Below are 114249 nucleotides of genomic sequence, written 5' to 3'. Positions count from 1 at the left end.
GGGTGGACCTCGCGGAGTACCGGATCCTCCGGCCGCCCGGGTCCCGGGGCACGGCAGGGCGGGCCCCGGCGCTGCGGCCCGTGGAGGTGGACGCGTGAGCCGTCCCGCCCGCCGGACGGCCGAAGGCCGCCCGGAGGACCACGCTGCCCAGGAGCCTGCCTCCGAGCCCGTCCCGGATCCGTACGACCCTCCCGTCCCCGCCCGCGAACTCACCGCCGTCTCCGCCGACGGCACCCGGCTGCATGTCGAGGTGCACGGGCCGGCGGACGATCCCGCCGCCCCGGCCGTCGTCCTCGCCCACGGCTGGACCTGCTCGACCGCTTTCTGGGCCGCGCAGATCCGGGACCTCGCCGCCGACCACCGCGTCATCGCCTACGACCAGCGCGGGCACGGACGCAGCCCGGAGAGCCGGGGATACGGCACCGACGCGCTCGCCGACGACCTGGAAGCCGTGCTCGCGGCGACGCTCGCGCCCGGCGAGAAGGCGGTGGTCGCGGGCCACTCGATGGGCGGGATGACGGTGATGGCCGCGGCCGGCCGGCCCGGCTTCGAGGAACACGCGGCGGCCGTTCTGCTGTGCAGCACGGGAAGTTCGCGGCTGGTGGCCCGGTCGACCGTCGTACCGATCCCGGCCGGCCGGCCGCGCACCTGGCTCACCCGGCGCGTCCTCGGCTCCCGGGCGCCGCTCGGACCGGTCACTCCGCTCGCCCGGCGGATCCTCAAGTACGCCACGATGGGCCCCGGTTCGGCGCCGCGCATGGTCGAGGTGTGCGCGCGGATCGTGCACGCCTGCCCGCGCCGGGTGCGCCACGCCTGGTCGCAGGTGCTGGACGGGCTCGATCTCGAAGGTCACGTAAGGCGGTTGAGGGTGCCGGTGGCGGTCCTCACGGGCACGGCCGACCGGCTGACACCGCCGGAGCACGCGCGGTCGCTGGCCGCCGCGCTGCCCAACTGCGTGGGCCTGACCGAGCTTCCGGAGCTCGGCCACATGACGCCGGTGGAGGACCCGGGGACGGTCACCGGGAAGATCCGGGAACTTGTCGCCGGGTTCGTAACCGGGCAGGTCACGGGTCAGGAGCCCGGTCGAGCCACCGCGCACGGAAGCGCACACGAGCAGCACGGCGTCGCACGGATCAGGGAGGGTGCATGAGCAGGGTGAGCCTGGAGGGGCAGGTCGCGGTCGTCACGGGGGCCGCGCGGGGCGTCGGTGAGCTGCTTGCCCGCAAACTGTCCGCGCGGGGCGCGAAGATCGCGCTGGTCGGCCTGGAACCGGACCTGCTCGAACAGGTCGGCAAGCGGCTGCACGGTGAGAGCGCCCACTGGCATGCCGACGTCACCGACCACGAGGCGATGGCCCGGGTCGCGGCGGAGGTCGAGGAGCGGTTCGGCAGGGTCGACATCGTGGTCGCCAACGCGGGTGTGGCGAGCGGCGGTCCGTTCGCCGACTCCGATCCCGAGTCCTGGCGGCGGGTGATCGAGGTCAACCTCATCGGATCGGCCGTCACCGGGCGGGCGTTCCTGCCGGCGCTCACCTCGAGCCGCGGCTATCTGCTCCAGATCGCCTCGCTCGCCGCCATCACCCCGGCGCCGATGATGACGGCGTACTGCGCCTCCAAGTCCGGCGTGGAGGCGTACGCGCACAGCCTGCGCGCCGAAGTCGCCCACCGGGGCGTGCGGGTGGGCGTCGCCTACCTGTCGTGGACCGACACCGACATGGTGCGCGGGGCCGATCAGGACGACGTCATGCGGGAGTTGAGGCAGCGTCTGCCGTGGCCGGCCGGCCGGACCTATCCGCTGGGTCCCGCGGTGGACCGGGTCGTGGCCGGGATCGAACGGCGTGCCGCCCATGTGTACGGGCAGTGGTGGCTGCGCGGGACGCAGGGCGTGCGCGGGTGGCTGCCGGGTGTGGTGGGCACCGTGGGGCAGCGGGAGGTACGGCGCTTCGCCGACCGGCTGTCGGGGGTGCGGACCGGGCTGGTCGGGGCGGGTGGGGCGGCCGACGAACGGCACCGGTCCGCACCGGCTACGCAACGTCACTGATCGACATGCGCAGGGTCACCGCCCGTGTGAATCTGGTCGAGGCCGATCCCCTGGCCCACTTGGGGATCGGCCTCGACAACACGGGAGTGAACAGCATGGGTATGAAGGACAAGAACCAGGACACGGGCGAGCAGCAGCGGCAGCAGGGAGGCCGGCAGCGCCCCGGCGAGGGCCGCGAGAAGGCCGGGCAGCGCCCGTCCCAGCCGCGTGAGCGCGGGCGTCACGACGCCCAGGGCACGCCTGACGAGATGGAAGACCGTCTCAACCAGGACTACGACCGCTAGCCACGGCCGGCAGTCGGCGTCGTCGCCGAACCCGGCTTCGGCCGTGACGGCATGACGGCGTGACGGCGTGGGGTGTCCCGGATGCCGGGGCACCCCACGTTCCTGCGGGCCGGCCGTTCAAGTCCCGGCGTTCAGCGGCGCGGAGGCAGCTTCGGCCGTGAACGGTCGGGAACGTCACGGTAGTCGGGCGGGACCGCCGCCGGGTTGGCCTCCAGGAGTTCCAGGGCCAGTTCGATCGCGTCGTCCATCTCGACGTGGCGACCCTCGGCCCAGTCCAGGGGAGTGCGCAGGCTCTCCACGTCGGGGGTGACGCCGTGGTTCTCGACGGACCAGCCGTAGGCGTCGAACCAGGCCGCGTTCATCGGCACCGTGATCACCGTGCCGTCGCCGAGGCGGTGCCGGCCGGTCATGCCGACCACTCCGCCCCAGGTGCGCTGACCGACGACGGGACCCAGCTTGAGCAGTTTGAAGGCGGCCGTGATCATGTCGCCGTCGGACGAGGTCGCCTCGTCGGCGAGGGCGACGACGGGCCCGCGGGGCGCGTCGGAGGTGTACGACACGGGCTGGGCGTTGCGTGTGAGGTCCCAGCCGAGGATGGTGCGGGTCAGCTTCTCGATGACCAGCTCGCTGATGTGGCCGCCCGCGTTGCCGCGGACGTCGACGATCAGAGCGGGCCGGGACACCTCCATGCGCAGGTCCCGGTTGAACTGCGCCCAGCCGGAGCCGCCCATGTCGGGGATGTGCAGGTAGCCGCACCGGCCGCCGCTCAACTCCCGCACCACGGCACGGCGTTTGGCCACCCAGTCCTGATAGCGCAACGGGCGCTCGTCGGTCAGCGGCACGACGGCGACCCGGCGCGGCGGTCCCTGGCCCTCCGCGGGGGAGAAGGTCAGCTCCACCGTCGTGCCGCCCGTCCCCGCGAGCAGCGGGTAGGGGCCCGTGACCGGATCCACCGGGCGCCCGTCGACGTGGGTGAGGACCGCGCCCTCGCGGATGCCCGCGCCGGCCAGCGGCGAGCGGGCCTTGGAGTCGGAGGAGTCGCCGGGCAGGATCCGCCGGACCACCCAACGGCCGTCGCGGTACGTCAGGTTGGCACCGAGCAGGCCCTGGAGGCGCTGGTAGTGCGCCGGGCCCTCGTTGCGGCGGGCGGGGGAGACGTAGGCGTGGGAGGTGCCCAGTTCGCCCAGGACCTCGCGCAGCAGGTCGGCGAACTCGTCCGGGGACGCGACGCGTTCGACCAGCGGGCGGTACTGCGCGAGCACCGCGTCCCAGTCGATGCCGCACATGTCCGGCTCCCAGAAGTAGGCGCGGATCAGCCGGCCCGCCTCCTCGTACGACTGGCGCCACTCGGCCGCCGGGTCGACCACGTGCAGGATCCGGCGCAGATCGATCCAGGTCGTCGTGTCGCTGTCGCCGACCTCCGTGGACGGCACCGCGCGCAGGTCGCCCTCGTCGACGACGACCAGGCGGGTGCCGTCGCCGCTGACGGCGAAGAAGTCGAGATGGCCGACGAGTTCGTACTTCTTGGCCCTGCTGATGTTGAAGTGCTCCAGGGTCGGCCGGCCGGTCGTGTCGTCCGGGTTGACGAAGGTCTCGCCCAGGGCGCCGGAGATCGGCCAGCGCAGCCAGACGAGGCCGCCGCCGGCGACCGGGTGCAGTGCGGAGTACTTGGAGGCGATGACGGGGAACGGGGTGACCCGGTTCGCCAGGCCCTCGACCTCCACGGTCACCGCGCCGGACTCGCCGGTCTCCTCGTCCTCGACGGGGTCCAGGCCGCCGGCCGCCGGCCGTCCTTCCGGGTTCAGCGCGAAGGGGGACGGGGTAGCGGAGGACAGCGGAACGAGGTAGGGCTTGCAGCCGAGCGGGAAGGACAGGTCCCCGGTGTGCACGTCGTACACCGGATCGAAGCCGCGCCAGGACAGGAAGGCCAGATACCGGCCGTCCCGGGTGAACACCGGGTTCTCGTCCTCGAAGCGGCCGTTGGTGACGTCGACGATCAGCCGGTCCTGGATCCGCGCCATCCTGATCTGCCGCAGGGACCGCCCGACCCCGGGATGCGACCAGGTCAGCCATGCCCCGTCCGGCGAGAAGGCCAGATCCCGCACGGGACCGTTCCCGGACCGCACCAACTCGGTGAGCCGCCCACCGGAACCGTCGCCGTCCTGGGCTTCACCGGTTCCGGCGGCGTCGGACGCACCGGTCCCGAGGGGACCGTCAGTCGTATCGGCGGCAGCCGGGTCGTCCCGCGTGTCGGTCGTCGCGCCCTCGCTCGCCTCCGTGCGGTCCTCGGTCGTGTCCGTGCCGGCCGCTTCCGCCGCCTCCTCGCCACGCCCCGTGACCGCGGCCACCTCCTGCGCCGTCTCCTCCTCGTTCAGGTCGCTCACGTCGAGCAGGAGCAGGCGGCCGTCGTGGGAGGCGAGGGCCAGGCGGTCGCCGGCGGGGTCGGAGGCCATTTCCAGGACGCGGCCGAGCCGGCCGGAGGCGAGGCGCCGGGGCGGGCGGGCGCCGGTGGCGCGGGGGAGGCGGGTGATCTCGACGGCGTCCTCGCCGTCCGCGTCGGTGACGTAGGCGACCTGGCCGGTCCCGCCCAGCATCTCCGGCAGCCGGATGCGCACACCGGGCGTGTCGATCAGGGTGCGGGCGGGGCCGTCGCGGTGTGTCAGCCAGTGCAGGGAGCCGCGTACGACGACCGCGCTGGCCCGGCCCGTCTCGTCGACGGAGATGCCGTCGACGTGCTGGGCGGCCGGCACCTGGTAGCGGCGGCGGCCCGCCCGCGGCCCGCTCGTCCGCACCTCCAGCCGGTGCGGGACCGAGTCCGCGGACAGGTCGTCCACCATCCACAGGTCGCCCGCGCACTGGTACACCACCCGCGTGCCGTCGCTGGAGGCGTGCCGGGCGTAGAAGGCGTCGTGGTCGGTGTGCCGGCGCAGGCCGGAGCCGTCGGGCGCGCAGGAGTAGAGGTTGCCCACGCCCTCGTGGTCGGAGAGGAACGCGATCCGGCCGCCGACGAACATCGGGGAGGCCAGATGTCCGCCGATGCCGGCGAGCAGTCGCTGCCCGTGCAGCCACAGCCGGCCCGTCGCGCCGCCCCGGTACCGCTTCCAGGAGGCCGCTTCGTGCGGGGGCGTGCCGGTGAGCAGCAGGGTCTTGTGGCCGCCGTCCACGTCGGCGACCTGGAGGTCGGAGACCGGTCCCCAGGGCAGCTTGCGGCCGGGGGAGCCGTCGGTGCCGACCTTGTAGGCCCAGGTGAAGTAGGAGAACGGCTCGCCGTGGGAGGCGACGGCGAGGATGTCGGTGCGGCCGTGCTCGTCGGGCGGCGCCCACCCGCACACCCGGGTGTCGGTGCTGCCCCAGTAGGTGAGCTGGCGGGCCGGTCCGCCGTCCACGGCGACCAGGTGGATCTCGGGCACCAGACTGCGCCAGCTCGTGTACGCGATGTGCCGCCCGTCGGGCGAGAAGCGGGGTGGGCCGACCTTGGTGCGGTCCACCGTGAGGCGCCAGGCACGGCCCGCTCCGTCGAGCGGCGCCAGCCAGAGGTCGTCCTCGGCCACGAAGCACAGCAGATCGCCGCTGAGGTGCGGCAGGCGCAGATAACTCACCTTCCCATGCTTTGCCCGGGTATGGGCCACAGCAACTTATGCGGAACCGACAGTCGTGACCCAGGGCACGTACGAAACGGTTTCGTTTCGTTCAGCCGGTGCGCTACATTCCTCATGTACGAAACGGTGTCGTTCCCAGCGGGAAGGCGGAGGACATGGCCGAGGTCGCGACCGGGCGCCGGAGCCGTATCACGCCCGAGCGTGAGGCGGAGCTGTACGCCGCCGTGCTCGACCTGCTCCGTGAGGTCGGCTACGACTCCCTCACCATGGACGCCGTCGCCGCCCGCACGCGGTCCAGCAAGGCCACCCTCTACCGCCAGTGGGGCGGGAAGGCCGAGCTCGTCGTGCGGGCCATGCGGCACGGCAAGCCTGAGCGGCTCGACGCTATCGACACCGGAGCGCTCCGCACCGACCTGCACGCCCTCGTCCGCGAGGACGACTGCGCCATGGAGCAGAACTCCGCGCTGATCCGGGCCCTGGCCATGGCCATGCACACCAACCCGGACCTCAGACAGGCCTTCCGGGACCAGCTCATCGAACCGGAGATGGCCGCGTTCCGCAGCCTGCTGCAGCGCGCCGTCGACCGGGGCGAGATCCGGGCGGACTGCCCGGCGCTGGACTTCGTGGTGCACATGCTGGCCGGCGGGTTCGTCGTACGGGCGCTCATCGAGGGCCTGCCGCCGACCCAGGAATTCCTCCATTCGTACCTCGACGCCGTGGTCCTCCCCGCCCTCGGCGTTCCGACTTCCTGACACCTCTCCCCAGCAAGCCCACCCTCTGACGTCACCGCTCACGTCGTCGGGCTGATCACCCCTGCCCACCTTCACCCCCACGACATGACCGGGAGTACGTCAACGTGGCCACGTTCCTCTACAGACTCGGCCGCCTCGCCTTCCGGCGACGGCACTTCGTCGCCCTCGCCTGGCTGGTGCTGCTCACCCTCGCCGGTGTCGGCGCGGCCTACGCGCCGGCCGCCGGAAACACCTCCTTCTCCATTCCGGGCACCGAGGCGCAGAAGGCCTTCGACCTGCTGGAACAGCGGTTCCCCGGCGCGAGCGCCGACGGAGCCACCGCCCGCGTGGTGTTCAAGGCACCGAGCGGCGAGAAGATGACGGGCGCCGGGAACAAGGCGACCGTGAAGAAGACGGTCAAGGAGCTGTCCAGCGGCTCGGAGGTCGCCTCCGTGGCCGACCCCTACACCGCGCACGCCGTCAGCCAGGACGGCACGATCGCCTACGCGTCGGTGCGGTACAAGGTCTCCGGCATGGAACTGGAGGACTCCTCCCGCACCGCCCTGAACGAGGCCGCGCAGCACGCGCGGGACGCCGGGCTGACCGTGGAGATCGGCGGCGACGCCCTCCAGACCGCGCCGGAGACCGGCGCGAGCGAGGTCATCGGCATCGCGATCGCGGCCGTCGTCCTCGTCATCACCTTCGGCTCGCTCGTCGCGGCCGGACTGCCCCTGCTGACCGCGCTCATCGGCGTCGGCATCGGCGTCTCGACGATCACCGCCCTCGCCAACGCCCTGGACCTGGGCTCCACCACGTCCATCCTGGCCACGATGATCGGCCTCGCGGTCGGCATCGACTACGCCCTGTTCATCGTCTCCCGCTACCGCGCCGAACTCGCCGAGGGCCGCGAACGTGAGGAGGCCGCCGGACGGGCCGTAGGCACGGCGGGCTCCGCGGTGGTCTTCGCCGGTCTGACCGTCGTCATCGCCCTCGTGGGACTGTCCGTGGTCAATATCCCGATGCTGACGAAGATGGGCCTGGCGGCGGCCGGCACGGTCGTCATCGCCGTCCTCATCGCGCTGACGATGATCCCGGCGCTGCTGGGCTACGCGGGCCGCAGGGTCAAGCCGATCGGCGCGACGAGCGGACTGCTCCGCCGCCGGCGCCCCGCGCCGCAGCCGGACCGGCCCAACATGGGCACCCGCTGGGCGAGCTTCGTGGTCCGCCGCCCGGTCGCCGTGCTGCTGCTCGGCGTGCTCGGTCTGGGCGCCGCCGCGATTCCGGCCGCCTCTCTCGAACTGGGCCTGCCGGACGACGGCTCCCAGCCCGTCTCCACCACCCAGCGCCGCGCCTACGACCTGCTCTCGGAGGGCTTCGGCCCCGGCTTCAACGGCCCCCTGCTGGTCGTGGTCGACGCCGGCGGCAGCGCCGACCCCAAGGCGTCCTTCACCAAGGTCACCGACGAGATCAAGGGCCTCAAGAACGTCGTGACGGTGACGGAGGCGCAGCCCAACGAGGCCGGCGACACCGCGACGGTGACCGTCGTCCCCGACTCCAAGCCCTCCTCCACCGCCACCGAGGACCTGGTGCACGCCATCCGCGGCGCGGGTGGCGACATCGAGGCGAAGACCGACGCGAAGGTGCTCGTCACCGGCTCCACGGCGATGAACATCGACGTCTCGCAGAAGCTCAACGACGCGCTGCTCCCGTATCTGGCGCTGGTGGTCGGCCTGGCCTTCCTGCTGCTGATCGTGGTCTTCCGCTCGGTCCTGGTCCCGCTCAAGGCGGCGCTCGGCTTCCTGCTGTCGGTGCTGGCGGCGCTCGGCGCGGTGGTCGCGGTCTTCCAGTGGGGCTGGCTGTCGGGCCTGATGCACGTGGAGGAGACCGGCCCGGTCATGTCGATGATGCCGATCTTCATGGTGGGCGTCGTCTTCGGCCTCGCGATGGACTACGAGGTCTTCCTCGTCACCCGGATGCGCGAGGCGTACGTCCACGGGGAGACGCCGGGCCAGGCCGTGGTGACCGGGTTCCGGCACGGGGCGCGGGTGGTGACGGCCGCCGCGGTCATCATGATCGCCGTCTTCTCCGGCTTCATCGGCTCCAGCGAGTCGATGGTCAAGATGATCGGCTTCGGCCTGGCGATCGCGGTGTTCTTCGACGCGTTCATCGTGCGCATGGCGATCGTGCCGGCGGTACTGGCCCTGCTGGGCCGGCGGGCCTGGTGGCTGCCGGGCTGGCTGGAGCGTGCCCTGCCCGACGTCGACGTGGAGGGCACGGCCCTGCACACCGGGCAGCCGCTCCACGCCGACCCGGACGAACGGCGGGAACTGGTCGGGGCGTGACCTCGTAGCCCGCCGGGACGGAACGGCCGGTGAGGGTGCCGTGGGGACGGCGCACCCTCACCGGCTTCGTCCGTCCCCGGCGCCCCGTCCACCACGTGGGAATTCCTTCGTGATGTCCGGAACCGGCGGCTAGCCTGCCGTTCATGACGACGACATCCGGGTCGGGAGCCCACCCCCGTTTCGCCGACGCCCTGCGCGAGCTGGGGCTCGACGAACTGCTCCCCGAGGTCCGCAGGTTCCCCGAGGCGACCAGGACCGCCGCCGAGGCCGCGGCGGCCGTCGGCTGCGAGCTGAGCCAGATCTGCAAGTCGCTGATCTTCGCGGCCGACAAGGAGCCGGTGCTGGTGCTCATGGACGGCGCCTCCCGGGTGGACGTCGAGCGGGTCCGGGAGGAGCTCGGCGCCGAGAAGGTCACGCGGGCCAAGGCGGACGTCGTACGGGAGACGACCGGGTACGCCATCGGCGGCGTACCGCCCTTCGGGCACCGGACCCGCACGCGCGTGCTCGCCGACCGGTCGCTGCTCGGCCACGACGTGATCTGGGCGGCCGCCGGAACCCCGTACACCGTCTTCCCGATGGCACCCGGGGCGCTGGTCGCCCAGGCCGGCGGCATCCTGGTGGACGTGCGCGAGCGCACCTCCTGACGCCGGCGGGTCATCGCGGCCGTCCGCTCCGCTTCGCATATCGCTCGGCGGTTTCCTCACGGCACCGCGGGTGTCCGGGGCTGCTGACGCGGTGCACCGCCGTGCTCAGCCCAGCGTCAGCCAGTGAATTCCCAGGCGGTCGGCCTCCGTCGCTTCCTCCTGGGTGATCGGGGCGCGTCCCGTCGCTTTGCGCAGGAAGAGAAGCCGGCTCCAGCCCAGCTTCTCCAATGCTGCCGCGCTGCCCGGGCCAAGCAGGAGATCCCGCACAACGTCCGCGGCCTGCGGGGTCAGCCACGGCTCGCGCCCCAGGGCGTCGGCCAGGTCGAGGCCGTGCACGGCGACCTCGACCACTCGCGTCAGCAGGAACTCCGACAGGAGCATCGGATCGCCATGCCGGGTGCGGACCACACGCCCGTCCGGCTCGGCCCGGCACAGGCGGTCCACCTCCCGCCAGGTGGCCCCGAAACCCGCGGCGAGCGCGGACCCGCTGAGCTGCTGGGCCGCGTGATCCTGGGCCAGAGAGATCCGGGCCGCGTTGGTGTCCGGGGCGAAGCGGTCGTCGGGCCGGTAGTACCCCACTGCCGACACCTCCGCGCGGTTCGGCTCCGGTGCGGCGAGCATGCCGGGCAGCCAGGCGATCACCATCCGGACGTGCGCCAGCAGCTCGCTCACCGTCCACGGCACACATCGTGTCGGCAGACACCACTCGGTCCGCGAGACCCCGTTCATCGCCTGAGCCAGTTGTCCGGCCTCAAGACGAAATGCTTCAACTGCCCGCCCCTGGTCCACGTTGATCAACGTACTTGACCGGAATCGCCGCAACCTCAGACGCACTCTCGGGCAGCGTCGGCTCCTTGGGTGCGCGGGCGGCGGGCGAGGGGCACTCTGGAATCAGGTGTTCCGGAGGTGACCGTCATGATGAAAACCGTTGTGGGATGGCACATCGAGCTGGAGTTCCAGGAGGACGGCCAGCACACCCGGGCGGCGGCGCTGGTCCGCCTGCCCGACGGCAGCGAGGTCCGGGGCCACGGCAGGGCCAGCCGCCACCGCACCGACTCCGACCAGCCGCGGGTCGGCGAGGAGATCGCCGGCGCGAGGGCTCTCAACGAACTCGCCATGCAGCTCCTGACCAAGGCGCACGGCGAGATCGACGAGGCCTCGGGCCGCGTGTCGCAGCCCATCCACGTCTGAACTCCCGCGGGGAGGTCTATGCCAGGGACGCCCGCACCGCGTGGACCAGGGCCTGGGCCCTCGGGTCCGCCGTCACATTGGGGTGGAAGCCGTTGGTGACGTAGGCGAAGGCGACAGCCGAGTCCGGGTCGGCGAAGGCCAGGGCGCCGCCGCGGCCGGGGTGGCCGAAGGAGCCGGGGCCGAGCAGGGGGGACGCGGGGCTGTGCAGCATGTGGCCGAGGCCGAAGCGGGTGGGGGCCACCAGCACGCGGTCGGGTCCGGCGGAGTGCTCCGTGCGGGCCAGCTCCATGGTCCGCGGGGTGAACAGGCGGGTGCCGCCGTCCACTTCGCCGATCAGCGCCGCGTAGAAGCGGGCCAGACCGTCGGCCGTGGCGATGCCGTTGGACGCGGGCAGGACCGCCGCGCGGTAGGCGGGGTCGTTCTCGTCGGGCAGCGGGGTGATCGCCGCGAAGGCCCGCCGGGTCAGCGACTCCGGGTCGGCGTAGGCCTCGGCCACGGACCGCTTGGGGCGGGTACGAAGCCCCGTGGCGGTACGCGGGGGCTCCACCTGGCCCACGCGGCCCACACGCCCGCTCTCGCCCGCCGGCAGCCCCACCCACAGGTCGGCCCCCACCGGGCCGGCCACCTCGCGCTCGATCCACTCGCCGATCGTCCGGCCCGTGACCCGCCGCACCAGCTCGCCCGTCAGCCAGCTGTACGTCTGCGCGTGGTAGCCGTGGTCCGTGCCCGGCTCCCAGGCCGGCGCCTGCGCGGCGACCGCGTCGGCGCCCAGCACCGGATCGGCGGCCTGCTCAGGAGTGAGCGGCCGGTCGAGAACGGGGACGCCCGCACGGTGGGCCAGCAGGTCGCGGACCAGGGTCCGCTCCTTGCCGGCCGCCTTGAACTCGGGCCAGTACGTTCCCACCGGCGCGTCCAGGTCCAGGTCCCCGCGCTGGTGCAGCAGCAGGAGTACGGCCGCCGCGACGCCCTTGGTCGCCGAGCGCACGATCTGCGCGGTGCCCCGCTCCCAGGGCGCCGAGTCCGCCGTACCGTCGACGTCCCGCGTCCCCGCCCACAGGTCCACGACCTGGTGCCCGTCCCGGTACACGGCCACTGCGGCGCCCCGCTCGCCCCGCAGCGCGAAGTTCGCCGCGAACGCCTCCCCGACCGGCTCGAAGCCCTCGGCCACTGTGCCGTGCACGTCCACGTCCGCCACTCCTTCCGCTCTTCGCCTGCGACAGTGGGTGCAACAGGTGGCCCCGGCCTGCGATTCCTGCGGCGGGTCGGCTTGGCACGATCGTTATGTCGGCGTTGCCGGGCGCCCGCCCACCTCGGGCGGCGTCCCGGCGCGGTGTCCCGACGAGGCGTCCCGACCCGTCACGCGCCCATCGTCACGGAGCGCGGGTCGAAGCCGAAGGGCAGCTCCAGGCGGTGGGCGCGCATCAGCGCGTCGTCGGCGAGCAGTTCGCCGGTGGGTCCGTCGGCCGCGATCACGCCGTCGCTCAGGACGAGCGCGCGCGGGCACAACTCCAGCGCGTACGGCAGGTCGTGGGTGACCATGAGCACCGTCACGTCCAACGAACGCAGGATGTCGGCCAGTTCACGGCGCGAGGCGGGGTCCAGGTTGGACGAGGGCTCGTCCAGGACCAGGATCTCCGGCTCCATGGCGAGGACGGTCGCCACCGCGACCCGGCGGCGCTGGCCGAAGGAGAGGTGGTGCGGCGGGCGGTCGGCGAAATCCGCCATGCCGACCTGCTCCAGGGCCGTGTCGACCCGCGCCTGGAGTTCCGGCCCCTTGAGTCCGCCCGCGGCGGGCCCGAAGGCCACGTCCTCCCGCACGGTCGGCATGAACAACTGGTCGTCCGGGTCCTGGAAGACGATGCCGACCTTCTGCCGGATCTCGGCCATGTGCTTCCTGCCGACCGGCAGCCCGGCGACCGTCACCGTCCCGGTGCCCCCGCCCAGGATGCCGTTCAGATGCAGCACCAGGGTGGTCTTCCCGGCGCCGTTGGGGCCGAGCAGGGCGACCCGTTCGCCGCGCCCGATGCTGAAGTCGACACCGAACAGGGCCTGGTGGCCGTCGGGGTAGGCGAAGGCGAGGCCGGAGACCTCCAGAGAAGCTGTCACAGGACCCATCCCAGCAGACAGACGGCGAACGCGGCACAGGGGAGGGCCAGGGCGTACGACCACTGCGCCCGGGACGCGGTCACCTCGTCGATGACCGGCATCGAACCGGCGTAGCCCCGGCTCACCATGGCCAGGTGCACGCGCTCCCCGCGTTCGTAGGAGCGGATGAACAGGGCGCCCGCGGACTTGGCGAGCACGCCCCAGTGCCGGATCCCCCGCGCCTCGAAGCCGCGGGACTCGCGGGCGATCCGCATCCGACGCATCTCGTCGGTGATGACGTCGCCGTAGCGGATCATGAAGGACGCGATCTGCACCAGCAGCGGCGGCAGCTTCAGGCGTTGCAGGCCGAGCAGCAGCTCGCGCAGTTCGGTCGTGCTCGCCAGCAGGACGGACGCGGCGACGCCGAGGGTGCCCTTGGCGAGCACGTTCCAGGCGCCCCACAGCCCGTTCACGCTCAGGGACATCCCGAGCACGTCCACCCGCTCGCCCTGGGCCACGAACGGCATGAGCACCGCGAACGCGACGAACGGGACCTCGATCAGCAGCCGCTTGAGCAGGAAGCCGGCGGGCACGCGGGCCACGGAGGCGACGACGGCGAGCAGCACGGCGTACGCGGCGAACGCCCACATCGCCTCCCTCGGGGTCGACACCACGACCACGACGAAGGCGAAGACGGCGGCCAGTTTGGTATGCGGCGGCAGCGCGTGCACGGGGGAGTGCCCGTGCCGGTACAACCGGTGCGCGTGACCCGCCCCCATGTCAGGCGGCCTGGGAGGAAGGAGCGGACGGCTCGGCGGCCGTGCGCCGCCTGCGGACCACCCAGAAGACGGTGCTGCCCGCGACGACGGTCGCCCCGACGCCGATCACGCCCGCGAGCCCGCCGGACAGCCGGGCGTCGGCGATGTCCTTCACCCCGTAGTCGGCGAGCGGGGAGCCGGCGGAGGCGTGCGCCTCCTCCTTCTTGTCGATGCCCTGGTCGTGGGCGATCTTCTCCAGACCGTCGGGGTCGGCCGAGGCGTAGAAGCTGACGAATCCGGCGAGGACGAGGGAGGTGACCAGGCCGGTGATCCACACCTTGCGGTGGGACCGGGCGGCGGCGGGCACGGGCTCCGGCTCGGCCGCGGGGGCGTCGACGAGTTCGCCGTTCACCCGCAGCTTCAGGCGCTGCTCCAGGCCGCGCGCGCCGTACACCAGGTCCGGGCGTACGGCGATGACGGCGCCGACGGTCAGCGCGGTGATCGCGGCCTCGCCGATGCCGATGAGGACGTGCACGCCGATCATGGCGGTGGCGACCTTGCCGATCGCCACGTCGGTGGTGCCGCCGACCGCGTAGATCAGCGTGAAGGCGACGGCGGCGGCGGGGACGGAGACGAGCGCTGCGGTGAAGGAGGCCGCGGTGACCGAGCTGCGGCGCCGCGGGAGCACCTTGACCAGTCCGCGGAAGACGGCGTAGGCCACCACCGTCGTGACGATCGCCATGTCGGTGATGTTGACGCCGAGCGCGGTCAGGCCGCCGTCGGCGAAGAGGATGCCCTGCATGAGCAGGACGACGCTGACGCACAGGACCCCGGTGTAGGGGCCCACGAGTATCGCGGCCAGTGCCCCGCCGAGGAGGTGGCCGCTGGTGCCGGCCGCGACGGGGAAGTTCAGCATCTGCACGGCGAAGATGAACGCCGCGACGAGACCGGCCAGCGGCGCGGTCCGTTCGTCGAGTTCCCGGCGCGCACCGCGCAGGCTCACGGCGACGGCGCCGGCGGCGACGACTCCGGCGACGGCGGAGGTGGGGGCGTTGATGAATCCGTCAGGCACATGCACCGTTCGATGATAAGGGCTTGTTGCGAAGCTCTTGCAAGAGCGAGGATGTCGTCGATGTGGCCGGCCCGGGAATGTTCAGGAAGCGGAATCCTGGATATGTGCGACATTGGAGGGAAAGCGGATGTCCAGCCCTCGCACAGGTCACACAGCGTTAGGGGTCGTCCGATGTCGGTGGTCGAACAGCACGCACGAGCCCACATCTTCACCGAAGACGTGCCCGATGATGTCGGGGCCGTTCCGGTCGTTCTTCGCTACGACTCCCTTCAGGATCCGCGCGCCGTCATGGTCGACCTGCCCGGCCCGCACGAGTGGACCTTCCCGCGGTCGCTGCTGGAACAGGGGCTGCGTGCCCCGGCCGGCAGCGGTGACGTGCGGGTGTGGCCCTGCGGGCGGGTGCAGGCCGTGATCGAGTTCCACTCCACGCGCGGTGTCTCGGTGGTGCAGCTCGATACGAAGGCGGTTCTCAGGTTCCTGAAGCGGACCTACCGGGCGTCACCGGCGGCGGTCGCCCACGGGTGACGCCGCCGGTGCCTGAAGGTGTGTCCGGCCGCCGTCAGCTCCCGGCCTTCAGCAGGGACGCCACTATCGGACCGGCCGTGTCGCCGCCGTGGCCGCCCGCCTGCACGACGCCCGCGGCCGCGAGGTCGCCCCGGTATGCGGTGAACCAGCCGTTGGCCTTCTCCTGGTTGTCCACCTCGGCGGAACCCGTCTTCGCGCCGTAGTCCGGGCCGAGTCCGGCCATGGCCTCGGCGGCCGTCCCGTACGCGGCGGTGTACTGCATCACCTCGCGCAGCTGGGACAGGGTGGAGGCGGACATCGTCCGGGAGGCCGTGGCCAGCTTGCGGTGGTCGGTGTCCGGGGAGACCAGGTACGGCTGGTGGAAGACGCCCGCCTTGACCGTCGAGGCCACCGACGCCATGTTCAGCGGGTTCATGCGGACCCCGCCCTGCCCGATGAGCGAGGCACCCATCGGGGCTGCCGTCTGCACCGGGACCGCGCCGTCGAAGGACGGCACACCGATCGCCCAGTTGTCCATCGCCAGGCCGAAGACCTGCTGGGCCTGCTGGGTCAGGTCGGAGTCCTTCAGCTTCTTCGCCTGGCTGATGAAGGCCGTGTTGCAGGAGCGGGCGAAGCTGGCCTTGAAGGTGCCGCCCTTGATCTCGAAGTCCTTGTCGTTGTGGAACTTCCAGCCGCCGTAGGAGAACGTCTTCGGGCAGGGGTGCGGCTTGTTCGCCGAGGCCAGGTCCTTCTCGAAGAGCAGCGACGAGGTGATGACCTTCATCGTGGAGCCGGGGGCGAGGGAACCGAGGAAGGCGGTGTTGAAGCCGCGGTTGGAGTTCGCCACCGCGAGGATCTCGCCGGTCGACGGGCGCATCACGACCACCGAGGCCCGGTCGGTCCTCGACACCTCCTTCTCGGCCGCCGCCTGGAGGGACGGGCTCAGTGTCGTCTTCACCGTCCCCGGGGTGCCCTTGCTCAGCTCGACGAGCGTCTTGTCGGACAGGTCCGCCTTCTTCGACTCCTTGCCGCGGATCACGCGCAGCTCCACGCCCGCGCTGCCGCCGGCCGTCGCGCCGTACTTCTCGCGCAGTCCGTCCAGGACCGGGCCCAGCGACGGGTACGTGGCGGTGGCCATCTCCGCGCCGTTCCGGTCCAGGGCCTTGACCGGCGGTGTGCCGGACTCGCCGGTGACGAGGGTGTCGCCGTCCTTCAGGTCGGGGTGGACGACGGCGGCGTGCCAGGCCACGACCGGTTCGCCGTCCGTGGCGCCCCGCACGACGGTCAGCGTGCTGTCGTACGCCAGCGGCTTGGTCAGTCCCTTGTAGGACACCGTGGCCTTCACGGAGAACGGCACCTTGTCGCCCGCGGCGGTGCCCGCGGTCAGGGTGACGTCCTTCAGATACGCGTCCTTGGCGTATGCGGTGAGCAGGCCGGTGGCCGCCGTGGCGTCGCTGGTCGCGGCGGCCGCCTCGGCGGGCTTGCCCTGCTGCCAGGCCGCCAGGAATCCCTCGGCCGTGGTCTGCACCTCGGCCGCCGACAGCGGACCGGTCTTCTTCTCCGGCCCGCGCGCGGCCGTGGTCTGCGGCCGGTCGTCGGCGGCCGCACCGCCGCCGTACAGCGCGTAGGCGCCGATGCCGGCCCCGCCGACGACGACGGCGATCACCCCGCCGACCATGGCCGGAGTCGTCTTCCGTCGCTCGGCGACGCGCCTTCTGTTCCCCACTGCCTTCCGTCCTCCGCCAATCCCCCGGGGCCCCCGCTGCCCCACTGCCCCACGATCCTCAATGACGGCCCCACCCTAGGGCTTCTTCCCGCGGGTGCACCCAGGGGGCGGGGTCCGGACCGGGCGCGTGACGCGGTCCGGCCGTGCGGGCAGGGGTGTGCGGCGGTCAGCCGGCCGTGCGGAGGACGGACGCCACGATCGGGCCCGCCGCGTCGCCTCCGTGGCCGCCCTCCTGGGTGACGGCGGCCGCGGCCATGTCGTTGCGGTAACCGGTGAACCAGCTGTTGGACCTGTCCTGGCCGTCCACCTCGGCGGAGCCGGTCTTCGCGCCGATGCTGCCGCCGAGTCCGGACATCGCCTGGGCGGCGGTGCCGCTCGTGGCGGTGCGGTACATCATCTGCCGCAGCTGGGTGACCGTGCCCGCCGACAGGCCCCGGGCCTGGGCCAGTGGGCGGCCGTCGAGCGTGGAGGACACGATGACGGGCTGGCGGAAGGCGCCGGTCATCGCGGTCGCCGTCACCGACGCCATGTTCAGCGGGCTCATCTGGACCTGGCCCTGGCCGATCAGGTTGGCGGCGGTGTCCGGGCCGCCGGAGGCGGGGACGGAGCCGTCGAAGGAGGGTATGCCGACCTTCCAGTTGTCCCGGCCGAGCCCGAAGCGCTCCTCGGCCTCCCTGGTCAGGGAGTCCACCTGCACGTCGTCCGCGTACTTCACGAACGCCGTGTTGCAGGACCGGGCGAAGCTCTCCGAGAGGGTGGCGTTCTCGTTGGGCGGCATGTTCTTGAGGTTGTGGAAGGTCTGGCTCTGCCACACCGCCTCGTTCGGGCAGGGCGCGGGCCCGGCGGCCTTCGTGAGCCCGTTGTCGATGAGGGTGGCCGCGCTGATGATCTTCATGGTGGAGCCGGGCGCGAGCCGGCCGAGGAAGGCCGCGTTGAAGCCGTCGCTCCGGTGGTTGGCGACCGCGAGCACCTCGCCGGTGGACGGCTTCACGGCGACCACGGACGACTCGGCGTACCGCTGCACGGCCTGCTCGGCCGCCGCCTGCGCGCTCGCGCTGAGGGTGGTGCGCAGCTTGCCCGGCCGGCCCTTGGCGAGGGTGACCAGCGGGGTCTCGGCGGCGGCGCCGGAGTCCTCGTGCAGGATGCTCAGCTCGACCGCCGGCTCGCCGCCCGCCTTGTCGCCGTACTTGGCCCGCAGCTCGTCCAGGATCGGCCCGAGCGAGGGGTACTCGTCCTTGGTCAGCACGACGCCGTTGCGGTCGACGGCTTCGATCGGCGGTGACGCCGACTCCGCGGTGACGAGCGTGTCGCCCTTGACCAGGTCGGGGTGGACGACGGAGGGCTGCCAGTCGACCAGCGGCTGGTGGGTGGACACGCCGCGTACGACGGTCAGCCGGCCGGCGTAGGCCAGCGGCTTGGACTTCCCGTCGTACGACACGGTGGCCTTGACCGAGAAGGGCACGGTGGCCCCGGCGGCGGTGCCGGGGGTGATCCTCACGCCGGTGATGTGCGCGTCGTGTCCGTAGGCCGTGAGCAACTGCTCGGCGGCATCGGGGAAGTTGGTGTACGAGGCGGCTTCGGCGGGCTGGTTCCTCTCCCAGGCCGCGAAGAACTTCGCCGAGGTCTCCTTCACCTCGTCACGGCTCGGCGGCCCGGTCCTGGCCGGCGCCGGGCCGCTGCCGGTGACCGTGCTCCCGTTCAGCGCGGACATGAAGTTGTACGTCCCGTACCCCGCCCCGCCGACCATCGCGGCGAACACCCCGCCGATGACGGCGGCCTTGACCCCCTTGCGCATGGAAGCGCTCCCTCCCCGTTGCGGACCACCGCACTTTAGGCGGCCGCCGGGGAGCCTGCGGGTCCGTTTTCGAATGGTGTCCGAACAGTGATCAGCCGGCTGACGGTGATCAGCCGGCTGACTCCTGCTCACATCCGTGAGCAGGCGGGCGTCTACGCGTGGCACACGCCGTGGTCGACCATCCCGGTGTGGCGTGCGACCACCGGGCGGGCGCTCTTGGCCAGGGACTTGACGACGGGGTTGGCGCCCGTGGCGATCTCCTTGTCGATGAGCGCGAGGGTCTGCACGTGGGCGGGGTACTGGGCCTTGAGCCACGCGGTGTCGTACGCGGCTGTCCCGGCGAGGCGCTTGAGGGCGGCGGTCTGCCTCAGCTGCGCGTCCGTCTGCGTGGACGGCAGTACCACGCCGAGCCGGGTCGCGGTCTTCACGACAGCGGCGTCGAGGGTGCGGTGGTCGCGGATGAAGTCCACGCCGACTCGTTTGACGCAGGCGGTGGTTGCGGCGCTCTGAGCCTGCTCACTGGTCGTGATCTCCCAGAGGTTTCCCTGATGGGCCGCGGTCAGGAACTGCTTGTCCAGCCTGGAGACCGCCGACGGCGAGGGCGACGACGAAGCGAGGGCCGGGAGCGACAGGGCACCCGTGACGCACAGGGTGGTGGCGCAGACGGCGGCGAAACGGGCACGGGATCGAGTCGTGTGCATGAGTCCTCCACAGGTCGCACGTGCAAGCCTCGGGGAAACTCCGTCCTCTTTGCGCGAAGGTCCTGCAGGGCCCCGGCCAGGGCGCTCGCCTCCGGCCGGGGTCGTCTCAGGCAGCTCGGGCAGTCCGTGGGCCGTGCCTACATCGACGTGATGGCCGCTCCGCCGTACTTCCCGCCGTTACAGACGTAGGCGCTGGGAGACGGGTTCACCACATAACCGCCGTTGGAGGTGCAGTCGCCCCAGCTGATGCGGGGCGGAGCGGCCTGGGCAGTCGCGGCGTTGACGACGCCGAGCCCGGCGAGGGCGGCCGCGGCGAGGGCGGCGGTGACAGCGCGTCGAATACGCATAGGGTGGCTCCTTTCGGCGCTTGCCCAGACGTCCTTTCAGTGTCACTGCGACGGCCGGGGCGCGCATCTTGAGGCATCGGGATCCATTTCCGCGAATGAACTCGGTGCCGTTGAAGCCCTGTTGAGTGAGGCATCCGCTTGGCTGCCGTGACGCCGGGCCCCGAGCCGGAACCTTGGCGGGCGGCTGCTCGATTGGGCCGGGGACCGTGGTCATCGTGCGGGTGCCAAGTGGCTTCGTCCAGGACCTGTCCGACGGGTCGCGTCACCGACCCCGCACCCGCCAGCACTATCAGTGCGTTGACGGCGGCGGAACGCCCCGGATCGACTTGCCGGGCAGCCCCTGCAAGGGCGGTAAGTACGACGGGCAGCCGGTCGACTGAACCCCACAAGGCGTCCCGCAGCCACGCGCCGCGGGGCGCTCCCGCGCGAGCGTAGTCGGGAGAGTCGCAGGGACTGTGCCGACCCGTCGGACAGACCCTGGAACCGCCGTGAGCTGACCCCGGACGCCAGCCGGCCTGAGGGACGGGAGCTACACACGTTCATCCGGGGACAGTGATGAGAGCCCGGCTCCTTCTAGTCCTAGAAGTAGGAGTAGGAGGCCACCAGGTCGCGGTCCACCGTGATGGTGGCGCGATCCAGTGCGGGCAGCCCCAGGTGGTCACAGATCAGCTGGGTCAGCTGCTCCTCGTAGGTCTCGTTCTGGTGGTCCAGTCCGGCCGCCGTGATGAGGGGGGCCATCTTGTTGGGCCAGTACTCTCCGACGTAGTCGGGATCCTCGTAGTCGATGCAGGACGATATCTGGCCGTCCTTGTAGTGGTACGCCTTGGGTCCGTGGGCCTTGGCAACGCACGGGTTGGGAACGAACACCATCAGCTCAGCGCCCTGGGGGCACAGCTCGCGGTAATCGATCTCGTCGTAGTCGTCGCGGTTGAACATGTGGTGCACGATCACGCCCCAGTCGCTGGGTGCAGTGTCGTTGCCGTAGGCGAACGGCGGCCGCTGCTGCGCGGACAGGCCTTCCGCCATGGCGGCCAGGCTGGTCCCCTTGAAGTAGACCAGGACGGTTTCGTCGTCCCGGCACCGTTCTTCTCCCGCCCACGCCATGACGCCGCAGTCGATCCAACTTGTCATGCCCAGCAACATAACTGGCTCCACTGACATAACAGCCCCCAGAGTCGCCAATCGATGCCAAGGCCCACCGTCGCCCCCGCGCCGTAGTCAGTGCAACCGAGCCAGGTACGCGAACTGGGCAGTGCCAGGGCGAAGGAAACCCGCAGGCCGTAGTAGACATACGGAGCCCGCTGGAAGTCTGCCGGCGCCTGGGCGCTGACAGCGGACGGGCTTTTCCCTTGCACTTGCCAGTGGGGAGGATCAGGTCGGGCTGGATCTGCTCGACGGTCTAGATGCCGACTTGCGGACGGACTAGCGTTTACCAGTGAAGCCGCAATCGGGGCACGCCCCGTCCGGCGAGTCTCCTCAGTGGGGGCCCGTGGTCGCGGCGCTCGCCCGTGGAACCTGGGCGGGCGGCATGGCGGCATCGGAGCCCGGGACGTGCTTCTCATCAATCCAGCGGTGACGCCTAAGACCGCGCCGCTGCATCTCATATGGCGGGCGCGGCCATCAATCTCGCGCGGTTCCATTGCGCGAGGCGATGGAAGGAAAGGTATTACCCATGCGAGCACAGCGCATCAAGCGCCTCTTCGCGGTGTCCGCGGCCGGTGTCGTCATGGCCGGCGGCGCGGCGATCGGCGCGGCGGGGACCGCTTCGGCCCATGACGCGAGCTACGACCAGGGTCACCATTCCGGTTACAGCAGCGACTACGGCGACCCCGGCGGCGACCACGGCGACCACGGCGGCCACGGCCACGGCTACGGCTACAGCCACGGCTACAGCTACGGCCACGGCTACAGCTACGGCCACGGCTACGGCCACGGCTACGGCCACGGCTACGGCCACGGCTACGGCCACGGCTACGGCCACGGCGGCTACGGCCGCGGCCACGGCGGCCAACGCGGCGGTCAACGCGGCGGCCAAGGCAGCGGCCAGACCCACATCCACCTGCACATAAATGACCGCAACAAGAGCGGCGTTGGCCATTAGACCCTGCCTGCTCGACGCTTACACACGGGCGCCGCCCCACGGAAACGAAGGGCCCGTGACCTGCTGTTCCAGCAGGTCACGGGCCCTTCGTCAGGTACCCCTGTGATCGAGGGACCGTGTGGACGGGGTTCTGGGCTGCTCAGCCGTGCTGTCCCGGGCGGGCTGAGATCTTGGCGTTCGCGGCCCCGTCTCCGTCCTTGAGGAACTTGGCGTACACCCCGAAAGACGGCGCGGCCATCGGCCGCGCCCTCGTGGTGTGTCTGCCCAGCTAGACCCAGGTGTCCAGCCACATGCGTGAACGCCAGGAGTCGATGGGGATCGACGTGCCCGTGTACAGCGGCCAGAAATAGACGAAGTTCCAGGCGATCAGCAGGAACAGCACGCCCGCGCCGGTCGCGCCCGCGACGCGGCGGGTCTCCGAGGAGCCGGGCGGGCCCACGATCGCGCCGATCAGCATCGCCACCGCCAGGCAGAGGAAGGGCAGGAAGACGATGGCGTAGAAGAAGAAGATCGTGCGCTCCTGGTACATGAACCAGGGGAGGTAGCCGGCGGCGGCGCCGCAGGCGATGGCGCCCGCACGCCAGTCGCGGCGGAAGAACCAGCGCCACAGCACGTACACCAGCGCGGCGCAGGCCGCCCACCACAGCATCGGCGTGCCGATGGCGAGGACCTCGCGGGCGCACTTGCCGGCGGCGTCCGTGGGACAGCCCGCCGTGCCCGGGGAGGGCGACTCGTAGAAGTACGAGACCGGGCGGCCGTCGACGATCCAGCTCCACGGGTTGGACTGGTAGTTGTGCGGCGAGGACAGGCCGACGTGGAACTTGTAGACCTCGTGCTCATAGTGCCACAGGCTCCGCAGCCAGTCCGGCAGGAAGGCGAAGCCGCTGCCCTTGCCGTCGTTCGCGGCCCAGTCGCGGAAGTAGCCGCCGCTGCCGTCGGCGGGGGAGCGGATCCAGCCGATCCAGGAGACCAGGTACACGGCGATCGCGACCGGGACCGTGGCCAGGAACGTGATGCCGGTGTCCCGCTTCAGCACGGCCGAGTACGGGCGCCAGGCGCCGGCCACCTTGCGGGCGCCCACGTCCCACAGCACGGCCATCACGCAGAACGCGGCCAGGATGTACAGACCGTTCCACTTGGTGCCGAACGCCAGGCCCAGCATGAGGCCCGCCGCCCAGCGCCACGGGCGCAGCCCGAGGCGGGCCGTCTCGGCCGTGTACGCGTCGGGCCGCACCCGCCCGTCGTCGTCGGCCGGAAGCGCGGCGGCGAGTTTCGCCCGGGTCCGGTCGCGGTCGATCAGCAGGCAGCCGAAGGCGGCCAGCACGAAGAACATCAGCACGCCGTCGAGCAGCGCGGTCCGGCTCATCACGAAGTGCAGGCCGTCCACCGCCATCAGCGCGCCCGCCAGGCAGCCGAGGAAGGTGGAGCGCAGCAGGCGCCGGCCGATCCGGCACAGCATCAGCACCGACAGCGTGCCGAGCAGGGCCGTCATGAAGCGCCAGCCGAACGGGTTGAACCCGAAGATCAGCTCGCCGAGGCCGATCACGTACTTGCCGACCGGCGGGTGCACGACATAGGCCGCGTCCGTGGGAATGGGGACGTGCCCGCCGGTCTTGAGGATCAGGTCGTTGGCGTTCTTGTCCCAGTTGACCTCGAAGCCGCGGTGGACGAGCGCCCACGCGTCCTTGGCGTAGTACGTCTCGTCGAATATCACCGCCTTCGGGCTGCCCAGGTTCCAGAACCGCAGCACGCCCGCCACCAGCGTGACCAGCAGCGGGCCGCCCCAGCCGGACCAGCGTACGAGCCGGTCGGCGAGGGTCCGCGGGACGCCCAGGGCCGCCCACAGGCGCCCGCCGGGCTGCGCATACGGCGGCACCAGCCGGTCGACGACGCCCCTCTCGCCGCTTGCGGGCCCCGCGGAGTGGCCGAAGCGGCGCAGGCGCTGCTGCCATGTCGGCCGCTGGTCGTGCGGGGCCGGGCCCTGCCGGGTGTCCGTGTGGGACGCGGTACTGGTCACCGCGCCATCGTAGGGAACCGTTCCGTGTGAGTCCCGCGCATGGCCCGTACCGGCCGGGACGCGTTCGCCCACGACGGCACTCGGCGTTCGCCCGCGACGGCGCTTGAGAGGATGGGAGGCGTGACTGGAACCCTTGTTTTGGCGGGCACCCCCATCGGCGACGTCCAGGACGCGCCGCCCCGGCTCGCCGAGGAGCTGGCCGGCGCGGACGTGGTCGCCGCGGAGGACACCCGGCGGCTGCGCCGGCTCACCCAGGCGCTCGGCGTCACCCCCAAGGGGCGCGTCGTGTCGTACTTCGAGGGCAACGAGTCCGCCCGCACGCCGGAGCTGGTCGAGGAGCTGCTCGGCGGGGCGCGTGTGCTGCTGGTGACGGACGCGGGCATGCCGTCCGTGTCCGACCCGGGCTACCGGCTGGTCGCTGCCGCCGTGGAGCAGGACATCCGGGTGACGGCCGTACCGGGCCCCTCCGCCGTGCTCACCGCGCTCGCGCTGTCCGGGCTGCCGGTCGACCGGTTCTGCTTCGAGGGGTTCCTGCCGCGCAAGGCGGGCGAGCGGCTGAGCCGGCTGCGGGAGGTCGCGGACGAGCGGCGCACGCTGGTCTACTTCGAGGCCCCGCACCGGCTCGACGACACGCTCGCGGCGATGGCCGAGGTCTTCGGCGCCGAGCGGCGGGCCGCCGTCTGCCGGGAGCTGACCAAGACCTACGAGGAGGTGCGGCGCGGCGGACTCGGGGAGCTGGCCGCGTGGGCCGCCGAGGGCGTGCGCGGCGAGATCACCGTCGTGGTCGAGGGGGCGCCCGAGAAGGGGCCCGAGGAGATCGGCCCCGAGGAACTGGTGCGGCGGGTGCGGGTGCGCGAGGAGGCCGGGGAACGCCGCAAGGAGGCCATCGCGGCCGTCGCGGTGGAGGCCGGAGTGCCCAAGCGGGAGGTGTTCGACGCGGTGGTCGCCGCCAAGCGCGCCGGGGCGTGAGACCTCGCTCACACCCGCTCTGAGCAGGGCGCCTCTCTCATGAGCGGCCGCCCCATGCAGCGGCAAAGAGCCGTCCGGGAAGGCAAAGGGACTTCGGCCGTCGGAGGGACCCTTTGGCAAGCGGGGCCCAAAACGCCTCCAACACTCCCCAGGCCTTGTGCGCCGCCGTCGGCGGAGGAGTTCACTGGACGACGGGACGGCAACCGTCCCTTTTGTCCAGCGGACACGCGGACACGAGGAGCTGGCATGAGCGACATCGAAGGGCGGGGCTTCGGCCACCGCGGTACGGCCACCGCCGTCGTCAACGAGTCCTACTCCTTCGCCTGCATGAGGTGCGGGCACGGGTGGGAGCAGTCGTACGAGATCGAGCACTACACGGACGGCGACGGCCACGAGTGCGTGCGGTACGTGGCGGACGGCCGCCTCGTCCCGTCCCCGCTCAGCCGGCCGAACTGCCAGAACTGCGACGGGCACGTCGTCCGGATCATGCGGGCCGGGCGGGTGTCGTCCGCGCAGAGCCATCTGCACCGGCACGAGGACCACCGGCACGAGCCCCCGCCCGGGGAGGAGGCGGCGGACCGCGCGCAGGAGGTCCACGGCGACCACCACTGGCACCTGTCGGACCTGCTGCACCCCTTCCACCGCAAGGCCGGCTGAGACAAGGCGGGCTGAGGAGGCGGGCTGGGGAAGGCGCGTCCTTGCTGCCGGCGGACGGCGAAGGGTGACGACCGGCCCCTTCCGTAGGATCGGGTCATGCCTTCGAACGCCGACAAGAACGCGGCGCCCCCGCTTCCGGAGCCGCTCCGGATACCGGTCGCCGACTCCCACACCCACCTCGACATGCAGTCCGGCACGGTCGAGGAGGGCCTGGCCAAGGCCGCGTCGGTGGGCGTGACGACGGTCGTCCAGGTCGGCTGCGACCTGGACGGCTCGCGATGGGCCGCCGAGACGGCCGCCGCGTACGACAGCGTCCACGCGACGGTCGCCCTGCACCCGAACGAGGCCCCGCGCATCGTCCACGGCGATCCGGACGGCTGGTCGCGGCAGGGCGCGCGTGAGCCGGGCGGGGACGTCGCGCTCGACGAGGCCCTGGCCGAGATCGACCGGCTGGCCGCGCTGCCCCAGGTCAAGGGCGTCGGCGAGACCGGGCTCGACTACTTCCGCACCGGACCCGAGGGCAAGGCGGCACAGGAGCGGTCCTTCCGCGCCCACATCGAGATCGCCAAGCGGCACGGCAAGGCCCTCGTCATCCACGACCGGGACGCCCACGCCGACGTCCTGCGCGTCCTCAAGGAGGAGGGCGCCCCCGAGCGGACGGTGTTCCACTGCTACTCGGGCGACGCGGAGATGGCCGAGGTGTGCGCCCGCGCCGGCTACTACATGTCCTTCGCCGGAAACGTCACCTTCAAGAACGCCCAGCACCTGCGGGACGCCCTCGCCGTCGCCCCGCTGGAACTGGTCCTGGTGGAGACCGACGCGCCCTTCCTGACGCCGGCGCCGTACCGCGGACGGCCCAACGCCCCGTACCTCGTTCCGGTCACGGTGCGTGCGATGGCCGCCGTGCGCGGCATCGACGAGGACACCCTGGCGACGGCGCTCGCGGTCAACACGGCCCGCGCTTTCGGCTACTGAGCGCACGCGGAGCGCTTTGGAGAGTGACGGGCGCTCCGCTAGGTTCTCGCCGCGTGAGCGATCTGCGGTACGAGACCCGCGAGGCGTACGGCGCATACGAGAACCACGAGGCGTATGAGCCCTACGGGCCGTACAACCCGTACGAGCAGTACAGCCTGTACGAGGGGTACGGGGGTCACGAGGGGTACGGGGGCCGCCATAACCCGTACGGCCCGTACAACCCGTATCAGCAGGTCGGCGGCCTGTACGAGCAGTACGACCCGTACTGGCAGCACGAGCAGGCCGGTGTCCATGACGACGTGCACACCGCGCAGACGCTGCCGTACGGGCCCCAGGGGCCGCCGTACGCGGACACGTACCGGCCCGCCTACGAGGCCGTCGGCCGGTCCGGCGCGCACGAGCCGACCCAGTTGGTGATGCCCCGGCAGACCCGCCCGGCCGGAAGCGGTACGGGGAGCGGCACGGGCGGCGGCGGCACGCACCGGGCCGCGCGGCGGCGCAGGGCGCGGTACACGGAGCGGCCGGATTGTGTGCGCCGGCTGCTGCCCCGCGCGTTGGTCGTCGCGTTCCTGGCGGGCGGGACCACCGCGTTCGTCGCCACGGACAAGGCGATCGAGCTCAGTGTCGACGGCAGCGGGCGCACCCTGCACACCTTCGCCGACGACGTCTCGGGACTGCTGGCCGACGAGGGTGTGCGGCTCGGGCCGCACGACGTGGTGCTGCCCGGCCCCGGGGCCGCGCTCACCAGCGGCGACGAGATCACCGTGCGCCGCGGGCGGCCGGTCCGGCTCACGCTCGACGGACAGCGCCGCGAGGTGTGGACGACGGCGCGCACGGTCGAGGAGGCGCTCGGGCAGTTGGGCGTGCGCGCGGAGGGCGCGCATCTGTCGGTCGCCCGCTCGCAGCCCATCGGACGCGCCGGACTCGCCCTGGACGTGCGCACCGAACGCTCGGTGACCGTCATGGCGGACGGCCGCGCCCGCACGGTCCGCACCAACGCGGCGACCGTGCGGGACGTGGTGCAGGAGGCCGGGATCACCCTGCGGGGCCAGGACACCACCTCCGTGGCGCCGTCCAGCTTCCCGCGCGACGGGCAGACGGTCACCGTGCTGCGGATCACCGGGAGCCGGGAGGTGCGCGAGGAGCCCGTCCCGTTCGCCGTACGGCGCACCGCCGACCCGACCCTGTTCACGGGGACGGAGGTCGTCGAGCGTGCCGGACAGCCGGGGGTACGCCGGATCGTGTACTCCGTGCGTACCGTCAACGGCGTGCGGCAGCGGCCGTGGCGCGTGGAGTCGGAGGTGGTGCGGGCGCCGCGGGCGCAGATCGTGAAGGTCGGCACCAGGGCCCATCCCCGGTCGGTACGGGGCGCCGACCACCTCGACTGGCAGGGGCTGGCGCAGTGCGAGTCCGGCGGCAGGGCGGACGCCGTGGACCCCTCGGGCACGTACGGCGGCCTGTACCAGTTCGACGAGGGCACCTGGCACCGCCTCGGCGGCCGGGGCCGCCCCCAGGACGCCCCGGCGGAGGAACAGACCTACCGCGCGAAGAAGCTGTACGTGAGCCGCAGGTCGAGCCCCTGGCCCCACTGCGGCGACCGACTGCAGGGGTAGGCGCGCGGAGCCGCGGGCGAGCCCCCGACGGCGTCGGCCGCCCCGCGCCCGCCGCCCGCCGTGCACGGGCGGCGTGGGCAGGCGACCGGTTCCACGCCTCCCGTGCCTGCCTTCGCTCCGGAGCGGCCGCGGGTCGGCCCCGCCCCGGGGCGGGGCCGGGTGGGCCTCGTCCCCGGGGCGGCCGCAGGTCGGCCCTCGCGCGCGGGTCGCCGGGGTCGGCGGCGGTCGCGGGCGAGCCTCCGCGCTGCCCCCGTCGTCCCCCGGCGCCGTCCGCCGTGCGCAGGCGAGCCTCCCGCCCGTGCCTGCCTCCGCTCCGGACGGCCGCTGGCCGGCCGCGCTCCAGGGCGGCTGCGGGTGGGCCTCGTCCCCGGGGCGGCCGCAGGTCGGCCCTCGCGCGCGGGTCGCCGGGGTCGGCGGCGGTCGCGGGCGAGCCTCCGCGCTGCCCCCGCCGTCCCCCGGCGCCGTCCGCCGTGCGCAGGCGAGCCGCCGCCATGCCGTGCCCGTCTCCGCTCCGGACGGCCGCGGGTTGGCCCCGCTCCAGGGGTGGTTGCGGGTGGGCCTCGTCCCCGGGGCGGCCGTAGGTCGGCCCTCGCGCGCGGATCGCCGGGGTCGGCGGCGGTCGAGGGCGAGCGTCCGCGCTGCCCCGCCGTCCCTCGGTGCCGTCCGCCGCGCGCAGGCGAGCCTCCCGCCCGCGCCCGCCTTCACTCCGGACTGCCGCGGGTCGGCCCCGCTCCAGGGGCTGCGGGTGGGCCTCGTCCCCGGGGCGGCCGTAGGTCGGCCCTCGCGCGCGGGTCGCCGGGGTCGGCGGCGGTCGCGGGCGAGCCTCCGCGCTGCCCCCGTCGTCCCCCGGCGCCGTCCGCCGTGCGTGGGCGAGCCGCCGCCCCCGTGCCCGCCTCCGCTCCGGACAGCCGCAGGTAGGCCGCGCTTCCGGGGCGGCCGCGGGTGGGCTTCGGCTTCGGGTGGCCGCGGGGTGGGCCCGGTGGCGGTGGCCGTGGGGCGGACCGGTGGCGGTGGTCGTGGCGGTTGCGTTGTTCGCGTCCCCGTACCCTTGTGCCGTGAGCAGCCCCGCCCCCGACGCCCTCCTGGGCCCCGCCGACGTCCGCGAACTCGCGGCCGCGCTCGGCGTGCGCCCCACCAAGCAACGCGGCCAGAACTTCGTGATCGACGCGAACACCGTCCGCCGTATCGTCCGCACCGCCGACGTCCAGCCCGAGGACGTGGTCGTCGAGGTCGGCCCGGGGCTCGGCTCCCTCACCCTCGCCCTGCTGGAGGCCGCCGAGCGGGTCACCGCCGTCGAGATCGACGACGTGCTCGCCGGCGCGCTGCCCGCGACCGTCGCCGCCCGCATGCCGGAGCGCGTCGGCCGTTTCGCGCTGGTCCACTCCGACGCGATGCACGTCACCGAGCTGCCGGGCCCCGCGCCCACCGCCCTGGTCGCGAACCTCCCGTACAACGTGGCCGTGCCCGTCCTGCTGCACATGCTCGACACCTTCCCGAGCATCGAGCGCACCCTCGTGATGGTGCAGGCCGAGGTCGCCGACCGGCTCGCCGCGGCGCCCGGCTCGAAGGTGTACGGCGTGCCGTCCGTGAAGGCCAACTGGTACGCCGAGGTCAAGCGGGCCGGGGCCATCGGGCGCAATGTCTTCTGGCCCGCGCCGAACGTCGACAGCGGACTGGTGTCCCTGGTCAGGCGCACGGAACCGATCGCGACCACCGCCACCAAGCGGGAGGTCTTCGCCGTCGTCGACGCGGCCTTCGCCCAGCGCCGCAAGACCCTGCGGGCCGCGCTCGCCGGGTGGGCCGGGTCGGCCCCGGCGGCGGAGGCGGCCCTGGTCGCCGCGGGGGTCTCCCCGCAGGCGCGGGGCGAGTCGCTGACCGTGGAGGAGTTCGCACGGATCGCCGAGCACAAGGAGACCGGTAAGTGAGCGTCACCGTACGCGTCCCGGCCAAGGTCAACGCCCAGCTCGCGGTCGGCGCCGCCCGCCCCGACGGCTTCCATGACCTGGCGAACGTCTTCCTCGCGGTCGGCCTGTACGACGAGGTCACGGTCACCGAGGCCGACGAACTGCGCGTGACCTGCGCGGGCCCGGACGCCGGCGAGGTCCCCCTGGACCGTACGAACCTCGCCGCCCGCGCGGCACTCGTCCTCGCCGGGCGTTACGGCCGCAGCCCCGACGTGCACATCCACATCGCCAAGGACATCCCGGTCGCCGGGGGCATGGCGGGCGGCAGCGCGGACGGTGCGGGCGCGCTGGTGGCCTGTGACGCCCTGTGGGGCACGAACGCCTCCCGCGACGAACTCCTCGACATCTGCGCCGAGCTGGGCAGCGATGTGCCGTTCAGCCTGGTCGGCGGGGCGGCGCTGGGCACCGGGCGCGGGGAGAAGCTGAGCCCGCTGGAGGTCGGCGGCACCTTCCACTGGGTGTTCGCGATGGCCGACGGGGGGCTGTCCACCCCGGCGGTGTTCCGCGAGTTCGACCGGCTCGCCGAGGGCACGGACGTTCCCGAACCGGTCGCCTCCGAGGACCTGCTGGCCGCCCTGGAGAAGGGGGACACGGCAGCCCTCGCTGCCGCCCTGTCCAACGACCTCCAGCCCGCCGCGCTCTCCCTGCGCCCGTCTCTGGCGGACACCCTCGCCGCCGGCCGCGAGGCGGGGGCCCTGGCAGGCCTGGTGTCTGGGTCGGGGCCGACGACGGCGTTCCTGGTGGCGGACGCCGAATCGGCGTACTCCGTGGCGGAGAGGCTGCGGACGTCAGGGACATGCCGTTCGGTGCGTACGGCGTCGGCGCCCGCGCCGGGCGTGACGCTGCTCTGACGGGGTGCGGCTCAGAGCCCGTCGACGGCCGCCAGGTCGATGTCGATGGCGTAGGGCTTGTCGACCTTGATCCGCTCGCGGTGAATGCCCATGTGCACGTACGCCTTCGTCATGGGGTCGAGTTCGTAGACGTGGATGACGGGTCCGCCGGTGGTCCCGTTCTGCTCGACGCGCCAGAAGTTCGGGATTCCGGCTGCGGCGTATTTCTGCGGTTTGGTCGTGCGGTCGCGGGATTCCGAGTCGGGGGAGACGACCTCCACGGCGAGGAGGACGTCCTCGGCCCGAAATCTGGTCTGGTCCAGCCCGGTGACCGCGTCGGCCCGGACCGCGCTGATATCGGGTTCGGGGCCGTTGCGGTCGTCGAGGACGACGGTCATCTCCCGCTCGACACTGAACTCCGGGCCAAGAGAGCTGCGTAGGCCGTTGACCAACAGGTCGATCACGAGGAAGTGGAAGCGGCGCTGCGGACTCACGAAAACCAGGCTCCCGTCGAGCAACTCGGTGTGCGGCGGGAGATCAGGCAGCGTGAACAGGTCGTCCACGGTGTAGCCGTCCAGCGGCGGCACCGGCCAGTGGCTGTGCTGCTTCACGGACTCGGCAGTCATAGTTCCTCCCATGGACGGGATCCTGCTGTCTGCTTCTCCACCGTAGCGGCCGTATTCCGATCACGTCATCACAGTGAGTGATGGCAGAGCGACGTTCCAGCCCTTTCCTCCGAGGCCCTAACCTAGAAAGCTGACCGACCCCCGCGCACAGGAGTGAAATGGCCGTCAACCTGGTCAATGTCGAGAACGTCAGCAAGGTGTACGGCACGCGCGCCCTGCTCGACGGTGTCTCGCTCGGTGTGTCCGAAGGGGACCGGATCGGGGTCGTCGGGCGCAACGGTGACGGCAAGACCACGCTGATCCGGATGCTGGCCAGGCTGGAGGACGCCGACACCGGACGGGTCACGCACTCCGGCGGACTGCGGCTCGGGGTGCTCACGCAGCACGACTCCCTCGACCCGGAGGCCACCGTCCGCCACGAGGTCATCGGGGACATGGCCGACCACGAGTGGGCGGGCAACGCCAAGGTCAGGGACGTACTGACCGGACTGTTCGGCGGGCTCGACCTGCCGGGCTTCCCCAAGGGCCTCGACACCGTCATCGGGCCGCTTTCCGGCGGTGAGCGGCGGCGGATCGCGCTGGCCAAGCTGCTCATCGAGGAGCAGGACCTGCTCGTCCTGGACGAGCCCACCAACCACCTCGACGTCGAGGGCATCTCCTGGCTGGCACGGCACCTGCGCGAGCGCCGCTCCGCGCTGGTGTGCGTCACCCACGACCGCTGGTTCCTCGACCAGGTCTGCACCCGCATGTGGGACGTGCAGCGCGGGGCCGTGTACGAGTACGAGGGCGGCTACTCCGACTACGTCTTCGCCCGCGCCGAGCGCGAGCGGATCGCCGCCACCGAGGAGGTCAAGCGGCAGAACCTGATCCGCAAGGAGCTGGCCTGGCTGCGGCGCGGCGCCCCCGCCCGTACCTCCAAGCCCCGCTTCCGGGTGGAGGCCGCCAACGAGCTGATCGCCGACGTGCCGCCGCCCCGCGACAGCAGTGAGCTGATGAAGTTCGCCTCCTCCCGCCTCGGCAGGACGGTCTTCGACCTGGAGGACATCACCGTCCAGGCCGGTCCCAAGGTGCTGCTCAAGCACGTCACCTGGCACCTCGGACCGGGCGACCGGATCGGTCTCGTCGGTGTCAACGGCTCCGGTAAGACCTCCCTGCTGCGGGCCATGGCGGACGCCGCCCGCACCGAGGGCGAGGCACAGCCCGTCGGCGGGCGGATCGCCGTCGGCAGGACCGTCAAGCTCGCCTACCTCTCCCAGGAGGTCGCCGAACTCGACCCCGACTGGCGGGTCCTGGAGGCCGTGCAGCAGGTGCGCGAGCGCGTCGACCTCGGCAAGGGGCGGGAGATGACCGCCGGGCAGCTGTGCGAGACGTTCGGCTTCGGCAAGGAGAAGCAGTGGACGCCGGTGGGCGACCTGTCCGGCGGTGAGCGGCGGCGGCTGCAACTGCTGCGCCTGCTCATGGACGAGCCCAACGTGCTCTTCCTCGACGAGCCCACCAACGACCTCGACATCGAGACCCTCACACAGCTCGAGGACGTTCTCGACGGCTGGCCCGGCTCGATGGTCGTCATCTCCCACGACCGCTTCTTCGTCGAGCGCACCACCGACACGGTGTTCGCGCTCCTCGGCGACGGCGCGTTGCGGATGCTGCCGCGCGGCATCGACGAGTACCTGGAGCGGCGGCAGCGGATGGAGCAGCAGGCCGCGGCCGCCGCCCCGGTCCCGGCGCCCGCCGCCGAGCAGGCCGCGCCCGAGCGCAGCGCCGCCGAACTGCGCGCCGCGAAGAAGGAACTGCAGAAGATCGAGCGGCAGTTGGACCGCGTCTCCGAGAAGGAGTCCACGCTGCACGCACGGATCGCCGAGCACGCCACCGACTTCGCGAAGGTCGCCGAACTCGACGCCGAGCTGCGCGCGTTGGCGGGGGAGCGGGAGGAACTGGAGATGCGCTGGCTCGAACTCGCCGAGGACGCGTAGCGGTACGGGCCGCTGCGCCGGGGCGGGCGCTCGCGCCGTGTGAACGGGACGTGTCGGTTTTCTGGAGGGAAGTCCGCCGGGACCGCCACGCATAACGGGCGCGTCACGGGCCGGTTCTCCCTTGGGAACAGGGGCTGACGCGTACCGGTGACGGCCGGGTCGTGAGTGATAGGAATGAGCCGTCCGGGAACTTTCCCGGACGGCTCTGGGCGTGTCGAGACCTCAGGGCATGGCTAAAAAGCAGTGATTGAGGGGGAAGCGCGCTGATGTCCCAGCCGCCCAACCGGCCGCCCCAGGGCGGCTTCGGAGCACCGCAGGATCAGCCGCCACAACCGCAGGACCAGCCGCCGCAGTCGGGCGGCTTCGGCCCCCCGCAGCCGCCGCCCGCGCAGACCCCGCCGGTCCAGGGCGGCTTCGGCGCGCCTCAGGACCCGCGCCAGGCCCCGCCCCCGCCCCCGGCCCAGCCGCCGCAGGCACCGCCCCCGCCCGCAGGACCGCCCCAGCCCCAGCCCGGCTACGGCTACCCGCAGCAGCCCGGGCCCTACGCCCAGCCCGGCCCCTATGGAGCGCCCGCCGCGCCCGGCCCGTACGGGCCGCCGCAGCAGCCGGGACCGTACGGGCAGCCCCAGCAGGCGGGACCGTACGGGCAGCCCGGATACGGCTATCCGCAGCAGCCGCACTTCGCGGGCGCGCCCGGCACCCCGCCCCCCGGCGGCCCCGGCAGCCCGTTCAAGGGCAGGACCGCGGTCGTCATCGGCGCCGCGGTGGCCGCCCTGCTCGTCGTCGGCGCCGGCGTGTGGGCCTTCAGCGGCAGCGACGACGGCAAGAAGCCGGTCGCCGAGGCGAGCGATGACGCGAAGCCCTCGAAGCCCGCCGCCTCCGACGCCCCGGCCGACCCCGGGGACGGCGGCGACGGCAAGGGGGAGACGGAGGACCTCAATGCGGACCGCAAGTCCGGCGAGGCGAAGGTGCTCTGGTACAAGGAGGCACCCTCCGCGCCCGGTGGTGGCGCCGAGGCCCCCGGCATGTGGATCACCGGCAGGACGGCGGTGAAGGCGGCGTACAAGCAGGTCTTCGCCTACAACGTCGCTGACGGTGGTCCCACCTGGGAACCGATCACGTTCCCGGAGAAGATCTGCGCGGTGACACCGCGGAAGACGGCCGGCGACAAGGTGGTCGTGGCCTACATGAGCGGCAGCAGTGACCGCGCCAAGTGCAACCAGCTCCAGCAGATCGACCTGAACACCGGGGCGAAGGGCTGGACCGCCAAGGTCGCGGACGGCGAGCTGTTCGACAGCACGCTCACCATCGAGATGACCGTGGCCGGCAAGACCCTGATGGTGGGCCGCTCGCAGTCGGGCACGGCGTACGACGTCGACAGCGGCAAGAAGCTGTTCGACAAGAAGCGTTACGGCGACGCCTGCTTCCCCGGCGCCTTCGCGGGCGGTGCCCGGCTGATCTCGGTGGCGTCCTGCGGGGCAGGCGGTTCCAACGAGCACGACGAGGTGCAGGAACTCGACCCCGCCACCGGCGCGGTCAAGTGGACCAAGAAGATCCCCAAGAACTGGTCGGTCGAGCGGGTCTACTCCGTCGACCCGGTGATCCTGTACTCGGTGGACGAGGACAAGAAGCACTGGAACATCTCGACGCTGGGCAGCGGCGGCGCCATCCGTTCCCAGGTGGACACCAAGGCGAAGTTCAACGCCCAGTGCGGCTGGGCCATCCTCGCCCGCAAGCTCCAGGGCTGCCAGGCCGTCGCCTCCGACGCCGACACCCTCTACCTGCCCACCGACGTCACCACCGGCGCCAACGAGATCGTCGCCGTCGATCTCGCCACCGGCAAGGAGAAGTGGCGCGTGAAGTCCCCGACGGACACCTCGATGATGCCGCTCAAGGCGGAGAACGGTCAGCTCGTCGTGTACGTCGAGCCGTCGTACCGCGAGGGCGGCCAGGTCGTGTCCGTGGCGACGGCGGGCTCGGCCCACACCCCGGTGAAGCTGCTGCAGAACCCGGAGGGCACCGCGTCGATCGAGAACGGCTTCTACTCGCGGGCCGTCGACTGGGTCGACGGACGCTTCTACCTCTCCACCACCCGGCTGAGCGGAAAGGCCGACACGAAGGAGAAGCTGATGCTCGCCTACGGCAAGTGAGCCCGGCCGGCCGCGTCCCACGCGGCCGGCGCCGCACGCCGTCATGGCCACCCGGCTTCCCCGTCGTCCCGTCCCGCTCAGCTTCCCCGAGGTGCACTTGTCATGACCCAGCCGCCCAACCAGCCGCCGGAGCAGGGCGGTTACGGCCAGTCCCAGGGCCGGCCGCAGCAGCCCGCACCGCACGCACCGCCCGTGCCGCCCGCGCAGGCGCCGCCCGCGGGCGGTCCGGACCTCGCCAAGTCCCCCCAGCCCGCGCCCGGTTACGGCTACCCGCAGGCGCCGCCGCCGCACGGCGCCCCGCAGGCACCGTCCCCGGCCGGACCGCCGCAGCCCCCGTCCGGCTACGGCTACCCGGGCGGGCAGCCGAACCCCTACGCCCAGCCCCCCGCCGGGCAGCCGAACCCGTACGGCGCCCAGCAGCCCGGCTACGGCTACCCCGCCCAGCCGCCGACCGTGCCGCTGCAGCCGCAGACCGGACAGCCCGGCGGCCGGAAGGTCAACGCCCAGGTGGCGATGATCGTCTCGACCGTCGTCGTGATCGCCCTCATCATCGGCACCGGCATCTGGTACTCGCACCGGTCCGACGGCGGCAAGCAGGACACCGCGAACTCCGGCGGCGGCACCGGCGGCAAGGGGGACGACGGCAAGCCTGCCTCCGGCGGCACGGAGAAGGCGCCGTCCGACCCGGCCTCCAAGGTCCTCTACCAGGTGCCGATGCCCGAGGTGAGCGACCTGGTCACCACCAGCGGTTCCTGGCTCACCGGCAAGGCGTACGTCAAGACCGGCGTCGCCGAGGTCGTCGGCTACGACCGGGACAAGGGCACCAAGCTGTGGACGATCGCGCTGCCCGGCCCGGTGTGCACGGCCAGCATCCACTCCACCTCGGACGACCGCACGGCGATCGTCTACGAGCCCGCCATGCCGACCAAGGACCAGCCCACGCACGGCTGCAGCCAGGTCGCCGCGATCGACCTCGACGCCGGCAAGAAGCTGTGGACGCAGACCGTCAAGTCCGGTGACCAGCCCATCAGGCTCGACAACGTCACCGTCAGCGGCGCCACGGTCGCCGTGGGCGGCACCAGCGGCGGCGCCGCCTTCGACATCGCCGACGGCAAGGTCCTGTGGGCCCCGAAGGCGGCCGACACCTGCTACGACGCCGGGTACGGCGGCGGCGCGAAGCTGGTCGCGGTGCGCAAGTGCGGCCAGTACGGGCAGCGTCAGCTGCACATCCAGACCATCGACCCGAAGTCCGGCAAGGTGATCTCGGAGTACAGGATGTCGCAGGGCATCGAGTACGCCGCGATCGTCTCGACCGATCCGCTCGTCGTGGCCGCCGACGTCGGCCAGAGCGCGGGCGACGGCAGCGGCATCTCGGACTTCTTCTCCATCGACAACGGGACCGGCAAGCTGCGCGCCCACATCTCGGCGCCCGGCGACACCTACGCGGCCCGCTGCGACGGCATCAGCCGGGTCGAGGACTGCCGGGGCCTCGCGGTCGGCAACGACCGCCTCTACGTGTCCACCGAGGACCACGACGGCGGCGAGAAGTACCGCAAGATCAACGAGGTTGTCGCGTTCGACCTCGGCACCGGCAAGCAGACCGGCCAGCGCGCCGACTCGGGCGACGGGTACCACATCCACCCGCTGCGCATGGACGGCGCCGACGTCATCGCGTACAAGAGCCCGCCCTACGACAAGGGCGGCCAGATCGTCAGCATCGACGGCAGCAGCTTCAAGCAGACCAAGCTGATGGAGAACCCGTCCTCGCGGGACGTGCGCGACGCGGAGACCTCCATGCTGCCGGAGCGCGCGGAGTTCTTGTACTCCCAGGGCCACCTCTACATGTCGTCGGTCTTCGCCCGCAAGTCGTCGTCCTCGTTCGGCAAGGACTACCTGGCACTCGCCTTCGGAACGGGCGGCTGACCCGCCGCACGGCCGGAACGAGACGGCCCCGTCCCCGACCGGGGACGGGGCCGTGCGCGTACCACTCGGCGCTCCCACATGACCCTCGAAATCAGTTTTGAATGCGAGGAATGCGAAAAGGTCGCCGATCCGGGGCACTTCTCGCCGGTAGGGGCAGCGCGACGTCGAACAAGCGTGTAGCTTCCGGGGGCATGACGGGCGGCGTGCCGGGGGGCCGCCGCCCGGGCGGGATGCGGACATCCGTGGGGGGACTGGGGGGGCTTGATGGGAGTGCGGCTCATGGTGGTCGACGACCACCGGCTACTGGCCGAGGCGCTGGCCTCGGCGCTCAAGCTGCGCGGACACCGTGTGCTGGCCGCCACCGCGCCGGCCGCGGGCGCGGCGGATCTGGTGATCAGCCGCGCACCGGAGGTGTGCCTGCTGGGCACGGCGACACCGGCCGAGCCCGGCACCTTCGAGCCGGTGGTGAAGATCAAGCGGGAGCGTCCGCAGGTCGCGGTGATCGTGCTCGGCCCGGTTCCGTCCCCGCGCGGCATCGCGGCCGCCTTCGCCGCGGGGGCCTCGGGGTACGTACGCCACGACGAGCGCATCGAGGGCGTCGAGCGGGCGATCATCAAGGCGCGGGCGGGCGAGGCCGCCGTCGCCCCGCAACTGCTCCAGGGAGCCTTCGGCGAGTTGCTGAACCCCGCCGCCCCACCGGACGACGAGGGCCAGCGCCTTCTGCGGATGCTCACCCCGCGCGAGGTGGAGGTCCTGGTCCGGGTCGCCGAAGGCGAGGACACCCGGCTGATCGCGGCCGGTATGGGCATCGCCCCCAGCACGGCCAGGACCCATGTCCAGCGCGTCCTGATGAAGCTCGGGGTGGGCTCGCGACTGGAGGCGGCGGCCCTGGCGGCCCGCACCGGTCTGCTCGACCGGGCGGGCCCGCTGCGGTAGCCCCGTCGTCCGGCCCGGCTCTCCCGCGCCGGACGGGGGCGCCCGGGTCACCTGCTCTCTTGCGAGGAGGCCCGCCGTTCAAACGGCGCGTAGAGGTTCACACCGGCGATGAGGAGGGCCGCGAAGGCGAACAGGATCGAACTGAGCAGATGTGCGGACCTGTCGAAGCGCAGCAGCAGGAATGCGCCGATCCAGTACCCGTGCACGGTGTACGCGCCGTACTGGGCGCTGTTGGCGGCCATGCCGAGGATCTCGGTGGCGGCCAGGTTGGCGGAGATGAAGGCGGCGAACACCCAAATCGCTTCGTCGCGCGAACTGGTCCAGCGGGAACCTACGCCTCCGCGTTCACTGTTTGAACACTCTTGTTGGTGGGCTTTGTTGGATTGTGATGTAAAGCTGGCAGGTGAGGGTGTGGTGAGTTGTGACATGTTATGTTTGATTGTGTTGGGTGATTGGGTGCCGACGGGGGTGGGCTCGCGGACCGGTGGCCCGGGGACCAGTAGGGAGTCCGACAGTGAAGAAGACCTCGACCCGGCTGGCCGACGGTCGTGAGCTCATCTACTACGACCTGCGGGACGACACCGTGCGCGAGGCGGTGGACCGGCGTCCGCTGGAACGGACGGTCACCACCTCGGAGATCCGCCGGGACGCGCTGCTCGGTGACGCGGTCGCCGTCGCCTCCCACCGCCAGGGCCGCACCTACCATCCGCCGGCCGGCGAGTGCCCGCTGTGCCCCTCCGCCGGCGACCGCGTGAGCGAGATCCCCGACTCCTCCTACGACGTGGTGGTCTTCGAGAACCGCTTCCCCTCGCTGGCCGGCGACCTCGGCCGCTGCGAGGTCGTCTGCTTCACCTCCGACCACGACGCCTCGTTCGCCGACCTGAGCGAGCGGCAGGCGAGGCTGGTCCTGGACGCGTGGACGGACCGCACCGCGGAACTGTCCGCGCTTCCCGCCGTGAAGCAGGTGTTCTGCTTCGAGAACCGCGGCCCCGAGATCGGCGTCACGCTGGGCCACCCGCACGGCCAGATCTACGCCTATCCCTTCACCACCCCGCGCACCGCGCTGATGCTGCGCTCACTGGCGGCCCACCGGGAGGCCGCCGGCGGCGAGAACCTCTTCGACGCGGTCCTGGCACGGGAGTCGGCCGGCGAGCGGGTCGTCGTCGAGGGCGAGCACTGGGTGGCCTTCGTGCCGTACGCGGCGCACTGGCCCTACGAGGTCCACCTCTACCCCCGGCGCCGGGTCCCCGACCTGCTCGGACTCGACGAGGCCGCGCGCGCGGAGTTCCCCCGGATCCACCTCGATCTTTTGCGGCGCTTCGACCGGCTGTTCGGCGAGGGCGACCCGCCGACGCCGTACATCGCGGCCTGGCACCAGGCGCCGTTCGGCGCGCTGGACGAGTTCGACGGCGTCACGCGTGACGACTTCGCGCTCCACCTCGAGCTTTTCACCATCCGCCGCACTTCCGGCAAGCTGAAGTTCCTCGCGGGCTCCGAGTCCGGCATGAACGTGTTCATCAACGACGTGCCGCCGGAGCGCGCGGCGCGGCGACTGCGGGAGGTAGCGGGTTCATGAGCGGGAAGTACCTGGTGACGGGTGGCGCGGGCTACGTCGGCAGTGTGGTCGCCCAGCACCTCCTTGAGGCCGGTCACGAGGTCGTCGTGCTCGACAACCTCTCCACCGGCTTCCGCGAGGGCGTGCCCGCGGGCGCCTCCTTCGTCGAGGGCGACATCCGGGACGCCGCCAAGTGGCTGGACCCCTCCTTCGCCGGGGTGCTGCACTTCGCCGCCTTCTCACAGGTCGGCGAGTCGGTGGTGAGGCCGGAGAAGTACTGGGCCAACAACGTCGGCGGCACGATGGCCCTGCTCGCCGCGATGCGCGGGGCGGGCGTACGCACGCTGGTCTTCTCCTCCACGGCGGCGACCTACGGCGAGCCGGAGCAGGTGCCGGTCATCGAGACGGCCCCGACCCGGCCCACCAACCCCTACGGCGCCTCGAAACTCGCGGTCGACCACATGATCGCCGGCGAGGCGGCGGCCCACGGCCTGGGCGCGGTCTCGCTGCGCTACTTCAACGTGGCCGGCGCGTACGGCGCGTACGGCGAACGCCACGACCCCGAGTCGCACCTGATCCCGCTGGTCCTCCAGGTCGCCGAGGGCAGGCGGGAGGCGATCTCCGTCCACGGCGACGACTATCCGACCCCGGACGGCACCTGCGTGCGCGACTACATCCACGTGGCCGACCTCGCCGAGGCCCACCTGCTGGCGCTGGACGCCGCCCGGCCCGGCGAGCACCTGGTGTGCAACCTCGGCAACGGCAACGGCTTCTCCGTGCGCGAGGTCGTCGAGACAGTCCGCCGGGTCACCGGCCACTCCGTCCCCGAGGTCGTGGCCCCGCGCCGGGCAGGCGACCCGGCGGTCCTGGTCGCCTCGGCGGCCGCCGCCCGCGAAAAGCTCGGCTGGAACCCGTCCCGCACCGACCTCGCGGGTATCGTCGCGGATGCCTGGGAGTTCGCGCAGCACATCGCAAGGGAGCGGTAAGTGGGGGCACTTGAGGTCCGAGAAGGCTTCATCGAGTTGTACGGCGCCGAGCCGGAGGGGGTCTGGGCGGCGCCGGGCCGCGTCAACCTGATCGGCGAGCACACCGACTACAACGACGGCTTCGTGATGCCCTTCGCGCTGCCCCACGTGACGACGGCCGCGGTCGCGCGCCGCGACGACGGCGTACTGCGGCTGCACTCGGCGGACATGCCGGGAGGGCCGGTGGAACTACGGCTCGACGAGCTGGCCCCGGAGTCCGACCGCGGCTGGACCGCCTACCCCGCGGGCGTGGTCTGGGCCCTGCGCGAGGCGGGCCACGAGGTCACCGGCGCGGACGTCCACCTGACGTCGACGGTCCCCACGGGCGCCGGACTGTCCTCCTCCGCGGCCCTGGAGGTCGTGGTCGCCCTGGCCCTGAACGACCTCTACGCCCTGGGCCTGAAGGGCTGGCGGCTGGCCCGCCTGTGCCAGCGCGCCGAGAACGTCTACGTCGGCGCCCCGACCGGCATCATGGACCAGACCGCCTCGGCCTGCTGCGAGGCCGGCCACGCACTGTTCCTGGACACCCGGGACCTGTCCCAGCGTCAGATCCCCTTCGACCTGGCCGCCGAGGGCCTGCGCCTGCTGGTCGTCGACACCCGGGTCGAGCACGCTCACAGCGGCGGCGAGTACGGCCGCCGCCGCGCGGGCTGCGAGAAGGGCGCGGCCCTGCTGGGCGTGGACGCCCTGCGGGACATCCCCCACGACGGGCTGGACGCGGCGCTGGCCGACCTGGCCGGCGACGAGGAGGTGGCCCGGCTGGTCCGCCACGTCGTCACCGAGAACGCGCGGGCGGAACGGGTGGTGTCCCTCCTGGAGTCGGGCGACATCAGGGCGATCGGCCCGATCCTGACCGAGGGCCACGCCTCCCTGCGCGACGACTTCCGCGTCTCCTGCCCGGAACTGGACCTGGTCGTCGACACGGCCCTCGCCTCCGGCGCCCTGGGCGCCCGCATGACCGGCGGCGGCTTCGGCGGCTCGGCGATCGTCCTGACGGACACCGCGGACGTCCCCACTCTCACCAAGGCAATGGAAGAGGCCTTCACCAAGGCGGCCCACACACCCCCACGCGTCTTCGAGGCGGTCCCCGCGGCGGGCGCCCGCCGGCTGGCCTGACGCCCGCGACCGGATCTGTGCGGGCGGGCGGGCCCACAGATCCGGCACGCTGAGCAACAGTGGCCGCAACCAGTTGCCTCGGGCAGCCCGGGCGGGCTGTCGACGCCTGGGGTCTCTTCCGGCGGCCGGAGGATGATGTCGATGGAGGTTGACTGCAGTGCCGCCGTTAACATTCCGAGGGTGTGACGCCGTCTCTCAGACCTTCGATGAACATGGCGAACGCGCCTGTGCTCACGGTGAGTTCACGGCGAGCGGATATTTTGGAGTCACGTATGCCCACCCGCGTTACAGCGTGGGCCACCTCCACGCATTCATTGTTGGCAGCGCTGTAGCTGCTTTTCAACCAGTTTGCTGCCACGAGCCGTTCTGTGGTTGGCGTGGCGTTCATCGGGTGAGCTCCTCTCGTGCGGCGGCCAGCAGGTCCAGGCTGGCCGACGTGTCGACGACGTACTGCGCATCGCCCGGTCCCGGGAAGCCCGGCTCGGGGGCGTGCCGCTCCCCGCGTCCATGCCCTCGGCGGAGAGTGATCCCTTCAGTCCGCAGCAGTATTTCCACAGCATCGTGATCGACCTTCTGGTGACCGGCCTGCGCCGCACGGCTCCCGCGAAGATGAAGATCCGCCGGGAGATGACGGTCGTGCTGGACCGTCGCAACGGACCGGAGCCCGACATCTGTGTACGAACTCGACCCGCTGACCAAGACGTACGCCCTGACCGGCACCCACCGCGACCGGCTCAAGCTCGACGTGCCCTACGACATCGACATCGACATCAGCACGGAGGCGCTCGACGCGCTCTGAAGGCCGCCGTCCGCTCAGGGCAGCGGTTTGATCATGGTGTATTCGGTGATCCCCGGCGGGTAGTCGGGGATCGCGCAGACCACCTTGTAGTGGTGCCTGCGGTAGAAGCCCGGGGCCTGGAAGTCCCAGGTTTCCAGGCGGGCGGCGGTGCAGGCGCGGTCTCGGTGGGCGATGCGTTCGGCGCGGGCCAGGAGGCGGGAGCCGAGGCCCGTGCCACGGTGGGGGGCGTCGACCCAGAGGTGGGTCACGTGCAGCCAGGTCGCCCAGGTGTGGCCCACCAGGCCGCCCGCCAGTTCGCCGGAGTCGTTCAACGCCCAGAGGTGGAGGGGGACTTCCCGGGCGGCCGGGGTTCTGCGCAGGTCGGCGATGAACGGCGAGGCCGCGGTGTTCGTGTCGCGGAGGCGGGAGCGGAGCAGATCGCGGCGCTCTTTGTCGACTTCTGCCTCAATACGAAACATGCGGCACACCCTAAACGCGTCGGCTGGTCAGTTCTGCGAATTGCCTTCCCCTCCTGGCCGCCGCCCGTACTCTGATGAGCGGCACCGGTGGGGGCCGGTGCTGGTCAGGGGGCGAGAAGGCTCGGGCAGGACAGCGTCGGGCGCGGAGGCGGTCCGGTACGGCGAGTGCCGTCCGGCCCACTCGGCCCCGGACGTCGGGCCCGCGCCCTCGGCGTTCTCCGGCGCCGGGAGAGTCCCCTGCTCTGACCAGGAGCGTGGGGAAGGGGGTTTTCAGTGGTTCGTGTCCGAGTCCTGGTCGTCGACGACCACCGCATCTTCGCCGAGTCGCTCGCCGCAGCCCTGGCCGCCGAGCCCGACGTGGAGGTGTCCGCGGCCGGCTCCGGCCCGGCGGCGCTGCGCTGTCTGGAGCGGGCGGCCGCCGAGGGCCGCCGCTTCGACGTCGTGCTCGTCGACTCCGACCTCGGCGGCAACGTCCCCGCGGCCCGGCCCGCCGTTCCCGTGCGGGAGGGCGACGAGGACGGACTGGTGGACGGGATCTCCCTGGTCGCCGGAGTGCGGGCGGCCCAGCCCGGGGTGCGGACCGTGGTACTCGCCGAGAAGGACGACCCGCGCCGCGCGGCGCTCGCCCTACAGGCCGGTGCCTGCGGCTGGGTCGCCAAGGACTGCTCGCTGTCCCGGCTGCTCACGGTCATCCGCGGGGTCCTGCGCGACGAGACCCATCTGCCGCCCGCCCTGCTCACCGGCGTGCTGCGGGAGCTGACCGCCGCCCGCAAGCACCGCACCGAGAGCGAGCGCCTGGTGGAGTCGCTGACCCCGCGCGAGCGTGAGGTGCTGCGCTGCATGGTCGCGGGGCTGGGGCGCAAGGCCGTCGCCGAGCGGCTCTACCTGTCCCCGCACACCGTGCGCACCCATATGCAGAACGTCCTGGGCAAGCTCGGCGTGCACTCCACCCTGGCCGCCGTGGCCCTGGCCCGCCGGGCCGGGGTGGGACCGGCCGATCTGGGGCCCGCCGGGCGCATCGGGGTGGAGGAGAGCAGCAGCGCCTGACCAGGCGCCCCCCTCAGCCGGGGATGTTGTCGAACGGGGCGGTCAACTGGCGCAGCAGGCCGGCCAGTTCGCCGCGCTGCGCGGTCGACAGCTCGGCCAGCAGCGCGCGCTCCTGGTCCAGGAGCCCGGCCAGGGACCGGTCGGCGCGGTCCCGGCCCTCGTCCGTCAGCCGGACCAGCACCCCGCGCCGGTCGCTGGGGTCGGGAAGCCGCTCCACCAGGCCCTTCTTGGCCAGCCGGTCGATACGGTTCGTCATCGTGCCCGAGGTGACCAGCGTCTGGGTCAGCAACTGCCCGGGGGAGAGCTGGTACGGCGAGCCCGCGCGCCTGAGCGCCGTCAGGACGTCGAACTCCCAGGGCTCCAGGCTGTGCTCGGAGAAGGCCAGCCGGCGTGCGCGGTCCAGGTGCCGGGCCAGCCTGCTCACCCGGCTGAGCACCTCGAGCGGTTCCACGTCGAGGTCCGGGCGCTCCCGGCGCCATGCTGCGACCAGCCGATCGACCTCGTCCTCCATGGCGATCAGTGTAGTGGTTGTGTCGATGTGAAGTCTCTTGGCGTCAAGTGTCTTGACGTCGAGATAAATGTCGGAGGAGAGTGGTGGCGCAGCCGCCGACGACCACCCGCACCACGTCCCGCACCTCCTGGAGGCCGCCATGTCCGCCCAGAGTCCCGCCTGGGACCCCGCCCAGTACCTGCGCCACGCCGGACACCGGGCCCGCCCCTTCACCGACCTCGTCGCCCGTGTCCCCGCACTGCCCGGCGACCGGCCCCGCATCGCCGATCTCGGCTGCGGCCCCGGCAACGTCACCGCCCTGCTCGCGGACCGCTGGCCCACCGCGCACATCACCGGCTACGACAACTCACCGGAGATGCTCGACAAGGCCGTGGTCGACCACGAGGGCCCCACCGCCGGCGGCGGCCGCCTCGACTTCGAACCCGCCGACGCCCGCACCTGGACCCCCGGCGAGCCGTACGACCTGATCGTCAGCAACGCCACGCTCCAATGGGTGCCCGGCCACCCGGACCGCTTCGCCGACTGGGTGGCGGGGCTGCGCCCCGGCGGCACCTTCGCCTTCCAGGTCCCCGGCAACTTCTCCGCCCCCAGCCACCGGCTCATGCGCGAACTCGCCGGCTCCGCCCGCTGGCGCGACCGGCTCGGAGACACCCTGCGCCACGCGGACGCGGTGCTCGGCCCCGAGGCCTACCTGGAGCGGCTGACCGGCCTCGGCTGCGCGGCCGACGTCTGGGAGACCACGTACATCCACCTGCTGACCGGTGAGGACCCGGTCCTCGACTGGGTGAAGGGCACAGGGTTGCGGCCCGTGCTCACCGCACTCGGCGACGACCCGGCGGCCCGCGAGGAGTTCCTGGCCGAGTACCGCACCGCCCTGCGCGAGGCCTATCCGGCCGGACCGCACGGCACCCCGTTCCCCTTCCGCCGCGTCTTCGCGGTCGCCACCAAGGAGGCCTGAGGCATGCTCGCCGCCATCGACCACGTCCAGCTCGCCGCCCCGCCCGGTTCGGAGGACGAGCTGCGGGCGTACTACGCCGGGGTCCTCGGCATGACCGAGGTCCCGAAGCCGCCGGTACTGGCCGCGCGCGGCGGCTGCTGGTTCCAGGCCGGCGCCGTCCGGCTGCACCTGGGTGTCGAGCGGGACTTCCGCCCCGCCCGGAAGGCCCACCCGGGGCTCGGGGTGACGGGCATCGAGGCCTTCGCCGCCCGGCTCACGGCGCACGGCGCGAAGGTGGTGTGGGACGACGGCCTGCCGGGCCACAGGCGGTTCTACTCCGAGGACCCCGTCGGAAACCGCCTGGAGTTCCTGGAACCGCTCGCCCAGGACGTCTCCGTCCAGGGTCTTTCGTTTGGATCATGCCGGACACCGGCCTGATCCACCTGATCCAAACGAAAGACCCTAGGACTTGCGGTGCCCGATCAGCCGGGGCCGCGGCTCCAGCCCGTCAAGGCCGTGCCAGGCCAGGTTGACCAGGTGGGCGGCGACCTCCGCCTTCTTCGGGCGGCGCACGTCCAGCCACCACTGGCCGGTCAGGGCGACCATGCCGACCAGCGCCTGCGCGTACAGCGGGGCGAGCTTCGAATCGAAGCCGCGGGACTTGAACTCGCGGCCCAGGATGTCCTCCACCTGGGTGGCGATGTCGGAGATCAGGGACGCGAAGGACCCCGTCGACTGGGGGATGGGGGAGTCGCGGACCAGGATGCGGAAGCCGTCCGTGTTTTCCTCGATGTAGTCCAGCAGGGCGAACGCCGCCTGCTCGCACAGCTCGCGGGGGTGGCCCGCGGTCAGCGAGCCGGTCACCATGTCGAGGAGGCGCCGCATCTCGCGGTCGACCACGACCGCGTACAGGCCCTCCTTGCCGCCGAAGTGCTCGTACACCACCGGCTTGGACACCCCGGCCTTGGCCGCGATCTCCTCCACCGAGGTGCCCTCGAAACCCTTCGCCGCGAACAGCGTGCGACCGATCTCCAGCAGTTGCTGGCGGCGCTCGGCGCCGGTCATACGGGTACGGCGCGTGCGCCGCGGCTTTTCATTGCTGGAAGTGCTGGAGTCGGTCGCCACGCCGTCAATCATGCCGCCTCGGCGGTATTCCTCCGGCGCCGGGAGCCGCCCTGCTCGTCGTTGCGGCGGGAATCGATACGCGAGCGTGACGGCCAGCGCACGTCGTGGGCCCAGCCGAGCCGCTCGAACCAGCGGATGATCCGGGCCGAGGAGTCGATCTGCCCGCGCTCCACGCCGTGCCGGGCGGAGGTCGGGTCGGCGTGGTGCAGGTTGTGCCAGGACTCGCCGCAGGACAGGATCGCCAGCCACCACACGTTGCCGGAGCGGTCCCGCGACTTGAACGGGCGCTTGCCGACCGCGTGGCAGATGGAGTTGATCGACCAGGTCACGTGGTGCAGCAGCGCCACCCGGACGAGCGAGCCCCAGAAGAACGCGGTGAACGCGCCCCACCACGACATCGTGACCAGGCCGCCGATCAGCGCCGGCAGCAGCAGCGACACCACCGTCCACAGGATGAACTGACGGGAGATCGCCCGCAGGGTCCGGTCCTTGATCAGGTCCGGGGCGTACTTGTCCTGCGGCGTCTGCTCCTCGTCGAACATCCAGCCGATATGGGCCCACCACAGGCCCTTCAGCAGCGCCGGGACCGTCTCGCCGTACCGCCACGGGGAGTGCGGATCACCCTCGTGGTCGGAGAACTTGTGGTGCCTGCGATGGTCGGCGACCCAGCGGACCAGGGGTCCCTCGACCGCCATCGACCCGGCGATCGCCAGCGCGATCTTCAGGGGCCGCTTCGCCTTGAACGAGCCATGCGTGAAATGCCGGTGGAAGCCGATCGTGATGCCGTGACAGCCGAGGTAGTAGAAGAAGACCAGCAGGCCGAGGTCCAGCCAGCTCACCCCCCAGCCCCATGCCAGCGGCACCGCGGCGAGCAGTGCGAGGAACGGAACGGTGATGAAGAGCAGCAGCGTGATCTGCTCGATCGAACGCTTCTGCTCACCTCCAAGGGTGGCGGAGGCAAGAGAGGTGTCGGTCGCCTTCGGGGCGTCGTCGATCACATCGGAGCTTGTGGTCATGGGCGTCCCCTGTGGGGTCGGGAGTCGAGACGGGTCGTCGGGGTCAGGGAACCGGTCAGCTCCCTACGGTTCCGTAACCTACGGCGTCGTAAGTATGGCAGCGCGTCGCGCCGCGGCAAGAGCCCCTGGTCTGCGCGTCCCCCGCGACACCTAGACTTGGAGGCGGTCGGACAGCGCGGTCCGCTCTGAAGAATTCCTTCCCGGACACTCGGCCCGTAAGCGGCAGCCGCCGCGCGGCACCCGTCCGGGTCCCCTCCCAGACGTGCTTCAACCCGCAAGGAGCCGCACCTGTGAGCAGTGCCGACGACCAGACGACGACCAGCGCCGAGCTGCGTGCCGACATCCGCCGATTGGGTGACCTCCTCGGGGAGGCCCTCGTACGGCAGGAAGGCCCCGAACTCCTGGACCTCGTCGAGAAGGTCCGCCGCCTCACCCGGGAGGACGGTGAGGCCGCCGCCGAACTGCTGCGCGGTACCGAACTCGACACCGCGGCCAAGCTGGTCCGCGCCTTCTCCACCTACTTCCATCTGGCGAACGTGACCGAACAGGTGCACCGCGGACGCGAACTGCGCGCCCGGCGCGCCGCGGAGGGCGGACTGCTGGCCCGCACCGCCGACCGCCTCAAGGACGCCGACCCCGAGCACCTGCGGGAGACCGTCCGGCACCTCAACGTCCGCCCGGTGTTCACCGCCCACCCCACCGAGGCCGCCCGCCGCTCGGTGCTCAACAAGCTCCGGCGCATCGCCGCGCTCCTGGAGACCCCGGTCGCCGAGGCCGACCGCCGCCGCCTGGACACCCGGCTCGCCGAGAACATCGACCTCGTCTGGCAGACCGACGAACTCCGCGTGGTCCGCCCCGAGCCCGCCGACGAGTCCCGCAACGCCATCTACTACCTCGACGAACTCCACGCCGGCGCCGTCGGTGACGTCCTGGAGGACCTCACCGCGGAACTGGAGCGCGCCGGCGTCAAGCTGCCCGACGACACCCGCCCCCTCACCTTCGGCACCTGGATCGGCGGCGACCGCGACGGCAACCCCAACGTGACCCCCGAGGTCACCTGGGACGTGCTGATCCTCCAGCACGAGCACGGCATCAACGACGCCCTCGACATGATCGACGAGCTGCGCGGCTTCCTGTCCAACTCGATCCGCTACACCGGCGCCACCGACGCGCTGCTCCAGTCCCTCGGGACCGACCTGGAGAACCTGCCGGAGATCAGCCCCCGCTACAAGCGGCTCAACGCCGAGGAGCCCTACCGGCTCAAGGCCACCTGCATCCGCCAGAAGCTCGTCAACACCAAGCAGCGCCTGGCCACCGGCACCCCGCACGAGCCGGGACGCGACTACCTCGGCACCGCCGAACTCCTGGACGACCTGCGGATCATCCAGGAGTCCCTGCGCGAGAACCGCGGCGGCCTGTTCGCCGACGGCCGCCTGGGCCGCACCATCCGCACCCTGGCCGCCTTCGGCCTCCAGCTGGCCACCATGGACGTCCGCGAGCACGCCGACGCCCACCACCACGCCCTCGGTCAGCTGTTCGACCGGCTCGGCGAGGAGTCCTGGCGCTACGCCGACATGCCCCGCGAGTACCGCGCCAAGCTGCTCGCCAAGGAGCTGAGGTCCAGGCGGCCGCTCGGCCCGAGCCCGGCCCCCGTCGACGCGGCCGGCGCCAAGACCCTCGGCGTCTTCGAGACGGTCAAGCGGGCCCTGCGCGTCTTCGGGCCCGAGGTGATCGAGTCGTACATCATCTCCATGTGCCAGGGCGCCGACGACGTCTTCGCCGCCGCCGTCCTGGCCCGCGAGGCCGGACTCGTCGACCTGCACGCCGGCTGGGCGAAGATCGGCATCGTGCCGCTGCTGGAGACCACCGACGAGCTCAAGGCAGCCGACACCATCCTGGAGGACATGCTCTCCGACCCGTCCTACCGGCGCCTGGTCGCGCTGCGGGGCGATGTGCAGGAGGTCATGCTCGGCTACTCCGACTCCTCCAAGTTCGGCGGCATCACCACCAGCCAGTGGGAGATCCACCGCGCCCAGCGGCGCCTGCGCGACGTCGCCCACCGCTACGGCGTACGGCTGCGGCTCTTCCACGGCCGCGGCGGCACCGTCGGCCGCGGCGGCGGCCCCACCCACGACGCGATCCTCGCCCAGCCCTGGGGCACCCTGGAGGGCGAGATCAAGGTGACCGAGCAGGGCGAGGTCATCTCCGACAAGTACCTGATCCCGTCCCTGGCCCGGGAGAACCTGGAACTGACGCTCGCGGCGACCCTCCAGGCCTCCGCCCTGCACACCGCCCCGCGCCAGTCGGTGGAGGCGCTGGCCCGCTGGGACGCCGCGATGGACGTGGTGTCCGACGCCGCCCACGCCGCCTACCGCAGGCTCGTCGAGGACCCCGACCTGCCGGCGTACTTCTTCGCCTCCACCCCCGTGGACCAGCTCGCCGACCTGCACCTGGGCTCGCGGCCCTCGCGCCGCCCCGACTCCGGCGCCGGACTCGACGGACTGCGGGCCATCCCCTGGGTGTTCGGCTGGACCCAGTCCCGGCAGATCGTGCCCGGCTGGTTCGGCGTGGGCTCCGGCCTGAAGGCGCTGCGCGAGGCAGGCCTGCGGCTGGAAGGGGACACCGTGCTCGACGAGATGCACGGGCAGTGGCACTTCTTCCGCAACTTCATCTCCAACGTCGAGATGACCCTCGCCAAGACCGACCTGCGCATCGCGCAGCACTACGTCGACACCCTCGTCCCCGACGAGCTCAAGCACGTCTTCGACACCATCCGGGCCGAGCACGAGCTCACCGTGCGCGAGGTGCTGCGCGTCACCGGCGAGAGCGAACTCCTCGACGCCCAGCCCGTGCTCCGGCAGACCTTCGCCATCCGCGACGCCTACCTCGACCCGATCTCCTACCTCCAGGTCACCCTGCTCAAGCGGCAGCGCGACGCGGCGGCGGCCGGCCGGGAGCCGGACCCGCTGCTCTCCCGGGCCCTGTTGCTCACCGTCAACGGCGTGGCGGCCGGCCTGCGCAACACCGGCTGACCGGCACACGAATGCCCCCGGTCCCGTACGGAGATCCGTGCGGGACCGGGGGCACTTTCATGTCCTACGGCTCACAGCGCCACGAAGACCGCCGTCAGCAGCGCGATCCCGGAGCCCGCCAGCACCCACGCCGCCCGGGTCTGCCGCAGCCCGCCCGCCACGACCACCGAGGCCAGCAGCAGCGCACCGCCGAGCGGGGCCCACGCGTACAGGATCCCGGCGGGGCCCGAACGGACCACCTCGTCGGTCCCCGGTTTCACGACGACGCTGTAGGTCTGCCCCTTGCGCACCGCCACGGTGTGGTCGATCACCACCCGGTCGCGTGCCGTCGACCCCGTGGAGACCGGGGTGTAGGGCCCGGTGCACGTGTCGCCCTCGCACCGCGTCACCTCGATCGTGCCGTGCTCGCGTCCCTTGGTGAGCATCACGTACGGCGCGGTGTGCCAGGACGCCCACACGCCCGCGATGAGGATCAGCACCGTGACCGCGCCCATGGCCGCCACCCGGCCGAACCGGAGCGCGGTGTGGGAGGCCTGGCGGGAACGTCTTGCGGTGGCGGCAGGCATGGCCGGGATCATTGGCCATGTCGCTACGAGCGGTCAACTCCGGGGGTCGTCAGCCGGGGGACAAGTCAGGAGTTGTACGCGCTTTGCGCCCGTTCCAGACCCTCCGCCAGCAGACATTCCACCGAGTCCGCCGCCCGGTCCACGAAGTAGTCCAGTTCCTTGCGCTCGGCGGAGGAGAAGTCCTTGAGCACGAAGTCCGCCACCTGCATCCGGCCCGGCGGGCGCCCGATCCCGAACCGCACCCGGTGGTAGTCGGGACCCATCGCCTTCGTCATCGACTTCAGCCCGTTGTGGCCGTTGTCGCCGCCGCCCAGCTTCAGCCGCAGCACGCCGTAGTCGATGTCCAGTTCGTCGTGGACCGCCACGATGTTGCCGAGCGGCACCTTGTAGAAGTCGCGCAGCGCGTTCACCGGTCCGCCGGACAGGTTCATGAACGACATCGGCTTCACCAGGACCACCCGGCGGCTCTCCGGCCCGGGGGGACCGATCCGCCCCTCCACCACCTGGGCCTGCGCCTTGCCCGCCCGCTTGAACCGGCCCCCGATCCGGTCGGCCAGCAGATCCACCGTCATGAACCCGACGTTGTGCCGGTTCATGGCGTACTCCGGTCCGGGATTGCCGAGGCCGACGATCAGCCAGGGATCGTTCGCGGAGGTCGTCACGTCCATGTCTCCTCAATAGGCGTCATACGCGCCGGCCGCCGCCCCCCGAGGGAAGCGGCGGCCGGCGGGACGATGACGGTCGGGCTCAGGCCTGCGCGGCCTGTTCGCCTTCCTCGCCCGCCGGGGCCTCCTCGGCCTGCGCGGCCAGGACCTGCAGCACCACCGTGTCCTCGTCCACGGCCAGCTTCACACCGCTCGGCAGGGCGATGTCCTTGGCGTGGATCGCGGCACCGGCCGCCAGACCCTGTACGGAGACCGTGAGCTGGTCCGCGATGGTCGTGGCCTCGGCCTCGACCGGCAGCGCCGACAGGACGTGCTCCAGCAGGTTGCCGCCCGGGGCCAGCTCGCCCTCGGCGACGACGGGGATCTCGACGACGACGCGCTCGCCGCGCTTGACCATCAGCAGGTCCACGTGCACCAGGTGGCCCCTCAGCGGGTCGCGCTGCACGGCCTTCGGAATCGCCAGCTCGTTGGTCTTGCCGTCGATGTCCAGCGAGATCAGGACGTTGGGCGTACGCAGCGCCATCAGCAGCTCGTGACCCGGCAGCGTCAGGTGGATCGGCACCATGCCGTGCTCGTACAGCACACCGGGAACCTTGTTCTCACGGCGGACACGGCGGGCGGCACCCTTGCCGAACTCGGTGCGCGTCTCGGCGGCGAGCTTTACCTCGGACATGCTCTTCACTCCTCGTAGAGGTACACGGAAAACGGGCGGGGTCACCCGGCCACGAACGGCCTGCTACGAAGAGCGCGTCGATAACGGATCGCCGTACACGAGAACGAGTACGGCCTCCCTCGCCGAGCAACTGCAGCAGTCTACTCGGAGCGGGAGGCCGGACCCAAAACGATCTACGGGCCTGGTCGTTCCACAGGCCTGGTCGTCACTGCTCGTCGAACAGGCTCGTCACCGAGCCGTCCTCGAACACCTCGCGCACCGCGCGCGCGATCGTCGGCGCGATGGACAGCACCGTGATCTTGTCGAGTTCGAACTCGTTCGGCGTCGGCAGCGTGTCGGTGAACACGAACTCGCTCACCTTGGAGTTCTTCAGCCGGTCCGCCGCGGGACCCGACAGCACACCGTGCGTCGCCGTCACTATCACGTCGTCCGCGCCGTGCGCGAAAAGGGCGTCCGCCGCTGCGCAGATGGTGCCACCCGTGTCGATCATGTCGTCCACCAGGACGCAGATACGGCCCTTCACGTCACCGACGACCTCGTGCACGGTGACCTGGTTCGCCACGTCCTTGTCACGCCGCTTGTGCACGATCGCCAGCGGGGCGCCCAGCCGGTCGCACCAGCGGTCCGCCACCCGCACCCGGCCGGCGTCCGGGGAGACCACCGTCAGCTTCGAACGGTCCACCTTGTTGCCCACGTAGTCCGCCAGCAGCGGCAGCGCGAACAGGTGGTCCACCGGTCCGTCGAAGAAGCCCTGGATCTGGTCCGTGTGCAGATCCACGGTCAGGATGCGGTCGGCGCCCGCGGTCTTCATCAGATCCGCGATCAGACGCGCCGAGATCGGTTCACGTCCCCGGTGCTTCTTGTCCTGCCGCGCGTAACCGTAGAACGGGACGATGACCGTGATGGAACGGGCCGACGCACGCTTCAGCGCGTCGATCATGATCAACTGCTCCATGATCCACTTGTTGATCGGAGCAGTGTGGCTCTGGATCAGGAAGCAGTCCGCGCCGCGGGCCGACTCCTGATAACGCACGTAGATCTCGCCGTTCGCGAAGTCGAACGCTTTGGTCGGGACGACCCCGACACCCAGCTCGTGGGCGATTTCCTCGGCAAGCTCGGGGTGGGCGCGGCCGGAGAAGAACATCATCTTCTTCTCGCCGGTCGTCTTGATCCCGGTCACAGCAGTGTCTCCTCAGCGGGTGTTCGCAGCAGGGTGGGACGTGGGGACGTGTGCACTTATCACGGTACGCCGTCTTTGGCGTGCCGGTTTCCGGTCAGGCTCCGCTCTCCGGCTGTCCGGATGCGGCCTCGGCCGCCTTCGCCGCCGCGCTTCCGGGACGCTTGCGAGCCACCCAGCCCTCGATATTCCGCTGCTGGCCACGGGCCACGGCCAGCGAACCCGGCGGCACGCTCTTGGTGATCACGGACCCGGCGGCGGTGTAGGCGCCGTCCCCGATCGTGACGGGAGCCACAAACATGTTGTCCGAACCGGTCTTGCAGTGCGAGCCGACCGTCGTGTGGTGCTTGCTCTCCCCGTCGTAGTTCACGAACACGCTCGCCGCGCCGATGTTCGTGTACTCGCCGATGGTGGCGTCACCGACGTACGACAGGTGGGGAACCTTGGTGCCCTCGCCGATCGAGGCGTTCTTCGTCTCGACGTACGTGCCCACCTTCGACTTCGCCCCGAGCCGCGTACCCGGCCGCAGGTACGCGTACGGCCCCACGGAGGCCTGCGCGCCCACCACGGCGCCGTCGGACACCGTGTTGTCCACCCGCGCCCCCGGGCCGACCCGGGTGTCCGTCAGCCGGCTGTTGGGGCCCACCTCGCAGCCCTCGCCGAGCCGGGTCGTCCCGTGCAGTTGCGTGCCCGGGTGCACGACGACGTCCTGCTCGAAGGTCACCGTCACGTCGATCCAGGTGGTCGCCGGGTCGACGACCGTGACACCGGCGAGCATCGCGTCCGTCAGGAGGCGGTCGTTGAGGGTCCGTCGCGCCTCGGCGAGCTGCACGCGGTTGTTGATCCCGGCGATCTCCCGGTGGTCGCCGGCCACGCAGGCGCCGACCCGGTGCCCGGCCTCGCGCAGGATCCCGAGGACGTCGGTGAGGTACTCCTCGTGCTGGCTGTTGTTCGTCCGGACCTGGCCCAGCGCCTCGGCCAGCAGCCGCCCGTCGAACGCGAACACCCCGGAGTTGATCTCCCGGATCGCCCGCTGGTCCTCGGTGGCGTCCTTGTGCTCGACGATCGCGGTCACCGCGCCCGTACCGGAGTCGCGCACGATCCGGCCGTAACCGGTCGCGTCCGGGACCTGGGCGCTGAGCACGGTGACGGCGTTGCCGTCCTCCTGGTGCGCGGTGGCCAGCCGCTGGAGGGTCTCACCGGTGAGGAGGGGAGTGTCGCCGCAGACGACGATCACGGTCCCCTCGACGGGCCCGCCGAGCTCCTCGAGGCCCATCCGGACCGCGTGCCCGGTGCCCTTCTGCTTCTCCTGCACGGCGGTGCGGACCCCGGAGTCGGCCTCGGCCAGGTGCGCGGTCACCCGCTCCCGCGCGTGCCCGACCACGACGACCAGGTTCTCCGGCTTCAACTCGCGTGCGGCGGCGAGCACATGACCCACCAGTGACCGGCCGCAGATCTCATGCAGGACCTTCGGTGTGGCCGACTTCATACGGGTGCCCTCACCCGCTGCGAGAACGACGACGGCTGCCGGGCGAATGGCGCTCACGGGATGCCCTTCGGCTGTGGATGGGTGGGGGTGGACATCCGCAGGATACCGGGGCGGTTGTGGGGGGATATGAGAACGGGTCCGGCCCGTGAGGGCGGGACCCGGAATGAGACTTTCTGCGCCGGAGCTCCCCCGCAAGGATTCGAACCTTGTCCTGCTGGTACCAAAAACCAGTGTGCTGCCAGTTACACCACGGGGGACAGCGCTTCAGACCATACCGGAGACGTGCCCGGCTCAGGGCCACGATTCCGTTCCGCCCGCCCTAGGCGCCCCGGCCGCCGCCCGTAGGCTGGAGCCATGACCACGACGGGGGAAGACCACGAGGCGGTCCTGACCGGGCCGTGGTGGTGGGCGCGACGGCGCAGCGTGGCACTCGACGGGGGACTCGCGCTGGTGTCCGCCCTGGAGTGCGGGGCCGAGGGGGTGCCGTTCGCCCGGGACGCGGGGATTCCGGTGTCCCTGGGGATCGTGTTCGGGGTGGTGGCGGGGGCCGTGCTGCTCATCCGGCGGCGGTGGCCGATCGCCGTGGTGCTGGTGGCCATCGCCATCACGCCGGCCCAGATGGGCTTCCTGATGGGCATCGTGGGGCTGTACACCCTGGCCTCGTGCGAGCTGCCCCGCAGAGTGATCGCCGCGCTGGCCGGGATGTCCCTGGTCGGGACGATGATCGTGACGTTCGTGCGGGTGCACCAGGACATGGCGCGCGGGGACCTGACCCTCGGCAACTGGTTCGTGCCCTTCGCCGCGGTGACCACCTCGCTCGGCCTGACGGCGCCTCCTCTGCTTCTCGGCCTGTACGTCGGGGCCCGGCGGCGGCTGATGGAGAGCCTTCGGGAGCGGGCGGACAGCCTTGAGCGGGAGCTGCAGCTGCTCGCGGAGCGTGCGGAGGAGCGGGCCGAGTGGGCCCGCAACGAGGAGCGGACCCGGATCGCGCGGGAGATGCACGACGTGGTCGCGCACCGGGTGAGTCTGATGGTGGTCCATGCCGCCGCGTTGCAGGCCGTGGCCCGCAAGGACCCGGAGAAGGCGGTGAAGAACGCGGCCCTGGTGGGGGACATGGGGCGGCAGGCGCTGACCGAGCTGCGGGAGATGCTCGGGGTGCTGCGCAGCGCGGAGCCCGCCAAGACCCAGCCCCGGGCGTACGTGCCGGAGCAGGGTGTGTCCCGTGCGGCGGACGACGTGCCGCTCGCCGCGGTGGGGGCCGCCGCGGCGGCCGCGGCCTCCCGCGCCGCCGACGGTGTGCCCGAGGGGCCGTGCCTGTCGGAGCTGGACGAACTGGTCGGGCAGTCGGCGGCCGCCGGGATGCCCGTGGACCTCTCGGTGCACGGCACGGCCCGCTCGTACGCGGCGGAGGTCGAGCAGACGGCGTACCGCGTGGTGCAGGAGGCGCTGACCAACGTCCACAAGCACGCGGCGGGGGCGCAGACGTACGTGCGGCTGGCGCACCGGACGGCGGAGATCGCGATGCAGGTGGAGAACGAGCCGCCGCCCGAACCCGCCTCGGCGTCGGCTGCGGGGCTGCCGTCGGGCGGGAACGGGCTGCTCGGGATGCGGGAGCGGGTCGTCGCGCTGGGCGGAGTGTTCGTGTCGGGGCCGACGGACGCGGGGGGCTTCCGGGTCTCGGCGGTGATCCCGGCGTCGTAGCGGGCCCTTCCGGCCGGCGCGCGGTGAGCGGGTACGCACGCGTGCGTGTGCGTACGCGCGTGGGTGTGTACGAGTGCTCAGCCCGTGGTGAGCCGTACGGGTTCCGTGCCGGAGACGAGGGCCGACAGGGCCAGGTCGATGTCGGGGCCGAGGTACCAGTCGCCGGTGTGGTCGAGGGCGTAGACACGGCCTTCGGCGTCGATGGCGAGCAGGGACCGGCTGTCGGTCTCGGTGCCCAGCGGGCAGACCTCGGTGTCCAGGGCGCGGCCGAGGTCGCCGAGGGTGCGGGCCATGTGGAGGCCGTGCAGCGGGTCCAGATCGAGGACGGCGGGGGCGATCCGACGGCCGGGGCCGGTGGGCGAGACGCGCAGGCCGCCGAACTCCGCCCAGGCTTCGACGGCGGCGGGGAACACGGCGTGGTGGTGGCCGGCGGGCGAGAGGTGCTCGCGCAGGGCGTCGGCCCACATCTCGGCCTGTTTTATGTCCCAGCGCCCCGGCCGCCAGCCGGCGGCGCGCAGCGTGGTCTCGACGGGCCCGGGGAAGCGTGCGGCTCCTCCCCCGCTCTCGGCCTGCTGGGGGAAGGAGGCTCGGTCGGCGTGCATCTGCCCTTCGTTCGTGGGTCGTGCCGTGGCGGGTGGCGCCGTGGCGGGGTGCGGGTGGGGGGTTTCGCGGGGGCCGCGGCCGGGGTTTCCAGGCCGGTGGGTCAGCCCTTGCCGGTGGTGGGGTCGACGATGCGGACGCCGAAGTGGGCGCTGAGCGCGGTGCAGGACCGGCAGGGGCCGGCGAAGCTGCCGTGCAGGGGGTCGCCGTCCTCACGGATGCGGCGGGTGGTGAGCTTGGCGTGTTTCAGGCTCTTGCGGGCCTCGCCGTTGCTCATGGGTTTGCGGGCGGCACGTTTGCTGCGGGCCGCGTCGGCGGCGGTGATGTGCCGGGAGATCAGGATGGTCTCGGCGCAGCGGCCGGTGAAGCGGTCGCGCTGGGCGCTGGTGAGGGCGTCGAGGAAGTCCTGGACGAGGTGGTGCAGGGCCGGCGGCTCCTCGCCCCGGGCGGCGGTGCCGGTGAGGGTGGCGCCGCGCACCGAGAGCGCGGCGGCGACGGTCGGCAGGATGCCGTCGCGGCGGTGGCGGAGTGCCGGCGCGTGCGGTGCGTCGGCGCTGCTCCAGCCGACTCTTGGGTCTCCGGAAGCGCTCGTGTGCGGTCCCGTCTGCGTCGCGTTCATGATCGTCTTTCCCTCCCGTGCATCCCCCCGGAAACTCACAGAGTGCCAAATGGCGTGCCTGCTGCGGAAGCTGGGGCGGTGTGACACACCCCGTCCGGGGCAGTGCGTCACTGGAAGGTGACGGCTGGTCACGGCAGGGCCGGTTCGGCGGGTGGCGGCCCGGTGACCGGTGACGTCGTACCGCATAGGCTGTCGGCACGCCGCGGTGCGCGCGGTGGACGCGTTGGAGAGAAGTAGGGATACGGGCCTCGGCGGGCGGAGCAGCGAGCCGGTCGGCGTGGGCCGTACAGAGTGCCTCAGGGGGCAGCAGCCATGACGACAGGTCGGCTCGGGCTGGGGGTACCACCCGGCCGCCAGGCTGGGGGACAGGCCGTGACGCCGAACGCGGCCTATGCCGGGCAAATCGTGCACTTTCCGGATCCGGTCCGGACCGCGCGTCACCCGCGAGGGGTGCGGGTGGACGACCGCGGTTTCCCCGACTTCTCGCCCTACGCGCGGGCCGCGGTGGAGATCGCGGAGCCGCCGCAGGGGTTCGGGGTCGACGAACTGCGGCTGACGGACTACGTGTCGGCGAACGCGGCGATGGCGGCGTCGGGGCACGAACTGTGGGACACGGTGCCGAACGTGGCGACCCCGCACGGCTGGACGTGGCACCACGTGGCCGGCTCCCGGCGCCTGGAACTGGTCCCGGTGGAGGTGAAGGCGCTGCTGCGCCACCACGGCGGGATCGCGACCGCGAACGTCGACCAGAACAAGCGGGGCACCCGCCCGTTGCAGGAGACGAGGCCGGCGCACTTCCGGCTGCCGAAGTCGGGTGCGGCGGTGTCGGAGCAGCAGGTGCAGGGGGTCGAGGAGGACCTCGGGTACCGGTTGCCGGGCGCCTACCGCTCGTTCCTGAAGGCGGCGGGCGGCTGCGCGCCGGTCGGGACGGCCCTGGACGCGGAGTTGGGGCTGCTGGTCGACCAGCCGTTCTTCACGGTCCGTGAGGAGGCGGCGGTCAACGACCTGGTGTACGTCAACAAGTGCCTGCGCGACCACCTGACCAAGGACTACCTGGCCGTCGGCTTCGTCCAGGGCGGACTGCTCGCGGTGAAGGTGAGGGGCGAGCAGTCGGGTTCGGTGTGGTTCTGCGCGTACGACGACGCGCGGGACGTGGATCCGTCCTGGCCGCAGGCCGAGCGGGTGCAGCGGCTGCTGCTGCCGTGCGGTGATGACTTCGACGCGTTCCTTTCCCGGCTGGCGGGTTCGCCGCCGGAGTTGGAGACGGTGGCGAACCTGATGGTGGACGGCGGGTTCGCCCGTGCCGCGGCCGTCTCGTCGGTGGGGGAGTGAGTCGAGCGATGGTGACGTTCGCGCAGGCGCAGGAGCGCGCGGAAGAGTGGATCAACGGTGACGTGCCCGCGTACCAGCATCGCGAGGTGCGGGTACGGGAGTTCGAGCTGGGCTTCGTGGTGTGGGCCGAGGACCGCGAGGGCGGCCCGCGCCTGGACGGGGGCGCGCATCGGCTGGTGATCGCCCGGGACAGCGGGGAGGCCACGCTGTGGCCCGCGCTGCCGGTGGGCGAGGTGGTGCGCCGGTACGAGGAGGAGTACGGCCGGGTCGAGCCGGCCGCCGCCGCGGCCCCGCCGCCTCCGGCGCGGGTGGACCTGAACCAGACGTCCTTCCTGCTGACCCCGCCGGAGTGGCTTCAGGAGGCGGCGGACCGGATGGGCATTCCGGACCGCCGCGGTGAGTCCGGCACCGGGGGCGGCGCGATCGCCGCTGCCGCGTCGGCGGAGGCGGGCGGGAGTGGTCCGCTTCCTCGGACGCAGGCGGGCATGCCGGTGGGCGCCGGTGCGCCGGGTACGCCGGCGGGGGCGACCCCGTGGGCGGGCACGGACACCAACGCCGACACCGGGGACGACCGTTCCGTGCCGCTGCCGGCGACCGTGTTCGCGCCGCCGCTGAGCGGCTCCGACGACGACACCCCGCCGCCCGCCGCCCCGCCGGACGCCAAGACGGCGCTGATGGCGGGCGGCAGCGCACTCCCGCGCACGACCGTCGGACCGGCGGTCGCCGGTCCCAACGGGCCTGTTGTGCCGGGAAGTTCACCGGCCCAGGGCGGTCCGCTGGGCAGTACACCGCCGCCGTCCGGGGCGGCGGGCGGTGCCGGGTATCCGCAGGGGCCGGGCGTCCCGGTGGGTCCGGGTACGCCGCCTCCGCCGGGTGTGCCGGGTGGTGCGGAGTACGGGTATCCGCAGGGGCCGGGCGTCCCGGTGGTTCCGGGTGCGAGTACGCCGCCTCCGCCGCCGGGTGTGCCGGGTGGTGCGGAGTACGGGTATCCGCAGGGGCCGGGTGGGCCGGGCGTCCCGGTGGGTCCGGGTACGCCGCCTCCGCCGGTTCCGGGTGCGAGTACGCCGCCGCCTCCGCCGCCTCCGCCGGGTGTGCCGGGTGGTGCGGAGTACGGGTATCCGCACGGGCCGGGTGCCCCGGTGGCTCCGGGTACGCCTCCGCCTCCGCCGTCCGGGGCCGTGGGTGGCGCGGGTCACGGGTATCCGCAGGGGCCCGGTGGACCGGGCACTCCGCCGCGTCCGCCGGTTCCGGGCGCGCAGGCGCCCGGTGGTGGTGGCCCGCACGGGCGGCCGCCGCTCGCGCCCGACGCCGGTGACATCGCCGACGCCGCGACCAGCAAGGCGGCGCCTCCGCCCCGCCGTGGGGGCGGCGCGTCCACGCCTCCGCCGCCGGGTGCTCCGGGCGCGCCGGGTGCCCCGTCCACGCCGCCCCCGCCGGGCGCCACGAGCGGATACGTACCGACCCAGCTCGTGTCGTCGCTCGGCCCCGACGGGCCCGAGGGCCTCACCGGCCCGGGCGTGCCCGGCGGTACGCCTCCGGGCGGCGTCCACCACGCCGCCACGATGTTCGCCGACCCCGGCCAGAGCGGCGGGGGCGCCCCGCATCCGCCGGCCCCGCCCGGCGTTCCGGGCCCGCCCAAGCCGCCGGGTGCCTCCGGCGCGCAGCCGCCGCCCGGTGCTCCCGCGGCCCCGGGCGCCCCCGGCATGCCCGCCGCCCCCGGCGTGCCGGGAGTCGTGCACCACGCGGAGACGATGCTGGCCGCGCCGCCCCCGGGCGGCCCCCACATGCCTCCGCCGCCCCCGGGCGCTCCTGGTGTGCCGGGTGTGCCTCCGGGCACCCCGCCGCCGATGCCGCCGGGCGCGGTACCGCCGCCGGGCGTGCCGCCCGTGCCGGGTCAGGCCGTACCCGGTCAGCCGCTCATGCCCGGTCAGGTCATGCCCGGACAGCCACCCGTACCCGGGCAGCGCCCGCCTGCCTACGGTTACCCCCAGCAGGGGCAGCCGACCGTCGGGCCCGGCTATCAGGCCGTGTTGCGCTACCGCGCGCACGACGGCTCCGAGCAGCGGATGATCCGGCGCTCCGCGCCCGGTACGCCGCACCCGGAGTGGCAGATCTTCCACGAGCTGCGGGCCAAGAACGTGCCGCCGGACCGGGTCCTGGAGCTGCACACGGAGCTGGAGTCCTGCCAGTTGCCGGGCGCGTACTGCGCGCGGATGATCCGTGAGCAGTGGCCGCAGGCCCGCATCGCGTCCATCGCCCCGTACGGCACCGACCATGCGAGCCGTCAGCAGGGAATGCAGCAGCTGCTCGCCCACCAGGGCGAGTTGCACCAGGTGGCGGACGGCCCGGCCCGTCCGGGACCGGTGCGCGCGCCGCTGCCGCCGGTGCAGCCGGTGCCGCCGATCCCGCCGGAGGCGATCGCCTCGGAGCTCGCGGCGGCGTTCGGGCCGGGGATCTTCCGGTTCGAGCAGGCGGCGGTCTCCCGCCAGGGCGTGCCGCCGGTCGTGGCGCACACCCTGGTGGTGGCCGGTCTGCCCATGGACATGGGCCCGTTCTTCTGGGCGCAGGCCCAGCCGGGGCGCCCGGTGCCGACGCTGGCGGAACTGGCGGCCGAGCGCGGGGTGCAGCCCGCCTCGGACGCGGGTTCCTACCTCGTCATGGGCAGCGACTTCGGCAAGGCGATCTGCGTGCAGTACGGCACGGCGAACATCGTGGCGGTGCCCGTGGAGTCGGGTCCTGGCGGTGCGCCCGCGGCGCCGCAGTTCGTGAACACCGGCCTGCCGGAGTTCGCGCGCTGCCTGGCGCTGCTCGGCCGGATGTGGCGGCTGCGGTTCGGCCTGAACCAGGAGCAGGCGGGCCGCTGGACCGTCGACTTCCAGGCGCAGTTGGCCGCGCTCGACCCGGCGGCGCTCGGTTCGCCCGAGAGCTGGTGGTCGGTGCTGCTGGAGCAGATGTGGGACGGACTGCTCTGAGCGTGTGAGCGTTCGGCCCAGGGGCCGGACCCGGTCGTGCGACCGGGTCCGGCCCTTTTTGCGTTCACGGCCGACCGTCCGTTGCGCCCGGAGTGTCGCGTTATGAACATTTCCGGCCAATCCTCGAAGATGTCCGCGAAATCACCGCCGACGAAGAGGGGTCCAGGATGGGCAGCGCACCGATGTCGCTCCACGGCTTCGTGGCCGTACGGGGACGCGGCTACCGCCCCGATCAGGTGAACGCCTTCGCGGACGCCCTCTCCGACGGCCGGGACGCCGCCTGGGAACGGGCCGCGCGGCTGACCGTCCTGGCCAGGACCATGGAGGAGGAACTCGCGCCCCTGCGGGAGAAGCTCACCGGGCTCGGCGAGCAGTCCTACGAGTCGCTGGGCGAGGGCGCCCGGCGACTGTACGAACTGGGGCTGGAGGAGGCGCGGACGGTCCGGGAGCGGGCGCGGCAGGAGGGGGACGAACTCCTCGAGGCGGCGCGGACGTATGCCGACGGCGCGCTCCAGGACGCGCGGGCGTACGCCGACGCCGTACACGCCGAGGCCGACGAGTGGGCCCGGCTGCGGCTCCTCGCGGCCCAGGCGGAGGCCGAGGACATCCGGATCTCGGTGCGGCGCGAGGTGAAGGAGTCGCGCGGCGAGGCGCTGGCGGCGCTGCGGGAGACGCGGCAGCGCGCGTCCGGGATGCTCACCGAGCAGTCCCGCGAGCAGGCGGACGCGCTGGTGGACGCGGAGCACGAGGTGGCGGAGCGTCAGGCCGGACTGGAGGTGCGGCACACCGAACGGGTGGCGGCCGCCGAGACGGCGCTGTCCGAGGCGGAACAGGCCCTCGTCGACGCGCGGGAGGCGGCGCGGCGGGACCCGGAGGAGGCGCGCGTGCGGGCGGCGGAGACGCTGGCCGAGGCCCGGTTGCGGGCCGACCGGATCGCCCTTGAGACCGAGCAGGTGCTGCGCGAGCACGGCGAGGTCTGGGACGCCGTACGGACCCAGATGGAAACCGTGCAGGACAGCATCACGGCCCTGGAGGAAGGAGCCTGGGCCGAGTAGAGCCCCGCGGCCGACAGCCCTACTCCTTCAGTACGGGGAAGCGGCGCGGCGCCAGCACCAGCAGCACCATGAACGCCAGCGCCGCCGCGCACCCCGCGCCCAAGTACACCGCGTGGACCGCGTCCGCGATGGCCCGCCGGGTGGCCTCGGGGGCCGTTCCCGAACTCAGCGCCCTCGTCACCGAGTCCAGGTCGCCCGCGCCGCCGAGGCGCGTGGCCGGCACCCCGTTGGCGACCGCGCCGAAGACGGAGGCGCGGCAACCTGCCGTGTCGCGGGTTCGGTGCCGCCCACTCCGGGTCCTTTCCCTCTGCATCCATCTGCCGCCGGACAGCTTCCCACTCCGCCCTCCCGTGGCGGGAGGGCGGAGGCCGAGGGGCCGTGCGGCGGAGGCGACCCTGAGAACGGCTCCTCCCGAGGACGGAGGCCCCCTAGGGGAAGCTCCGTACCCGGGGTCGGGGAGCGGTCGTACCGACGGAGGACGAGCGGGGACCGGGCCGGTCCTTAACCTGGTCTTACGTCGCGGGGGGCGGTACGCCACAGCGGCGGGGGTGGGGTTTTCCCCCGGAGAAGACTGCGCTGAGCACCAGCGCGCCGGACACCCCCCGTCGAGCAGACTCATCGGCGTACCGAGACGCACGACGTACACACCCACTTCGCACGTGACGCAGCACCGGACGCTTCACCACCGGACCGACATAGGAGACTTGACGTGACAACGGCTGTGACCATTCCCAGGCACGGGGGTACTGGAGGGACTACGGCCGTCGCCGCGCGGGCGCGGCAGGTCGTGAAGGCGTACGGGGCCGGGGAGACCCGGGTCGTCGCCCTCGACCACGTCGACGTCGACATCGCCCGCGGCCGGTTCACCGCGATCATGGGGCCCTCGGGCTCCGGCAAGTCCACGCTGATGCACTGCCTCGCCGGACTCGACACCGTGACGAGCGGACAGATCTACCTGGACGAGACCGAGATCACCGGGCTGAAGGACAAGAAGCTCACGCAGCTGCGCCGGGACCGGATCGGTTTCATCTTCCAGGCGTTCAACCTGCTGCCCACGCTGAACGCGCTGGAGAACATCACCCTGCCCATGGACATCGCCGGCCGCAAGCCGGACGGGAAGTGGCTGGAGCAGGTGGTGGAGACCGTCGGTCTCGCGGGGCGGCTCAAGCACCGGCCCAACCAGCTCTCCGGCGGCCAGCAGCAGCGCGTCGCCGTGGCCCGGGCCCTGGCCGCCCGGCCCGAGATCATCTTCGGTGACGAGCCGACCGGCAACCTGGACTCCCGCGCGGGCGCCGAGGTGCTGGGCTTCCTGCGCCGGTCCGTGGACGACCTGGGCCAGACGATCGTGATGGTCACGCACGACCCGGTGGCCGCCTCCCACGCCGACCGCGTGCTGTACCTCGCCGACGGCCGGATCGTCGACGAGATGCAGCAGCCGACGGCCGATCAGGTCCTGGACCGCATGAAGGACTTCGACGCCCGGGGGCGTACGTCATGACCGTCCTGAAGACCTCCCTGCGCAACTTCTTCGCGCACAAGGGCCGCATGGCGCTGTCGGCCGTGGCGGTGCTGCTGTCGGTGGCCTTCGTGTGCGGCACGCTGGTTTTCACCGACACCATGAACACGACGTTCGACAAGCTGTTCCAGGCGACGTCCTCGGACGTCACGGTCAGCACCAAGGCCTCGTCCGACACCGGTGAGACCACCTCCCGCACCGGCAAGCCGCCGGTCCTGCCGGCCTCCGTGCTCGGCGAGGTGCGCCGGGCCCAGGGCGTGCGGGCGGCCGAGGGAACGGTGTTCTCCACCTCCGTGACCGTCGTCGACGCCGACAAGGACAAGCTGTCGCCCAGCAGCGGCGCGCCCACCATCGTCGGCAACTGGAACAACAACGACTCCCGCACCATGAAGATCACCTCCGGTGCGGCGCCCAAGGGCCCGGACCAGGTGATAGTCGACGCCGACACCGCCGGCAAGCACCACCTGAAGCTCGGTGACGAGATCGGTCTGATCACCGCGGTCGGCACCCATCGCGCGCACGTGTCCGGCATCGCCGCCTTCACCGTCACCAACCCCGGCGCGGCGATCTTCTACCTGGACACCCCGACCGCCCAGCGGACCCTGGTCGGCCGGACCGGTGTGTACACGAACGTCAACGTCACCGCCGCCAAGGGCGTCACCGACGAGCAGCTGAAGAAGAACGTGTCCGCCGCGCTCGGCGCCGGCTACAAGGTGCAGACGGCCAAGGAGGTCGCCGACGCCAACCAGAAGGACATCGAGAGCTTCCTGAACGTGATGAAGTACGGGATGCTCGGCTTCGCCGGAATCGCCTTCCTCGTCGGCATCTTCCTGATCATCAACACCTTCTCGATGCTGGTCGCCCAGCGCACCCGGGAGATCGGCCTGATGCGCGCCATCGGCTCCTCCCGCCGCCAGGTCAACCGGTCCGTGCTGGTCGAGGCGCTGCTGCTGGGCGTAATCGGCTCCGTGCTCGGCGTCGGGGCGGGCGTCGGCATCGCGGTCGCCCTGATGAAGATCATGGGTCAGGCGGGCATGAACCTGTCCACCGACGACCTCACGGTCGCCTGGACCACCCCCGTCATCGGCCTGGTCCTCGGCGTCGTCGTCACCGTCCTCGCCGCCTACCTGCCCGCCCGGCGGGCCGGCAAGATCTCCCCGATGGCCGCCCTGCGCGACGCGGGCACCCCGGCCGACGGCAGGGCCGGGACGATCCGTGCCGTCGTCGGCCTGGTCCTCACCGGCGCCGGCGCCGCGAGCCTGTACGCCGCCGCCGAGGCCACGAAGGCCACTCAGGGCTCGGCATGGCTGGGTCTGGGCGTGGTGCTCACCCTGATCGGGCTCGTCGTCGTCGGCCCGCTGCTCGTGGGCGGCCTGGTCCGCGTCCTCAGCGTGGTCCTGCTGCGGATCTTCGGCCCGGTCGGGCGGATGGCCGAGCGCAACGCGCTGCGCAACCCGCGCCGCACCGGCGCCACCGGCGCCGCGCTGATGATCGGCCTCGCCCTGGTGGCCTGCCTGTCGGTGGTCGGCTCCTCGATGGTGGCCTCCGCCACCGACCAGCTCGACAAGACCGTCGGCACGGACTTCATCATCCAGAGCGACAACGGCGAGGTCATCACCCCGCAGGCGGTGAAGGCCGTGAAGGACGCCCCGGGGCTGGAGCGGGTCACCGAGTACAAGCTCGTGGACGTCTCCCTGACCACGCCGGACGGCGGTACGTCCAAGAACGAGATGATCAACGCGGCCGACCCGACCTACGCCCAGGACCTGCGCACCAAGACGGTCTCCGGCACGCTCGCCGACGCCTACGGGCCCGACTCGATGTCCGTCCCCGAGGGCTTCGCCAAGAAGCACGGCATCAAGCAGGGGTCCACGGTCGAGGTCGGGTTCAAGGGCGGCAGGACGGCCGCGCTCACGGTCCGCGCGATCACCAGCGACGACGGCTTGATCGACAACGGCGCGATGTACGTCTCGATCGCCACGGTCGGAAAGTACCTGCCCGCCGACCGGATGCCGCTCGACCTGCTGCTCTTCGCCACAGCCAAGGACGGGCAGGAGACCGCCGCGTACCAGGCGCTCAAGTCCGCGCTGCACGACTACCCGCAGTACACCGTCCGCGACCAGACCGACTACAAGAAGGAGCTGGAGAACCAGATCGGCCAGCTGCTCGACATGGTCTACGCACTGCTCGCCCTGGCGATCATCGTCGCCGTCCTGGGCGTGGTGAACACTCTGGCGCTGTCGGTGGTCGAGCGGACGAGGGAGATCGGCCTGATGCGGGCGATCGGCCTCTCCCGCCGCCAGCTGCGCCGCATGATCCGCCTGGAGTCCGTGGTGATCGCCCTGTTCGGCGCGCTGCTCGGCCTGGGGCTCGGCATGGGCTGGGGCGCGACCGCCCAGAAGCTCCTCGCCCTGGAGGGCCTGAAGGTCCTGGAGATCCCCTGGGTCACGATCATCGTGGTCTTCGTCGGCTCGGCCTTCGTGGGCCTGTTCGCCGCCCTGGTCCCGGCCTTCCGGGCCGGCCGGATGAACGTCCTGAACGCGATCGCGACCGACTAGCGAGCGCGGCGTGACCCCTCCGCGGACGGGGGCCACGGAGACGCCCGGTGCCGGGAAGTCAGGGGGACTTCCCGGCACCGGGCTTGTGCCGCAAGGGGCGGCGGGGGCGCGAGCGGGGTTGTCCACAGCCTCCGCGGGCCGACTGCCCGGCGGCGTACGCTGAAGGAATCCCCGGCCCGCCGCACGAGTCGGGTCCTTCGCGTTGCCCACCCTCGGACGGATTCGGACGGAAAGCCCCCCATGAGCCTGCACGGTCTGCTCGACGCCGTCGTCAAGGACCCCGCCCTCGCGGAAGCGATCACCGCGGCGGCGGACGGCAACCGCATGCACCTGGACCTCGTCGGTCCCCCCGCCGCCCGGCCCTTCGCCGTCGCCGCGCTGGCCCGTGAGTCCGCCCGTCCCGTGCTCGCGGTGACGGCGACCGGCCGCGAGGCCGAGGACCTGGTCGCGGCCCTGCGCTCGCTGCTGCCGGCCGAGGGCGCCGTGGAGTACCCGTCCTGGGAGACCCTGCCGCACGAGCGGCTCAGCCCGCGCAGCGACACCGTCGGCCGCCGCCTGGCCGTGCTGCGCCGCCTGGCCCACCCGAGCCCCGACGATCCGGAGACCGGACCGGTCTCCGTCGTCGTCGCCCCCGTGCGCTCGGTGCTCCAGCCGCAGGTCAAGGGGCTGGGCGACCTGGTGCCGGTAGCCCTGCGGGCGGGGCGGACCGCCGACCTGAACAGCGTGGTGGACGCCCTCGCCGCCGCCGCGTACTCCCGCGTGGAGCTGGTGGAGAAGCGTGGCGAGTTCGCCGTGCGCGGCGGCATCCTCGACGTTTTCCCGCCCACCGAGGAACACCCCCTGCGCGTCGAGTTCTGGGGCGACGACGTCGAGGAGATCCGGTACTTCAAGGTCGCCGACCAGCGCTCCCTGGAGGTCGCCGAGCACGGACTGTGGGCCCCGCCCTGCCGTGAACTGCTGCTCACCGAGGACGTACGCGCGCGTGCGCGGGCCCTCGCCGAGCGGCATCCGGAGCTCGGCGAGCTGCTGGGCAGGATCGCCGAGGGCATCGCGGTGGAGGGCATGGAGTCCCTGGCGCCGGTCCTGGTCGACGACATGGAGCTGCTGCTCGACGTGCTGCCCAAGGGCGCCATGACCGTGGTGTGCGACCCCGAGCGGGTGCGCACGCGCGCGGCGGACCTGGTGGCGACCTCCCAGGAGTTCCTCCAGGCGTCCTGGGCGGCCTCGGCCGGCGGGGGCGAGGCGCCCATCGACCTCGGCGCGGCCTCCCTCTGGTCGATCGCGGACGTCCGGGACCGGGCGCGCGAGCTGGACATGATGTGGTGGTCGGTGTCGCCGTTCGCCGCGGACGAGACGGCGTACGAGGGGGACGGGGACGCGCTCAAGCTGGGCATGCACGCGCCCGAGACCTACCGAGGCGACATCGCCAAGGCGCTCGCCGACACCAAGGGCTGGCTCGCGGACGGCTGGCGCGCGGTGTACGTCACCGAGGGCCACGGTCCGGCCTCGCGCACCGCCGAGGTGCTGGGCGGGGAGGGCATCGCGGCCCGCCTCGACGTGGACCTCGGCGGGCTGTCCCCGTCGGTCGTGCACGTGGCCTGCGGCGGCATCGACCACGGCTTCGTCGACGCCGCCCTGAAGCTGGCCGTGCTCACCGAGACCGACCTGACCGGCCAGAAGACGGCCGCCCGTGACGGTGCGCGGATGCCGGTGAGGCGGCGCAAGACCATCGACCCGCTGACTCTGGAGACGGGCGACTACATCGTCCACGAGCAGCACGGCGTGGGCCGCTACATCGAGATGGTGCAGCGCACGGTGCAGGGCGCGACCCGCGAGTACCTGGTGGTGGAGTACGCCCCGGCCAAGCGCGGCCAGCCCGGCGACCGCCTGTACATCCCCACCGACCAGCTCGAACAGATCACCAAGTACGTCGGCGGCGAGGCGCCCACCCTGCACCGGCTCGGCGGCGCCGACTGGACGAAGACCAAGGCCCGGGCGAAGAAGGCGGTCAAGGAGATCGCCGCCGACCTGATCAGGCTCTACAGTGCGCGGATGGCGGCGCCCGGGCACGCCTTCGGCTCGGACACGCCGTGGCAGCGCGAGCTGGAGGACGCCTTCCCGTACGCGGAGACCCCGGACCAGCTCACCACGATCGCCGAGGTCAAGGAGGACATGGAGAAGTCGGTCCCGATGGACCGTCTGATCTGCGGCGACGTCGGCTACGGCAAGACGGAGATCGCGGTCCGCGCCGCCTTCAAGGCCGTCCAGGACGGCAAGCAGGTCGCGGTCCTGGTCCCGACGACGCTGCTGGTGCAGCAGCACTTCGGCACGTTCTCCGAGCGGTACGCGCAGTTCCCGGTGAACGTCAGAGCGCTCTCCCGCTTCCAGACCGACACCGAGGCCAAGACGGTCCTGGAGGGTCTCGGGGACGGCGCGGTGGACATCGTCATCGGCACCCACCGCCTGTTCTCCTCGCAGACGAAGTTCAAGGACCTCGGCCTGGTCATCGTCGACGAGGAGCAGCGCTTCGGCGTCGAGCACAAGGAGCAGCTGAAGAAGCTCCGCGCGAACGTCGACGTCCTGACGATGTCGGCGACCCCGATCCCGCGCACGCTGGAGATGGCGGTGACCGGCATCCGGGAGATGTCGACGATCACCACGCCGCCCGAGGAGCGGCACCCGGTGCTGACGTTCGTCGGGCCGTACGAGGAGAAGCAGATCGGCGCGGCGATCCGCCGCGAACTGCTGCGCGAGGGCCAGGTCTTCTACATCCACAACCGGGTGGAGTCCATCGACCGCGCCACGGCCCGGCTGCGGGAGATCGTCCCCGAGGCGCGCATCGCCACCGCCCACGGCCAGATGTCGGAGGCGGCCCTCGAACAGGTCGTCGTCGACTTCTGGGAGAAGAAGTTCGACGTGCTGGTCTCGACGACCATCGTCGAGTCCGGCATCGACATCTCCAACGCCAACACCCTGATCGTGGAGCGCGGCGACAACTTCGGCCTGTCCCAGCTCCACCAGCTGCGCGGCCGGGTGGGCCGTGGCCGCGAGCGCGGCTACGCCTACTTCCTGTACCCGCCGGAGAAGCCGCTGACGGAGACGGCCCACGAGCGCCTGGCGACCATCGCGCAGCACACCGAGATGGGCGCGGGCATGTACGTGGCGATGAAGGACCTGGAGATCCGCGGCGCCGGAAACCTGCTGGGCGGCGAGCAGTCCGGGCACATCGCGGGCGTCGGCTTCGACCTCTACGTCCGCATGGTCGGCGAGGCGGTCGCGGACTACCGGCGGCAGCTGGAGACGGGGGAGATCCAGGAGGAGCCGCCGCTCGAGGTCAAGATCGAGCTGCCGGTCGACGCGCACGTCCCGCACGACTACGCGCCCGGCGAGCGGCTGCGCCTCCAGGCCTACCGGTCCATCGCCTCCGCCGACTCCGAGGAGGACATCAAGGCCGTCCGCGAGGAACTCACCGACCGCTACGGCAAGTTGCCCGAACCGGTGGAGAACCTGCTGCTGGTGGCCGGGCTGCGCATGCTCGCCCGCGCCTGCGGCGTCGGCGAGATCGTGCTCCAGGGCAACAACATCCGCTTCGCCCCGGTGGAACTGCGCGAGTCGCAGGAGCTGCGCGTCAAGCGCCTCTACCCGGGCTCGGTGATCAAGCCGGCCGTCCACCAGGTCCTCGTGCCCCGGCCCAAGACCGCGAAGATCGGCGGCAAGCCACTGGTCGGCCGTGAACTGCTGGGCTGGGTGGGGGAGTTCCTGGCGTCCATCCTGGGGTCGTAGCCCGCGCGCTCTTGGGGCCGCGGTGGGTACGCGGCCCGCGCGTTCGCGCCCCGTGACCCCCGTACCCCCGTGTGGCCTGCGCATACTGCCCCGCTACGGTGGGCAGCAGGTGAAGGACGCCCGAACCATGGGCGGAACCAGGCAGGTTAGGGGAGGGGCGCAGCGTGACGCGTCTGAGGGGCGGGGCGGTTGCGGCTGCCGTCGTGGCACTGTTGGCGACCGGATGCACGGAGCAGCTGGACGGGGGTGCGAGCGGACCCGAGCCGGCGAAGACCGGCGGTGAGGCGCTCGCCGCCGCCGAGTCACTGACCGTCAAGGGGCGTTCGCCGAAGACCGGTTACGTCCGGGAGAAGTTCGGCACCGCCTGGGCGGACACCGACTCCAACGGCTGCCCCACCCGCGACGACATCCTCAAACGGGACCTGAAGCAGGTGCGGTTCACCGACGGCAAGTGCAAGGTGTCGTACGGCGTGCTGGAGCGGGACCCGTACTCCGACAAGGAGATCGTCTACCGGCGTGGGCGCAGCCTGGTCGACATAGACCATGTCGTCGCCCTCTCGGACGCCTGGCAGAAGGGCGCCGCGTACTGGGACGCGAGCAAGCGCATAGCGCTGGCCAACGACCCGCTCAACCTGATAGCCGTGGACGCGAGCGCCAACCGCTCCAAGGGCGACGGCGACGCGGCGACGTGGCTGCCGCCCGCCAAGGGCTACCGGTGCACGTACGTCGCCGCGCAGGTCGCCGTGAAGAAGAAGTACCAACTGTGGGTCACCGGGGCCGAGAAGGCCGCGATGAAGAAGGTCCTGGCCACCTGTCCCGGCCAGAAGCTCCCCTCGGGCGGCAACCCGACGAAGGCACCCGAGCGCTTCCACGCCCGCTGACCGCGGCGGGCGCCGCCGCCGGGGCCGCCGCGGCCTGTTCGGGCGGCGCGGAGGCGGGCGGGGACGGGCGACGACAACGGTTCGGTACATCCCAGGCCGGTTGTCCGGGTTGACCGATACTCTCGGAACACGCTCGGATCACCCTCGGTTCCGCACCGTACGCACCGTACCCGCAGGCGCCCCACCGGGGCCTCGCCACTAGGAGCAGTCATGCACGGCCCCGGCTACGCGCCGCCGCAGCCTCCGCGCCCCTCGACCGCGCTGGTGGTCGGCCTCAGGGTGCTGTTCGTGGCCCTGTCGCTGCTGAGCGTCGGCTTCCTGGCCTGGGGCACGATGCTGCGCGTCGCCTGCATGACCCGAGCCCGGCGCGACTGGGTCCTGTTCGTCCTGTCGCTCGTCGTCCTGTTCACGGCCTGTGTGTTCATCGGCGTCGGCGGCACCGGCAAGGAGGGCGACCCGCAGACCTGGCACAGCGACGTCGGCGCAGCGCTGTTCCTGCTGTCCGCGTTCGGCAGCGTCGGCTACTTCCTGTACCGGGACCTCCGTCACCACGAGGCCCCCCTGACCGGTCGGGTCGCCCACGGTCCCGCGGCCGCCACCGTGGCGTACGGCTACCCGCCGTCCCCCGCCCCGCAGAGTTACGGCCCGCCGCCCGCCCCGTACGGCCTGCAGCCCGCGCCCTACTCCCCGCCGCGGCCGGGCCCGTACGCGCCGCCGCAGCCCGCCTCCTACCCGTCCGCGCCGAACCCGGCGCCCGTGCCCGCTCGCGACGCGGTGCCCGGGCAGCCGCAGCGTCCCGCACCCGCCCGGATCGATCAGGTCCGCGCCGAACTGGACGAGCTGAGCGACTTCCTGCGCGGCCAGGACACCGGGCCCGGTCAGGGCGGGCAGTCCGGTCACGGGGGCCAGTTCGGCCATGGTGGCCGGCCCGGCCAGGGCGGTGCCGCCGGCGGCGGTGACATCGGGTTCACCACGAGCTGGGGCCCGGAGGACGGCCGGTGACCGCACGCGTCATCGCCGGACGCTACGAACTGTCCACGCTCATCGGACAAGGCGGCATGGGCCAGGTGTGGACGGCCTACGACCAGCGGCTCGACCGTCGCGTCGCCGTCAAACTGGTGCGCCCCGACAAGGTCGCGGGGTCCCACAGCCAGGACGCCGCCGACCTGCGCCGCCGCTTCGTCCGCGAATGCCGCGTCACCGCGCGGGTCGACCACCCCGGCCTGGTCACCGTGCACGACGCGGGCAGCGAGGCCGAGAACCTGTACCTCGTCATGCAGTACGTCGACGGCGCGGACCTCGCCGACCACCTCGCCGAGAACGAGCCGTACCCCTGGCAGTGGGCGGTCGCCGTCGCCGCCCAGCTGTGCGCCGTGCTCTCCGCCGTGCACGCCGTACCGATCGTCCACCGCGACCTCAAACCGAGGAACGTGATGGTGAAGCCGGACGGCACCGTCACCGTCCTCGACCTCGGCGTCGCCTCCGTCCTCAACACCGAGACCACCCGCCTCACCCGCACCGGCTCACCCGTCGGCAGCCCCGCCTACATGGCCCCCGAACAGGCGATGGGCGGCGCCGTCGGCCCCTACACCGACCTGTACGCGCTCGGCGTCGTGCTGCACGAACTCCTCAGCGGGCACGTCCCGTTCGCCGCCTCCACCGCGGTCGGCGTGCTGCACCGCCATCTCCACGAGCCGCCGGTGCCCGTGCGCCGGCTGCGCCCCGAGGTCCCCGAAGCCCTCGAATCCCTCGTGCTGCGGCTGCTCGCCAAGGACCCCCAGCACAGACCGGCCAGTGCCCAGGCGGTGTACGAGGACCTGCTGCCGCTGCTGCCTCCGCGCGGCCCGCACAACGGCGGCCCCCTCGACCCCACCCGTCCCTTCCTGCGCCCGCACGCCCCCTGGCCCGACCGCGCCTTCACCCCGGCGCCGCGCCCCGTGCCCCGCGCCGAACCGTCCACCGCCGGGTCGGGCGGCCTCCGCGACGTCGCCACCGCCGTCGACGAGGTCAAGCGGCTGCTCGGCGAGGGCCGCGTCACCCAGGCCGTCGACATCCTCGGCGCGATCCTCCCGGCCGCCGCCGCCCAGCACGGCGAGCACTCCCCGGTGGTGCGCACCCTGCGCAAGCAGTACGCGGCCACGCTGATGGACGACGGCCAGTACCGGCGCGCCCTGCCCGAACTGCGGCGCCTGGCCGGCGAACGGGCCACCGAGGCGGGCCCCGCCGACCCGCAGTCCCTCCGGTTCCGCCACGACGCGGCGCAGTGCCTCGAACAGCTCGGGGAACCGGCCGCGGCGCTCGCCGAGTACCGGGCCCTGCTGCCCTACTTCGAGAACCGGCTCGCGGAGAACCCGTACACGGCCGCGGACCCCGACCTGCCCTTCGAGATCCGCCGCCGGATCGGGCACCTGCTGCTCGCCCAGGGCGACCGGACCGCCGCCCACGACACCCTGCTGCGCCTGCTGCACGACGCGGAGCGCCGCCACGGCCCGGGACACCCGCTCCCGGGCGAGGTCCGGCGGACCCTGCAGTGGCTGGGGCAGATGCACGGCTGACCCGTGCGGGCCCGAAAGCCATCCATAAAGGGGGCGACTCCTCACGAAAGAGGTCGGCCCCTCGCGGAGGTGCGAGGGGCCGCCCTGTTGTGGAACGCGGGGGTGTTATGCGCCGCCCGCACTCGTGTGGGCCTGCCACCGGGCGGTGATCTCCGCTACCTGGGCGGCGAAGAGGGCGTCGACGACGCGCCGCGTGAGTATCCGCGCCCACGCCTGGCTGGGCCAGGTGCACGGCGGACCGCAGGGAGGGCGTTTCCGTTGTCCTCTGCTTCTCAGCCGTGGGATCCGTTGAGGTCGGCTCCCGTCGAGCAGCCCTCGCCCTTGAGGGCTTGGACAAAGGTGCTGAAGGCTCCGGCTGGGAAGGTGAGGGTGGCTCCGGCCGGGGCTTTTGAGTCGCGGACGGCTGTGTGGGTGGGGGAGTTCGCGATCTCGACGCACTCGTTGCCGTCGCCCGGGCCCGAGTAGGACGACTTCCGCCAGGTGTCCATGGGGTTCCTCACAACTCCTTCGCCAGCCTGTGGACGAATTCACGCGACTGTGCGGGTTCGAGTGACGCGGCCTCCACCTTACGGAAACTCGTTCGGTAGGTGTTGAGCTGAGCCTCGGAATCAATGAAGGCCGAGCCGTGCAGTGCGTCGCGGACCACGGTGTCGAGCTTGGGCAGGGGGCCGCCCACGTACGTCATCGTGCTTGAGGCGCGGGCGAAGCCGTCCAGGTCGAAGGGGATGACCCGCACGGTGATGTGGTCGGCTTCGGAGAGCTCGAGGAGGCGGACGAGCTGAGCCTTCGAGGTGGCACGGTCGCCGACTCTGATCCGGAGTGCCGCCTCATGGATCACCGCTTCGTACCGGATGGTGAACTCCTGGCGTGCCTTTCGGTGCCGGATACGCAACTCCAGTTCATCATCGGTCAGTTCCGGCAGCCTGGACGAGAAGACGGCACGCGCGTAGTCCTCCGTCTGCAGCAGACCCGGCACGTACAGGATCGCCACGTGGCGCAGGAACCGGGCGTGGTGCTCCAACTCGGACAAGTCCAGGAATGACGTGGGCAGGAGGCCCCGGTACTCCTCCCACCAGCCCCGTGTTCGATCGGCGGCCATCGCCACCAGGGCGTCGATGAACTCGTGGTCGGTGCAGGCGTAGTGGGAGGCGAGACGACGGAGTCGCTGTTCGCTCACGCCGGCGAGTGCGGACTCGATATGGGTGATCTGGGCGGGGCTCACGCCGAGCAGCGCGGCTGCCTGACGGGAGTTGAGGCCTGCGGCCTCGCGGAGTCTGCGCAGTTCGGTTGCCAGCCGCATCTGGCGTGCTGTCGGTTCGCGCCTCTTCACCATCGACTGGTCTCCCTAACGCGCGTGTGGACGCGACTCGTTCGGCGTCAGATTACGCGAGCGGCTTGCCGCGTCCCTATATTTAGATCTACCGTCGGTGACGCGACGCACACGCTGCGGTACCGCGGGGTGCCGCCGTATGCCCAACCGCTCACTCACCGACCGGAGTTGACTCATGTCCGAAACCGGTACCGGCGCAGTCGCCGAACCCTGGGAGTACTGCCTCTACATCCCCAACGACCTTCGCGCCGTCACGGTCAGCCGCCGCACCCTTCGCCTGATCCTCACCATGCACGGCCTGATCCGCCTGGTCGACGTGGCCGAACTGCTCGCGACGGAGCTGGTCTCCAACGCCGTACGGCACACCAAGGGGCCCGCCGCCCTGCGGGTGCGCTGGGCGGCGGGCGTGCTGCGGATCGGGGCGTGGGACGCCGACCCCGCGCCGCCGGAGCCGCCGGTACCGCTGGAGCAGGCCGTGGACCTGGAGGAGGGACGCGGGCTGGCGCTGGTCAAGGCCTGCGCGGACCTGTGGGGGTGGCAGCCGCTGGCCAGGGAGGGCAACCGGGGCAAGGTCGTCTGGTGCGAGCTGGCCGCCGCCTGACCGACAGGTCAGCGCGTCACCGGAAACGCCGCCGCGAACCGCACCGCCGAGCACTCTGCGTCCCACCCACACCTCCGGCCCACCTACGGGTGGGTCACCGTCCAGGGTGCTTCGCCGCCCTCTTCCCGCTGATCGGGGACCGCGCACGGGCCGTCTCCATCGCGGGCTTCATGTGGGGACTCACCGGCCTGCTGACCTGGCAGGCCGTCCGGATCCTGCGGCGCACCCGGCGGCTGTGACGGTGCCGGGGCCTGCCGCTACCGCCCGTACGGGTAGCCGTACGGGCCCTGCTGCACCGTCTGCGCGGACGGGGCCGCCCCGTACCCGGCGGCCGCCATGGCCTGCGGCGTCCGCCGGTCGAACATGGCGAACAGCAGCATCCCCGTCGCCGCCAGCAGGCACATGATGATCACGACGCCGAGCACCGCGGAGGCGTCGCTGTCGTCGGGCACGAGGAACAGTCCCGGTGTCACGGTGCACTCGTACAGCACGAAGGCGGCGAACGCGCCCCAGTCCGAGCCGAGTCCGCGGCGGATCGCCACGTACAGGAACGGCACCCACGCCAGCAGGCCCAGCGAACCCCAGACCAGGACGGACCAGACGATCCGCTGGAACCAGCCGGCCTCCAGCCGCTTGTCCATCTCCACCCCCAAGAGCTCCGCCGCACGAGGACGGAGTCGTCGCAGGCAAGGTTAGGCCACCTGGCGACGTGGACCGATACCGTCAGGAAGTCTGCTTCAAGGCCGTGACGATCCGCTCCGTCAGCTTCTTCGCCGTCGCCGCCCCGTTGTCGTGGCCGTCCGTCGACATGACGCTGACGACGTTCGTGCCGACCCGGGCCGCGACGAGGGTCGTGCCGTTCTCCCAGGCGGAGTCCGTCAGGGTGATCGTGTAGGCCGCGTCGCCCAGTCCGGACGTGGCCCGTCCGGTGACCTTGACCTTCGAGTGGGTCTGCGAGTCGGTGAAGCCGGTGCAGGCCGTGACCGCCTTCTCCAGGGCCTCCATGACGCGCGCCGCCGTCGTACCGCGGTAGGCGTCGATCTCCTGGGCGATGTCCTCGGAGGTGTTCTTGCTGACGTAGTCGTTCTGCGCGAAGGACACGCCGGTGATCCCGGCGATGTCTATCCAGGCGGTGCCGCCGAGCCTTGTGCAGTCCGGCTTGGCCGCCGGGGCGGTCGACGGGGGCGTGTAGGTGTCGCCGGAGTCCCTGGCCCCGCTCGGGTCGACGGCGAAACCGGAGGCGAAGAACGACGCCGGGGCGAGGGCCTTCTTCAGCTGGGTGCCCGTGAGCAGACCGGCGTTGGGGTCGCCGGCGGACGCCGAGGACGCGTGGCCGGCGGAGCCGGACGAACCGGAGCCGGAAGAGCCGCAGGCCGTCAGGGTCAGGACCAGGGGGAGCGTGGCCACGGCGAGGGCACGGGCGGCGCGGAACGCGAAGTGCATGCGAGGTGCTTTCTGGGGTTGGGGCCGCCACAGAGGCGTGGCGAGCGGACCCTATGACGCCCGAGGAGACCGGACCGGTTGCGGTCGGGGACAACACGCGTGTTTTTACGGCGTCTTGTGTGATTCTTGTGCCCTGTGAGGCGATCGCTTTTCGGGTCGTGGAGGTTCCGTCGGCTAGCGTGCCTCCGCACACGTGCAACACGCGCGTACACGACAACAGGGGTGGGGATGGCCGAGCACCGGCAATCGAAGAAGCGCAGGTACATCACATGGGCGGCGGCCGGGGCCGTCGTCGTCGCCGGCGCCGGGATCGCGGCCCAGACGTCCATGGCGGCCACCGCCTGGCCCGCCCAGAAGACCTTCACCGGCCGGGCCTTCGACACCTGCACGGCGCCCTCGCTGAGCGCCATGAACGCCTGGCGCACCGACAAGTACTACGGCGCCGCCGCCGTCTACATCGGCGGCAAGAACCGCGGCTGCGCCCAGCCCAACCTCACCGCCTCCTGGGTGAAGTCCGTCAGCTCCCAGGGCTGGAAGCTCATCCCGCTGTACGTCGGGGCCCAGCCGCCCTGCCAGAAGAGCGCCAACCCCGAGCGGCTCACCGCCGCGACCGCCGCCTCCCTCGGCACCGCCGACGCCAAGGACGCGGTGGCCAAGGCCTCCGCGCTCGGCATGAAGGCGGGCAGCCCGGTCTACCTCGACATGGAGCCGTACGACATCACCGACAAGGCGTGCAACGACGCCGTGCTCACCTACGTCCGCGCCTTCGACAAGGTGCTGCGCGACAAGACCTACCGCGCCGGCTACTACGGCTTCACCAGCTCCAGCGCCAAGGCCATCGCCACCGCGACCAACAAGACCGACCTGCCGGGCAACCTCTGGTACGCCCTCTGGGACGGCAAGGAGACCACCACCACCGACTGGCCCTGGGGCGCCACCCAGTTCACCGACCACAGCCGCGCCCACCAGTACATGGTCAACAGCAAGGAGACGCGCGGCGGCGTCACGATCACCGTCGACCGCGACTGGTGGGACGCCCCGGTCGCCATCACCGGCTGATCCTGCCGGGTTCCGTCACGCGTTTCCCCCTCGCCGGACGCCGTGTCGGTCCTCCCCCTGAGCGACGGTGCCCGAAGTCGTGGTGAATCGTTGGTCGAATGGGTTGGCCGGAGCCCGGCCGCTGCCTACTATCGATCACCGCAAGACTTTGTGCGCCCGCCCGTCGCCCGACCACCACCCCTGGTGGAGGCGCTGCGCGCCGCACCTGTCGAAGCAATCTCCACCACGGGAGGTTTCCTTGCACCGCCGCCGTCGCACCGCGCTCGTCCTGTCCGCCGCGCTCCTCGCGGCGGCACCCCTGCTCACCGCCTGTGGAAGCGACGCGCATCCGGGCGCGGCGGCCGTGGTCGGCGGCCAGCGGATCACCTTCGGGCAGTTGCAGAGCCGGGTGAGCGAGGTGCGCGAGGCGCAGCGGGCCGCGGTGCCGGACGAGGCGCAGTACCAGCAGGCCGTCGCCTCGACCGGCACGCTCACCCGGGACACGCTGCACCAGATGGTGCTCGACCGGGTCCTCGACCGCGCCGCCCGGAACGCCGGCCTCACCGTCAGCCGCAGCGAGGTCCAGCAGCTGCGCACCGGTCTCGAACAGCAGGCGGGCGGCGCCAAGGCGCTCGAGGACACCTGGCTCCAGCGGTACGGGGTGCCGCCGCAGCGCCTCGACGACAACCTCCGCCTCCAGGTGAAGGCCCAGAAGCTCGCGACCCATCTGCACACCGACGCCGGCCAGCCGGCCTTCTGGAAGGCGCTGTCCGAGGCCTCCGCCGACCTCCACGTCGACCTCAACCCGCGCTACGGCACCTGGGACGTCGAGAAGAGCACCCTGGTGAACGCCAAGACGCCGTGGCTGCGGGACGTCTCGGCGTCCCAGAACCAGCAGTCCACCTGACCGGACGCCGGACGGTCGCCGGGCGGCCGGCTGCCGGACGGCCGGGACTGTGGACAACGGGGCCTGTGGACAACCGGGCCGGGGGCAGCCCCCGGCCTGTGGACAACTCAAGGTGACCTCAGTCGCGTGCGTTACGTTCGGAGCGTGAACACCACCAGCGCGACCACCTCCGCAGCGGCCCCGGGCCGGATCGTCCTGCTCACCACCAGCCACCGGGTCGCCCCCGGACTGCTGTCCTGGCCCGCCTGGCAGGCACTGCGGTCGGCGGACCGGGTGCTGTGCGCGGACGGCGCGCATCCGCAGCTCCCGTATCTGCGGGAGGCCGGCACCGCCGTGGACGAGGCGGCGCCGAGCGCGGAGGAGCTGGTGGCCGCGTGCGCCGGCGGCCGTACGGTCGTCGTCGTGGCCACCGGCGAGGGCGAGCCCGCCCTGACCGACGGACTGGCCCGCCTGGCCGGATCCGGCCGTGTGCAGATGCCCGAGCTGGAACTGCTGCCCGCCTCCTACGACCTGCCCGGCGCCCGCCTGCTCGACCTCGTCCAGGTCATGGACCGCATCCGCGCCGAGTGCCCCTGGTCGTCCCGGCAGACCCACAAGGGCCTGGCCAAGTACGGCATCGAGGAGGCGTACGAGCTGGTCGAGGCGATCGAGGACGGCGACCGCGAGGAACTGCGCGAGGAACTGGGCGACGTCCTGCTCCAGGTGGTCTTCCACGCCCGTATCGCCGAGGAGGACCCCGAGGAGCCGTTCTCCATCGACGACGTGGCCGGCACCATCGTCGCCAAGCTGATCCACCGCCACCCGCACGTCTTCGGCGACGAGACCGCCACCACCCCGGAAGAGGTCAAGGCGCACTGGCTGCGCACCAAGGCCGAGGAGAAGCGGCGCACCTCCGTGACCGAGGGCGTCCCCCTCGGCCAGCCCGGCCTCGCCCTCGCCGCCAAGCTGGCCTCCCGGGTCCGCACGGCGGGCCTGGACGTCCCCCTCCCGGCGGGCGAGGGCTTCGGGTACGAACTGCTGGCCCTGGCCGCCCGTGCCGAGGCCGAGGGCGTCGACCCGGAGGCGGCCCTGCGCGCGGCGGCGCGCGCTTACCGGGACGTGATCATAAAGACGGAGGGCAACTGAGGCCCTGAGCGGCCGCGCGGTACGCGACTGCACCGCGCGGACGCCCCGGCGCTAGGGTCGGCCCCATGCACGACCAGCCACCCACCCTGTTCACCTGGGAGTTCGCGAGCGACCCCTACCCGGCCTACGCCTGGCTGCGCGAGCACGCCCCCGTGCACAGGACCCGCCTCCCCAGCGGGGTCGAGGCCTGGCTGGTCACCCGGTACGCCGACGCCCGGCAGGCCCTGGCCGACCAGCGGCTGAGCAAGAACCCGGCGCATCACGCCGAGCCCGCGCACGCCAAGGGCAGGACGGGCATCCCCGGCGAGCGCAAGGCCGAGCTGATGACCCACCTGCTGAACATCGACCCGCCGGACCACACCCGGCTGCGCCGGCTGGTCAGCAAGGCGTTCACCCCGCGCCGCGTCGCCGAGTTCGCCCCGCGGGTGCAGGAGCTGACCGAGGGACTCATCGACGGGTTCGCCGGACGCGGCACCGCCGACCTCATCCGCGAGTTCGCCTTCCCGCTGCCCATCTACGCCATCTGCGACCTGCTCGGCGTCCCCCGCGAGGACCAGGACGACTTCCGGGACTGGGCAGGCATGATGCTGCATCTTCCCGGGGGGGAGTCCACGGACCCCCGGCGCCACGGCAAGAGCCCCCGCGGCGGAGTCGCCCGCTCGGTGAAGAAGATGCGCAGCTATCTCGCGGAGCTCATCCACCGCAAGCGCGAGGCGCTGCCGGCGGAGCCCGTCCCCGGCGAGGACCTCATCTCCGCCCTCATCCGCGCCTCCGACCACGGCGAGCACCTCACCGAGAACGAGGCCGCCGCCATGGCCTTCATTCTCCTGTTCGCCGGTTTCGAGACCACCGTCAACCTCATCGGCAACGGCACCTTCGCCCTGCTCACCCACCCCGAGCAGCGGGACCGGCTCCAGCGGTCCCTCGCCGAGGGGGACAGCGGCCTGCTGGAGACGGGCGTGGAGGAACTCCTGCGCTACGACGGACCGGTGGAACTGGCCACCTGGCGCTACGCCACCGAGCCGCTCACCATCGGCGGGCAGGACATCGCCCCCGGCGACCCGGTCCTCGTCGTCCTCGCCGCCGCCGACCGGGATCCGGAGAGGTTCGACGCCCCCGACGTCCTCGATCTCGGGCGACGTGACAATCAACACCTCGGCTACGGACACGGCATCCACTACTGCCTCGGCGCACCGCTCGCCCGTCTGGAGGGCCAGACCGCGCTGGCCACCCTCCTCACCCGGCTTCCGGATCTTCAACTGGACGCGGATCCAGCCGACTTGCGCTGGCGCGGCGGGCTCATCATGCGCGGACTGCGGACGCTGCCGGTGCGGTTCACCCCTGGTCGGTAAGTCGGAGGGAAGCCGGACAAGGCCGGAAAAGGCGCCTGCCGCCGCATCACCCCTACCCACTGGCGGCCCGGACATGACACAGCGTCAGCTGTGTGATCTTCACGTGATCTGTGCGGCATGAACTTGTGACAAGCGAGCGTCAGCGGCTACTTTCACCCATCAGCGTGGCGCCGAGTCGCGGCCGCCACGCCGGTCAGCGTTGTCGCACGAAAGGTCTCCGTATGCTCTCCGGGAACGGCCGTCACCGTCGGCCCCGTCAGGCTCCGGCCCTCCTCGTCGCCGCTGGAGTGACCGGATCCGCCATCGCCATCCCGCTGATGGCCGCCGGCGCCGCCAGTGCGGCCGACGGCAACACCTGGGACAAGGTGGCCAAGTGCGAGAGCGGCGGCGCCTGGAGCTCCAACGCCGGCAACGGCTACTACGGCGGCCTGCAGATGACGCAGGACGACTGGGAGAAGTACGGCGGCCTCGACTACGCGCTGAGCGCCGATCAGGCGAGCCGGTCCCAGCAGATAGCCGTGGCCGAGAAGGTGCTCGCCGACAAGGGTCCCGGCGCCTGGCCGACGTGCGGGCTGCTCTCCGGTCTCGGCGAGAAGTCCGAGGCGGCGAAGGTCGACACCGGAGTGGGCGATACCGGATCCGCCAACTCCTCCGGAAAGTCGCTCACCGGCGACCTCGGTCTGTCGAACTCGTCACAGACGCCGGCCGACTCGTCCGGCTCGTCGGACACCGACCCCGGTTCGGCCGACTCCTCCGACTACCCGGGCGAGTCCCCCACCACGTCCTCACCCTCGCCGTCCTCGCCGGCCTCGCCGGCCAAGAAGGGCAAGCCGGGTAAGTCCGACACGTCACACGATGTCGCCGCGAGCGGGTCCCAGTCGCCCGACACCTCGCCCCCGGCCGCGCCGGAGCGGGGCGACACGGACAAGTCCTGGCAGGTCGGCGGCAGTTCGGCCCTGGTCGACACCGGGGCGCTGGGTGGCGGACGGCACCGCGGCGGCAGTGCCGTCGAGAACCTGGTCGACAACCACACGGCCGCCTCCGCCGGCCGCCACGCCGCACGCGCCGGCGACTCCTACACCGTTCGCGCCGGCGACTCCCTCGAGTCCATCGCCGACTCCCTTGGCGTGCCCGGCGGATGGGATGCGCTGTACGCCGCGAACAAGGGCGCGATCGGGTCCGACCCGAACCACGTCTCCGCCGGTCAGACCCTGAATGTCCCTACCGAAACGCCCCAAAAGTAGCGGGAGTTCACGTCACGCTTCGCCCCGAATGCCCGATTCGGGGAAAGTGTGGGATGAGTCTCAGAAGCCCTGATCGTCTTTGGAGTTCGGCGGAGCGCGTGCCTACGGTCGTGACCGCTCGTCACCGCGAGCCCCGGCTGCCGCAACGCCGAATCCTGCCAGCGGCCGCACGGGAACAGTCGTCGCGTCAAGCGCCGTGGGCAGGAGCGGGGGACCCAAGGTAGGCGCCGCGCCGGGCAGTTGACCGGAGCGGCTAGGGGTGGAGCCGTGCCTCGTGTACGAGGCACGGCCGGGCAACTCAACCGGCCCGAACCCGACAGCTCACCTCGCAGGCGTCGGTGAGGGGATCCATCCATGCTGTTCTCCAGCAAGGGCAAGCACCGCCGTCCGTCCAGGACCACCCGTGTCGTCGCGCTCGCCGGTGTCGCCGGCGCCGCGGTCGCCGCCCCGCTGATGGCGGTCGGCGACGCCTCCGCCGCCACGGCCTCCCAGTGGGACGCGGTCGCGCGGTGCGAGTCCGGTGGCAACTGGTCCATCAACACCGGCAACGGCTTCTACGGCGGCCTGCAGTTCACCAACTCCACCTGGGCCGGGTATGGCGGCACCTCCTATGCGTCGCGCGCCGACCTGGCCTCCAAGTCGCAGCAGATAGCCGTCGCCGAGAAGGTCCTCGCGGGTCAGGGCAAGGGCGCCTGGCCGGTCTGCGGCAAGGGCCTGTCCGGCGCCGCCTACACGGGCAGCGCCCCCGCGTCTTCGTCGTCGTCTTCGTCGTCGAACGGCAGCTCCGCCAAGAGCACCACCACCCGCTCGACCGAGCGGCAGGCCGCCAACCGCTCCGCGACGCGTCCGGCCCCGAGCGGGACCGTCACCACGCCGACCGGCAAGAAGGTCGAGAAGGGCGACGGCGAGTACAAGGTGGTCTCCGGCGACACCCTCAGCTCCATCGCCGCCCGCCACGGCGTCCAGGGCGGCTGGCAGAAGCTGTTCGAGCTGAACAAGGACATCGTCGACAACGCCGACCTCATCTACCCGGGCCAGCAGCTCCACCTGAAGTAAGGGCCCGTCCCCGCCCTCCACGGGCTCCCCGCCCCGGCGCGTTCCCCCCTGCGCGCCGGGGCGGGGCTTTTTTCGTCTCCCGCACACCGGCCCGTTCCCGAAGATTCCCCTCCCCTTTGTTCCGAACAGGAACAAAGGGTACTGTCACTCTGTCCATGAGGCGGTCGGTCGGCCGGTCGCCGCCCCGGGACGGTTAGGCTCTAGTCGCAGGGCTCACGCCCCGCACTTTCAGCGTCACATCCCAGAAGGAGATGCTCGTGCCGTCCATCGACGTCGTCGTAGCCCGGGAAATCCTGGACTCCCGAGGCAACCCCACGGTCGAGGTCGAGGTCGGCCTCGACGACGGCAGCACCGGTCGTGCCGCCGTCCCCTCCGGCGCCTCCACCGGCGCCTTCGAGGCCGTCGAGCTCCGTGACGGCGACCCCAACCGCTACCAGGGCAAGGGCGTCGAGAAGGCCGTCCTCGCCGTGATCGAGCAGATCGGCCCGGAGCTCGTCGGCTACGACGCCACCGAGCAGCGCCTGATCGACCAGGCCATGTTCGACCTGGACGCCACCGACAACAAGGGCTCGCTGGGCGCCAACGCCATCCTCGGCGTCTCCCTCGCCGTCGCCCACGCCGCCTCCGAGGCCTCGGACCTCCCCCTCTTCCGCTACCTGGGCGGTCCGAACGCGCACCTGCTGCCGGTGCCGATGATGAACATCCTGAACGGCGGCTCGCACGCCGACTCCAACGTGGACATCCAGGAGTTCATGATCGCCCCGATCGGCGCGGAGTCCTTCTCCGAGGCCCTGCGCTGGGGCACCGAGGTCTATCACACCCTGAAGAAGGTCCTGAAGAGCAAGGGCCTGTCCACCGGCCTGGGCGACGAGGGCGGCTTCGCCCCGAACCTCGGCTCCAACCGCGAGGCCCTCGACCTCATCCTCGAAGCGATCAAGGAGGCCGGCTACGCGCCCGGCGAGCAGATCGCCCTCGCGCTCGACGTCGCCGCCTCCGAGTTCTACAAGGACGGCAAGTACCTCTTCGAGGGCAAGGACCGCTCCGCGGCGGAGATGACCGAGTACTACGAGGAGCTGGTGGCCGCCTACCCGCTCGTCTCCATCGAGGACCCGCTGTTCGAGGACGACTGGGCCGGCTGGAAGGTCATCACCGACAAGCTCGGCGACAAGGTCCAGCTCGTCGGCGACGACCTGTTCGTCACCAACCCCGAGCGTCTCGCCCGCGGCATCGAGGAGGGCGCCGCCAACGCGCTGCTCGTGAAGGTGAACCAGATCGGTTCGCTCACCGAGACCCTGGACGCCGTCGAGCTGGCCCAGCGCAACGGCTTCAAGTGCATGATGTCCCACCGCTCCGGCGAGACCGAGGACGTCACGATCGCCGACCTGGCCGTCGCCACCAACTGCGGCCAGATCAAGACCGGCGCCCCGGCCCGCTCCGAGCGCGTCGCCAAGTACAACCAGCTGCTGCGCATCGAGGAGATCCTCGACGACGCCGCGGTGTACGCGGGCCGCTCGGCCTTCCCGCGGTTCCGCTCCGCCCAGTAGGCACGACAAGGGCCCGGCCGCCACGGCGGCTGAGCCGCACAGCGTACGGCTTCGCCCGTCGCACGTACGTCCCCGTACCCGGTCCCGTACCGTGTCCGGGGACGTACGCACGTGTGTGCGCGGGCACGAACGGGAGGCGGGACGATGGCCGTCAAGGACCGGGACCGGTTCTCCACCACGACCAGGATCAGGTTGCTCGGTGAGCAGACCGCGGCCCGCGTCTACCGTTCGCAGACCCGGCGCCAGGCCCGCCGCTCCCGCCTCACCGGCCGCGCGGCGCTGCTCGCGCTGGTGCTGTGCTCGATGGTGGTCGCCCTCGCGTACCCGATGCGGCAGTACGTCTCCCAGCGCGCCGACATCGCCGACCTGCAACGCCAGAAGCGGCAGGCCCAGCAGCGGGTGGAACAACTGCGCGACCTCAAGGCACGCTGGCAGGACGACGCCTACGCCGAACAGCAGATCCGGCGGCGGCTGCACTACGTGAAGCCCGGGGAGACCGGCTACTCCGTGGTCGAACCGGGCCCGGCCGAGCGGTCCCGCGCCGAGCGGGGGACGGCCCGCCGCCCCTGGTACGCCAACGTCTGGGACGGAGTCGACAAGTCCGACGCCTCCGACCAGTGAACTGACAGAGAGATGTACGCAAGGCATGGAAACCCCACCGCCGTCCACTGAGCGCACCGAGCCCACCGAGGCGGACATCGAGGCCTTCGAGCAGCAGCTCGGGCGGCCGCCGCGCGGGCTGCGCGCGATCGCGCACCGCTGCCCCTGCGGGCAGCCCGACGTCGTGGAGACGGCACCGCGGCTGCCCGACGGCACGCCCTTCCCCACGCTGTACTACCTGACGTGCCCGCGCGCCGCCTCGGCCATCGGCACGCTGGAGGCCGACGGCGTGATGAAGGAGATGACGGAGCGGCTGGCCACCGACCCGGAACTGGCGGCCGCGTACCGGGCCGCGCACGAGGACTACATCCGGCGCCGGGACGAGATCGAGAAGCTGACGGGCTTCCCCAGCGCGGGCGGCATGCCGGACCGGGTGAAGTGCCTGCACGTCCTGGTCGCCCACTCGCTCGCCGCGGGGCCCGGTGTGAACCCGCTCGGCGACGAGGCGATCGCGATGCTGCCCGAGTGGTGGCGCAAGGGCCCGTGTGTGACGCCCGCGCAGCCGCCGTCCGGCGAGGGGCGTCAGACCGGGACCTCCGAAGGCGGCCGGTCCGCCGCCGGTCCCCTGGAGACCGGGGAGGACGGCGCATGACCCGGGTCGCCGCCGTCGACTGCGGTACGAACTCCATCCGTCTGCTGGTCGCGGACGCCGACCCGGCGACGGGCGAACTGCGCGAGCTGGACCGGCGCATGACCATCGTGCGGCTCGGCCAGGGCGTCGACCGCACCGGCCGGCTCGCCCCCGAGGCGCTGGAGCGGACCTTCGCGGCCTGCCGGGAGTACGCCCGGGCCGTCAAGGAGCACGGCGCCGAACGGCTGCGCTTCGTGGCCACCTCCGCCTCCCGGGACGCCGAGAACCGGGACGAGTTCGTGCGCGGGGTGATGGACATCCTCGGCGTCGAGCCCGAGGTGATCTCCGGTGACCAGGAGGCGGAGTTCTCCTTCACCGGCGCGACGAAGGAGCTGACGGGCCGTACGGACCTCGCCCGGCCCTTCCTGGTGGTCGACATCGGCGGCGGCTCGACGGAGTTCGTCGTGGGCGACGACCACGTCCGCGCGGCGCGCTCGGTGGACGTGGGCTGCGTCCGCATGACGGAGCGTCACCTGGTGCGGGACGGGGTGGTCACCGACCCGCCGACGGAGAAGCAGATCGCCGCCGTACGCGCCGACATCGAGGCCGCGCTCGACCTCGCGGAGAAGACGGTCCCGCTGCGCGAGGCGCGCACCCTGGTGGGCCTGGCCGGCTCGGTGACGACGGTGTCGGCGATCTCCCAGGAGCTGCCCGGATACGACTCGGCGGCCATCCACCACTCGCGTGTCTCCCGCGAGCGCGTCCGCGAGATCAGCGACCGCCTGCTGCGCTCCACGCACGCCGAGCGCGCGGCGACCCCCTCCATGCACCCGGGCCGTGTCGACGTCATCGGCGCGGGCGCGCTGGTCCTGCTGGCCGTCATGGAGCGGATCGGCGCGAAGGAGGTCGTCGTGAGCGAGCACGACATCCTCGACGGCATCGCGTGGTCCGTGGCGTAGGCTCGTCCTCCCCCTGGTTCTACTGGCCAGTAGCCTGCGGTTGAGCAGTTCGGATACCGTGTGAGCGCACCCGGGGGCCCGTTCGGCGCCCCCCGGTGACGTTCCGCCAGTAAAACTTCGTGAAGTTCTTCACAAGGAATTCGCCCGTGTCAAGGGCCGAAAGGGCCTCCGGGGGCCTTTTCGGGGTCTCAGCAGGCGGAAAGCGGTGCTCGGGTGAGCGCCGGGAAGTGGTTCCGGAAGGGCCGCGCGGCCCCTCGGCGGGGGACCGACTTCGGTCAGATGAGCAGCTCACGCGGTCTTGACAACGGTCCGAACCGGACGGCGGCCGCCTGTGGCCATCAGAGCTCGCCGAACGGGGGCGCGGAGTTTACCACAGGGGCTGTCGAACCTTGTGAAGGGGCGCACGAGCGACCCCCCTGGAGCAGGTGGATACTCGATGCCATGAGCACCACGGAGCGTCCCAGGATCCTCGTAGTAGGCGGTGGGTACGTAGGCCTGTACGCAGCTCGGCGCATCCTCAAGAAGATGCGCTACGGAGAGGCGACCGTCACGGTCGTCGACCCCCGTTCGTACATGACCTACCAGCCCTTCCTCCCCGAAGCCGCAGCCGGCAGCATCTCGCCCCGGCACGTCGTCGTCCCGCTGCGACGCGTGCTGCCCAAGGCGGAGGTCCTCACCGGCCGGGTCACCACCATCGACCAGGACCGCAAGGTCGCCACGGTCGCCCCGCTGGTCGGCGAGGCGTACGAGCTGCCCTTCGACTACCTGGTCATCGCGATGGGCGCGGTGTCCCGCACCTTCCCGATCCCCGGCCTCGCCGAGCAGGGCATCGGCATGAAGGGCATCGAGGAGTCCATCGGACTGCGCAACCACGTCCTGGAGCAGCTCGACAAGGCCGACTCCACCACCGACGAGGAGATCCGCCGCAAGGCGCTCACCTTCGTCTTCATCGGCGGTGGCTTCGCCGGCGCCGAGACCATCGGTGAGGTCGAGGACATGGCCCGGGACGCGGCCAAGTACTACAACAACGTGTCCCGCGAGGACATGCGCTTCATCCTCGTCGACGCCGCCGACAAGATCCTCCCCGAGGTCGGCCCCAAGCTCGGCCAGTACGGCAGGGAGCACCTCGAGGGCCGCGGTGTGGAGGTCTACCTCTCCACCTCCATGGAGTCCTGCGTCGACGGCCACGTGGTGCTCAAGAACGGCCTCGAGGTCGACTCCAGCACCATCGTGTGGACCGCGGGCGTCAAGCCCAACCCGGTGCTGTCCCGCTTCGGTCTGCCGCTCGGCCCGCGCGGCCACGTCGACTGCGCGCCCACCCTCCAGGTGCAGGGCACGGACTACATCTGGGCCGCCGGTGACAACGCGCAGGTGCCCGACCTCGTCGGCCGCCGGGCGGGCAACGAGAACGCCTGGTGCCCGCCGAACGCCCAGCACGCGCTGCGCCAGGCCAAGGTCCTCGGCGACAACGTGATCTCCCAGATGCGGGGCTTCCCGCAGGGGGACTACGAGCACGCCAACAAGGGCGCGGTCGCGGGTCTCGGCCTGCACAAGGGCGTCGCGATGATCGTCATGGGCAAGATGAAGATCAAGCTCAAGGGACGCCTCGCCTGGTACATGCACCGCGGCTACCACGGCATGGCCATGCCGACCTGGAACCGGAAGATCCGCATCTTCGCCGACTGGACCCTCGGCATGTTCCTCAAGCGCGAGGTCGTCTCCCTCGGCGCCATGGAGAACCCCCGCGAGGAGTTCTACGAGGCCGCCAAGCCCGCGCCGGTGCCCGCCGCCGCGGGGAAGACCGAGGAGAAGGCCAAGGCCTCCTGACCCAGGCCTCCCGGCTTCCGGGTCTCTGACCTCCGGGCCGTACGGCCTCCCGGTCCGACGCACGAACCGAAGGACCTCCCGCCATCCGTGGTGCGGGAGGTCCTTCGGCGTTCCGCCCGTCGTGACACGGAGCCGTTGCGGTGGAACGGTGGTGTTTGCCCAGTCGTAACTCCGTTGCGGGACTGCGCCCGGTGCGTCCCGGTGTTTACGTGGTGGATGACATTCCGGCGTTCGTCGTCATGGAGGTGTGCACCATGCCCGATGCCGCGCTGCGGCTCACACGACTCCTCGAACAACTGGTGGGGACCCCGCTTCCCGTGCGCGTCCGCGCCTGGGACGGTTCCGAGGCGGGGCCGCCGGACGCACCGATGCTCGTCGTACGCAACCGCCGGGCCCTGCGGCGGCTGCTGTTCAAGCCGGGCGAACTGGGCCTGGCCCGCGCCTGGGTGGCCGGCGACCTGACCGTCGAGGGCGACCTCTACACCGCGCTGGAACTGCTCTCGGGCCTGATCTGGGAGCGTGGCGAGGACGCCCCCGGTCTCGCCGGGACGCTGCGCGACCCGCAGGCCCGCGCCGCCGTCCGCGGCCTGGTGAAGCTGGGCGGCCCGCCGCTGCCGCCCGCCCCGCCGCGCGAGGAGGTCCGCAGGCGCCGCGGCCGGCTGCACACCAGGCACAGCGACAAGCGCGCCATCAGCCACCACTACGACGTCGGCAACGACTTCTACGGGCTCGTCCTCGGCCCCTCCATGGTGTACTCCTGCGCCTACTGGCCGGCCCGCGAACCCCTCGCCACCCTCGAACAGGCCCAGCACGACAAGCTCGAACTGATCTCGCGCAAGCTGGACCTGAGGCCCGGTCGGCGCCTCCTCGACGTCGGCTGCGGCTGGGGATCCATGGCCGTCCACGCGGCCCGCGAGCACGGCGTGGGCGTCGTCGGCGTCACCCTGTCCCAGGAGCAGGCGGCGTACGCCCGCAAGCGCGTCGCCGACGAGGGGCTCACGGACCGGGTGGAGATCCGCGTCCAGGACTACCGGGACGTGGACGACGGCCCCTACGACGCGATCTCCTCCATCGGCATGGCCGAACACGTCGGCGCCGCTCCCTACCTGCGGTACGCGCGTGATCTGCACGCCCTGCTGAAGCCCGGCGGGCGGCTGCTCAACCACCAGATCGGCCGCCGGCCGCAGCGGGACGAATCCGAGTACCACGTGGACGAGTTCATCGACGCCTACGTCTTCCCGGACGGCGAACTCGCCCCCGTCGGCTCCACCGTGACCCAGTTGGAGCGGGCCGGCTTCGAGGTCCGCGACGTGGAGTCGATCCGCGAGCACTACGCGCTCACCCTGCGCCGCTGGGTGGCCAACCTGGAGGCGGACTGGGACCGGGCGGTGCGGCTCACCAGCCCCGGACGCGCCCGTGTCTGGCTCCTGTACATGGCGGCCTCCGCGCTCGCCTTCGAACGCAACCGCATCGGGGTCAACCAGGTGCTGGCCGTGCGGACCCCCGCGTCCGGCGACTCGGGGATGCCGCTGCGGGCCCGCACCTGGGGCGCCCCGCCCGCCTAGCGCACGCCGCCCGGCTCCATACGCCACGGGGGCCCGTTCCGTCATGGAACGGCCCCCCTTTGGCGCCGAGGTCGCACAGGCGACCGCTACTCCGACTTGATGGCCTGGAGCATGTTCAGGCGGGCCGCGCGCCGGGCCGGCCACAGGGCCGCCAGCACGCCGACCGCCGCCGCGAGCAGCAGGAAGACGACCAGCCGCGACCAGGGCAGGATCAGCTCGTACGTCGACAGGCTGGAGCCCAGCAGCTCACCGGCCGCCCAGCCGAAGAAGACGCCGAGCCCGATGCCGAGGACACCGCCGAACAGGGAGATCACCAGGGACTCCAGACGGACCATCCGCTTGATGCCCTTGCGGTCCAGGCCGATGGCGCGGAGCATGCCGATCTCCTGGGAGCGCTCGAACACCGACATCGCCAGGGTGTTGATGACTCCGAGGACCGCGACGATCACCGCCATGGCGAGCAGGCCGTAGAGCAGGTTCAGCATCAGGGTGAAGATCTGCGCGATGCCGTTGGAGATGTCCTTCTTGTCCTGGATCTTGATCGCCGGGTTGGAGCCGAGGGCCTCCACCAGCCGGTCCTTGGTCGCGTCGGACGCCCCGTCGGAGGTCTTGACCATGACCTGCATGTCGTTCGGGCGGGACTCGTGCGGCGTGAGGGTGGCGTTGTCCAGCATGATCCCGCGGATCATCTCGTTGCCCTCGTAGACCCCGGCGACGGTCAGGCGCTGCTTCTTGCCGTCCTCGAAGGAGGCGGTGAAGACCGAACCGGCCTTCCAGTCGTGCGACTTGGCGGTCTTGTCGTCGACGACGACCTTCGTGCCGCCGACCGTGAAGGAGCCGTCGTCGACCCGGAGATCGGTCAGCTCGCGGATCGCCTTGCCGTTCACCCCGGTGAGGAACTCGGTCTGCCCGTCGATGCGGGAGGGCGCGTTGCGCAGCGGGCTGGTGGCCGTCACGCCCTCGGTGGCGCGCAGCTTGCTGTCGACGTCCGGGGAGAGGAAGTTGCCGTTCGCCATCGACACCACGTAGTCGGCGCGGATCGCGGACGAGGCCATCTTGTCGATCGCGTGCTGGAGGCTGCCCGCCATCACGGTCATACCGGTGATGAGGGTCAGGCCGATCATCAGCGCGGACGCGGTGGCGGCCGTACGGCGCGGGTTGCGTACCGAGTTCTGCCGGGCCAGCTTGCCGGAGACGCCGAAGGCGCGCAGGACGGGGGCCGTGGCGGCGATCAGCGGACGGGACAGCAGCGGGGTCAGGATGAACACGCCGATGATCAGCAGCACCGCGCCGATGCCCATGGGCGCCTGGGCGGACTGGATGTCGTCCATCGTCGTGGCCGCCAGGACCGTGGCGACACCGGCGGCCGAGAACAGGGCGCCGATGGTGTTGCGCAGCACCAGCGACTTGGCGGTCGCCTGGGCGTGCAGGCTGCTCATCGCCGCCACCGGCGGGATCTTGGCAGCCCGGCGGCCGGGCAGCCACGCGGCCAGCATGGTCACGAGGACACCGACCGCGAGGGCGGCGACGACCGTGCCGGGCGTGACGACCAGCGGCCCGTCGGGCACGGTGGCGCCCATCGAGCCCAGCAGGGACTTCAGTCCGGCGCCGATGCCGATGCCCGCGACCAGACCGGTCACGGCGGCCACCGTGCCCACCAGGAACGCCTCGATCAGCACGGACCGGGTGACCTGGCGGCGGGAGGCGCCGACCGCGCGCAGCAGCGCCAGTTCCTTGGTGCGCTGGGCGACCAGCATGGTGAAGGTGTTGGCGATGATGAACGTGCCGACGAACAGCGCGATGCCGGCGAAGACCAGCAGGCCCTGACGCAGTCCGCTCATCGAGTCCGAGATCATCCGCGCCTGGTCGTCGGCGAGCTTGGCGGCGGTGGTCGTCTCGGTCTTCCCCTTCGGCAGCACCCGGTCGAGCTGCGTCTTCAGCGCCGCCTGGCTGGTGCCCGCCTTCGCCTGCACGTCGATCTCGTCGTACGTGCCCGGCTTGCCGAACAGCTTCTGGGCGGTCGCCGTGTCGAACAGGGCGAGGCTGCCGCCGGCCGCGACGTTGCCGTCGTCGGTGGTGAAGATGCCGCTGACGGTGGGCTTCAGGACGGGGCCGTCGACGGAGACGCGGACGGTGTCGCCGACCTTGTACCCGGCACGCCGGGCGGTCTCGGAGTCGATGAGGACCTGGTTCTCGCCGTGCGGGGCGGCGCCCGACTTGAGCGGGTAACGGGGGTCCTTCGTGCCCCAGTAGTTGCCGCCCTGGGACTGGAAGCCGCCGCCGATCAGCTTGCCGTCCTTGTCGGCGATCGCGGTGAAGCCGTGCACGACGCCGATGACGGAGCCGGCGCCGGGGACGCGGGCGCTCTCGTCCAGCAGCGCCTGGGTCAGCTCGGGCCGCTTGCCGACCTGGTCGCCCTTGCTCTGCTGGAACTTGGACCGCACGGCCACGTCGACATGGTCGAAGCCCTTGGCGGAACTCTTCTGGAACGCGTCCGAGATGGTGTTGGTGAAGACCAGGGTCCCCGACACGAAGGCGACGCCGAGCATCACGGCGAGCACAGTCATGAGGAGCCGGGCCTTGTGCGCGAGTACGTTGCGCAAGGCTGTGCGGAACATGGGTTCGTCTCAGTCCAGGGTGTACGAGGGGGTGGTGGGAGGAAGGCGGGAGGTCAGCTGGTGCGGCCCTTGCCGTCGAACTGCTTCATACGGTCGAGGACCGAATCCGCCGTGGGGTCGTACACCTCGTCCACGATCCGCCCGTCCGCGAGGAACACCACCCGGTCCGCGTACGCCGCGGCCACCGGGTCGTGGGTCACCATCACCACCGTCTGGCCCAGGTCGCGCACGGAGTTGCGCAGGAAGCCGAGCACCTCGGCGCCGGAGCGCGAGTCGAGGTTTCCGGTGGGCTCGTCACCGAAGATGATCTCCGGCTTGGCCGCCAGCGCCCGGGCGACGGCGACGCGCTGCTGCTGACCGCCGGACAGCTGGGAGGGCCGGTGGCCGAGCCGGTCGGCGAGCCCGATCATCCGGATCACGGAGTCGAGCCACTCCTGGTCCGGCTTGCGGCCGGCGATGTCCATCGGAAGCGTGATGTTCTCCAGGGCCGTGAGCGTCGGCAGCAGGTTGAACGCCTGGAAGATGAAGCCGATCTTGTCCCGGCGCAACCGGGTGAGCTGCTTGTCCTTCAGTGAGCCGAGCTCGGTGTCGCCGATGCGCACCGAGCCGGAGGAGAACGTGTCCAGGCCCGCGACGCAGTGCATCAGCGTGGACTTGCCGGACCCGGAGGGGCCCATGATCGCGGTGAACTCGGCCTGGCGGAAGTCGACGGAGACCCGGTCGAGGGCGACCACCTGGGTCTCGCCCTGTCCGTAGATCTTCGACAGATCCGTGGCACGCGCGGCCACGGCGGTGGTCCGGCCGGCGATGGAAGAGGTGGTCACGGGTGGATGCTCCTGACGGGACGACGACGTTCGCGGGACGTAGACCATCGTCGCGGCCGATCGGGCCCGTGCAGTCAGCCGCTGCTCCCGTTCCGGGGGCCGCCTGGGGTCGGAGGGAGGACGGGCGCGTCATACCTGGGGATGAGGGCCGTCCCTGATACCCGGGGATGAGCTGCGTTTTTCCGCTCGGCTGCGAAGAACGGGGGGAGCGCCCCGGTTCGGACGGTGAAATTCCGTCATTCCCTGTGCGCGCCCGGCGCTCGCCCGCAAGGCTGTTGGCAAGTGCCGATGGCCACCCCCGAGTGCTGATGCTCCCTCAGTTGCCAATAAAATCAGACAACATGAGTCCACCCGGCCGCCGTTCGGGGACGGGGCCCCGATAGGGTCGGAGCCGCAGCGCGGAGCCCATGGCCTGCCCGGATGGTGGAAAGCAGACACGGCGAGCTTAAACCTCGCTGCCCCTTCGCGGGCGTGCCGGTTCAAGTCCGGCTCCGGGCACCACCCACGTCGCACACGGTCTCACCCGCGTGCCGGGGTCTGTGGCAGGAGAGCGGGTCGAGCAGGTCTCCCCGCATCCGCGGCCCACGCCCCCTCACTCGCCCGCGCCGCCGCGCTTCGGCGCCGGCGCGCATCGACGCGAATCCCCATCGACGCGGACAACCATTGACATCGGACGGGTCCCGACGGAAACTCAGGGCGCATCACAGTGAAAGAAATTTCACCAGACGAACGCACTCGTGCGGCGACGCCCACCCGAAGGGAACGACCGATGCGCACCACCGTCGGCATCATCGGAGCCGGACCGGCCGGCCTGCTCCTCGCCCGGCTGCTCCACAACGCCGGGATCGACTCGGTCGTCCTGGAGAGCCGCGACCGCGCCTACGTCGAGCACCGGCAGCGGGCCGGAATCCTGGAGCAGGGCACCGTCGACGTGCTGCGCGCGGCCGGGGCGGGGGAGCGGATGGACCGCGAGGGGCTGCGGCACGACGGGATCGAGCTGCGCTTCGACCGGCGCCGGCACCGCGTCGACTTCCCCGCGCTCACCGGTGGACGGTCGGTGATGGTCTACGCCCAGACCGAGGTCTGCAAGGACCTCATCGCCCTCCAGCTCGACGAGGGCGGCCCGCTGCTGTTCGAGGCGGAGGCGCTGGCCGTGGAGGGGGCGGAGAGCGACCGCCCCGCCGTCCGGTTCCGCCACCAGGGGCGCGAGGACGTCCTCCAGTGCGACTACGTCGTCGGCTGCGACGGCTTCTGGGGCGTGGCCCGCAAGGCCGTCCCGGCCTCGCTCTCCCAGGTGTTCGAGCGGACGTACCCCTTCGGCTGGCTCGGCATCCTCGCCGACGTCGCCCCTTCGCACGACGAGCTGGTCTACGCCCGCCAGGACCGCGGTTTCGCCCTGCTCTCCATGCGCTCGCCGTCCGTCTCCCGCCTCTACCTCCAGGTGCCCGCGGACACCGACGCCGAGGCGTGGAGCGACGAGGAGATCTGGGACGAGCTCGAACGGCGGCTGGAGACCGACGACGACTGGACCCTGCGCCGCGGCCCGATCACCCAGAAGTCGGTGACCCCGATGCGCTCCTACGTCCACGAGCCCATGCGGCACGGCCGCCTGTTCCTGGCGGGCGACTCCGCCCACATCGTGCCGCCGACCGGGGCCAAGGGGCTGAACCTCGCCGTCGGCGACGTCGTCACCTTCGCGCGGGCGCTCGTCCACGAGAGGGAGACGGGGTCCGCCGCACTCCTCGACGCCTACTCGGCGACCTGCCTGCGGCGCGTCTGGCAGGCGGAGCGCTTCAGCTACGACATGACGACGATGCTGCACCGCGACCCGGACGCCACCGCCTTCGAGCAACGCCTGCAACGGGCCCGTCTGGACCGGATCAGCTCCTGCCGGGCCGCCGAGACCGACCTCGCCGAGGGCTACACCGGGTTCCCGATCGGCTGACGGACAGTCGGGTGGTCTCCGCCCGGTTCCGGACGTGTTCCGGGTCGGTCAGGATCGGGGCCCCTCCTGGCCGGGAATCAGTCGGCAACGTAGCGTGTTCGGCAGCATGGCGAGGGAAAGATCCTTCCGAGGTACTGGGGTCAGTCCTTTGCCTTTCCATTACCCTTGAGGCCAAGGCCGCGCCGCGCGGCCATGGAGGAGTGAGATGAGGAGCAGAAACCCGGTCTTCTCGCGACGGGGGTTCAGCCGCGACAACGGCTACGCGGGCTTCAACGCCGCGCCGCAGGCCGGGGGTCCCGCTGTCGGCACGCAGGGCAATCCGTACGCGCAGGGCAACCCGTACGCCCAGCCGAGCGGCAACCCCTACGCGCAGAACCCTTACGCTCAACAGGACCTTCAGGGCGCGCCGCCGCAGGCCCCGGCCACCACCGGCCGGATGACGATGGACGACGTCGTCCTGCGCACCGCGTCCACGCTCGGCACGCTGGTCCTGACGGCCGCGCTCGCCTGGGCGCTGCTGCCGGTCGACAGCGCCAACATCAACCGTTCCTACGGGATCGGCATCGGCGCCATGGTGATCGGCATGGTCCTGGCCCTGGTGCAGTCCTTCAAGCGCAAGGCCTCGCCCGCGCTGATCCTGTCCTACGCCGCGGTCGAGGGTGTGTTCCTCGGCGTCGTCTCCAACGTCGTCGACACCCATGTCGCCAGCGGCGCGGCCATGCAGGCCGTGATCGGCACGATGGCCGTCTTCGTCGGCGTCCTGCTGGCGTACAAGGCGGGCTGGATCCGCGTCACGCGCCGGTTCTACGGCTTCGTGATGGCGGCGGCGCTCGGCTTCGTGCTGCTGATGATGGTCAACATGCTGTTCGCGGTGTTCGGCGGCGGCGACGGCCTCGGCTTCCGCAGCGGCCCGCTCGGCATCCTCTTCGGCGTCATCGGCATCATCCTCGGCGCCTGCTTCCTGGCCCTGGACTTCAAGCAGGTCGAGGACGGCATCGCCTACGGCGCGCCGCGCGAGGAAGCGTGGCTCGCGGCCTTCGGCCTCACGCTGACCCTGGTGTGGATCTACATGGAGTTCCTGCGCCTCATCGCGATCCTCAACCAGAGCGACTAGTCCGCGCCGGACAAAGGCAAGGACGGCGGGCGTCGACGAGAGTCGACCAGAGCCGGCAAGAGCAAGGACAAGGGCCCCGGGTCTTCCCGGGGCCCTTCGTCGTTCGGCGCCGTGTCCCCCGTTCGGCGCCGGTCGCCGCGCCGCATGCCTAGAGCAGCTTGCGCGCGGCCCTTCTCAGGTCGTACTCGTGGATGAGCGCCTTGGCGTGGCCGTACGCGAGGTCGTGCTCGTGGCGGAGCCAGCTGACCTTCTCCTCGAAGCGGAGCGCGGGGCCTTCTTCGACGGTGCGCAGCCAGTCGGAGATGGCACGACCGGTGCAGTGGGGGATGCGGGCGAGCAGATTGCGATGGGTCTCTTCGGAGAAGACTTGGGACATCGGCGCCTCCGGACGCATTCGAAGCCGGTCCTTCACGTCACCGTGCCTGAGGGTTCGCGTATTGGCAACAGTCGTGCCGCGGCGCGTACTCTCGCGGCGTGGTTGACACGACATCTCTGACCAAGGCAGTGGATCACTTCGCCGACCGCCTCAGGGCGGCGCCGCAGAGCCGGCTCCAACGGGCCGGCGCGGCGGAGGCGCTGGCGCTGGCCAGGGAGTTCGCCCGGCGGGCCCAGCTCGCCGAATGCCCCGGGTGCGAGCCGCGAGAGATGCCGGACGCGGGGATGTTCGCCGCCGCGGACCAGGTCACGGTCGCCGGACACGACCTGGCGCTCGTACTGAAGAGCGACGCCGAGGTCGAGGAGGCCGTCAGCCTGGTCCAGGAGGCACTGAAACGCGCCGGGGTCTGAGAGAAGGACAGGCTCGGGGCCGACGTGCTCGTTACAGCGACGCGATGACCCGGTCGGCCAGGATGTAGACCTGCTCCGTGCCGCAGGTGAAGGTGAGCGTGTAGGCGCCCGAGACGCCGGAGCCGCCGAGCAGCACCGGGGTCTCGCCCGCGCGCAGGGCGTCCGCCAGGCGTTCCGCGGTCTCGCGGTGCCCGGGGGTCATGCACAGGGTCGTACCGTCGGCGAAGACGTAGACGTCGAGGGTGCCCAGCGGGCCCGGGCGGACGTCGGCGAGTTCCACGCCGGACTCGGCCAGGTCCTCCAGCGTGGCGAGCGTCTGCTCGTGGTCGCCCCCGATGGGCGAGGGGTGCGGGGTGAAGTCCGGGTGCGAGGGGTGCCGGCGGCGGGCCGCGGCCAGTTCGGAGGACTCCCCGGAGGCGCCGCCCTGGGCGCAGTCCTTGCCGGAGAGCTCGTCGGCCTCCGGGCCGGGCTCGGTCACCGGCTCCAGGTGTTCGAGGGCGGTCAGATCGGCCTGCCGGGGCAGGAACAGCTCGCTGTCGGGCAGTCCCAGCAGGGAGGGCGCGTCGGCGGCGTCCCTGGCCTCCTGCGCGGCCCAGAACGCTCGCGCCTCGGCCAGCTCCCGCTCCCGCTCCTCGGCGAGCGCCTCCACCACGGCGGCACGTATCTGCTCCGTGTCCGCGTGACCGCGGGCGGCGGGCAGCAGTGCGCGCGCGGTGGCCGCGTGGTTCTGTGCGAGCTGCGTGTGCAGAGCCGCGACCTGGCGGCGCAGCACCCACAACGTGCGCAGTACAGCGACGCCCACGGCGCCGGTGGCGGCCGTGGTGAGCAGCAAGGCGATGGGCATGGCGCTCACTGACGTACTCCCGGGTTCAAGGTCGACCCCCGACTTCCTACATCAGCTTGAAGGGTGGACTATCCAAGTGTCAGTGCGTAATGTCACGAAACGGACAGAATTATGGCCTGATACGGCCCCAGAGCCCTCCGGGGTGAAGCGCTGACCTGCGTAAACCTCCCTGCCAAGGGAGATAGGTCACATCCTGAATGAGATTGGATCACAAAACGGCCCGGAACCAAGGCGTTTCTTGGATTCCGGGCCGTTCGGTCACTGCCGGTGGTAAAGCGGCCACTGACGGTCTCTCATGTGGCCCTGGTGGCGCGGTGGATCAGCTGAGGCGTTCGACCACCATCGCCATGCCCTGACCGCCGCCGACGCACATCGTCTCCAGCCCGAACTGCTTGTCGTGGAACTGGAGGGAGTTGACGAGTGTTCCGGTGATGCGCGCGCCGGTCATGCCGAAGGGGTGGCCCACGGCGATCGCGCCGCCGTTGACGTTCAGCCGGTCCAGGTCGACGCCGAGGTCGCGGTAGGACGGGATCACCTGGGCGGCGAAGGCCTCGTTGATCTCGACCAGGTCGATGTCGCCCACGGTCAGCCCGGCGCGCTTCAGGGCCTGCCGGGAGGCCTCGACCGGACCGAGTCCCATGATCTCCGGGGACAGGGCTGAGACACCGGTGGAGACGATCCGCGCGAGCGGGGTGAGGCCCAGCTCGCGGGCCTTGGTGTCGGACATGATGACGACCGCGGCGGCACCGTCGTTGAGCGGGCAGCAGTTGCCGGCGGTGACCAGGCCGTCCGGGCGGAAGACGGGCTTGAGGCCGGCCACGCCCTCCATGGTCACGCCGGGGCGCGGGCCGTCGTCCTTGCTGATCACCGTGCCGTCGGGCAGCGTCACCGGGGTGATCTCCCGCTCCCAGAAGCCGTTCTTGAGGGCCTCCTCGGCGAGGTTCTGCGAGCGCACGCCGAACTCGTCCATCTCCTGGCGGGTGACGCCCTTGAGGCGGGCCAGGTTCTCCGCGGTCTGGCCCATCGCGATGTAGGCGTCCGGGGCCAGGCCGTCCTCACGCGGGTCGTGCCAGGACGAGCCGCCCTGCTCGGCCCTGGCCGCGGTGCGGGCCTCCGCCTCGGCGAAGACCGGGTTGTGCGTGTCCGGCAGGCTGTCGGAGTTGCCCTTGGTGAACCGGGAGACCATCTCGACGCCGGCCGAGACGAACACGTCGCCCTCGCCGGCCCTGATCGCGTGCAGGGCCATCCGGGAGGTCTGGAGCGAGGAGGAGCAGTAGCGGGTGATGGTGCAGCCGGGCAGGTGGTCCATGCCCATCTGCACGGCGACGATCCGGCCGAGGTTGTTGCCCTGCTCACCGCCGGGCAGGCCGCAGCCGAGCATCAGGTCGTCGATGTCCCGGGGATCCAGCTCGGGGATCTTCGCGAGCGCCGCCTGGATGATCGTGGCGGTGAGGTCGTCGGGGCGCAGGTCCTTGAGGGAGCCCTTGAAAGCGCGGCCGATGGGGGAGCGGGCAGTCGAGACGATGACGGCTTCGGGCATCACGACTCCATGTCGGTAGGGCGGCGCGCCGCGCTCGTGGAGGGCGATGGTCGGGGCGACCGGGCGGCCGTGTGGTCGATTGCGGGCGGCTGCTTGGAAGTTACCCGTACGTACGGTCAGGGTCACTCCTGCCGGGGTGTGACCCTGACCGCAATTTTCTAAGCGCTTGCTTTCCCTGTTCGGCCGGGGCCGGTCTCAGACCGCCCGGAGGCCGCCCCCGGACTCGTCCCAGCCCGTCGGAGCGAGGGGCTCCTCGGACGGCCCGGAAGAGGCCGGGTCGGGCTCGGGGACCCGGCGCCGCCGGCGCCGCTTGAGCAGGGCCCAGGGCCCGCGCGGGCCGGTCGGCAGGGCCGCCGTGACCTCCGTGCCCGCCTGCGACGCGGCCTCGGCCGCCGCGCGGGCCACCGGCAGGAAGCCCTCGCTGCGGAAGACGTCCGGACGCTCCTCCTCGGCCGGCCACAGGCCCAGCGCCGCGCACACCGTCGGCAGCACCGCCATCGCCGCCGTCGCGTACCCCTCCGCCGAGGGGTGGTAGTTGTCCGGACCGAACAGCTCCCGCGGGTTCGCCGCGAACTCCGGACCCAGCAGGTCGCCCAGCGACACGGTCCGGCCCCCCTGCTCCACCGCCCCGATCGTCTGCGCCGCCGCCAACTGGCGCGAGGCCCGCCGGGCCAGCCACCGCAGCGGCTGCTGCACCGGCTCGATCGTGCCGAAGTCCGGGCAGGTGCCCACGACGACCTCCGCGCCCGCCGTGCGCAGCCGCCGCACCGCCGCCGACAGATGGCGCACCGAGCGCGTCGGCGGCATCCGGTGGGTCACGTCGTTCGCGCCGACCATGATCACGCAGATGTCCGGCATCCGCTCCGGATCGCCGAGCACCAGCGCCACCTGGCGGTCCAGGTCGTCCGACCGGGCACCGGGCAGCGCCACGTTGCGCATCCGCACCGGGTGTTCCGCCACCGCCGCCAGACCGGACGCCAGCAGCGCGCCCGGCGTCTGCCCGGCCCGGTGCACCCCCTGCCCCGCGGCCGTGGAGTCGCCGAGCATGACCAGGCTCAGCGGCGGCTCGCCGGGAGTGTCGTAGGCGCGGCCGTACAGGCCGTCCGCGACCGGCACGTGGTTGTCCGTGCCGTTGCCCACGTGACGCTTGGCCATCTGCACCTCGGCCAGCAGCAGGCCGACGGCCGCGGCACCGACCAGGCCGAGTCCGCCGCCGCCGTACGCGGCGCCGGCCGCGATCCGCCGGGCCACTCTCGCCCTCGACATGTTCGTCATGCCAGCCGACACCTCCTCGTAGCCGTACATCCACTCCTTGCCCCGTACGGACCGTTGTCCAATCTCGACGGGGAGTGAACGCCCACCCCCGGGCTGTCCCCCTGGCCTTAGGCTGGCGGCACACCACGACCACATCTTTTGCAGCAACCGGAGACAACGGTGCAATTCCACGACTCGATGATCAGCCTCGTCGGCAACACCCCGCTGGTTCGGCTCAACAACGTCACCAAGGGGATCAAGGCGACCGTCCTGGCGAAGGTCGAGTACTTCAACCCCGGCGGCTCCGTGAAGGACCGCATCGCCCTGCGCATGATCGAGGCGGCCGAGCAGAGCGGGGAGCTCAAGCCCGGCGGCACGATCGTCGAGCCGACCAGTGGGAACACCGGCGTGGGACTGGCCATCGTGGCCCAGCAGAAGGGCTACAAGTGCATCTTCGTGTGCCCTGACAAGGTCTCCACGGACAAGATCAACGTGCTGCGCGCGTACGGCGCCGAAGTGGTCGTGTGCCCGACGGCCGTCGCGCCGGAGCACCCGGACTCCTACTACAACGTCTCCGACCGGCTGGTCCGTGAGACTCCCGGAGCCTGGAAGCCCGACCAGTACTCGAACCCGAACAACCCCCTGTCGCACTACCACTCCACCGGTCCCGAGTTGTGGGAGCAGACCGAGGGCAGGATCACGCACTTCGTGGCCGGCGTCGGCACCGGCGGCACCATCTCCGGCACCGGGCGCTATCTGAAGGACGCCAGCGGCGGCAAGGTCAAGGTCATCGGCGCCGACCCGGAGGGCTCGGTGTACTCCGGCGGCTCCGGGCGGCCCTACCTCGTCGAGGGCGTCGGTGAGGACTTCTGGCCGACCGCCTACGACCAGGGCGTGGCCGACGAGATCGTCGCCGTCTCCGACAAGGACTCCTTCCAGATGACCCGCCGCCTCGCCAAGGAGGAGGGCCTGCTGGTCGGCGGCTCCTGCGGCATGGCCGTCGTCGGGGCGCTGCGGGTGGCCGAGCGGCTCGGCCCGGACGACGTCGTGGTGGTCCTGCTGCCGGACAGCGGGCGCGGGTACCTGTCGAAGATCTTCAACGACGAGTGGATGGCCGACTACGGCTTCCTGGAGGACGAGGGCCCGAGCGCCCGCGTCGCCGACGTGCTCAGCGACAAGGAGGGCGGCTCCATCCCGTCCCTGGTCCACATGCACCCGGACGAGACCGTCGGCGAGGCCATCGAGGTGCTGCGCGAGTACGGCGTCTCGCAGATGCCGATCGTGAAGCCGGGCGCCGGTCACCCGGACGTCATGGCGGCCGAGGTGGTCGGCTCGGTGGTCGAGCGGGAGCTGCTGGACGCGCTGTTCACCAAGCGGGCCGCGCTGGAGGACCCGCTGGAGAAGCACATGTCGGCCCCGCTGCCGCAGGTCGGTTCCGGCGAGCCGGTCGCCGACCTGATGTCCGTGCTGGGCTCGGCGGACGCGGCGATCGTGCTGGTGGAGGGCAAGCCGACCGGCGTCGTCAGCCGTCAGGACCTGCTCTCCTTCCTGGCCAAGGGCGGAAAGCACTGACGCACCGGCGCCGCGGCCGATGTGCCGGCACGCCGGCGGGGAACACGCGGTGACCCGCGGCTGAGACGCAGTCGCGGAAACGGTACGTGCGTGTCACGTGCACGCAGCACCCGCTTAACACGCGTCCGGCACATTGGTGGGCGTCGGAAGGGGCGGGGACCGCCTCCCGGGCGCGGGGCGCCCGGGGGAGGCCGTCTGCCCCGGCCGGCGCCGTGCGGCGTCGCGGACCTCCGGAGCGGCTCCCGGACCTCCATGGACGCCACGGACGCGAAGTCCCGGTCCTGACCCGGCTCGCGTCCCCCGCGGGGACCGCCGTCGTCCCGCCCCCCGTTCCGCGGGGGTGCGGCGGTCCCCGCGCATACGCTTCGGCCTCGCGCGCTCATCCATGGACGGCAGGGTCGCGGGAGCCGAACGGCCGCGGGTCTCGTCCCCCGCGCGGCCGATCAGTCCTTCCAGGTGTCGTCCTCCGCGCGGTCGCGGCGGCGGGCGGTGAACAGGCCCGGGGTGGTGCGGGCGGCCTGGACGGCGTTGACGCCCACGATCCCGACCCAGGCGACGATGAGGCCGGGCAGGTCCGCGACCGCCCCGCCGATCGCGGACAGCGGCACCGCCAGCACCAGCGAGACGATGCCGAAGCCGAAGCGCTCGCCCCAGGAGTCGGTGGCCTTCGGCGCGCGGGAGCCCCGCGCCGCCGTCATCTGCTGCTCGGCGAACTGCCGGCGCATCCGGCGCTCGACGGCCCCGTCGATGCGCTGGTCGACCTTCTCCAGAAACGAGTCGACCAGCGCCGACTCGTACTCCTCGCCCAGCTCCCTGCGGGCCTGCAGGGAGGCGTCGAGGTCCTTCTTCAGGTCCGTGTCCCGCCCGTCCATTCCGCTCATGCGGACCAGGCTAGGGAGCCGGGCCGCCCACCGCACTGGGGATAGCCCCCCGGTCGGGACGGGGGCGGGCCGCCGTCGGCGTCGCCGGGGCTGCGGCCGGCGACACCGACGGGGCCCGCTCACACTAAGCGCACGGAATGTCACGTTCTGAGCATTTATGGCCGGGTTTAATCATACTTGGCCATTCTCTTGCCCTGGCTGTATGGCCTCATGCAGAGTTCTTGGTGTCTGAATAGAAACTGGTCGGGGAGATACCCTCCCGGGGCGTCGACGACATCTGGAGGGGGAGCACGTCATGAGCGTGACCGACAGCCCTGCCGCACGGCTGCAGGCGCTCTTCGAGGGGCACCGGCTCACACCGACCCAGCGGCGCATCGCGCACAGCATGGTGCGCAGGGCCGCCGACGTGCCCTTCCTGTCCAGCGTCGAGCTGGCCGAACTCGCCGGGGTCAGCCAGCCGTCGGTGACCCGCTTCGCGGTCGCCCTGGGCTTCGACGGCTACCCGGCGCTGCGCCGGCACCTGCGCGAGGTCGCGCCCGCCGAACCGGTGGCGCAGCCGGCCTCGTACAACGAGTACCAGCAGGCGGTCGAGGCCGAGATCGAGAACCTCAGGCACCTGGCGGAGGCGCTGGCCGATCCCCGGCCGGTGCGCAGGGCGGGACAGGTGCTCGCCGCCTCACGCCCGCTGCCGGTCCTCGGCCTACGGGCCGCCGCCGCCCAGGCCTACGGCTTCGCGTACTTCGCCGCCAAGGTCCACCCGGACGTACGGCTGCTCGACGAGGGCGGCACGATGATTGAGGACCGCATCGACGGCGCCGTACGGGCGGGCGCCTCGGCGCTGCTGTGCTTCGCGCTGCCACGCCACCCGCGGGAGGTGGTGGACACCCTCGCCCACGCCAAGGAGGCGGGGCTGACCGTCGTCACGGTCGCGGACTCGGCCTTCGCGCCGGTCGCCAAGCACACCGACCTGCTGCTGCCCGCCGCCGTGGGCACCGGCCTCGCCTTCGACACCGCCTGTGCGCCGATGCTGCTCGGCCGGGTGCTCCTGGAGGCGATGTGCGACGACCTGCCCGACGCGCAGGCCCGCCTGGAGGAGTTCGACGGGAAGGCCGCGGCGCGGGGGCTCTTCGTGGAGTGACACCTCGTGACGCCCGGGGCCCCGGGTGCTTTCGGAGGTGCTCTCAGACTCGTCTCACCAACGGTCGCTAGCCTGCCCGCCCGAACGAGGGTGCCGGGACGACGAGGAGGCAGGGCATGGCGCGGGCTGGTCGCACAGGTCGGGGAGGTCAGGGCCTGGCCCGGGTGGCCGTCGTGGTGCGGGCCGGAGCCGCGCCGCTGTGGTGGCTCGGGGTGTTCGCGGCGGGGATCGGCGTACTGGTGCCGGGGCTGACCGGGCGCCGGATCGGTGTCCTGGCGGGGGCCGCGCTGTTCCTGGTGACGGCGGCCGTCGTGGCCTGCGCCCGGCGCCGGCGCTACAGGGCCCTGGCCAGGGGCGCCTCCCGGGCCGGACGCCACGACGTGCTCCAGGACCGGGCGGTGAGCGTGCGCGTCTGGCGCCGGGGGCACCGCTGGTGGCTCGCTCCGGCCTTCCTGGCGGCGCTGGCCGGCTCCTTCGTCCTGCCCGCGGCCGGCGGCCTGCTGCTGGCCGGCGCCGGGGTGGGCCTGTGGCTCAAGGCCGGCTGGCTCGGGCGGCTGGAGCGGGCCGAGGACACGCTGCTGTGGGTGCGCGTCGACTGGCTGGGCAAGCGGGGCGGGCGCCCCGCGGGCCGGACGGTGCGGGGCTACCGCGGTACCGGCCTCGCGGCGGGCGACGCGGCCCCGGGCGGAGCACGCCGCCGCACCGCGGCGCTCGGCTAGGGCAGATCCTGCGGGTCCGACCCCGGCGGGCAGGGGTCAGACCTCCAGCTCCTCCTCGATTCTCCTCAGCTGGTGGCGGGCCATCGCCAGGTTGGCCCGCTTGGCGTCGAGGACGAGGTAGAGGAACAGTCCGTTCCCGCCGCGCCCACTGATCAGACGGATCAGGTGGTACTGGTCGCTCAGCGTGATCAGGATGTCCTCGATCTGCGCCTTGAGGCCGAGGTGTTCCATCGTGCGCATCTTGGCCCGTACGACGTCGGTGTTGCCCGCGGCGGCGACGTTCAGGTCGAAGCTCTTGCTGCCGCCCATCGTGCCCAGCGCCATGCCGCTGGTGTAGTCGACGAGCGCGACGGCTGTCGCTCCCTCGATGGAGGCGAGCGCTTCCTTCAGACAGGTCTCGGTATTGGCCATGGCCGGGGTCTCCTTGTTCTGTCAGCTTTCGGTGGTGGTGTGCGCGTTGGTGGCGGTGGTGCGCAGCGCGCGGGTGGTCCTGGTTCGTGCGGTGCCGGTCCTGGTGGCCGGTTTCACCGTCTTCTCGGGTGTCCTGTCGGGAGCCTTGGCCGCCTCGGCGTCGACCAGTTCCCCGATGCGTGCGCCCGCCCGGCGGCCCTCCAGGTGCAGACGGCCGACGTTGACGCGGTCCTCCGCGAGCAGGGTCAGCACCGCGGTGCGGCCTGCCGCGTAGGTCGCGACATAGCCGTGGACGCCCCGCACGAGCAGTTCGCGCAGATCGCCCTGGCCGGTCACGTCCGCCATGCGCACGGCGACGCCGAGCGAGGTAGCGGTGAGCGCGGCCAAGCTCTCCGGCTCCACGCCGGGGGTGTCGTGGGCCAGTACAAGGCCGTCGACACTGGCGGCGAGGGCGCCGGTGAGCTGGGGTACCCGGGCTCTGAGCCGACGCAGCTCGTCCAGGATCTCGGGCTCGGCTGCTGCCATCCGGTGTCTCCTCTCAAAGGGCCTCCAGCGCATCCCTGAGCCTCTTCAGCAGCGTGATGTGGGGGTCGGTGGTGTACGCCAGCCGGTCGGCGAGCGTGGGGGTCTGTCCGGCGCCGTCCGGTACGGGCGCCTCCTTCGGTGCGACGGCCGGCGCGACGAGCCCGGCGGCCGCCAGACGCCGTACGTCCACCAGGGTGTGGAAGGCCTGCCGGCCCAGTTCCCTGGCCAGATCCGTGGCCGTGCGGGTGCCGTCGATCCGCTCCAGGAGCGTCTGCTGGCGGGGCGTCAGTCCCGGTGCCGCGGTGGTGGGCGTCCGCACCAGCGGGGCGCTGTCCGGCCCGGCGTCGGGCCAGACGCGGTGCAGCAGCTCGCGGCGGCGCAGGATCTCGCGCTCCAGGGCGGCCAACGGGACCGGCAGGACGGGGCCGAGCGGGTGGGCGATGCCGTAGCGGAACCGGCCCGGGGTGCTGCTCGGGGCGAGCGCGAAGTAGGCGGCGTCGTGGAGCGCGCCCAGATGGCACAGCTCCAGCGCACCCTCGGTCAGATGGCCGCCGGCCAGCAGCAGGTGCGCGGCGCCGTGCCGGTCGTCGGCCCGGGTCAGCGCGTCCCGCCACGCCTCGGCCGTCAGCGTGCCGTGGGCGGTGAGCAGCAGGTCGAGGCCGGGGCTGAGAGGGCTCTCGGCGTGCGTCACCCGGCCCTCGTCGAGGTAGAGCGTGCCGTGCTCGCGGACCAGGACGCCGGTCGCCTGCTCGGCGGCGAGCCGGGTCAGCATCGGCGAGAGGCCGCCCCAGGCCCGGTCCTCGTCGGCCGGCTTGTTGCGCACCGGCAGCTGGGGCGGGGACGGGATGTCGACCACGGTCATCCCAGCACCAGCCGCTCGGCCATCTCGCCCAGGCGTATGCGGGCCAGGGCGAGGTTGCCTTCGGCGCGGGTCAGCCACAGGTGCAGGAACACGCTGCTGTCGAAGGACGTGTCCACGAACCGCAGCAGGTGGTAGCTGTCGCGGTTGCTGACGATCAGGTCCTCCACCGGGGGACGCTCGCCGTCGGGGTCCTCGGCGGCGGCGAAGGCGCCGTGCTCGGCGGCCAGCCGGGCCAGTTCGGCGGCCTCCGCCGCGGTGGTCTCGTGGTCGCCGCCCGGGGGCTCCCCGACGGTGCCCAGGGCAAGCCCGCTCGTCCAGTCGACCAGCGCGGCGCCTCTGGCACCGGGCAGCCGCATGGCTTCCAGTAGGCACTCGTCGATTCCGGGCACCGTTGTTCCTCTCCCACCGGGGGTTCGGCTGAGTGATGCCGAGGCTACGCACGGTGCACGCCGGTGGTGAGGGTTACGGGCATTTTCCGGTGGAACATGCGACCGAGCGGCTAATGTGGGTCGACTGAACCGGATTTCGGGCGGGTCGCGCCGTATCCGCGGTGCGTCTCAAGGCCTTTGACGTGCCACGGCGCCGTGGACGCACACGCGCTCGGGGTCCTGGACGCGCCTCGCCTCACAGTCCAGGACGTGCCGCGAGGCCTCCGGCGTTCCTCAGGCGCGCCCGGGTGTGCCCAAGGTGGTGAGGGCCGACGCGTGCGCCCCTCCGGACTCGGCCACGATCTCCTCGACCGGCTGCGGCTCGCGCACGAGGGCGAACGCGACGCCTCCGGAACCGTCCGGGACGTAGCCGTGGACCCCGGGCCGGGGCAGGGAGTTGTAGGCGTAGTGGTGGGCGAAGTAGTAGGCCCCGGTGTCCAGCGCCGCCACATGGTCGCCCGGTTCGAGCAGGGCGAGCGCGCGGGCCTCGGCGAGCAGGTCGCCCGCGAAGCAGGCGGGCCCGGCCACGTCCTGCACCACCTCGGGTCCCGGCTTGGGCCGCCCCTTCGCGTCGTACGCGGCCAGGCGCAGCGGCCAGGCCTCCGGCACGTAGACCGTGCGCGTCGCGACCTGCACGCCCGCGTGGGTCACGGCGACCGGCCGCCCCCCGGCGCTCTTGGTGTACTCCACCCGCGCCACCGTCGTGCCCTGCTTGGCCAGCAGCGACCGCCCGAACTCGGTCACCAGCCCGTACCGCCCCTCGCACAGCCCCGGCACCACCTCGCGCAGCAGCCGCGCGTAGTCCGCGTACGTCGGTGCGGTCGCCTCGGAGCCGAAGTTCACCGGCAGCCCGCCGCCGATGTCGAGGGTGTCGATCTGCAGCCGTCCCGCGCGCGCGTTGATCTCCTCGGCGAGCTCGTACGTCCGCGCCACGCCCTGCGCCATCAGGGACAGCGGGATGCCCTGGGACCCGGTGTGGGCGTGCAGCCGGGTCAGCCACGGACGGTCGAGATACGCCCGCACGACCCACTCGCGGGCGCCCTCGTCGCGCAGCGCCACCCCGAACTTCGAGGTCGCCGTGGCCGTCGACAGCGCCTCGATGGCACCCCCGCCGACCTGCGGGTTCACCCGTATCCCCAGCGGTGAGCGAGGGGTGCCGGAGCCCACGAGGGCGTCGATGCGGGCCAGCTCCTGGGGGTTGTCCGCGTTGACGGCGATGCCCAGTTCCAGCGCCTCGCGCAGCTCGGCCGGCGTCTTCGCGGGGGAGTCCAGGACGGTACGGGCCGGCGGCACCCCGGCCGCCCGCGCCAGCGCCAGTTCCCCCGGGCTCGCCACCTCGGCGCCGACGCCCTCCTCGTGCAGCAGCCGCAGGACGGGCACGAGCGGGGTCGCCTTGACCGCGAAGGCGTGCAGCACCGGGGTTCCCGGCGCCAGCACCGCCTCGAACGCCGCCCGGAGCGCCGCCGCGGACTCCCGGATGCCGACCACGTCGAGCAGACCCACGACGGCGGAGCCGGGGGCGAGCAGCCCCTGCGCAACCGCGGCCCGCACCGCCTGGTCCCGCCGCGCGGCCCGCTCGCGGTCCGCCTCGGCGAGGCTCCGGTCCATGCCCTCGTTGACGCCCTCGTCGATGTCGTCGTCGGTGTCGCCGTTGATGTTCTCGGCCATGCCGTGCCCCCGGTCCCGTCGGTGTGCCTCCAGGTCCTGCCTTCCTGACCTGGAGCCGGGCAAACATCCGCCCAGGCCGCGCGCGCCGGACGGCGCGCACGTATTGACTAGTTCTATTCATCAAGCCAGGATGTGAATAGACGCAGTAATAATCCCGGGAGCACCCACCAGGAGGCAGACCATGTCAGGACCCCGCCCCGTACGAGCGCCGCGCGGTACGGAACTGAGCGCCCTGGGATGGCAGCAGGAAGCCGCCCTGCGGATGCTCCAGAACAACCTCGACCCCGAGGTCGCCGAGCACCCCGACAAGCTCGTCGTCTACGGCGGCACCGGCAAGGCCGCCCGCGACTGGCGCTCCTTCGACGCCATGGTCCGCACACTGCGGACCCTCAAGGCCGACGAGACCATGCTCGTCCAGTCCGGCCGCCCGGTCGGCGTCATGCAGACCCACGAGTGGGCCCCGCGGGTGCTGCTGGCCAACTCCAACCTCGTCGGCGACTGGGCCAACTGGGAGGAGTTCCGCCGCCTGGAGACCCTCGGCCTGACCATGTACGGCCAGATGACCGCCGGGTCCTGGATCTACATCGGCACCCAGGGCATCCTCCAGGGCACCTACGAGACCTTCGCCGCCGTCGCCGCGAAGAAGTTCGGCGGCACGCTCGCCGGGACCATCACCCTGACCGCCGGCCTCGGCGGCATGGGCGGCGCCCAGCCCCTCGCCGTCACCATGAACGACGGCGTGGCCATCTGCGTCGACTGCGACCCGCGCGCCATCGAGCGGCGCATCGAGCACCGCTACCTCGACGTGAAGGCCGACTCCCTGGAGCACGCCCTCCACCTGGCCGTGGAGGCGCGCGACCAGCGCAAGCCCCTGTCCATCGGCGTGCTCGGCAACGCCGCCGAACTCGTACCGCAGCTCCTCGCGATGGGCGCGCCCATCGACATCGTCACCGACCAGACCTCCGCCCACGACCCGCTGGCCTACCTGCCGCTGGGCACCGACTTCGACGACATGGCCGACGCGGCCGCCAAGGACCCGGCCGGCTTCACCACCCGGGCCCGCGAGTCCATGGCCCGGCACGTCGAGGCCATGGTCGGCTTCATGGACGCCGGCGCCGAGGTCTTCGACTACGGCAACTCGATCCGCGGCGAGGCCCAACTCGCCGGGTACGAGCGGGCGTTCGCCTTCCCCGGCTTCGTCCCCGCCTACATCCGGCCGCTGTTCTGCGAGGGCAAGGGCCCGTTCCGCTGGGCCGCGCTGTCCGGTGAGGCGTCCGACATCGCCAAGACCGACAAGGCGATCCTGGAGCTGTTCCCCGAGAACGAGTCCCTGGCGCGCTGGATCAAGCTGGCCGGCGAGCGCGTCCACTTCCAGGGCCTGCCCGCCCGCATCTGCTGGCTCGGCTACGGCGAGCGCGACAAGGCGGGCGAGCGGTTCAACGACATGGTCGCGAGCGGTGAGCTCCAGGCGCCGATCGTGATCGGCCGGGACCACCTCGACTGCGGCTCCGTCGCCTCCCCGTACCGGGAGACCGAGGCCATGCTCGACGGCTCCGACGCGATCGCCGACTGGCCCCTGCTGAACGCGATGGTGAACGTGGCCTCGGGCGCGTCCTGGGTGTCGATCCACCACGGCGGCGGCGTCGGCATGGGACGGTCCATCCACGCCGGACAGGTGACGGTCGCCGACGGCACCGCGCTCGCCGGGGAGAAGATCCGCCGGGTGCTCACCAACGACCCCGGCATGGGCGTGATCCGGCACGTGGACGCCGGGTACGACATCGCGGAGTCGGTGGCCGGTGAACGCGGGGTGCGCGTGCCCATGCGCGAGGGCGAGGAGGCGTGACGCGGCATCCCGCCGACCCGGACGAGGTCCGTCCGGCCGCGGCGCGGACCCCGGCGCCCGCCGTGGGCGACTCCTTCCACACGATGTGGCGGGAACTGCTCCCCATCGGGCGCCACCCCGGGTCCGGCGGTTACCGGCGCTTCGCCTGGACCGCGGCCGACGCCGAGTGCCGGGCCTGGTTCCGGCAGCAGGCCGAGGACCGCGGGCTGGCCTACGAGGTCGACCGCAACGGCAACCAGTGGGCCTGGCTCGGCGACCCCGAGGCCGGGGACGCCGTGGTCACCGGGTCGCACCTCGACTCCGTGCCCGACGGCGGGGCCTTCGACGGGCCGCTGGGCGTCGTGTCCTCCTTCGCCGCCCTCGACGAACTGCGCGGCAGGAACGCGCGGTTCACCAAGCCGCTCGCCCTCGTCAACTTCGGTGACGAGGAGGGCGCCCGGTTCGGCCTTGCCTGCACCGGCTCGCGGCTGACCGCCGGGCACCTCACCGTCGAGCAGGCGCACCGGCTCACCGACGCCGACGGGGTCACCCTGCCCAGGGCCATGGAGGCCGCCGGGTACGACCCCGACGCCCTCGGACCCGACCCGGAGCGGCTCGCGCGCATCGGCGCCTTCGTCGAACTGCACGTCGAGCAGGGCCGCGCCCTCGACCTGACCGGCGACGCCGTCGGTGTGGCCAGTGCCATCTGGCCGCACGGGCGGTGGCGGTTCGACTTCCGGGGCGAGGCCAACCACGC

100 protein-coding genes, 2 tRNA genes, 3 pseudogenes and 1 riboswitch (2 of these 106 running past the window's edge) are annotated in these 114249 nt (G+C 72.0%); of the genes and pseudogenes, 61 read left to right on the top strand and 44 right to left on the bottom strand.

Going from position 1 to position 114249, the window contains the following annotated elements:
• The 4 genes in view from CG719_RS25945 to CG719_RS25930 are tightly spaced (at most 5 nt apart) and all read left to right on the top strand, a layout consistent with a single transcriptional unit that may run on beyond the window.
• Nucleotides 1-98: the final stretch of a flavin-containing monooxygenase gene (locus tag CG719_RS25945; RefSeq protein ID WP_100571094.1), read on the top strand. Its footprint begins 1468 nt before the window's first position; the window shows 98 of its 1566 coding nt (coding positions 1469-1566); the start codon falls outside the window, past its left edge; its stop codon occupies nt 96-98.
• Complete coding sequence (locus CG719_RS25940; protein ID WP_100571093.1) at nt 95-1150, top strand: alpha/beta fold hydrolase; 1056 nt, start codon at nt 95-97, stop codon at nt 1148-1150. The genes CG719_RS25945 and CG719_RS25940 overlap by 4 nt, the downstream gene beginning before the upstream one ends.
• Complete coding sequence (locus CG719_RS25935; protein WP_100571092.1) at nt 1147-2040, top strand: SDR family oxidoreductase; 894 nt, start codon at nt 1147-1149, stop codon at nt 2038-2040. Before CG719_RS25940 ends, CG719_RS25935 begins: the two co-directional genes overlap by 4 nt.
• A gap of 5 nt (nt 2041-2045) precedes the next feature.
• Nucleotides 2046-2324 carry a hypothetical protein gene (locus CG719_RS25930; protein WP_234375760.1) on the top strand — a complete coding sequence of 93 codons (279 nt, stop codon included), beginning with the start codon at nt 2046-2048 and terminating at the stop codon, nt 2322-2324.
• Nucleotides 2325-2455: 131 nt separating this feature from the next.
• Here CG719_RS25930 and CG719_RS25925 read toward each other — a convergent pair whose 3' ends face one another.
• Entirely contained in the window at nt 2456-5923 is a 3468-nt protein-coding gene (locus CG719_RS25925; RefSeq protein WP_107488237.1) for a S41 family peptidase, read from the bottom strand.
• Between the two features lie 155 nt (nt 5924-6078).
• On the opposite strand from CG719_RS25925, the gene CG719_RS25920 reads away from it, so the two are divergent.
• The 3 genes from CG719_RS25920 to CG719_RS25910 all read left to right on the top strand — a co-directional run bounded on the left by CG719_RS25920 (nt 6079) and on the right by CG719_RS25910 (nt 9640).
• Complete coding sequence (locus CG719_RS25920) at nt 6079-6675, top strand: TetR/AcrR family transcriptional regulator (RefSeq protein ID WP_100571090.1); 597 nt, start codon at nt 6079-6081, stop codon at nt 6673-6675.
• Between the two features lie 104 nt (nt 6676-6779).
• Nucleotides 6780-8996, top strand: a complete 2217-nt coding sequence (locus CG719_RS25915; protein WP_100571089.1) for an MMPL family transporter — start codon at nt 6780-6782, stop codon at nt 8994-8996.
• 143 nt (nt 8997-9139) lie between these two features.
• The gene (locus CG719_RS25910) at nt 9140-9640 is read left to right on the top strand and encodes a YbaK/EbsC family protein (protein ID WP_100571088.1); all 501 of its coding nucleotides are present in this window, start codon (nt 9140-9142) and stop codon (nt 9638-9640) included.
• A 105-nt stretch (nt 9641-9745) separates the two neighbouring features.
• Here CG719_RS25910 and CG719_RS25905 read toward each other — a convergent pair whose 3' ends face one another.
• Nucleotides 9746-10429 (bottom strand): maleylpyruvate isomerase family mycothiol-dependent enzyme, encoded by a 684-nt coding sequence (locus CG719_RS25905; RefSeq protein WP_100571143.1) that lies wholly within the window; start codon nt 10427-10429, stop codon nt 9746-9748.
• A 126-nt stretch (nt 10430-10555) separates the two neighbouring features.
• Here CG719_RS25905 and CG719_RS25900 point away from each other — a divergent pair, with 126 nt between their 5' ends.
• Entirely contained in the window at nt 10556-10831 is a 276-nt protein-coding gene (locus CG719_RS25900) for a DUF1876 domain-containing protein (RefSeq protein ID WP_100571142.1), read from the top strand.
• A gap of 16 nt (nt 10832-10847) precedes the next feature.
• Here the strand turns inward: CG719_RS25900 and CG719_RS25895 are convergent, their stop codons facing one another.
• The 4 genes from CG719_RS25895 to CG719_RS25880 all read right to left on the bottom strand — a co-directional run bounded on the left by CG719_RS25895 (nt 10848) and on the right by CG719_RS25880 (nt 14752).
• Entirely contained in the window at nt 10848-12017 is a 1170-nt protein-coding gene (locus CG719_RS25895) for a serine hydrolase domain-containing protein (protein WP_100571087.1), read from the bottom strand.
• Between the two features lie 170 nt (nt 12018-12187).
• On the bottom strand, nt 12188-12946 hold the full coding sequence (locus CG719_RS25890; protein WP_100571086.1) for an energy-coupling factor ABC transporter ATP-binding protein: 759 nt from the start codon (nt 12944-12946) through the stop codon (nt 12188-12190).
• Nucleotides 12934-13695 (bottom strand): cobalt ECF transporter T component CbiQ, encoded by a 762-nt coding sequence (cbiQ, locus tag CG719_RS25885; protein WP_100571085.1) that lies wholly within the window; start codon nt 13693-13695, stop codon nt 12934-12936. Before cbiQ ends, CG719_RS25890 begins: the two co-directional genes overlap by 13 nt.
• A 1-nt stretch (nt 13696) precedes the next feature.
• Nucleotides 13697-14752, bottom strand: coding sequence for an energy-coupling factor ABC transporter permease (locus tag CG719_RS25880; protein ID WP_100571084.1), 1056 nt, complete (start codon nt 14750-14752; stop codon nt 13697-13699).
• Nucleotides 14753-14917: 165 nt separating this feature from the next.
• Here CG719_RS25880 and CG719_RS25875 point away from each other — a divergent pair, with 165 nt between their 5' ends.
• On the top strand, nt 14918-15271 hold the full coding sequence (locus CG719_RS25875; protein ID WP_100571083.1) for an SsgA family sporulation/cell division regulator: 354 nt from the start codon (nt 14918-14920) through the stop codon (nt 15269-15271).
• Nucleotides 15272-15305: 34 nt separating this feature from the next.
• Here CG719_RS25875 and CG719_RS25870 read toward each other — a convergent pair whose 3' ends face one another.
• From CG719_RS25870 to CG719_RS25845, 5 genes are all read right to left on the bottom strand, one after another.
• On the bottom strand, nt 15306-16976 hold the full coding sequence (locus tag CG719_RS25870; RefSeq protein ID WP_100571082.1) for a penicillin-binding transpeptidase domain-containing protein: 1671 nt from the start codon (nt 16974-16976) through the stop codon (nt 15306-15308).
• A 166-nt stretch (nt 16977-17142) separates the two neighbouring features.
• Entirely contained in the window at nt 17143-18771 is a 1629-nt protein-coding gene (locus CG719_RS25865) for a penicillin-binding transpeptidase domain-containing protein (protein WP_100571081.1), read from the bottom strand.
• A 152-nt stretch (nt 18772-18923) separates the two neighbouring features.
• On the bottom strand, nt 18924-19472 hold the full coding sequence (locus CG719_RS25860) for a DUF4142 domain-containing protein (RefSeq protein ID WP_100571080.1): 549 nt from the start codon (nt 19470-19472) through the stop codon (nt 18924-18926).
• A 137-nt stretch (nt 19473-19609) separates the two neighbouring features.
• On the bottom strand, nt 19610-19819 hold the full coding sequence (locus tag CG719_RS25855) for a hypothetical protein (RefSeq protein ID WP_100571079.1): 210 nt from the start codon (nt 19817-19819) through the stop codon (nt 19610-19612).
• Between the two features lie 579 nt (nt 19820-20398).
• Complete coding sequence (locus CG719_RS25845; RefSeq protein WP_234375759.1) at nt 20399-20950, bottom strand: hypothetical protein; 552 nt, start codon at nt 20948-20950, stop codon at nt 20399-20401.
• 541 nt (nt 20951-21491) lie between these two features.
• Between CG719_RS25845 and CG719_RS25840 the strand changes: the two genes are divergently transcribed.
• Nucleotides 21492-21920, top strand: coding sequence for a hypothetical protein (locus CG719_RS25840; RefSeq protein ID WP_100571078.1), 429 nt, complete (start codon nt 21492-21494; stop codon nt 21918-21920).
• 268 nt (nt 21921-22188) lie between these two features.
• Here the strand turns inward: CG719_RS25840 and CG719_RS25835 are convergent, their stop codons facing one another.
• Nucleotides 22189-23937, bottom strand: coding sequence for a dolichyl-phosphate-mannose--protein mannosyltransferase (locus tag CG719_RS25835; protein WP_100571077.1), 1749 nt, complete (start codon nt 23935-23937; stop codon nt 22189-22191).
• Nucleotides 23938-24057: 120 nt separating this feature from the next.
• Here CG719_RS25835 and rsmI point away from each other — a divergent pair, with 120 nt between their 5' ends.
• From rsmI to CG719_RS25805, 6 genes are all read left to right on the top strand, one after another.
• Complete coding sequence (gene rsmI, locus CG719_RS25830; RefSeq protein WP_100571140.1) at nt 24058-24906, top strand: 16S rRNA (cytidine(1402)-2'-O)-methyltransferase; 849 nt, start codon at nt 24058-24060, stop codon at nt 24904-24906.
• Between the two features lie 246 nt (nt 24907-25152).
• Complete coding sequence (locus tag CG719_RS25825) at nt 25153-25563, top strand: hypothetical protein (protein WP_100571076.1); 411 nt, start codon at nt 25153-25155, stop codon at nt 25561-25563.
• 96 nt (nt 25564-25659) lie between these two features.
• Nucleotides 25660-26538, top strand: a complete 879-nt coding sequence (locus CG719_RS25820; RefSeq protein ID WP_100571075.1) for a TatD family hydrolase — start codon at nt 25660-25662, stop codon at nt 26536-26538.
• Between the two features lie 53 nt (nt 26539-26591).
• Complete coding sequence (locus CG719_RS25815; protein WP_234375758.1) at nt 26592-28151, top strand: resuscitation-promoting factor; 1560 nt, start codon at nt 26592-26594, stop codon at nt 28149-28151.
• A gap of 1055 nt (nt 28152-29206) precedes the next feature.
• Entirely contained in the window at nt 29207-30076 is an 870-nt protein-coding gene (rsmA, locus tag CG719_RS25810; RefSeq protein WP_100571074.1) for a 16S rRNA (adenine(1518)-N(6)/adenine(1519)-N(6))-dimethyltransferase RsmA, read from the top strand.
• Nucleotides 30073-30966 carry a 4-(cytidine 5'-diphospho)-2-C-methyl-D-erythritol kinase gene (locus CG719_RS25805; protein WP_100571073.1) on the top strand — a complete coding sequence of 298 codons (894 nt, stop codon included), beginning with the start codon at nt 30073-30075 and terminating at the stop codon, nt 30964-30966. Before rsmA ends, CG719_RS25805 begins: the two co-directional genes overlap by 4 nt.
• 11 nt (nt 30967-30977) lie before the next feature.
• Here CG719_RS25805 and CG719_RS25800 read toward each other — a convergent pair whose 3' ends face one another.
• Nucleotides 30978-31571: a Uma2 family endonuclease gene (locus CG719_RS25800; RefSeq protein WP_100571072.1), complete on the bottom strand. Its 594-nt coding sequence runs from the start codon at nt 31569-31571 to the stop codon at nt 30978-30980.
• Between the two features lie 158 nt (nt 31572-31729).
• Between CG719_RS25800 and CG719_RS25795 the strand changes: the two genes are divergently transcribed.
• The 4 genes from CG719_RS25795 to CG719_RS25780 all read left to right on the top strand — a co-directional run bounded on the left by CG719_RS25795 (nt 31730) and on the right by CG719_RS25780 (nt 38553).
• A complete protein-coding gene (locus tag CG719_RS25795) occupies nt 31730-33544 on the top strand; it encodes an ABC-F family ATP-binding cassette domain-containing protein (RefSeq protein ID WP_100571071.1) in 1815 nt (604 codons plus the stop codon).
• Nucleotides 33545-33810: 266 nt separating this feature from the next.
• Nucleotides 33811-35694: an outer membrane protein assembly factor BamB family protein gene (locus tag CG719_RS25790; RefSeq protein ID WP_100571070.1), complete on the top strand. Its 1884-nt coding sequence runs from the start codon at nt 33811-33813 to the stop codon at nt 35692-35694.
• Nucleotides 35695-35796: 102 nt separating this feature from the next.
• A complete protein-coding gene (locus CG719_RS25785) occupies nt 35797-37617 on the top strand; it encodes an outer membrane protein assembly factor BamB family protein (RefSeq protein ID WP_100571069.1) in 1821 nt (606 codons plus the stop codon).
• 264 nt (nt 37618-37881) lie between these two features.
• Entirely contained in the window at nt 37882-38553 is a 672-nt protein-coding gene (locus CG719_RS25780; RefSeq protein WP_100571068.1) for a helix-turn-helix transcriptional regulator, read from the top strand.
• An 86-nt stretch (nt 38554-38639) separates the two neighbouring features.
• Here CG719_RS25780 and CG719_RS25775 read toward each other — a convergent pair.
• Nucleotides 38640-38870: pseudogene (locus tag CG719_RS25775) on the bottom strand (Na+/galactose cotransporter); the annotation flags it as partial.
• A gap of 197 nt (nt 38871-39067) precedes the next feature.
• On the opposite strand from CG719_RS25775, the gene galT reads away from it, so the two are divergent.
• The 3 genes from galT to galK are packed head-to-tail and all read left to right on the top strand — an operon-like array spanning nt 39068 to nt 42249.
• Entirely contained in the window at nt 39068-40129 is a 1062-nt protein-coding gene (galT, locus tag CG719_RS25770; protein ID WP_100571067.1) for a galactose-1-phosphate uridylyltransferase, read from the top strand.
• The gene (gene galE / locus CG719_RS25765) at nt 40126-41094 is read left to right on the top strand and encodes a UDP-glucose 4-epimerase GalE (protein ID WP_100571066.1); all 969 of its coding nucleotides are present in this window, start codon (nt 40126-40128) and stop codon (nt 41092-41094) included. The genes galT and galE overlap by 4 nt, the downstream gene beginning before the upstream one ends.
• Entirely contained in the window at nt 41095-42249 is a 1155-nt protein-coding gene (gene galK / locus CG719_RS25760; RefSeq protein WP_100571065.1) for a galactokinase, read from the top strand.
• A gap of 166 nt (nt 42250-42415) precedes the next feature.
• Here the strand turns inward: galK and CG719_RS25755 are convergent, their stop codons facing one another.
• Nucleotides 42416-42637 carry a DUF397 domain-containing protein gene (locus tag CG719_RS25755; protein WP_100571064.1) on the bottom strand — a complete coding sequence of 74 codons (222 nt, stop codon included), beginning with the start codon at nt 42635-42637 and terminating at the stop codon, nt 42416-42418.
• A gap of 146 nt (nt 42638-42783) precedes the next feature.
• Here CG719_RS25755 and CG719_RS25750 point away from each other — a divergent pair.
• Nucleotides 42784-43048 (top strand): annotated as a pseudogene (locus CG719_RS25750) (hypothetical protein); the annotation flags it as partial.
• A 14-nt stretch (nt 43049-43062) separates the two neighbouring features.
• Here the strand turns inward: CG719_RS25750 and CG719_RS25745 are convergent.
• On the bottom strand, nt 43063-43506 hold the full coding sequence (locus CG719_RS25745) for a GNAT family N-acetyltransferase (protein WP_100571063.1): 444 nt from the start codon (nt 43504-43506) through the stop codon (nt 43063-43065).
• A gap of 273 nt (nt 43507-43779) precedes the next feature.
• Between CG719_RS25745 and CG719_RS25740 the strand changes: the two genes are divergently transcribed.
• A complete protein-coding gene (locus tag CG719_RS25740; protein ID WP_100571062.1) occupies nt 43780-44553 on the top strand; it encodes a response regulator transcription factor in 774 nt (257 codons plus the stop codon).
• A gap of 13 nt (nt 44554-44566) precedes the next feature.
• Here CG719_RS25740 and tamR read toward each other — a convergent pair whose 3' ends face one another.
• Complete coding sequence (gene tamR / locus CG719_RS25735) at nt 44567-45064, bottom strand: MarR family transcriptional regulator TamR (RefSeq protein ID WP_100571061.1); 498 nt, start codon at nt 45062-45064, stop codon at nt 44567-44569.
• A gap of 139 nt (nt 45065-45203) precedes the next feature.
• Between tamR and CG719_RS25730 the strand changes: the two genes are divergently transcribed.
• Both CG719_RS25730 and CG719_RS25725 read left to right on the top strand, forming a co-directional pair.
• A complete protein-coding gene (locus CG719_RS25730) occupies nt 45204-46022 on the top strand; it encodes a trans-aconitate 2-methyltransferase (RefSeq protein WP_100571138.1) in 819 nt (272 codons plus the stop codon).
• A gap of 3 nt (nt 46023-46025) precedes the next feature.
• Complete coding sequence (locus CG719_RS25725; RefSeq protein WP_100571060.1) at nt 46026-46439, top strand: VOC family protein; 414 nt, start codon at nt 46026-46028, stop codon at nt 46437-46439.
• Nucleotides 46440-46463: 24 nt separating this feature from the next.
• On the opposite strand, the gene CG719_RS25720 is transcribed toward CG719_RS25725, so the two are convergent.
• Complete coding sequence (locus CG719_RS25720) at nt 46464-47138, bottom strand: TetR/AcrR family transcriptional regulator (RefSeq protein WP_100571059.1); 675 nt, start codon at nt 47136-47138, stop codon at nt 46464-46466.
• A complete protein-coding gene (locus CG719_RS25715) occupies nt 47135-48142 on the bottom strand; it encodes an acyl-CoA desaturase (RefSeq protein ID WP_100571058.1) in 1008 nt (335 codons plus the stop codon). The genes CG719_RS25720 and CG719_RS25715 overlap by 4 nt, the downstream gene beginning before the upstream one ends.
• A gap of 290 nt (nt 48143-48432) precedes the next feature.
• Here CG719_RS25715 and ppc point away from each other — a divergent pair, with 290 nt between their 5' ends.
• The gene (gene ppc / locus CG719_RS25710) at nt 48433-51174 is read left to right on the top strand and encodes a phosphoenolpyruvate carboxylase (RefSeq protein WP_100571057.1); all 2742 of its coding nucleotides are present in this window, start codon (nt 48433-48435) and stop codon (nt 51172-51174) included.
• Nucleotides 51175-51245: 71 nt separating this feature from the next.
• Here ppc and CG719_RS25705 read toward each other — a convergent pair whose 3' ends face one another.
• The 6 genes from CG719_RS25705 to CG719_RS25680 all read right to left on the bottom strand — a co-directional run bounded on the left by CG719_RS25705 (nt 51246) and on the right by CG719_RS25680 (nt 56001).
• Nucleotides 51246-51752, bottom strand: coding sequence for a hypothetical protein (locus tag CG719_RS25705; RefSeq protein ID WP_100571056.1), 507 nt, complete (start codon nt 51750-51752; stop codon nt 51246-51248).
• A 53-nt stretch (nt 51753-51805) separates the two neighbouring features.
• Nucleotides 51806-52408 (bottom strand): aminoacyl-tRNA hydrolase, encoded by a 603-nt coding sequence (pth, locus tag CG719_RS25700; protein WP_100571055.1) that lies wholly within the window; start codon nt 52406-52408, stop codon nt 51806-51808.
• A gap of 79 nt (nt 52409-52487) precedes the next feature.
• Nucleotides 52488-53078 (bottom strand): 50S ribosomal protein L25/general stress protein Ctc, encoded by a 591-nt coding sequence (locus tag CG719_RS25695; RefSeq protein WP_100571054.1) that lies wholly within the window; start codon nt 53076-53078, stop codon nt 52488-52490.
• A 205-nt stretch (nt 53079-53283) separates the two neighbouring features.
• Nucleotides 53284-54258, bottom strand: coding sequence for a ribose-phosphate diphosphokinase (locus CG719_RS25690; RefSeq protein ID WP_100571053.1), 975 nt, complete (start codon nt 54256-54258; stop codon nt 53284-53286).
• Between the two features lie 94 nt (nt 54259-54352).
• Nucleotides 54353-55801, bottom strand: coding sequence for a bifunctional UDP-N-acetylglucosamine diphosphorylase/glucosamine-1-phosphate N-acetyltransferase GlmU (gene glmU, locus CG719_RS25685; protein WP_100571052.1), 1449 nt, complete (start codon nt 55799-55801; stop codon nt 54353-54355).
• A 127-nt stretch (nt 55802-55928) separates the two neighbouring features.
• Nucleotides 55929-56001: transfer RNA gene (locus CG719_RS25680), tRNA-Gln, on the bottom strand.
• Between the two features lie 97 nt (nt 56002-56098).
• On the opposite strand from CG719_RS25680, the gene CG719_RS25675 reads away from it, so the two are divergent.
• Nucleotides 56099-57445 (top strand): sensor histidine kinase, encoded by a 1347-nt coding sequence (locus tag CG719_RS25675; protein ID WP_100571051.1) that lies wholly within the window; start codon nt 56099-56101, stop codon nt 57443-57445.
• A 77-nt stretch (nt 57446-57522) separates the two neighbouring features.
• Here CG719_RS25675 and CG719_RS25670 read toward each other — a convergent pair whose 3' ends face one another.
• Nucleotides 57523-58047, bottom strand: a complete 525-nt coding sequence (locus CG719_RS25670) for an SUKH-3 domain-containing protein (RefSeq protein WP_100571050.1) — start codon at nt 58045-58047, stop codon at nt 57523-57525.
• A 101-nt stretch (nt 58048-58148) separates the two neighbouring features.
• Complete coding sequence (locus CG719_RS25665) at nt 58149-58664, bottom strand: YwqJ-related putative deaminase (protein ID WP_100571049.1); 516 nt, start codon at nt 58662-58664, stop codon at nt 58149-58151.
• A gap of 312 nt (nt 58665-58976) precedes the next feature.
• On the opposite strand from CG719_RS25665, the gene CG719_RS25660 reads away from it, so the two are divergent.
• The 3 genes from CG719_RS25660 to CG719_RS25650 all read left to right on the top strand — a co-directional run bounded on the left by CG719_RS25660 (nt 58977) and on the right by CG719_RS25650 (nt 64023).
• Nucleotides 58977-59996 carry an SMI1/KNR4 family protein gene (locus CG719_RS25660; protein WP_100571048.1) on the top strand — a complete coding sequence of 340 codons (1020 nt, stop codon included), beginning with the start codon at nt 58977-58979 and terminating at the stop codon, nt 59994-59996.
• Nucleotides 59997-60004: 8 nt separating this feature from the next.
• Complete coding sequence (locus CG719_RS25655; protein WP_100571047.1) at nt 60005-62968, top strand: SUKH-4 family immunity protein; 2964 nt, start codon at nt 60005-60007, stop codon at nt 62966-62968.
• 167 nt (nt 62969-63135) lie between these two features.
• The gene (locus tag CG719_RS25650) at nt 63136-64023 is read left to right on the top strand and encodes a cellulose-binding protein (RefSeq protein ID WP_100571046.1); all 888 of its coding nucleotides are present in this window, start codon (nt 63136-63138) and stop codon (nt 64021-64023) included.
• Between the two features lie 19 nt (nt 64024-64042).
• Here the strand turns inward: CG719_RS25650 and CG719_RS25645 are convergent.
• Nucleotides 64043-64276: pseudogene (locus CG719_RS25645) on the bottom strand (MFS transporter); the annotation flags it as partial.
• Nucleotides 64277-64732: 456 nt separating this feature from the next.
• Here CG719_RS25645 and CG719_RS25640 point away from each other — a divergent pair.
• The 6 genes from CG719_RS25640 (at nt 64733) to CG719_RS25615 (ending at nt 75316) form a co-directional block, all read left to right on the top strand.
• A complete protein-coding gene (locus tag CG719_RS25640) occupies nt 64733-65521 on the top strand; it encodes an ABC transporter ATP-binding protein (RefSeq protein WP_100571045.1) in 789 nt (262 codons plus the stop codon).
• On the top strand, nt 65518-68097 hold the full coding sequence (locus tag CG719_RS25635; protein ID WP_100571044.1) for an ABC transporter permease: 2580 nt from the start codon (nt 65518-65520) through the stop codon (nt 68095-68097). The genes CG719_RS25640 and CG719_RS25635 overlap by 4 nt, the downstream gene beginning before the upstream one ends.
• A gap of 240 nt (nt 68098-68337) precedes the next feature.
• The gene (mfd, locus tag CG719_RS25630; RefSeq protein ID WP_100571043.1) at nt 68338-71880 is read left to right on the top strand and encodes a transcription-repair coupling factor; all 3543 of its coding nucleotides are present in this window, start codon (nt 68338-68340) and stop codon (nt 71878-71880) included.
• 164 nt (nt 71881-72044) lie between these two features.
• Nucleotides 72045-72761, top strand: a complete 717-nt coding sequence (locus CG719_RS25625) for an HNH endonuclease family protein (protein WP_100571042.1) — start codon at nt 72045-72047, stop codon at nt 72759-72761.
• Between the two features lie 210 nt (nt 72762-72971).
• A complete protein-coding gene (locus CG719_RS25620; protein ID WP_234375757.1) occupies nt 72972-73763 on the top strand; it encodes a hypothetical protein in 792 nt (263 codons plus the stop codon).
• The gene (locus CG719_RS25615) at nt 73760-75316 is read left to right on the top strand and encodes a serine/threonine-protein kinase (protein WP_100571041.1); all 1557 of its coding nucleotides are present in this window, start codon (nt 73760-73762) and stop codon (nt 75314-75316) included. The genes CG719_RS25620 and CG719_RS25615 overlap by 4 nt, the downstream gene beginning before the upstream one ends.
• A 272-nt stretch (nt 75317-75588) precedes the next feature.
• Here the strand turns inward: CG719_RS25615 and CG719_RS25610 are convergent, their stop codons facing one another.
• Together CG719_RS25610 and CG719_RS25605 are read right to left on the bottom strand one after the other, a co-directional pair.
• Nucleotides 75589-75804 carry a DUF397 domain-containing protein gene (locus CG719_RS25610; RefSeq protein ID WP_100571040.1) on the bottom strand — a complete coding sequence of 72 codons (216 nt, stop codon included), beginning with the start codon at nt 75802-75804 and terminating at the stop codon, nt 75589-75591.
• An 8-nt stretch (nt 75805-75812) separates the two neighbouring features.
• On the bottom strand, nt 75813-76649 hold the full coding sequence (locus tag CG719_RS25605) for a helix-turn-helix domain-containing protein (protein WP_100571039.1): 837 nt from the start codon (nt 76647-76649) through the stop codon (nt 75813-75815).
• Nucleotides 76650-76821: 172 nt separating this feature from the next.
• Here CG719_RS25605 and CG719_RS25600 point away from each other — a divergent pair, with 172 nt between their 5' ends.
• Both CG719_RS25600 and CG719_RS35505 read left to right on the top strand, forming a co-directional pair.
• Nucleotides 76822-77247, top strand: a complete 426-nt coding sequence (locus tag CG719_RS25600; protein WP_100571038.1) for an ATP-binding protein — start codon at nt 76822-76824, stop codon at nt 77245-77247.
• Between the two features lie 89 nt (nt 77248-77336).
• Nucleotides 77337-77486, top strand: a complete 150-nt coding sequence (locus CG719_RS35505; protein ID WP_159024952.1) for a hypothetical protein — start codon at nt 77337-77339, stop codon at nt 77484-77486.
• Nucleotides 77487-77504: 18 nt separating this feature from the next.
• On the opposite strand, the gene CG719_RS25595 is transcribed toward CG719_RS35505, so the two are convergent.
• Both CG719_RS25595 and CG719_RS25590 read right to left on the bottom strand, forming a co-directional pair.
• Nucleotides 77505-77888, bottom strand: a complete 384-nt coding sequence (locus CG719_RS25595) for a hypothetical protein (protein ID WP_100571137.1) — start codon at nt 77886-77888, stop codon at nt 77505-77507.
• Between the two features lie 82 nt (nt 77889-77970).
• Nucleotides 77971-78690 carry a hypothetical protein gene (locus tag CG719_RS25590; protein ID WP_100571037.1) on the bottom strand — a complete coding sequence of 240 codons (720 nt, stop codon included), beginning with the start codon at nt 78688-78690 and terminating at the stop codon, nt 77971-77973.
• Between the two features lie 228 nt (nt 78691-78918).
• Here CG719_RS25590 and CG719_RS25585 point away from each other — a divergent pair, with 228 nt between their 5' ends.
• The 12 genes from CG719_RS25585 (at nt 78919) to CG719_RS25530 (ending at nt 92538) form a co-directional block, all read left to right on the top strand.
• Nucleotides 78919-79749: a glycoside hydrolase domain-containing protein gene (locus CG719_RS25585; protein ID WP_100571036.1), complete on the top strand. Its 831-nt coding sequence runs from the start codon at nt 78919-78921 to the stop codon at nt 79747-79749.
• Between the two features lie 238 nt (nt 79750-79987).
• Entirely contained in the window at nt 79988-80635 is a 648-nt protein-coding gene (locus CG719_RS25580; RefSeq protein WP_100571035.1) for a SurA N-terminal domain-containing protein, read from the top strand.
• 144 nt (nt 80636-80779) lie between these two features.
• Nucleotides 80780-81760 (top strand): nucleoside triphosphate pyrophosphohydrolase, encoded by a 981-nt coding sequence (locus CG719_RS25575; protein WP_100571034.1) that lies wholly within the window; start codon nt 80780-80782, stop codon nt 81758-81760.
• A 65-nt stretch (nt 81761-81825) separates the two neighbouring features.
• Complete coding sequence (locus CG719_RS25570) at nt 81826-83112, top strand: cytochrome P450 family protein (RefSeq protein ID WP_100571033.1); 1287 nt, start codon at nt 81826-81828, stop codon at nt 83110-83112.
• Between the two features lie 221 nt (nt 83113-83333).
• On the top strand, nt 83334-84356 hold the full coding sequence (locus tag CG719_RS25565) for a LysM peptidoglycan-binding domain-containing protein (RefSeq protein ID WP_100571032.1): 1023 nt from the start codon (nt 83334-83336) through the stop codon (nt 84354-84356).
• Nucleotides 84357-84538: 182 nt separating this feature from the next.
• A riboswitch (cyclic di-AMP (ydaO/yuaA leader) is annotated at nt 84539-84706 on the top strand.
• A 4-nt stretch (nt 84707-84710) separates the two neighbouring features.
• On the top strand, nt 84711-85412 hold the full coding sequence (locus CG719_RS25560) for a LysM peptidoglycan-binding domain-containing protein (protein ID WP_100571031.1): 702 nt from the start codon (nt 84711-84713) through the stop codon (nt 85410-85412).
• Between the two features lie 251 nt (nt 85413-85663).
• Complete coding sequence (eno, locus tag CG719_RS25555) at nt 85664-86956, top strand: phosphopyruvate hydratase (RefSeq protein ID WP_100571030.1); 1293 nt, start codon at nt 85664-85666, stop codon at nt 86954-86956.
• A gap of 144 nt (nt 86957-87100) precedes the next feature.
• Nucleotides 87101-87577 carry an FtsB family cell division protein gene (locus CG719_RS25550; RefSeq protein WP_100571029.1) on the top strand — a complete coding sequence of 159 codons (477 nt, stop codon included), beginning with the start codon at nt 87101-87103 and terminating at the stop codon, nt 87575-87577.
• A gap of 25 nt (nt 87578-87602) precedes the next feature.
• On the top strand, nt 87603-88208 hold the full coding sequence (locus tag CG719_RS25545; RefSeq protein ID WP_100571028.1) for a DUF501 domain-containing protein: 606 nt from the start codon (nt 87603-87605) through the stop codon (nt 88206-88208).
• Nucleotides 88205-89146 (top strand): Ppx/GppA phosphatase family protein, encoded by a 942-nt coding sequence (locus CG719_RS25540; RefSeq protein WP_100571027.1) that lies wholly within the window; start codon nt 88205-88207, stop codon nt 89144-89146. The genes CG719_RS25545 and CG719_RS25540 overlap by 4 nt, the downstream gene beginning before the upstream one ends.
• A gap of 441 nt (nt 89147-89587) precedes the next feature.
• Entirely contained in the window at nt 89588-90973 is a 1386-nt protein-coding gene (locus CG719_RS25535) for an NAD(P)/FAD-dependent oxidoreductase (protein ID WP_100571026.1), read from the top strand.
• Between the two features lie 254 nt (nt 90974-91227).
• Nucleotides 91228-92538 (top strand): SAM-dependent methyltransferase, encoded by a 1311-nt coding sequence (locus CG719_RS25530; RefSeq protein ID WP_100571136.1) that lies wholly within the window; start codon nt 91228-91230, stop codon nt 92536-92538.
• 86 nt (nt 92539-92624) lie between these two features.
• Here CG719_RS25530 and CG719_RS25525 read toward each other — a convergent pair whose 3' ends face one another.
• Entirely contained in the window at nt 92625-95156 is a 2532-nt protein-coding gene (locus CG719_RS25525; protein ID WP_100571025.1) for an ABC transporter permease, read from the bottom strand.
• 53 nt (nt 95157-95209) lie between these two features.
• The gene (locus CG719_RS25520) at nt 95210-95980 is read right to left on the bottom strand and encodes an ABC transporter ATP-binding protein (RefSeq protein WP_100571024.1); all 771 of its coding nucleotides are present in this window, start codon (nt 95978-95980) and stop codon (nt 95210-95212) included.
• 414 nt (nt 95981-96394) lie between these two features.
• Here CG719_RS25520 and CG719_RS25510 point away from each other — a divergent pair.
• The 3 genes from CG719_RS25510 (at nt 96395) to CG719_RS25500 (ending at nt 99039) form a co-directional block, all read left to right on the top strand.
• Nucleotides 96395-96481 (top strand) — tRNA-Leu (locus tag CG719_RS25510).
• Between the two features lie 268 nt (nt 96482-96749).
• Nucleotides 96750-97925 (top strand): 4-hydroxybenzoate 3-monooxygenase, encoded by a 1176-nt coding sequence (locus CG719_RS25505; protein WP_100571023.1) that lies wholly within the window; start codon nt 96750-96752, stop codon nt 97923-97925.
• 205 nt (nt 97926-98130) lie between these two features.
• Nucleotides 98131-99039, top strand: a complete 909-nt coding sequence (locus CG719_RS25500; protein WP_100571022.1) for a Bax inhibitor-1/YccA family protein — start codon at nt 98131-98133, stop codon at nt 99037-99039.
• A gap of 148 nt (nt 99040-99187) precedes the next feature.
• On the opposite strand, the gene CG719_RS25495 is transcribed toward CG719_RS25500, so the two are convergent.
• Entirely contained in the window at nt 99188-99415 is a 228-nt protein-coding gene (locus CG719_RS25495) for a DUF4287 domain-containing protein (protein WP_100571135.1), read from the bottom strand.
• 98 nt (nt 99416-99513) lie between these two features.
• Here CG719_RS25495 and CG719_RS25490 point away from each other — a divergent pair, with 98 nt between their 5' ends.
• On the top strand, nt 99514-99825 hold the full coding sequence (locus tag CG719_RS25490; protein WP_199836778.1) for a hypothetical protein: 312 nt from the start codon (nt 99514-99516) through the stop codon (nt 99823-99825).
• 31 nt (nt 99826-99856) lie between these two features.
• On the opposite strand, the gene CG719_RS25485 is transcribed toward CG719_RS25490, so the two are convergent.
• The 3 genes from CG719_RS25485 to CG719_RS25475 all read right to left on the bottom strand — a co-directional run bounded on the left by CG719_RS25485 (nt 99857) and on the right by CG719_RS25475 (nt 103484).
• The gene (locus CG719_RS25485) at nt 99857-100678 is read right to left on the bottom strand and encodes a hypothetical protein (protein WP_100571021.1); all 822 of its coding nucleotides are present in this window, start codon (nt 100676-100678) and stop codon (nt 99857-99859) included.
• Between the two features lie 310 nt (nt 100679-100988).
• Complete coding sequence (locus CG719_RS25480; protein WP_100571020.1) at nt 100989-102209, bottom strand: acetyl-CoA C-acetyltransferase; 1221 nt, start codon at nt 102207-102209, stop codon at nt 100989-100991.
• A gap of 195 nt (nt 102210-102404) precedes the next feature.
• Entirely contained in the window at nt 102405-103484 is a 1080-nt protein-coding gene (locus CG719_RS25475) for an SGNH/GDSL hydrolase family protein (protein WP_100571133.1), read from the bottom strand.
• Between the two features lie 159 nt (nt 103485-103643).
• Between CG719_RS25475 and CG719_RS25470 the strand changes: the two genes are divergently transcribed.
• Nucleotides 103644-105035, top strand: coding sequence for a cystathionine beta-synthase (locus CG719_RS25470; RefSeq protein ID WP_100571019.1), 1392 nt, complete (start codon nt 103644-103646; stop codon nt 105033-105035).
• A gap of 443 nt (nt 105036-105478) precedes the next feature.
• Here the strand turns inward: CG719_RS25470 and CG719_RS25465 are convergent, their stop codons facing one another.
• Nucleotides 105479-105916 carry a hypothetical protein gene (locus tag CG719_RS25465; RefSeq protein ID WP_199836777.1) on the bottom strand — a complete coding sequence of 146 codons (438 nt, stop codon included), beginning with the start codon at nt 105914-105916 and terminating at the stop codon, nt 105479-105481.
• A 295-nt stretch (nt 105917-106211) separates the two neighbouring features.
• On the opposite strand from CG719_RS25465, the gene CG719_RS25460 reads away from it, so the two are divergent.
• Together CG719_RS25460 and CG719_RS25455 are read left to right on the top strand one after the other, a co-directional pair.
• Nucleotides 106212-107054 (top strand): MurR/RpiR family transcriptional regulator, encoded by an 843-nt coding sequence (locus tag CG719_RS25460; RefSeq protein WP_100571017.1) that lies wholly within the window; start codon nt 106212-106214, stop codon nt 107052-107054.
• Nucleotides 107055-107170: 116 nt separating this feature from the next.
• Entirely contained in the window at nt 107171-107773 is a 603-nt protein-coding gene (locus CG719_RS25455; RefSeq protein WP_100571016.1) for a hypothetical protein, read from the top strand.
• 36 nt (nt 107774-107809) lie between these two features.
• Here the strand turns inward: CG719_RS25455 and CG719_RS25450 are convergent, their stop codons facing one another.
• The 5 genes from CG719_RS25450 to CG719_RS25430 form a co-directional block, all read right to left on the bottom strand.
• Entirely contained in the window at nt 107810-108184 is a 375-nt protein-coding gene (locus CG719_RS25450) for a hypothetical protein (protein WP_100571015.1), read from the bottom strand.
• Between the two features lie 21 nt (nt 108185-108205).
• Nucleotides 108206-108709 carry a roadblock/LC7 domain-containing protein gene (locus tag CG719_RS25445; protein ID WP_100571014.1) on the bottom strand — a complete coding sequence of 168 codons (504 nt, stop codon included), beginning with the start codon at nt 108707-108709 and terminating at the stop codon, nt 108206-108208.
• A 13-nt stretch (nt 108710-108722) separates the two neighbouring features.
• Entirely contained in the window at nt 108723-109571 is an 849-nt protein-coding gene (locus CG719_RS25440; protein WP_100571013.1) for a hypothetical protein, read from the bottom strand.
• Entirely contained in the window at nt 109568-109960 is a 393-nt protein-coding gene (locus CG719_RS25435) for a hypothetical protein (RefSeq protein WP_100571012.1), read from the bottom strand. Before CG719_RS25435 ends, CG719_RS25440 begins: the two co-directional genes overlap by 4 nt.
• Nucleotides 109961-110233: 273 nt before the next feature.
• The gene (locus CG719_RS25430; RefSeq protein ID WP_100571132.1) at nt 110234-111607 is read right to left on the bottom strand and encodes a diaminopimelate decarboxylase; all 1374 of its coding nucleotides are present in this window, start codon (nt 111605-111607) and stop codon (nt 110234-110236) included.
• A gap of 241 nt (nt 111608-111848) precedes the next feature.
• Between CG719_RS25430 and hutU the strand changes: the two genes are divergently transcribed.
• Nucleotides 111849-113513: a urocanate hydratase gene (hutU, locus tag CG719_RS25425; protein WP_100571011.1), complete on the top strand. Its 1665-nt coding sequence runs from the start codon at nt 111849-111851 to the stop codon at nt 113511-113513.
• Between the two features lie 83 nt (nt 113514-113596).
• Nucleotides 113597-114249, top strand: partial view of an allantoate amidohydrolase gene (locus CG719_RS25420; RefSeq protein WP_100571131.1) — the 5' portion only. Its footprint extends 550 nt past the window's final position; 653 of the gene's 1203 nt are visible here — the first part of the coding sequence; its start codon is at nt 113597-113599; the stop codon falls past the right edge of the window.

Source organism: Streptomyces sp. CB01373 (genome assembly GCF_002803075.1).
GTDB lineage: Bacteria > Actinomycetota > Actinomycetes > Streptomycetales > Streptomycetaceae > Streptomyces.
This window is presented reverse-complemented; position numbering and strand designations above follow the sequence as displayed.

Bases quoted from the DNA above. Each gene is read 5' to 3' on its own strand.
- CG719_RS25935 (WP_100571092.1), top strand. From the start codon at position 1,147: ATGAGCAGGGTGAGCCTGGAGGGGCAGGTCGCGGTCGTCACGGGGGCC.
- CG719_RS25930 (WP_234375760.1), top strand. From the start codon at position 2,046: ATGCGCAGGGTCACCGCCCGTGTGAATCTGGTCGAGGCCGATCCCCTG.
- CG719_RS25920 (WP_100571090.1), top strand. From the start codon at position 6,079: ATGGCCGAGGTCGCGACCGGGCGCCGGAGCCGTATCACGCCCGAGCGT.
- CG719_RS25910 (WP_100571088.1), top strand. From the start codon at position 9,140: ATGACGACGACATCCGGGTCGGGAGCCCACCCCCGTTTCGCCGACGCC.
- CG719_RS25900 (WP_100571142.1), top strand. From the start codon at position 10,556: ATGATGAAAACCGTTGTGGGATGGCACATCGAGCTGGAGTTCCAGGAG.
- CG719_RS25890 (WP_100571086.1), bottom strand. From the start codon at position 12,946: ATGGGTCCTGTGACAGCTTCTCTGGAGGTCTCCGGCCTCGCCTTCGCC.
- cbiQ (WP_100571085.1), bottom strand. From the start codon at position 13,695: ATGGGGGCGGGTCACGCGCACCGGTTGTACCGGCACGGGCACTCCCCC.
- CG719_RS25875 (WP_100571083.1), top strand. From the start codon at position 14,918: ATGTCGGTGGTCGAACAGCACGCACGAGCCCACATCTTCACCGAAGAC.
- CG719_RS25865 (WP_100571081.1), bottom strand. From the start codon at position 18,771: ATGCGCAAGGGGGTCAAGGCCGCCGTCATCGGCGGGGTGTTCGCCGCG.
- CG719_RS25860 (WP_100571080.1), bottom strand. From the start codon at position 19,472: ATGCACACGACTCGATCCCGTGCCCGTTTCGCCGCCGTCTGCGCCACC.
- CG719_RS25855 (WP_100571079.1), bottom strand. From the start codon at position 19,819: ATGCGTATTCGACGCGCTGTCACCGCCGCCCTCGCCGCGGCCGCCCTC.
- CG719_RS25845 (WP_234375759.1), bottom strand. From the start codon at position 20,950: ATGACAAGTTGGATCGACTGCGGCGTCATGGCGTGGGCGGGAGAAGAA.
- CG719_RS25840 (WP_100571078.1), top strand. From the start codon at position 21,492: ATGCGAGCACAGCGCATCAAGCGCCTCTTCGCGGTGTCCGCGGCCGGT.
- CG719_RS25825 (WP_100571076.1), top strand. From the start codon at position 25,153: ATGAGCGACATCGAAGGGCGGGGCTTCGGCCACCGCGGTACGGCCACC.
- CG719_RS25820 (WP_100571075.1), top strand. From the start codon at position 25,660: ATGCCTTCGAACGCCGACAAGAACGCGGCGCCCCCGCTTCCGGAGCCG.
- CG719_RS25800 (WP_100571072.1), bottom strand. From the start codon at position 31,571: ATGACTGCCGAGTCCGTGAAGCAGCACAGCCACTGGCCGGTGCCGCCG.
- CG719_RS25795 (WP_100571071.1), top strand. From the start codon at position 31,730: ATGGCCGTCAACCTGGTCAATGTCGAGAACGTCAGCAAGGTGTACGGC.
- CG719_RS25790 (WP_100571070.1), top strand. From the start codon at position 33,811: ATGTCCCAGCCGCCCAACCGGCCGCCCCAGGGCGGCTTCGGAGCACCG.
- CG719_RS25785 (WP_100571069.1), top strand. From the start codon at position 35,797: ATGACCCAGCCGCCCAACCAGCCGCCGGAGCAGGGCGGTTACGGCCAG.
- CG719_RS25780 (WP_100571068.1), top strand. From the start codon at position 37,882: ATGGGAGTGCGGCTCATGGTGGTCGACGACCACCGGCTACTGGCCGAG.
- galE (WP_100571066.1), top strand. From the start codon at position 40,126: ATGAGCGGGAAGTACCTGGTGACGGGTGGCGCGGGCTACGTCGGCAGT.
- CG719_RS25755 (WP_100571064.1), bottom strand. From the start codon at position 42,637: ATGAACGCCACGCCAACCACAGAACGGCTCGTGGCAGCAAACTGGTTG.
- CG719_RS25745 (WP_100571063.1), bottom strand. From the start codon at position 43,506: ATGTTTCGTATTGAGGCAGAAGTCGACAAAGAGCGCCGCGATCTGCTC.
- tamR (WP_100571061.1), bottom strand. From the start codon at position 45,064: ATGGAGGACGAGGTCGATCGGCTGGTCGCAGCATGGCGCCGGGAGCGC.
- CG719_RS25730 (WP_100571138.1), top strand. From the start codon at position 45,204: ATGTCCGCCCAGAGTCCCGCCTGGGACCCCGCCCAGTACCTGCGCCAC.
- CG719_RS25725 (WP_100571060.1), top strand. From the start codon at position 46,026: ATGCTCGCCGCCATCGACCACGTCCAGCTCGCCGCCCCGCCCGGTTCG.
- CG719_RS25720 (WP_100571059.1), bottom strand. From the start codon at position 47,138: ATGATTGACGGCGTGGCGACCGACTCCAGCACTTCCAGCAATGAAAAG.
- CG719_RS25715 (WP_100571058.1), bottom strand. From the start codon at position 48,142: ATGACCACAAGCTCCGATGTGATCGACGACGCCCCGAAGGCGACCGAC.
- CG719_RS25705 (WP_100571056.1), bottom strand. From the start codon at position 51,752: ATGATCCCGGCCATGCCTGCCGCCACCGCAAGACGTTCCCGCCAGGCC.
- pth (WP_100571055.1), bottom strand. From the start codon at position 52,408: ATGGACGTGACGACCTCCGCGAACGATCCCTGGCTGATCGTCGGCCTC.
- CG719_RS25695 (WP_100571054.1), bottom strand. From the start codon at position 53,078: ATGTCCGAGGTAAAGCTCGCCGCCGAGACGCGCACCGAGTTCGGCAAG.
- CG719_RS25675 (WP_100571051.1), top strand. From the start codon at position 56,099: ATGACCACGACGGGGGAAGACCACGAGGCGGTCCTGACCGGGCCGTGG.
- CG719_RS25670 (WP_100571050.1), bottom strand. From the start codon at position 58,047: ATGCACGCCGACCGAGCCTCCTTCCCCCAGCAGGCCGAGAGCGGGGGA.
- CG719_RS25665 (WP_100571049.1), bottom strand. From the start codon at position 58,664: ATGAACGCGACGCAGACGGGACCGCACACGAGCGCTTCCGGAGACCCA.
- CG719_RS25660 (WP_100571048.1), top strand. From the start codon at position 58,977: ATGACGACAGGTCGGCTCGGGCTGGGGGTACCACCCGGCCGCCAGGCT.
- CG719_RS25655 (WP_100571047.1), top strand. From the start codon at position 60,005: ATGGTGACGTTCGCGCAGGCGCAGGAGCGCGCGGAAGAGTGGATCAAC.
- CG719_RS25650 (WP_100571046.1), top strand. From the start codon at position 63,136: ATGGGCAGCGCACCGATGTCGCTCCACGGCTTCGTGGCCGTACGGGGA.
- CG719_RS25635 (WP_100571044.1), top strand. From the start codon at position 65,518: ATGACCGTCCTGAAGACCTCCCTGCGCAACTTCTTCGCGCACAAGGGC.
- mfd (WP_100571043.1), top strand. From the start codon at position 68,338: ATGAGCCTGCACGGTCTGCTCGACGCCGTCGTCAAGGACCCCGCCCTC.
- CG719_RS25620 (WP_234375757.1), top strand. From the start codon at position 72,972: ATGCACGGCCCCGGCTACGCGCCGCCGCAGCCTCCGCGCCCCTCGACC.
- CG719_RS25610 (WP_100571040.1), bottom strand. From the start codon at position 75,804: ATGGACACCTGGCGGAAGTCGTCCTACTCGGGCCCGGGCGACGGCAAC.
- CG719_RS25605 (WP_100571039.1), bottom strand. From the start codon at position 76,649: ATGGTGAAGAGGCGCGAACCGACAGCACGCCAGATGCGGCTGGCAACC.
- CG719_RS25600 (WP_100571038.1), top strand. From the start codon at position 76,822: ATGTCCGAAACCGGTACCGGCGCAGTCGCCGAACCCTGGGAGTACTGC.
- CG719_RS25595 (WP_100571137.1), bottom strand. From the start codon at position 77,888: ATGGACAAGCGGCTGGAGGCCGGCTGGTTCCAGCGGATCGTCTGGTCC.
- CG719_RS25590 (WP_100571037.1), bottom strand. From the start codon at position 78,690: ATGCACTTCGCGTTCCGCGCCGCCCGTGCCCTCGCCGTGGCCACGCTC.
- CG719_RS25585 (WP_100571036.1), top strand. From the start codon at position 78,919: ATGGCCGAGCACCGGCAATCGAAGAAGCGCAGGTACATCACATGGGCG.
- CG719_RS25570 (WP_100571033.1), top strand. From the start codon at position 81,826: ATGCACGACCAGCCACCCACCCTGTTCACCTGGGAGTTCGCGAGCGAC.
- CG719_RS25565 (WP_100571032.1), top strand. From the start codon at position 83,334: ATGCTCTCCGGGAACGGCCGTCACCGTCGGCCCCGTCAGGCTCCGGCC.
- CG719_RS25560 (WP_100571031.1), top strand. From the start codon at position 84,711: ATGCTGTTCTCCAGCAAGGGCAAGCACCGCCGTCCGTCCAGGACCACC.
- eno (WP_100571030.1), top strand. From the start codon at position 85,664: ATGCTCGTGCCGTCCATCGACGTCGTCGTAGCCCGGGAAATCCTGGAC.
- CG719_RS25550 (WP_100571029.1), top strand. From the start codon at position 87,101: ATGGCCGTCAAGGACCGGGACCGGTTCTCCACCACGACCAGGATCAGG.
- CG719_RS25545 (WP_100571028.1), top strand. From the start codon at position 87,603: ATGGAAACCCCACCGCCGTCCACTGAGCGCACCGAGCCCACCGAGGCG.
- CG719_RS25540 (WP_100571027.1), top strand. From the start codon at position 88,205: ATGACCCGGGTCGCCGCCGTCGACTGCGGTACGAACTCCATCCGTCTG.
- CG719_RS25535 (WP_100571026.1), top strand. From the start codon at position 89,588: ATGAGCACCACGGAGCGTCCCAGGATCCTCGTAGTAGGCGGTGGGTAC.
- CG719_RS25530 (WP_100571136.1), top strand. From the start codon at position 91,228: ATGCCCGATGCCGCGCTGCGGCTCACACGACTCCTCGAACAACTGGTG.
- CG719_RS25525 (WP_100571025.1), bottom strand. From the start codon at position 95,156: ATGTTCCGCACAGCCTTGCGCAACGTACTCGCGCACAAGGCCCGGCTC.
- CG719_RS25505 (WP_100571023.1), top strand. From the start codon at position 96,750: ATGCGCACCACCGTCGGCATCATCGGAGCCGGACCGGCCGGCCTGCTC.
- CG719_RS25500 (WP_100571022.1), top strand. From the start codon at position 98,131: ATGAGGAGCAGAAACCCGGTCTTCTCGCGACGGGGGTTCAGCCGCGAC.
- CG719_RS25495 (WP_100571135.1), bottom strand. From the start codon at position 99,415: ATGTCCCAAGTCTTCTCCGAAGAGACCCATCGCAATCTGCTCGCCCGC.
- CG719_RS25480 (WP_100571020.1), bottom strand. From the start codon at position 102,209: ATGCCCGAAGCCGTCATCGTCTCGACTGCCCGCTCCCCCATCGGCCGC.
- CG719_RS25475 (WP_100571133.1), bottom strand. From the start codon at position 103,484: ATGACGAACATGTCGAGGGCGAGAGTGGCCCGGCGGATCGCGGCCGGC.
- CG719_RS25465 (WP_199836777.1), bottom strand. From the start codon at position 105,916: ATGAGCGGAATGGACGGGCGGGACACGGACCTGAAGAAGGACCTCGAC.
- CG719_RS25460 (WP_100571017.1), top strand. From the start codon at position 106,212: ATGAGCGTGACCGACAGCCCTGCCGCACGGCTGCAGGCGCTCTTCGAG.
- CG719_RS25455 (WP_100571016.1), top strand. From the start codon at position 107,171: ATGGCGCGGGCTGGTCGCACAGGTCGGGGAGGTCAGGGCCTGGCCCGG.
- CG719_RS25450 (WP_100571015.1), bottom strand. From the start codon at position 108,184: ATGGCCAATACCGAGACCTGTCTGAAGGAAGCGCTCGCCTCCATCGAG.
- CG719_RS25445 (WP_100571014.1), bottom strand. From the start codon at position 108,709: ATGGCAGCAGCCGAGCCCGAGATCCTGGACGAGCTGCGTCGGCTCAGA.
- CG719_RS25440 (WP_100571013.1), bottom strand. From the start codon at position 109,571: ATGACCGTGGTCGACATCCCGTCCCCGCCCCAGCTGCCGGTGCGCAAC.
- CG719_RS25430 (WP_100571132.1), bottom strand. From the start codon at position 111,607: ATGGACCGGAGCCTCGCCGAGGCGGACCGCGAGCGGGCCGCGCGGCGG.
- hutU (WP_100571011.1), top strand. From the start codon at position 111,849: ATGTCAGGACCCCGCCCCGTACGAGCGCCGCGCGGTACGGAACTGAGC.